Annotated in this window: 101 protein-coding genes, 2 tRNA genes and 2 pseudogenes (1 of these 105 cut by a window edge); 48 read left to right on the top strand and 57 right to left on the bottom strand. The window is 65.1% G+C overall.

Annotation, left to right across the window (positions count from 1 at the left end):
* The 4 genes from ACN0YL_RS07310 to ACN0YL_RS07295 form a co-directional block, all read right to left on the bottom strand.
* A protein-coding gene (locus ACN0YL_RS07310; RefSeq protein ID WP_417497536.1) for an acyl-CoA dehydrogenase family protein crosses the window boundary here: on the bottom strand, positions 1–679 show its 5' portion. The gene continues 461 nt to the left of window position 1, outside the view; 679 of the gene's 1,140 nt are visible here — the first part of the coding sequence; the start codon lies at positions 677–679; its stop codon lies off the left edge, out of view.
* Between the two features lie 14 nt (positions 680–693).
* Complete coding sequence (locus ACN0YL_RS07305) at positions 694–1,869, bottom strand: acyl-CoA dehydrogenase family protein (protein WP_417497535.1); 1,176 nt, start codon at positions 1,867–1,869, stop codon at positions 694–696.
* A gap of 95 nt (positions 1,870–1,964) precedes the next feature.
* A complete protein-coding gene (locus ACN0YL_RS07300) occupies positions 1,965–2,840 on the bottom strand; it encodes an acyl-CoA desaturase (protein ID WP_417470501.1) in 876 nt (291 codons plus the stop codon).
* 114 nt (positions 2,841–2,954) lie between these two features.
* Positions 2,955–4,949 carry a PAS domain-containing protein gene (locus tag ACN0YL_RS07295; protein ID WP_417497534.1) on the bottom strand — a complete coding sequence of 665 codons (1,995 nt, stop codon included), beginning with the start codon at positions 4,947–4,949 and terminating at the stop codon, positions 2,955–2,957.
* Positions 4,950–5,336: 387 nt separating this feature from the next.
* Between ACN0YL_RS07295 and ACN0YL_RS07290 the strand changes: the two genes are divergently transcribed.
* Complete coding sequence (locus ACN0YL_RS07290; RefSeq protein WP_417497533.1) at positions 5,337–5,552, top strand: hypothetical protein; 216 nt, start codon at positions 5,337–5,339, stop codon at positions 5,550–5,552.
* A 45-nt stretch (positions 5,553–5,597) separates the two neighbouring features.
* On the opposite strand, the gene ccmI is transcribed toward ACN0YL_RS07290, so the two are convergent.
* The 5 genes from ccmI to ACN0YL_RS07265 form a co-directional block, all read right to left on the bottom strand.
* Positions 5,598–6,431, bottom strand: a complete 834-nt coding sequence (gene ccmI, locus ACN0YL_RS07285; RefSeq protein ID WP_417497532.1) for a c-type cytochrome biogenesis protein CcmI — start codon at positions 6,429–6,431, stop codon at positions 5,598–5,600.
* Complete coding sequence (locus ACN0YL_RS07280; RefSeq protein ID WP_417497531.1) at positions 6,428–6,886, bottom strand: cytochrome c-type biogenesis protein; 459 nt, start codon at positions 6,884–6,886, stop codon at positions 6,428–6,430. Before ACN0YL_RS07280 ends, ccmI begins: the two co-directional genes overlap by 4 nt.
* Positions 6,886–7,419 (bottom strand): DsbE family thiol:disulfide interchange protein, encoded by a 534-nt coding sequence (locus ACN0YL_RS07275; protein ID WP_417497530.1) that lies wholly within the window; start codon positions 7,417–7,419, stop codon positions 6,886–6,888. Before ACN0YL_RS07275 ends, ACN0YL_RS07280 begins: the two co-directional genes overlap by 1 nt.
* Entirely contained in the window at positions 7,419–9,395 is a 1,977-nt protein-coding gene (locus ACN0YL_RS07270; protein ID WP_417497529.1) for a heme lyase CcmF/NrfE family subunit, read from the bottom strand. Before ACN0YL_RS07270 ends, ACN0YL_RS07275 begins: the two co-directional genes overlap by 1 nt.
* Before the next feature lie 66 nt (positions 9,396–9,461).
* The gene (locus ACN0YL_RS07265) at positions 9,462–9,950 is read right to left on the bottom strand and encodes an AAA family ATPase (protein WP_417497528.1); all 489 of its coding nucleotides are present in this window, start codon (positions 9,948–9,950) and stop codon (positions 9,462–9,464) included.
* Between the two features lie 291 nt (positions 9,951–10,241).
* Between ACN0YL_RS07265 and ACN0YL_RS07260 the strand changes: the two genes are divergently transcribed.
* Positions 10,242–11,816 (top strand): class I adenylate-forming enzyme family protein, encoded by a 1,575-nt coding sequence (locus ACN0YL_RS07260; protein ID WP_417497527.1) that lies wholly within the window; start codon positions 10,242–10,244, stop codon positions 11,814–11,816.
* Here ACN0YL_RS07260 and ACN0YL_RS07255 read toward each other — a convergent pair.
* The gene (locus ACN0YL_RS07255; protein ID WP_417497526.1) at positions 11,813–13,282 is read right to left on the bottom strand and encodes a sodium/proline symporter; all 1,470 of its coding nucleotides are present in this window, start codon (positions 13,280–13,282) and stop codon (positions 11,813–11,815) included. The two genes, ACN0YL_RS07260 and ACN0YL_RS07255, sit on opposite strands and share 4 nt — an antisense overlap.
* A gap of 140 nt (positions 13,283–13,422) precedes the next feature.
* Between ACN0YL_RS07255 and ACN0YL_RS07250 the strand changes: the two genes are divergently transcribed.
* The 6 genes from ACN0YL_RS07250 (at position 13,423) to ACN0YL_RS07225 (ending at position 17,786) form a co-directional block, all read left to right on the top strand.
* Positions 13,423–14,241 (top strand): enoyl-CoA hydratase/isomerase family protein, encoded by an 819-nt coding sequence (locus tag ACN0YL_RS07250; RefSeq protein WP_417497525.1) that lies wholly within the window; start codon positions 13,423–13,425, stop codon positions 14,239–14,241.
* Positions 14,238–15,449, top strand: coding sequence for an acyl-CoA dehydrogenase (locus ACN0YL_RS07245; RefSeq protein ID WP_417497524.1), 1,212 nt, complete (start codon positions 14,238–14,240; stop codon positions 15,447–15,449). The genes ACN0YL_RS07250 and ACN0YL_RS07245 overlap by 4 nt, the downstream gene beginning before the upstream one ends.
* 110 nt (positions 15,450–15,559) lie before the next feature.
* Positions 15,560–15,650, top strand: a tRNA-Ser gene (locus ACN0YL_RS07240).
* Between the two features lie 369 nt (positions 15,651–16,019).
* Positions 16,020–16,451: a hypothetical protein gene (locus tag ACN0YL_RS07235; RefSeq protein ID WP_417497523.1), complete on the top strand. Its 432-nt coding sequence runs from the start codon at positions 16,020–16,022 to the stop codon at positions 16,449–16,451.
* On the top strand, positions 16,342–17,418 hold the full coding sequence (locus ACN0YL_RS07230; RefSeq protein ID WP_417497522.1) for an RHS repeat-associated core domain-containing protein: 1,077 nt from the start codon (positions 16,342–16,344) through the stop codon (positions 17,416–17,418). The genes ACN0YL_RS07235 and ACN0YL_RS07230 overlap by 110 nt, the downstream gene beginning before the upstream one ends.
* Positions 17,415–17,786 (top strand): hypothetical protein, encoded by a 372-nt coding sequence (locus ACN0YL_RS07225; RefSeq protein ID WP_417497521.1) that lies wholly within the window; start codon positions 17,415–17,417, stop codon positions 17,784–17,786. Before ACN0YL_RS07230 ends, ACN0YL_RS07225 begins: the two co-directional genes overlap by 4 nt.
* 647 nt (positions 17,787–18,433) lie before the next feature.
* On the opposite strand, the gene ACN0YL_RS07220 is transcribed toward ACN0YL_RS07225, so the two are convergent.
* Positions 18,434–18,559, bottom strand: coding sequence for a hypothetical protein (locus ACN0YL_RS07220; RefSeq protein ID WP_417497520.1), 126 nt, complete (start codon positions 18,557–18,559; stop codon positions 18,434–18,436).
* 332 nt (positions 18,560–18,891) lie between these two features.
* Between ACN0YL_RS07220 and ACN0YL_RS07215 the strand changes: the two genes are divergently transcribed.
* Both ACN0YL_RS07215 and ACN0YL_RS07210 read left to right on the top strand, forming a co-directional pair.
* The gene (locus ACN0YL_RS07215; RefSeq protein WP_417497519.1) at positions 18,892–20,247 is read left to right on the top strand and encodes an RHS repeat-associated core domain-containing protein; all 1,356 of its coding nucleotides are present in this window, start codon (positions 18,892–18,894) and stop codon (positions 20,245–20,247) included.
* A gap of 487 nt (positions 20,248–20,734) precedes the next feature.
* Positions 20,735–21,450, top strand: a pseudogene (locus ACN0YL_RS07210) (IS6 family transposase).
* Positions 21,451–21,562: 112 nt separating this feature from the next.
* Here ACN0YL_RS07210 and ACN0YL_RS07205 read toward each other — a convergent pair.
* From ACN0YL_RS07205 to cydD, 3 genes are read right to left on the bottom strand one after another with little or no spacing between them, the layout of a single operon-like run.
* The gene (locus ACN0YL_RS07205) at positions 21,563–22,045 is read right to left on the bottom strand and encodes an Rrf2 family transcriptional regulator (protein ID WP_417497518.1); all 483 of its coding nucleotides are present in this window, start codon (positions 22,043–22,045) and stop codon (positions 21,563–21,565) included.
* Positions 22,042–23,745, bottom strand: coding sequence for an amino acid ABC transporter ATP-binding/permease protein (locus ACN0YL_RS07200; RefSeq protein ID WP_417497517.1), 1,704 nt, complete (start codon positions 23,743–23,745; stop codon positions 22,042–22,044). The genes ACN0YL_RS07205 and ACN0YL_RS07200 overlap by 4 nt, the downstream gene beginning before the upstream one ends.
* Positions 23,742–25,454: a thiol reductant ABC exporter subunit CydD gene (cydD, locus tag ACN0YL_RS07195; RefSeq protein WP_417497516.1), complete on the bottom strand. Its 1,713-nt coding sequence runs from the start codon at positions 25,452–25,454 to the stop codon at positions 23,742–23,744. The genes ACN0YL_RS07200 and cydD overlap by 4 nt, the downstream gene beginning before the upstream one ends.
* 64 nt (positions 25,455–25,518) lie before the next feature.
* Between cydD and ACN0YL_RS07190 the strand changes: the two genes are divergently transcribed.
* The 3 genes from ACN0YL_RS07190 to cydX are packed head-to-tail and all read left to right on the top strand — an operon-like array spanning position 25,519 to position 28,411.
* A complete protein-coding gene (locus tag ACN0YL_RS07190) occupies positions 25,519–27,114 on the top strand; it encodes a cytochrome ubiquinol oxidase subunit I (protein WP_417497515.1) in 1,596 nt (531 codons plus the stop codon).
* A 9-nt stretch (positions 27,115–27,123) separates the two neighbouring features.
* A complete protein-coding gene (gene cydB / locus ACN0YL_RS07185) occupies positions 27,124–28,269 on the top strand; it encodes a cytochrome d ubiquinol oxidase subunit II (protein ID WP_417497514.1) in 1,146 nt (381 codons plus the stop codon).
* Positions 28,270–28,288: 19 nt separating this feature from the next.
* Positions 28,289–28,411: a cytochrome bd-I oxidase subunit CydX gene (cydX, locus tag ACN0YL_RS07180; RefSeq protein WP_417497513.1), complete on the top strand. Its 123-nt coding sequence runs from the start codon at positions 28,289–28,291 to the stop codon at positions 28,409–28,411.
* A gap of 131 nt (positions 28,412–28,542) precedes the next feature.
* On the opposite strand, the gene ACN0YL_RS07175 is transcribed toward cydX, so the two are convergent.
* Entirely contained in the window at positions 28,543–29,607 is a 1,065-nt protein-coding gene (locus tag ACN0YL_RS07175) for a serine hydrolase domain-containing protein (protein WP_417497512.1), read from the bottom strand.
* A 279-nt stretch (positions 29,608–29,886) separates the two neighbouring features.
* Between ACN0YL_RS07175 and ACN0YL_RS07170 the strand changes: the two genes are divergently transcribed.
* Entirely contained in the window at positions 29,887–31,008 is a 1,122-nt protein-coding gene (locus ACN0YL_RS07170) for an efflux RND transporter periplasmic adaptor subunit (protein WP_417492712.1), read from the top strand.
* On the top strand, positions 31,005–34,124 hold the full coding sequence (locus ACN0YL_RS07165) for an efflux RND transporter permease subunit (protein ID WP_417497511.1): 3,120 nt from the start codon (positions 31,005–31,007) through the stop codon (positions 34,122–34,124). Before ACN0YL_RS07170 ends, ACN0YL_RS07165 begins: the two co-directional genes overlap by 4 nt.
* A 2-nt stretch (positions 34,125–34,126) precedes the next feature.
* On the opposite strand, the gene ACN0YL_RS07160 is transcribed toward ACN0YL_RS07165, so the two are convergent.
* The gene (locus ACN0YL_RS07160; RefSeq protein ID WP_417497510.1) at positions 34,127–34,831 is read right to left on the bottom strand and encodes a VIT1/CCC1 transporter family protein; all 705 of its coding nucleotides are present in this window, start codon (positions 34,829–34,831) and stop codon (positions 34,127–34,129) included.
* Between the two features lie 156 nt (positions 34,832–34,987).
* On the opposite strand from ACN0YL_RS07160, the gene ACN0YL_RS07155 reads away from it, so the two are divergent.
* The 10 genes from ACN0YL_RS07155 (at position 34,988) to ACN0YL_RS07110 (ending at position 45,691) form a co-directional block, all read left to right on the top strand.
* Complete coding sequence (locus ACN0YL_RS07155) at positions 34,988–36,097, top strand: aromatic ring-hydroxylating oxygenase subunit alpha (protein ID WP_417492715.1); 1,110 nt, start codon at positions 34,988–34,990, stop codon at positions 36,095–36,097.
* Positions 36,078–37,403, top strand: coding sequence for an amino acid permease (locus tag ACN0YL_RS07150; RefSeq protein WP_417492716.1), 1,326 nt, complete (start codon positions 36,078–36,080; stop codon positions 37,401–37,403). The genes ACN0YL_RS07155 and ACN0YL_RS07150 overlap by 20 nt, the downstream gene beginning before the upstream one ends.
* A 39-nt stretch (positions 37,404–37,442) precedes the next feature.
* Positions 37,443–38,180, top strand: a complete 738-nt coding sequence (locus ACN0YL_RS07145) for an ABC transporter ATP-binding protein (protein WP_417492717.1) — start codon at positions 37,443–37,445, stop codon at positions 38,178–38,180.
* Complete coding sequence (locus ACN0YL_RS07140) at positions 38,174–40,567, top strand: FtsX-like permease family protein (RefSeq protein WP_417497509.1); 2,394 nt, start codon at positions 38,174–38,176, stop codon at positions 40,565–40,567. Before ACN0YL_RS07145 ends, ACN0YL_RS07140 begins: the two co-directional genes overlap by 7 nt.
* A 6-nt stretch (positions 40,568–40,573) precedes the next feature.
* A complete protein-coding gene (locus tag ACN0YL_RS07135; RefSeq protein ID WP_417497508.1) occupies positions 40,574–41,791 on the top strand; it encodes an efflux RND transporter periplasmic adaptor subunit in 1,218 nt (405 codons plus the stop codon).
* A 10-nt stretch (positions 41,792–41,801) separates the two neighbouring features.
* A complete protein-coding gene (locus ACN0YL_RS07130; protein WP_417492720.1) occupies positions 41,802–42,473 on the top strand; it encodes a DNA-3-methyladenine glycosylase I in 672 nt (223 codons plus the stop codon).
* A gap of 196 nt (positions 42,474–42,669) precedes the next feature.
* The gene (locus ACN0YL_RS07125; RefSeq protein ID WP_417497507.1) at positions 42,670–43,644 is read left to right on the top strand and encodes a rhodanese-related sulfurtransferase; all 975 of its coding nucleotides are present in this window, start codon (positions 42,670–42,672) and stop codon (positions 43,642–43,644) included.
* The gene (locus ACN0YL_RS07120) at positions 43,641–44,264 is read left to right on the top strand and encodes a glutathione S-transferase (RefSeq protein ID WP_417492722.1); all 624 of its coding nucleotides are present in this window, start codon (positions 43,641–43,643) and stop codon (positions 44,262–44,264) included. Before ACN0YL_RS07125 ends, ACN0YL_RS07120 begins: the two co-directional genes overlap by 4 nt.
* Before the next feature lie 91 nt (positions 44,265–44,355).
* Positions 44,356–45,093 carry a carbonic anhydrase gene (locus ACN0YL_RS07115; protein WP_417492723.1) on the top strand — a complete coding sequence of 246 codons (738 nt, stop codon included), beginning with the start codon at positions 44,356–44,358 and terminating at the stop codon, positions 45,091–45,093.
* Positions 45,094–45,235: 142 nt separating this feature from the next.
* On the top strand, positions 45,236–45,691 hold the full coding sequence (locus ACN0YL_RS07110) for a GFA family protein (protein WP_417492724.1): 456 nt from the start codon (positions 45,236–45,238) through the stop codon (positions 45,689–45,691).
* A 13-nt stretch (positions 45,692–45,704) separates the two neighbouring features.
* Here the strand turns inward: ACN0YL_RS07110 and ACN0YL_RS07105 are convergent, their stop codons facing one another.
* The 3 genes from ACN0YL_RS07105 to ACN0YL_RS07095 all read right to left on the bottom strand — a co-directional run bounded on the left by ACN0YL_RS07105 (position 45,705) and on the right by ACN0YL_RS07095 (position 52,908).
* Positions 45,705–47,852 carry a penicillin acylase family protein gene (locus ACN0YL_RS07105; protein WP_417497506.1) on the bottom strand — a complete coding sequence of 716 codons (2,148 nt, stop codon included), beginning with the start codon at positions 47,850–47,852 and terminating at the stop codon, positions 45,705–45,707.
* Positions 47,853–47,974: 122 nt separating this feature from the next.
* Complete coding sequence (locus tag ACN0YL_RS07100; RefSeq protein WP_417497505.1) at positions 47,975–51,190, bottom strand: amidohydrolase family protein; 3,216 nt, start codon at positions 51,188–51,190, stop codon at positions 47,975–47,977.
* Positions 51,191–51,297: 107 nt separating this feature from the next.
* On the bottom strand, positions 51,298–52,908 hold the full coding sequence (locus tag ACN0YL_RS07095) for a SulP family inorganic anion transporter (RefSeq protein WP_417497504.1): 1,611 nt from the start codon (positions 52,906–52,908) through the stop codon (positions 51,298–51,300).
* Between the two features lie 239 nt (positions 52,909–53,147).
* Between ACN0YL_RS07095 and ACN0YL_RS07090 the strand changes: the two genes are divergently transcribed.
* A complete protein-coding gene (locus ACN0YL_RS07090) occupies positions 53,148–54,629 on the top strand; it encodes an exopolysaccharide biosynthesis polyprenyl glycosylphosphotransferase (RefSeq protein ID WP_417497503.1) in 1,482 nt (493 codons plus the stop codon).
* A gap of 33 nt (positions 54,630–54,662) precedes the next feature.
* On the opposite strand, the gene ACN0YL_RS07085 is transcribed toward ACN0YL_RS07090, so the two are convergent.
* Positions 54,663–55,865 carry a glycoside hydrolase family 5 protein gene (locus ACN0YL_RS07085; RefSeq protein WP_417497502.1) on the bottom strand — a complete coding sequence of 401 codons (1,203 nt, stop codon included), beginning with the start codon at positions 55,863–55,865 and terminating at the stop codon, positions 54,663–54,665.
* Positions 55,862–56,941 carry a GNAT family N-acetyltransferase gene (locus ACN0YL_RS07080; protein WP_417497501.1) on the bottom strand — a complete coding sequence of 360 codons (1,080 nt, stop codon included), beginning with the start codon at positions 56,939–56,941 and terminating at the stop codon, positions 55,862–55,864. The genes ACN0YL_RS07085 and ACN0YL_RS07080 overlap by 4 nt, the downstream gene beginning before the upstream one ends.
* Before the next feature lie 163 nt (positions 56,942–57,104).
* Between ACN0YL_RS07080 and ACN0YL_RS07075 the strand changes: the two genes are divergently transcribed.
* The 4 genes from ACN0YL_RS07075 to ACN0YL_RS07060 are packed head-to-tail and all read left to right on the top strand — an operon-like array spanning position 57,105 to position 61,214.
* The gene (locus ACN0YL_RS07075; RefSeq protein WP_417497500.1) at positions 57,105–58,556 is read left to right on the top strand and encodes a lipopolysaccharide biosynthesis protein; all 1,452 of its coding nucleotides are present in this window, start codon (positions 57,105–57,107) and stop codon (positions 58,554–58,556) included.
* Positions 58,557–58,558: 2 nt separating this feature from the next.
* Positions 58,559–59,503 (top strand): glycosyltransferase family 2 protein, encoded by a 945-nt coding sequence (locus ACN0YL_RS07070; protein WP_417497499.1) that lies wholly within the window; start codon positions 58,559–58,561, stop codon positions 59,501–59,503.
* A complete protein-coding gene (locus tag ACN0YL_RS07065) occupies positions 59,503–60,270 on the top strand; it encodes a polysaccharide deacetylase family protein (protein WP_417497498.1) in 768 nt (255 codons plus the stop codon). The genes ACN0YL_RS07070 and ACN0YL_RS07065 overlap by 1 nt, the downstream gene beginning before the upstream one ends.
* Positions 60,267–61,214, top strand: a complete 948-nt coding sequence (locus ACN0YL_RS07060) for a glycosyltransferase family 2 protein (protein WP_417497497.1) — start codon at positions 60,267–60,269, stop codon at positions 61,212–61,214. The genes ACN0YL_RS07065 and ACN0YL_RS07060 overlap by 4 nt, the downstream gene beginning before the upstream one ends.
* Here ACN0YL_RS07060 and ACN0YL_RS07055 read toward each other — a convergent pair.
* The 3 genes from ACN0YL_RS07055 to ACN0YL_RS07045 all read right to left on the bottom strand — a co-directional run bounded on the left by ACN0YL_RS07055 (position 61,211) and on the right by ACN0YL_RS07045 (position 64,716).
* Positions 61,211–62,485 carry an O-antigen ligase family protein gene (locus tag ACN0YL_RS07055; protein ID WP_417492735.1) on the bottom strand — a complete coding sequence of 425 codons (1,275 nt, stop codon included), beginning with the start codon at positions 62,483–62,485 and terminating at the stop codon, positions 61,211–61,213. The two genes, ACN0YL_RS07060 and ACN0YL_RS07055, sit on opposite strands and share 4 nt — an antisense overlap.
* Positions 62,482–63,093: a hypothetical protein gene (locus tag ACN0YL_RS07050; RefSeq protein ID WP_417497496.1), complete on the bottom strand. Its 612-nt coding sequence runs from the start codon at positions 63,091–63,093 to the stop codon at positions 62,482–62,484. The genes ACN0YL_RS07055 and ACN0YL_RS07050 overlap by 4 nt, the downstream gene beginning before the upstream one ends.
* A 90-nt stretch (positions 63,094–63,183) precedes the next feature.
* A complete protein-coding gene (locus ACN0YL_RS07045; protein WP_417497495.1) occupies positions 63,184–64,716 on the bottom strand; it encodes a GumC family protein in 1,533 nt (510 codons plus the stop codon).
* Positions 64,717–64,801: 85 nt separating this feature from the next.
* Between ACN0YL_RS07045 and ACN0YL_RS07040 the strand changes: the two genes are divergently transcribed.
* Positions 64,802–65,530 (top strand): polysaccharide biosynthesis/export family protein, encoded by a 729-nt coding sequence (locus ACN0YL_RS07040; RefSeq protein WP_417497494.1) that lies wholly within the window; start codon positions 64,802–64,804, stop codon positions 65,528–65,530.
* Between the two features lie 109 nt (positions 65,531–65,639).
* Here ACN0YL_RS07040 and ACN0YL_RS07035 read toward each other — a convergent pair whose 3' ends face one another.
* The 3 genes from ACN0YL_RS07035 to ACN0YL_RS07025 all read right to left on the bottom strand — a co-directional run bounded on the left by ACN0YL_RS07035 (position 65,640) and on the right by ACN0YL_RS07025 (position 68,465).
* Positions 65,640–65,912 (bottom strand): hypothetical protein, encoded by a 273-nt coding sequence (locus ACN0YL_RS07035; RefSeq protein WP_417470411.1) that lies wholly within the window; start codon positions 65,910–65,912, stop codon positions 65,640–65,642.
* A 161-nt stretch (positions 65,913–66,073) separates the two neighbouring features.
* Positions 66,074–67,642 carry a hypothetical protein gene (locus ACN0YL_RS07030; protein WP_417492739.1) on the bottom strand — a complete coding sequence of 523 codons (1,569 nt, stop codon included), beginning with the start codon at positions 67,640–67,642 and terminating at the stop codon, positions 66,074–66,076.
* A gap of 97 nt (positions 67,643–67,739) precedes the next feature.
* On the bottom strand, positions 67,740–68,465 hold the full coding sequence (locus ACN0YL_RS07025; RefSeq protein ID WP_417492740.1) for a glutathione S-transferase N-terminal domain-containing protein: 726 nt from the start codon (positions 68,463–68,465) through the stop codon (positions 67,740–67,742).
* Positions 68,466–68,638: 173 nt separating this feature from the next.
* On the opposite strand from ACN0YL_RS07025, the gene ACN0YL_RS07020 reads away from it, so the two are divergent.
* Both ACN0YL_RS07020 and ACN0YL_RS07015 read left to right on the top strand, forming a co-directional pair.
* Positions 68,639–69,592 (top strand): isopenicillin N synthase family dioxygenase, encoded by a 954-nt coding sequence (locus tag ACN0YL_RS07020; protein ID WP_417497493.1) that lies wholly within the window; start codon positions 68,639–68,641, stop codon positions 69,590–69,592.
* Between the two features lie 9 nt (positions 69,593–69,601).
* Complete coding sequence (locus tag ACN0YL_RS07015; RefSeq protein WP_417497492.1) at positions 69,602–70,612, top strand: lipase family protein; 1,011 nt, start codon at positions 69,602–69,604, stop codon at positions 70,610–70,612.
* A 16-nt stretch (positions 70,613–70,628) separates the two neighbouring features.
* Here the strand turns inward: ACN0YL_RS07015 and ACN0YL_RS07010 are convergent, their stop codons facing one another.
* The 7 genes from ACN0YL_RS07010 to gatC all read right to left on the bottom strand — a co-directional run bounded on the left by ACN0YL_RS07010 (position 70,629) and on the right by gatC (position 77,315).
* The gene (locus ACN0YL_RS07010; RefSeq protein ID WP_417497491.1) at positions 70,629–71,999 is read right to left on the bottom strand and encodes a mechanosensitive ion channel family protein; all 1,371 of its coding nucleotides are present in this window, start codon (positions 71,997–71,999) and stop codon (positions 70,629–70,631) included.
* A 346-nt stretch (positions 72,000–72,345) separates the two neighbouring features.
* Positions 72,346–72,732: an endonuclease domain-containing protein gene (locus tag ACN0YL_RS07005; protein WP_417497490.1), complete on the bottom strand. Its 387-nt coding sequence runs from the start codon at positions 72,730–72,732 to the stop codon at positions 72,346–72,348.
* A 698-nt stretch (positions 72,733–73,430) separates the two neighbouring features.
* Positions 73,431–74,924: an Asp-tRNA(Asn)/Glu-tRNA(Gln) amidotransferase subunit GatB gene (gene gatB / locus ACN0YL_RS07000; protein ID WP_417497489.1), complete on the bottom strand. Its 1,494-nt coding sequence runs from the start codon at positions 74,922–74,924 to the stop codon at positions 73,431–73,433.
* Positions 74,925–75,005: 81 nt separating this feature from the next.
* Complete coding sequence (locus ACN0YL_RS06995) at positions 75,006–75,284, bottom strand: hypothetical protein (protein WP_417497488.1); 279 nt, start codon at positions 75,282–75,284, stop codon at positions 75,006–75,008.
* Positions 75,281–75,544, bottom strand: a complete 264-nt coding sequence (locus tag ACN0YL_RS06990) for a hypothetical protein (protein WP_417497487.1) — start codon at positions 75,542–75,544, stop codon at positions 75,281–75,283. The genes ACN0YL_RS06995 and ACN0YL_RS06990 overlap by 4 nt, the downstream gene beginning before the upstream one ends.
* Before the next feature lie 4 nt (positions 75,545–75,548).
* On the bottom strand, positions 75,549–77,021 hold the full coding sequence (gatA, locus tag ACN0YL_RS06985; RefSeq protein ID WP_417497486.1) for an Asp-tRNA(Asn)/Glu-tRNA(Gln) amidotransferase subunit GatA: 1,473 nt from the start codon (positions 77,019–77,021) through the stop codon (positions 75,549–75,551).
* 6 nt (positions 77,022–77,027) lie between these two features.
* Positions 77,028–77,315, bottom strand: a complete 288-nt coding sequence (gene gatC, locus ACN0YL_RS06980) for an Asp-tRNA(Asn)/Glu-tRNA(Gln) amidotransferase subunit GatC (RefSeq protein ID WP_339741698.1) — start codon at positions 77,313–77,315, stop codon at positions 77,028–77,030.
* A 99-nt stretch (positions 77,316–77,414) separates the two neighbouring features.
* Between gatC and ruvX the strand changes: the two genes are divergently transcribed.
* The 7 genes from ruvX to dprA all read left to right on the top strand — a co-directional run bounded on the left by ruvX (position 77,415) and on the right by dprA (position 84,400).
* Positions 77,415–77,864 carry a Holliday junction resolvase RuvX gene (gene ruvX, locus ACN0YL_RS06975; protein WP_417497485.1) on the top strand — a complete coding sequence of 150 codons (450 nt, stop codon included), beginning with the start codon at positions 77,415–77,417 and terminating at the stop codon, positions 77,862–77,864.
* Positions 77,865–77,866: 2 nt separating this feature from the next.
* Positions 77,867–78,775, top strand: coding sequence for an AEC family transporter (locus ACN0YL_RS06970; protein WP_417497484.1), 909 nt, complete (start codon positions 77,867–77,869; stop codon positions 78,773–78,775).
* Positions 78,776–79,389: 614 nt separating this feature from the next.
* On the top strand, positions 79,390–79,794 hold the full coding sequence (locus tag ACN0YL_RS06965; RefSeq protein ID WP_417497483.1) for a type II toxin-antitoxin system HicB family antitoxin: 405 nt from the start codon (positions 79,390–79,392) through the stop codon (positions 79,792–79,794).
* A 466-nt stretch (positions 79,795–80,260) separates the two neighbouring features.
* Positions 80,261–81,223 (top strand): aspartate carbamoyltransferase catalytic subunit, encoded by a 963-nt coding sequence (locus tag ACN0YL_RS06960; RefSeq protein ID WP_417497482.1) that lies wholly within the window; start codon positions 80,261–80,263, stop codon positions 81,221–81,223.
* Positions 81,220–82,497, top strand: coding sequence for an amidohydrolase family protein (locus ACN0YL_RS06955; protein ID WP_417497481.1), 1,278 nt, complete (start codon positions 81,220–81,222; stop codon positions 82,495–82,497). Before ACN0YL_RS06960 ends, ACN0YL_RS06955 begins: the two co-directional genes overlap by 4 nt.
* Before the next feature lie 3 nt (positions 82,498–82,500).
* The gene (plsY, locus tag ACN0YL_RS06950) at positions 82,501–83,133 is read left to right on the top strand and encodes a glycerol-3-phosphate 1-O-acyltransferase PlsY (protein ID WP_417497480.1); all 633 of its coding nucleotides are present in this window, start codon (positions 82,501–82,503) and stop codon (positions 83,131–83,133) included.
* Positions 83,134–83,218: 85 nt separating this feature from the next.
* On the top strand, positions 83,219–84,400 hold the full coding sequence (dprA, locus tag ACN0YL_RS06945; protein ID WP_417497479.1) for a DNA-processing protein DprA: 1,182 nt from the start codon (positions 83,219–83,221) through the stop codon (positions 84,398–84,400).
* On the opposite strand, the gene ACN0YL_RS06940 is transcribed toward dprA, so the two are convergent.
* The 4 genes from ACN0YL_RS06940 to ACN0YL_RS06925 all read right to left on the bottom strand — a co-directional run bounded on the left by ACN0YL_RS06940 (position 84,379) and on the right by ACN0YL_RS06925 (position 86,744).
* Positions 84,379–84,633: a hypothetical protein gene (locus ACN0YL_RS06940; protein WP_417470376.1), complete on the bottom strand. Its 255-nt coding sequence runs from the start codon at positions 84,631–84,633 to the stop codon at positions 84,379–84,381. The genes dprA and ACN0YL_RS06940 overlap by 22 nt on opposite strands.
* A gap of 82 nt (positions 84,634–84,715) precedes the next feature.
* A complete protein-coding gene (locus tag ACN0YL_RS06935; protein WP_417497478.1) occupies positions 84,716–85,174 on the bottom strand; it encodes a DnaJ domain-containing protein in 459 nt (152 codons plus the stop codon).
* 1 nt (position 85,175) lies between these two features.
* Positions 85,176–86,063, bottom strand: a complete 888-nt coding sequence (locus tag ACN0YL_RS06930; RefSeq protein WP_417492814.1) for a division plane positioning ATPase MipZ — start codon at positions 86,061–86,063, stop codon at positions 85,176–85,178.
* 60 nt (positions 86,064–86,123) lie between these two features.
* Positions 86,124–86,744 carry a hypothetical protein gene (locus tag ACN0YL_RS06925; protein WP_417497477.1) on the bottom strand — a complete coding sequence of 207 codons (621 nt, stop codon included), beginning with the start codon at positions 86,742–86,744 and terminating at the stop codon, positions 86,124–86,126.
* Between the two features lie 84 nt (positions 86,745–86,828).
* Between ACN0YL_RS06925 and panC the strand changes: the two genes are divergently transcribed.
* Positions 86,829–87,692, top strand: a complete 864-nt coding sequence (panC, locus tag ACN0YL_RS06920) for a pantoate--beta-alanine ligase (protein WP_417497476.1) — start codon at positions 86,829–86,831, stop codon at positions 87,690–87,692.
* 52 nt (positions 87,693–87,744) lie between these two features.
* Positions 87,745–88,551, top strand: coding sequence for a glutaminyl-peptide cyclotransferase (locus tag ACN0YL_RS06915; RefSeq protein WP_417497475.1), 807 nt, complete (start codon positions 87,745–87,747; stop codon positions 88,549–88,551).
* A 3-nt stretch (positions 88,552–88,554) separates the two neighbouring features.
* On the opposite strand, the gene ACN0YL_RS06910 is transcribed toward ACN0YL_RS06915, so the two are convergent.
* From ACN0YL_RS06910 to ACN0YL_RS06900, 3 genes are all read right to left on the bottom strand, one after another.
* On the bottom strand, positions 88,555–88,992 hold the full coding sequence (locus ACN0YL_RS06910; RefSeq protein ID WP_417497474.1) for a DUF1489 family protein: 438 nt from the start codon (positions 88,990–88,992) through the stop codon (positions 88,555–88,557).
* A 55-nt stretch (positions 88,993–89,047) separates the two neighbouring features.
* Positions 89,048–90,001, bottom strand: coding sequence for a hypothetical protein (locus ACN0YL_RS06905; protein ID WP_417497473.1), 954 nt, complete (start codon positions 89,999–90,001; stop codon positions 89,048–89,050).
* Positions 90,002–90,069: 68 nt separating this feature from the next.
* Positions 90,070–92,073: an acetyl/propionyl/methylcrotonyl-CoA carboxylase subunit alpha gene (locus ACN0YL_RS06900; RefSeq protein WP_417497472.1), complete on the bottom strand. Its 2,004-nt coding sequence runs from the start codon at positions 92,071–92,073 to the stop codon at positions 90,070–90,072.
* 212 nt (positions 92,074–92,285) lie between these two features.
* Here ACN0YL_RS06900 and ACN0YL_RS06895 point away from each other — a divergent pair, with 212 nt between their 5' ends.
* Positions 92,286–93,749 (top strand): M20/M25/M40 family metallo-hydrolase, encoded by a 1,464-nt coding sequence (locus ACN0YL_RS06895; RefSeq protein ID WP_417497471.1) that lies wholly within the window; start codon positions 92,286–92,288, stop codon positions 93,747–93,749.
* Here ACN0YL_RS06895 and ACN0YL_RS06890 read toward each other — a convergent pair.
* From ACN0YL_RS06890 to ACN0YL_RS06870, 5 genes are all read right to left on the bottom strand, one after another.
* On the bottom strand, positions 93,746–94,609 hold the full coding sequence (locus ACN0YL_RS06890; protein WP_417497470.1) for a DUF817 domain-containing protein: 864 nt from the start codon (positions 94,607–94,609) through the stop codon (positions 93,746–93,748). The two genes, ACN0YL_RS06895 and ACN0YL_RS06890, sit on opposite strands and share 4 nt — an antisense overlap.
* 14 nt (positions 94,610–94,623) lie before the next feature.
* Positions 94,624–95,418 carry an enoyl-CoA hydratase-related protein gene (locus ACN0YL_RS06885; protein ID WP_417497469.1) on the bottom strand — a complete coding sequence of 265 codons (795 nt, stop codon included), beginning with the start codon at positions 95,416–95,418 and terminating at the stop codon, positions 94,624–94,626.
* Positions 95,419–95,600: 182 nt separating this feature from the next.
* Positions 95,601–95,996, bottom strand: a complete 396-nt coding sequence (locus ACN0YL_RS06880; protein WP_417492804.1) for a hypothetical protein — start codon at positions 95,994–95,996, stop codon at positions 95,601–95,603.
* A 204-nt stretch (positions 95,997–96,200) separates the two neighbouring features.
* Positions 96,201–96,788, bottom strand: coding sequence for an NAD(P)H-dependent oxidoreductase (locus ACN0YL_RS06875; protein ID WP_417492803.1), 588 nt, complete (start codon positions 96,786–96,788; stop codon positions 96,201–96,203).
* A gap of 78 nt (positions 96,789–96,866) precedes the next feature.
* Positions 96,867–98,474 carry a carboxyl transferase domain-containing protein gene (locus ACN0YL_RS06870; RefSeq protein ID WP_417492802.1) on the bottom strand — a complete coding sequence of 536 codons (1,608 nt, stop codon included), beginning with the start codon at positions 98,472–98,474 and terminating at the stop codon, positions 96,867–96,869.
* A 171-nt stretch (positions 98,475–98,645) separates the two neighbouring features.
* Between ACN0YL_RS06870 and ACN0YL_RS06865 the strand changes: the two genes are divergently transcribed.
* From ACN0YL_RS06865 to ACN0YL_RS06855, 3 genes are all read left to right on the top strand, one after another.
* Positions 98,646–99,413 carry a DUF5694 domain-containing protein gene (locus ACN0YL_RS06865; protein WP_417497468.1) on the top strand — a complete coding sequence of 256 codons (768 nt, stop codon included), beginning with the start codon at positions 98,646–98,648 and terminating at the stop codon, positions 99,411–99,413.
* 264 nt (positions 99,414–99,677) lie between these two features.
* Positions 99,678–100,313, top strand: a complete 636-nt coding sequence (locus ACN0YL_RS06860) for a hypothetical protein (RefSeq protein ID WP_417497467.1) — start codon at positions 99,678–99,680, stop codon at positions 100,311–100,313.
* Positions 100,314–100,431: 118 nt separating this feature from the next.
* Positions 100,432–102,171, top strand: a complete 1,740-nt coding sequence (locus ACN0YL_RS06855) for a patatin-like phospholipase family protein (RefSeq protein ID WP_417492799.1) — start codon at positions 100,432–100,434, stop codon at positions 102,169–102,171.
* 11 nt (positions 102,172–102,182) lie between these two features.
* Here the strand turns inward: ACN0YL_RS06855 and ACN0YL_RS06850 are convergent, their stop codons facing one another.
* The 7 genes from ACN0YL_RS06850 to ACN0YL_RS06820 all read right to left on the bottom strand — a co-directional run bounded on the left by ACN0YL_RS06850 (position 102,183) and on the right by ACN0YL_RS06820 (position 108,982).
* A complete protein-coding gene (locus ACN0YL_RS06850; RefSeq protein WP_417497466.1) occupies positions 102,183–102,686 on the bottom strand; it encodes a lysozyme inhibitor LprI family protein in 504 nt (167 codons plus the stop codon).
* Between the two features lie 73 nt (positions 102,687–102,759).
* Positions 102,760–103,932 (bottom strand): isovaleryl-CoA dehydrogenase, encoded by a 1,173-nt coding sequence (locus tag ACN0YL_RS06845; RefSeq protein WP_417497465.1) that lies wholly within the window; start codon positions 103,930–103,932, stop codon positions 102,760–102,762.
* Positions 103,933–104,006: 74 nt separating this feature from the next.
* Positions 104,007–105,983: a glycoside hydrolase family protein gene (locus ACN0YL_RS06840; protein WP_417497464.1), complete on the bottom strand. Its 1,977-nt coding sequence runs from the start codon at positions 105,981–105,983 to the stop codon at positions 104,007–104,009.
* A 78-nt stretch (positions 105,984–106,061) separates the two neighbouring features.
* Positions 106,062–107,021, bottom strand: coding sequence for a Kelch repeat-containing protein (locus ACN0YL_RS06835; protein WP_417497463.1), 960 nt, complete (start codon positions 107,019–107,021; stop codon positions 106,062–106,064).
* A 40-nt stretch (positions 107,022–107,061) separates the two neighbouring features.
* Positions 107,062–108,453: a magnesium transporter gene (gene mgtE / locus ACN0YL_RS06830; protein ID WP_417492794.1), complete on the bottom strand. Its 1,392-nt coding sequence runs from the start codon at positions 108,451–108,453 to the stop codon at positions 107,062–107,064.
* A gap of 112 nt (positions 108,454–108,565) precedes the next feature.
* Positions 108,566–108,652, bottom strand: a tRNA-Leu gene (locus tag ACN0YL_RS06825).
* A gap of 81 nt (positions 108,653–108,733) precedes the next feature.
* A complete protein-coding gene (locus ACN0YL_RS06820; RefSeq protein ID WP_417470333.1) occupies positions 108,734–108,982 on the bottom strand; it encodes a FliM/FliN family flagellar motor switch protein in 249 nt (82 codons plus the stop codon).
* Between the two features lie 77 nt (positions 108,983–109,059).
* Here ACN0YL_RS06820 and lipB point away from each other — a divergent pair, with 77 nt between their 5' ends.
* The gene (gene lipB, locus ACN0YL_RS06815) at positions 109,060–109,755 is read left to right on the top strand and encodes a lipoyl(octanoyl) transferase LipB (RefSeq protein ID WP_417497462.1); all 696 of its coding nucleotides are present in this window, start codon (positions 109,060–109,062) and stop codon (positions 109,753–109,755) included.
* 3 nt (positions 109,756–109,758) lie between these two features.
* On the opposite strand, the gene ACN0YL_RS06810 is transcribed toward lipB, so the two are convergent.
* The 4 genes from ACN0YL_RS06810 to ACN0YL_RS06795 form a co-directional block, all read right to left on the bottom strand.
* Complete coding sequence (locus ACN0YL_RS06810) at positions 109,759–110,292, bottom strand: hypothetical protein (RefSeq protein ID WP_417492792.1); 534 nt, start codon at positions 110,290–110,292, stop codon at positions 109,759–109,761.
* A 112-nt stretch (positions 110,293–110,404) separates the two neighbouring features.
* Positions 110,405–110,866 (bottom strand): hypothetical protein, encoded by a 462-nt coding sequence (locus tag ACN0YL_RS06805; protein WP_417497461.1) that lies wholly within the window; start codon positions 110,864–110,866, stop codon positions 110,405–110,407.
* 88 nt (positions 110,867–110,954) lie between these two features.
* The gene (locus tag ACN0YL_RS06800) at positions 110,955–112,964 is read right to left on the bottom strand and encodes an acetyl-CoA carboxylase biotin carboxylase subunit (protein WP_417497460.1); all 2,010 of its coding nucleotides are present in this window, start codon (positions 112,962–112,964) and stop codon (positions 110,955–110,957) included.
* 90 nt (positions 112,965–113,054) lie between these two features.
* On the bottom strand, positions 113,055–113,507 hold the full coding sequence (locus ACN0YL_RS06795) for an ion channel (RefSeq protein WP_417492789.1): 453 nt from the start codon (positions 113,505–113,507) through the stop codon (positions 113,055–113,057).
* Positions 113,508–113,634: 127 nt separating this feature from the next.
* Between ACN0YL_RS06795 and ACN0YL_RS06790 the strand changes: the two are divergent.
* Positions 113,635–114,508 (top strand): annotated as a pseudogene (locus ACN0YL_RS06790) (hypothetical protein); the annotation flags it as partial.

Below are 114,508 nucleotides of genomic sequence, written 5' to 3'. Positions count from 1 at the left end.
CCTCGCCGAGCACGGCGTCCGCCGTGACCTCGACGCCCTCGAGCGTGATCGCTGCCGAATTGCGGCTGTCGATCATCGAGGCACGTTCGACCGAGACGCCGGCCGCTTCGCGCGGCACCAGGAAGAGCGTGACCCCGTCGGGCTCGCCCTCGGCGCCGGCGGTGCGGGCCGAGACGATCAGCATGTCGGCGACATGGCCGTCGGCGACGAAGGCCTTGCGGCCATCGAGCTTGAAGCCATTGCCGGAGCGCTGCGCCGTCGTGGTCACATTGGAGGGATTGTGCTTGTGGGTCTCGTCGACAGCCAGGGCGGTGAGGAATTCACCGGCGGCCAGACGCGGCAGATACTCGCCCTTCTGGGCCTCGCTGCCGAAGCGCGACAGCGCCGTGGCGCCCAGGATCGCGGTCGACAGGAAAGGCGAAGCCGTCAGGGTGCGGCCCATTTCCTCGGCGATGACACCGGCGGCGACATGACCCATGGCGACACCGCCATGCTCTTCGGGCACCAGCACGCTGGCCCAGCCCATTTCGGCCATGTCTTTCCAGGTCTGGCGATCAAACCCGTCCGCGCTCTCGCTATCGCGCAGCTTGCGCAATTGCGCGATCGGAGCCGAGGTCTTGAGATAACCCTTGGCGGCATCCTTGAGCATGCCTTGTTCTTCGTTCAGCAGCATTGCCATGATGTGTCTTCCCCTCAGGCGCTCGGCAGGTCGAGAATGCGTTTCGAGATGATGTTGAGCTGGACCTCGGAGGTTCCGCCCTCGATCGAATTGGCCTTGGTGCGCAGCCAGTGCCGCGCCACATCGCCATCGCCATCCCAGGCCAGACCGTCATGCCCGGAGCCGTCCATCATCAGTTCGAGCCGGCGCTTGTTGAGCTCGGTGCCGTAATATTTCAGCATCGAGGAATTGGCGCCGACGCCCTGCCCCGACTTGGCCTCTTCGGTGACGCGCTCCATCGTCGCCAGGAAAGCCAGCCCGTCGATCTCGGCCCGCGCGACATCGGTGCGCAGGACCGGATCGGCCAGCTGGCCATGCTCGTTGAGACCGACCTGCTGGATGGCGACATCGCCCATCGGCCGCACAGTGCCGGTACCGGCGCCGGTACCGCCAATCATCTCGCGCTCATGGGTGAGCAGGTATTTGGCGATGCTCCAGCCCTTGTTGATCTCGCCGACGAGGTTTTTCTTTTCGGCGCGGGCATCGTCGAAAAAGGTCTCGCAGAAGGGCGATTTGCCCGAGATCAACTTGATCGGCTTGGTGGTGACGCCGGGCTGGTCCATGTCGACGAGGATGAAGCTGATGCCCTCATGCTTCTTGGCGGCGAAATCGGTGCGCACCAGCACGAAAATCCAGTCAGCCTGGTCGGCATAGGAGGTCCAGATCTTCTGGCCGTTGACGAGATAGTGATCGCCCTGGTCCTCACACTTGGTCATCAAGGCCGCGAGATCGGAGCCGGCATTGGGCTCGGAATAGCCCTGGGCCCAGCGAATCTCGCCGCGGGCAATCTTGGGCAGGTGTTCGAGCTTTTGCTCTTCATTGCCGTATTTGAGCAGCGCAGGCCCGAGCATCCAGATGCCGAAGGAGACCAGCGGCGAACGCGCCTTGATGCGCTTCATCTCCTCGCGCAGCACCTTGGCTTCCGCCTTGGACAGGCCACCGCCACCATAGGCGACCGGCCATTCCGGCACGGTCCAGCCCTTGGCCGCCATGCGATCGAGCCAGGTTTTCTGCGCCTCCGACTGGAACACCGCCTTGCGGCCGCCCCAGACGGCATCGCTTTCGGCTTTCATCGGACGACGCATCTCGTCCGGGCAATTGGCTTCAAGCCAGGCGCGCGTCTCGGCGCGGAATGCTTCAAGATCCGGCATGTCAGTCTCCCGTCTTCCATTTCCGACGTGACGTTTACGCTCACGTCAATCTTGTAGGCATATATCCCCGCATGCCTGTCCCGGCCTTGGCGGGGTCAGGCGAATTGAGGTGCGATCTCCAGATTCTTGGCCAGCCCGAGCCGGCGCAGGACCAGCAGCATGGTCCCGTTGTAATCGACAATCCGGTTCCAGATGCCACGCTTGGGCAAATGCAGCGCACTGCGTGGAAATTCGTGGTGGTGGTCGTGCAGGGCTTCACCGCCGGTCAGCAGCGCCAGCAGGTAATCAACCCATTTCGGCGTCTCCAGGTGCCCGAACACATTCACGCCGAGCGTGGTGGCGTGGAACTGGATGCCGCGGCCGATGATGACACAGGCGTGCAGCAGGGCGAGCAGGATCACCGACCCGCCGCTCAGGGCAACAGCGAGATAGATCAGCGCCGGCACGAGGAAATGCATCGCCAGTGACAGCGAGATATGGAAGCGGTCGGCGAAGAGCACGACCTTGTTTTCCTTGAGCCAGAGCGGCACTGGCCGGTTCAGGTCGGCCTCGTCGCGCCACAGGATCCAGCCCATCCAGGCCCAGACCTTGCTCTCAAACGGATTGTGCGGATCGCCGGGATTGTCAGCGAAGCGGTGATGCTGGGAATGGTAATTGACCCAGTCCTTGAGCGAACCCTGCATCGCGAGGATGCAATTGAACATGAAGATCACCTGGGCCGGCCATTTGATCTCGCCGGCGCGGTGCTGCCAGATCCGGTGCAAGGGGCCGATACCCATATTGCAAAGGAAAATCGTCGCGGCCATCACGGCCAGGCCAAGCGGTGCGTACCACCAATGCAGGGTCAGCCCCTCCAGTGCCAGGCCGAGCACGACCATGGTCACCAAGAGCGCAACCCCCAGAGCCGGATAGAGAATAACCGAGAAAACACTGGCCCAGTTGAGCGTACCCCAAGTTCGGATTATCGACATGGATCGCGTCATTACAGGGCTGTCAGGCTTCATGGGGTCAAACTCATTGCTGGATTTCGGATGGTGACAACATGGGGCGGACCGCAGGAAATGTCGACAATCTCACTGCATACGTCAATTCATACTTTGTGGCGGGAGCGTCTCGCCGGAACCGGCAGCCATGCCCACCAACTCGTCCGTTGGCTCGAGCGGCCATTCAATGTGGAAGCAGGTGCCGGCGCCCGGCTCGCTCTCGACCCGGATACGCCCGCCATGGCGCTCGACAACACGCTGGCACAGGGCCAGACCGATCCCGGTGCCGGGATAGGCGTCGCGCGGGTGCAGCCGCTTGAACATCTCGAAGACACGCTCGGCATAGCGGCTGGAGAAACCGATCCCGTTGTCGCGGACCTGGATCTGCCAGCAAGAACCGCCGTCAGGCCGCACCGCCTCGAAGCGCACATGCGGCGGCGTATCGCCGCAATACTTCAGCGAATTGCTCAAAAGATTGTGGAAGAGCTGGCGCAGCAGCAGGGAATCGCCGCGCAGCACCGCATCGCCCTCACAGTCGATGGTCGCGCCGGTCTCGGCGATGGTGAGTTCGAAATCATTGCACACATCCGCCACGAGGGCTGACATCGGTACGTCGGCAAACTGCATCGCATCGTTCGAGGATCGCGAATAGCTCAACAGGTCCTGGATCAGCTGACGCAGGCGCTGCGCGCCATCGACCATGCGGTCGACCAGCATGCGGCCGCGCTCGTCCAGCGTTTCCGAATAATCCCGCGCCAGCAGCGCACCGAAACTGGTGATCTTGCGCAAGGGCTCCTGCAGGTCATGCGAGGCAATCGAAGCGTATTGCTCAAGCTCGCGATTGGTGCGGCGCAACTCGTCGGCCTGCAACGCCATGCGTTCCTCGGCCTCCTTGCGCTCGGTGATGTCATGGCAGGAGCCGGCCATTCGCACCGGCTCGCCATTGTCATCCCAGACGGCCTGGCCGCGCGTGTGCACCCAGATCACCCGGCCATCGGGGAGACGATTGCGGTATTCGACCCGATACTCGGTTTCGCGCGCCAGGTGCCGCTGCAGCATGTCGAGCACGCGCTCGCGATCATCCTCGTGAATACGCTCGGCAAATTTCTCGATCGACAATTCCGGTTCCGCGATACCGGGAGCGAGCATGCGCTTGAGCTGTTCCGACCAGAACACCTCGCCGCTCGCGACATCCCAGTCCCAGATGCCCACCCCGGTGCTACGGACCGCGAGCTCATAACGCTCCTCGCTGCGCAGCAAGGCCTCGCTGTCGCGTTTGCGCTCGGTGATATCCTCGATCGATCCCGCCATGCGCTGCGGCACACCGGCCCGGTCCCAGACCGCCTGGCCGCGCGAATGCACCCAGATGTAGTGACCATCGGCATGGCGGATGCGGTGTTCGATCCGGTAGGGCTCGCGATCCTTGAGATGACGCGCAATGGCGTCGGCCATCATCTCGTGCTCATCGGGGTGCTGCAGGGCTGCAAAATCGTCGACATGTGGCGTATGTTCCGCCGGGTCCATGCCCAGCAATTCATAGCAGCGCGGCGACCAGTAGACCGAGCCGTCAATCATGTCCCAGTCCCACAGGCCGACGCTCGAGCCGCGGACGGCGAGGTCAAAACGCGCCTGGGAACGCTGCAGCGAGACATGATGGCCGACCAGGGCCGCTGCCGTTTCCAGTACATTGCGATCATCGGTATCGAACGGCGCCTGGCGGGGCGCGTCGGCGGTGACATTGATCGTGCCATGCAGCTGGCCGTCAACCAGGATACGGGCGCCGGCATAGGCCTGGGCGTTCTCGGGCCGAAAGCCCGGATAGCGCTCCTGCTCGCTGCCGGCGGCACAGGCCACCATGACCGTCTGCTCGAGATCGACGACCTGCTGGCACCAGCTTCCCGCCAGGTCCAGCGTGTCGCCGACGGCGTATTGCGCCGTATCGTCAAGGATATATTCGACCGAATAGCGGCCGGACTGGATCTGGCAGACCGCCGCCCGCGGCAGACCGAAATGAGCTTTGACCCGCTGCAGGATATCAATGATGGCGCGGCCATGATCGGATTGGCCGACCGAACTCAGCCGGACCAGATCGAGCACGGTCTGGTAGGCATTTGAATGGCCTGGCCCCCCGCCCCTGTTTTGCTCTGCCGCCATCAAACGCCTATCCGGGTTTTGTCGGCAGCTCACCTGAACAGCGCCGATCTCGCGGGGACGGTATAGCGCCACCCTTTCACTTTTCCAAAGCTACCAACGGCATATTCGGGATGTTTTATGACCGGCAGGACCGGCCCGCCTTGCATGCTCATACCTGCCCGACTGCGATGGGCGCAACGCAAAAGACAGACTCAAGCCGTCAAATTTCCGGATTTGGCCGCAGGGACCGCCACAATTCCGCCTTTTTATCGATAGTCGGGATGGACCTCCCGTCTTCATTAAGCTTCTGTAATGCATCCGACGGATTGATTCACGGCTGGGGAGAGCTTGATGAAAAACGCACTCGTTATGATCGCAGTCTTCGCGACAGCAGGTGCTGCAGCGGCAGCCTGCCCTTCCAGCCTGCGCGAACGGGTTGTGCAACACACCCAGATTCCCGAGTCGGTGCAGATCGAAGCGGAACGGCAAGTCGAGCTGTTCGTCAGCTGGGTTCGCGATGACGCGGCCCGTCCCGGGCCCGAATTCGGCCGCCGCAATCTGGACTAGGCTCCGGAGAGGGCCGTTTTCCGGTTCACCGCTCGACCCAGGGCTCTATTCAGACGCTTCCGGCTGCGTTGACAGACTGGCGAGCCTCGCCTCGATCATCGCCCTGTAGGCCGCATCAGCCGGAGATTCGGCCAGCAACGCCTGCCACGCCGCCTGCGCGGCCTCATGCTCTCCCGCCTGATATTGCGCTTCGGCCATGAAGAAACGCGCCCGCACATCTGTCGGCTCGATATCAAGCGCGCGGGCAAAGGCCTCACGCGCCGCCGGCGTCATGGTGCCATTCTCGCCAAACAGGATCGCCTGCCCGAGCGAGGCAAACAGAAAGGCCGAATCCGGCACGATATCGATGGCCTGTTCAAAAGCGTCCGCAGCGTCGCCATAGCGGCCAAGGCCGAGATAGGCCTGCCCCAGCACGGCCCAGCCCTGGGCATTGCCGGGATCGGCCTCCATTTGCGCCGCCAGCGTCTCGACCTGGTCGAGCACGGCGCGCATCTCCCCGGACACTTCGACAGGCTCCGGCTCGCTGGCACCGACCAGCAGCGGACTGCCGATAACCATATAAATCGCGACCGCGGCGATACCGCCAAGCCCGCAGGCGATGATCGCCAGCTGCCGCAGCAGCGGGTTGGCCGCGCCCTCGCCTTCGCGGTCGTCGCGCGCCGACGCAGCCAGGCGCCGCCGCTTGATATCGATCTCGGCTGCGCGGGCCTGGTCGGGATCGATCAGGCCAAGCTCGCGATCCCGCGCCAACTCGTCGAGCTGGCCGGAAAACGCGCCCAGCCCATCGCCTTGCGCCGCGCCCGTCCGCCGCATGAAGGGCAGCACCAGGGCCGCCACGGTGAGGCTGGCCATCACCGCGATCAGAATCCACACCATCATTGGCCTTCCTCTTCCATCAGCACGGCCAATTCAGCCTCTTCCTCGGGCGTCAGTTCGGCCGGCAGCGCCCGGGCCTGCCGCCGGATGAAGACGAAGACCAGCAGGCCGCCGGCCAGCAGAATGAAGATCGGCAAGCCCCACAGCACGAGCGTATTGGCCTGCAGCGGCGGCAGCATCAGCACATAATCGCCATAGCGCGCCTGCATGTAGGCGAGGATATCAGCGTCGCTATCGCCGGCATCGAGCCGTTCGCGCACCACGACGCGCATATCCTCCGCCAGCGAGGCATTGGACTCGTCAATGCTCTGGCTCTGACAGACGACGCAGCGCAATTGGGTGTAGAGCGAGCGGGCCCGGTGTTCCATCGCCGCGTCGGCATAGGCCTCATCCGGCGATGGCGCAGCGAAGGCGGCGGGGGTCAGCAGCAGGGCGAGGCAGGCGATCAGGGCACGCATCATTCGGCCTCCAGCTCGCGGATCAGGGGCAGCAGGGTTTGCGTCCAGTCAGTATCGGTGATGATGCCGACATGGCGATAGCGCACGCGCCCGTCGCGGTCGACCAGAAAGCTTTCCGGCGCGCCGGTAATACCCAGATCGATCGCCAGATGACTGTCGGGGTCGAGCCCGACCGCCGTATAGGGATTGCCATGCCGCTCCAGCCAGGCGGCGCCGGCTTCCGGCGTATCGCGCCAGTCGATGCCGTAGATCGGTACGATGCCCGAGCGCGCAATCTGCATCAGCATCGGGTGCTCGATGGCGCAGGGTGGGCACCAGGATCCGAACACATTGAGCAGGCTGACCTGTCCGGCCAGGTCGCTATTGGCCAGGCCGGCCTCGGCCCCGGCAATGGGGGCAAGCTCGAAGGCCGGCAGCGGCTCATCGATCAGCTGCGACGGAATTGCGCCGGGATCCTCACGCAGGCCCATGCCGAAATACACGGCCAGCACGGCGAACAGGACCAGCGGCAGGAAGGCGAGCCAGCGTCCCATCATCCTGTCTCCGCCTTTGGCGCCGCCGGAGCGCGGGCACTCAGGGCGCGGCGGCCACGATCACCAAGCGCCAGCAATCCGCCCAGCGCCAGCAAGGCCGCGCCGATCCACAACCAGACCGCCAATGGATAGACATAGGCATGCACGGCCCAGCCGCGTCCCTCGACGCCCTCACCGATCGTGACATAGAGATCGCCATCGAGCCGGGCCCGGATCGCCGATTCCGTCGTCGCCATCTCGCGCACCGGGTAAAAGCGCCGCTCGGCGACCATCTCGCCAAGCTCGCGCCCGCCACGCGAAATCGCCAGCGTCCCGGCCTGGGAGACGAAATTCTCCCGGTCGCTGCGCTCGACATCGACCAGCTCGATCACATAGCCATCGAGCTCCATCGACTGGCCAGGCATCAAAAAGGCGCTGGCCTCGTCCTTCCAGGCGCTCACACCCGTCACGGCGAAGATCAGGACGGCAATGCCGAGATGGGCGACGGTCATGCCCCAGATCGCCGCCGGCAGGCGCTTGGCGCGCGCCCAGCTGGCGGCGAAATCGATCTCGAACAGTTTCAGCCGCGATTTCAGGTCGAGCAGCACGCCCAGCCCGACCCAGACCGCCAGCGCCGTGCCGATTGCGCCGGCGACGGCTTCGCGTTCGGCAACCCACAGCGCGATCAGTCCGGCGGCGATGGCGGCGATGAAGGCCGGGGTCAGCTTGCGGGCGATCGGGCCCAGCTTGCCGCGCTTCCAGGCCAGCATGGCGCTGACCGGGATCAGCAGGAACAGAACCGCCATCATCGGGATGAAGGTGGCGTGATAAAACGGCGCGCCGATCGAGATCGTCTCGTCAGACACGGTGGTGATGAAGAGCGGATAGAAGGTGCCGAAGAAGACCAGGGCACAGGCCGCAGCCAGGAAGAGGTTATTGACCAGCAGCGTGCTTTCGCGGCTCACTTCGGCAAATACGCCGGTCGGCTTGAGATGGCCGGCACGCAGGCCGTAAAGCGCCAGCGAGCCACCAATCACGAGCAGCAATATCCCGAGAATGAACACGCCGCGCTGCGGATCGACGGCGAAGGCGTGCACCGATGTAATGACCCCGGAGCGCACCAAGAATGTCCCCACCAGCGAGAGCGAGAAGGTGACCAGGGCCAGCAGGATGGTCCAGGCCTTGAGGGTGTCGCGCTTTTCCATCACCCGCAGGGAATGGATAAAGGCCGTGCCCGCCAGCCACGGCATCAGCGAGGCATTCTCGACCGGGTCCCAGGCCCACCAGCCGCCCCAGCCCAGCTCGTAATAGGCCCAGCTGGCGCCCAGTGCGATGCCGATGGTGAGGAAGGTCCAGGCGGTCAGCGCCCAGGGGCGCACGATCCGGGCCCAGCGCGCATCGACCCGGCCCTCGATCAGGGCGGCAACGGCAAAGGAGAAGGTGATCGAGAAGCCGACATAGCCGGCATAGAGCATCGGCGGATGCGTCGCCAGACCCGGGTCCTGCAGTAGCGGGTTGAGATCGGCGCCATCGAGCGGCACCGGCCAGAGGCGTGCGAAGGGATTGGAGGTGAAGATCAAAAAGGCAAGGAAAGCCGCCGTCACCAGCGACTGCACCGAAAAGGTCAGCGTGATCAGACGCGGCGCCACATGCCGCGCAAACAGCGCGAGCGCCGCCGTGTAGGCCGTCAGGATCAGCGCCCATAACAGCATCGAGCCCTCATGATTGCCCCAGACGCCGGAGAGCTTGTAGATCAGCGGTTTGAGCGTGTGCGAGTTCTGCGCCACCACCAGAACCGAAAAGTCCGACACCGCAAACAGCGCCGTCAGGCAGGCAAAGGCCGCGGCCACCAGCACGAACTGGACCATCGCCCCCGAGCGCGCAAAGCGATGGAATACCGGGTCACGCACCGCCACGCCGGCAAAACCGAGCACGGCCTGCAACAGCGCAACAACAAAAGCGAGAATAAGGGCGGCCTGGCCGAGTTCAGCGATCATGGCGGCTTGGTGTTACGGGACGAGCCCGACGTCAAGGGGCCGGGTGTCGCAGGGGGGGGAGCGCGCTCACGCCTGATGTACCACAATCTCGAACCCCTCGGCCGCCGCCGGCGGCACGAAATAGCGTGTGAACAGCTCGAACTCGGCTTCGCTGGCGGCATAGGCGTGCTCGCCGGCCGCATAGCGCTGGCGCAGGCGCGCCTTGCAGATCTCGTCATCGAGGTCGAGCCAGTGCAGCGTATGGGCGGCGGCCGCGTCATCGATGATGCTCCGCATCCAGGCACGTGAGGACACGGTATTGGCCGGGAAATCGAGCACCACGCTGAGACCCGCGCGCAGCAGCGCCACAACATGCGGGCCGATCAGCGCGCGCAACCGGGCCGAACAACGGACATAGTCGGCCGGAGTGGATATTTCGCCGGGAAAGAGGCCCGAAAGCCAGTCATCCTCGGACAAGAGAACCGTGTCGGCCCCCGTCGCCAGCTGATGACAGAGCGTGGATTTACCCGCCGCGATCTTGCCGCAGACGAGATGAAGGGTGGATGAGGTTGGCATGAGGGCCCCATAATGCGGTGGACGCCGTCGCTGAGCTACAGGCCCGGCATCCCGTCAGATCGAATACGAATAACCCGGTCCGCCAAGCGGCACCGGGACCGTAATTCGCTGCGCCGCGCGAGCGGGCTGTGCATGGGATGCGGACGCCGTCATGCCTGGCGATTTACCGCAGGCCGGCGTGACAGGCAAGGCGGGCACCGGCACGCATCGTGGCCCGCCCCCCCACTCCCGCCTTGACACCCCCACCCCCGGTGACGGCAATCTGGCGGCAAGCCAACCCCGAGCTGCGTCATGCCGAAAATTGACCATCCCGCCAGCCTGCCCCTCACCGCGCCTGCACCGCTATTGCCTGACATCCTCGCGCTGCACGGGCGTTGGCGGGCCGCCAGTCCGGCGCTGGTGTTCGAGGGCGAGACGGTGTTGTGGTCGGCGCTGATCCAGGCGGTCAACCGGGTCGCCAACGGACTGATCGCGCTCGGCCTCGGGCGCGGCGATGTCGTCGTGGTGGCGATGGAGAATGAGCGCGAGACGGTGGAGGTGCTGCTCGGCATCGCCTGTTCGGGCTGTATCTCGGCACCGCTCAACCTGACCATTTCCGACGATGCGATGGCGGCGATGATCCAGGATGCCGGCGCCCGGGCGGTGATCGCCACGCCGGCCCAGGCGGAACGGATCGACAGGATGGACCTGCCGGCCGGCCTGCACTGTGTGCGCGTCGGCGATGAGGGCGAGATCGATGGCTGGCTCGATTACGGCAATTGGCTCGCCATCCAGGCTGCCCTGACCCCGGCCGTGGCGATCGCGCCGGATGACGGTTTCAACATCATCTACTCCTCCGGCACGACCGGGCGGCCCAAGGGTATTCTCCACACCCATGCCACCCGCCTCGCCTGGGCCCGCGATCTCGCCTTGGCGCTGCGTTATCATTCCGGTGCGCGCACCCTGTGCACCCTCGGCCTCTATTCCAATATCGCCTGCGTGATGCTGCTCTGCACTTTTCTGGTCGGCGGCACGCTGCATCTCACCCGGCGTTTCGATACCGGCCCCGCTCTGGCCCTGATCGCGCGGCAGGGCATTACCCATACAGCGATGGTGCCGGTGCAGTATCAGCGCCTGCTCGACCATCCCGCCATCGCCCGCACCGATACGGGCTCGATGCAGGCGATGATGTCCTGCGGCTCATCCCTGCCCGAGCGCCTGAAGGCAGGCTTGTTCGAGCAATTCGCGTGCGGTGTGATCGAGCTCTACGGCCTGACTGAGGGTGTCATCACGACGCTGGACCCGGAGGATGCGCCCGGTCGTCTCGCCTCGGTCGGCAAGCCCCTGCCCGGCACGGATCTGAAGATCATCGATGAGGACGGCGTCGAATGCCCGGCCGGCACGGCCGGCGAGATCGTCAGCCGCGGCGCCATCGTGATGCCCGGCTATTGGCGTAATCCCGACGCGACGGGCGAGGCCAGCTGGACCGATCCGTCCGGCCGGACCTGGCTGCGCACCGGCGATATCGGCAAGCTCGATGCCGAGCGCTTCCTCTATATCGTCGACCGCAAGAAGGACATGATCGTCTCCGGCGGCCAGAATATCTATCCGGCCGATATCGAACAGGTGCTGATCAGCCATGAGGCCGTCGCGGCAGCAGCCGTGATCGGCCTGCCCGATGCGGTCTGGGGCGAGACACCCGTCGGTGTCGTCGAGGCCAGGCCCGGCGCCGCCCTTGTGATCGGCGAGCTGCTCGACTGGGTCAATCAGCGTGTCGGCAAGCGCCAGCGTCTGTCGGCCCTGCACATCGTCGCCGAACTGCCACGCAATCCGAACGGCAAGGTGCTGAAGCGGGAATTGCGGGCGAAATTCGATCCGCCGGGCTAGACCGCCGCCTTCTGCCGCCCGAACCACAGGATCGCCAGCGCCGGCATCCAGGGCACAACGCGCTCGAACGGGTCGCCCGGCAGGCGGGCCAGGTCGGACAGGGTTCGCATCACCCCGTCGAGCCCGGCCGGATCGACAGCGCCCATGGCGTTGAAGAAAACCGTCAGCGCAAAGCCGCTCGCCATCGCGGCGATCACGGCCCATCCCTTCGGCTCGATGCGCATCACCCGCATGATGATGATCGGGCCAAAGGCCGCACCCAGCGCCGCCCAGGCGAACAGGACGCGGGCGAAAATCGTGCTCGGCAGCGCCAGTGTCATCCAGATCGCGACCAGGGCGATGGCGAGCATGACAATGCGCGACACCGTCAGTTCGCTGCCGGGAAAACGCCGCGACAGGCCCATGTCATGGGCGATGGCGGCGGCGGCGACGAGCAGGATGGAATCCACCGTCGACATGACCGCCGACAGCACGGCGGCGAGCACGATACCGGCCAGGATTGGCGGCAGGAGGTCGCCGGCGAGCAGGTAGAACAGGTTTTCGCCATTCTCCGCCCCGCCAACCAGGGCACGGCCGGCCAGCGCTAGCACGGTCATGCCGGTGAACATGATCACGGCCCAGACAATGGCGATGGCGAAGCCGCGATAGCGCGCCGCCTCGTCCTTGATCGCCATCAGGCGTGACATCAATTGCGGCTGTCCCAGCGCGCCGATGCCGACACCCCAGACGCCCAGCACGAAGCCGGCCAGCATGAAGCCGGCGCGGCCGCCCGTGATCTGCAGATATTCCGGCGGCGCCTCGGCCGCGAGGGTGGCGAAGACCTGGGCCGGCCCGCCGGCGGCCATCAGGGCGGCGACCGGCAGGGTCAGCGCGACCAGCACCATCATGAAGCCCTGAAGCATGTCGGTGACGCTCACCGCCCAGAACCCGCCGAGCAGGGAATAGATCAGGATCACCGCAGCACCGATCATCACCGCTTCGGTCTGGTTAAGGGGGAATTGGGTCTCGAAGGCCGCCGCGGCGGCGCCGAACTGGGCCGCGATATAGAAGACGAAGCAAAAGACGATGAAGAGCGAGGCCAGACCGGTGATCATCACCCGCGTCCGGCCGCTCGCTTTCGCGGCGAGGAAATCGGTCAGGGTGACATGGCCGCGCTCGGCGGTTTCCTCGCGCAGGCGCTGGCCGAACCACAGCCAGACCGCGACATAGCCGCCCCAGATCCCCGGCACCATCCACAGCGCCGACAGGCCGGTGGCATAGACAAAGCCGGTAAAGCCCAGCAGCACCCAGGCCGACGACGTCGAGGCGGCGTAGGAGAGGCCGGCGACCCAGGCGCCCAGCCCCTGGCTGGCGACGAAGAAGTCGGATTCATTCCTGTTGCGCTTGCTGGCCCAGATGCCGACACCGACCAGAACCAGATTATAGATCACCAGCGTGACCAGGACGATGACTGTTTGCTGGTTCATAAGGCTCTCCCCCGCCCGCCGTCGCGACAAACGCAGCACCGCGCTTCTCTCAACCGATGCCACAGGTTTATGCTGGTTTTTGCGGCGGCACCAATGCTTCGCTGCGTCTGATCGCTTCCGGAACGAGAAACCCAGCGCCGATGACCGAACCGCTCGACGACACGCTTCTGCTGCAACGCCGCGGCGCCATTGCCGAACTCGTGCTCAACCGGCCGCACAAGCGCAATGCCTTCACACAAGCGATGTGGGCCGCCCTGCCCGCACTGCTGGACGGCATCGCCAAGGATTGCCGTGTCCTGGTCGTGCGCGGCGCCGGCGATGCCTTCGCCTCGGGCGCCGACATCTCGGAATTCGCCGAGGTCTACGCCACGCCGGAACGCGGCGCGGCCTATTCGCGCCAGATCGCGGCCGCGCTCGATGCCCTGGCCGCCTTCCCCCACCCGACCATCGCGATGATCCGCGGCGCCTGCGTCGGCGGCGGCTGCGGCCTGGCGCTGGCCTGCGACCTGCGCTTTGCCGACGAAAGCGCCCGCTTCGCCATCACCCCGGCCAAGATGGGCCTGATCTATCCCTTCAACGATACCAAGCGCCTGGTCGATACGGTCGGCGCGCCGATGGCCAGGGACATGCTGTTCTCGGCCCGCACGCTCGACGCCGCCGAAGCGCTGGCCTGCGGCCTCGCCAACCGGGTCACGGCGCCGGCCGGGCTGGAGCGGATGGTGAGCGATTATGTGGATCATCTGCTGGACATGTCGCCCTATTCGGCCGAATTCACCAAACAGATGATCGCGCGCGTCCTGGCCGGCCAGGACCAGGACGATGACAGCACGAAAGCCCTGTTTGCCGGCGCTTTCACGCATGCAGATTTCAACGAAGGCTATCGCGCCTTTCTCGACAAGCGGAAACCGGATTTCAGCCACAGCAATCCGGAAACTGACACGGGGACGACCAATCAATGACCAAGCTCAAAGCCAAGGATGCACCGGATCTCGGGCCCTTCGACTGGGAGGACGCCTTCCGCCTCGACGACCAGCTGACCGAGGAAGAACGCCTGGTCCGCGATGCCGCCCGCGCCTATGCGCAGGACAAGCTGCAGCCGCGCGTGATCGAGGCCTTCCGCGAGGAAAGGACCGATCCGGACATCTTCCGCGAAATGGGTGAGCTTGGCCTTCTCGGCTCGACCATTCCGGAAGCCTATGGCGGCGCCGAGCTGGGCTATGTCGCCTACGGCCTGGTCGCCCGCGAGGTCGAGCGCGTCGATTCGGGCTATCGCTCGATGATGTCGGTGCAGTCGTCCTTGGTGATGTATCCGATCCATGCCTATGGCTCGGAAGACCAGCGGATGAAATATCTGCCCAAGCTGGCCAGCGGTGAATATATCGGCTGTTTCGGCCTGACCGAGCCGGATGCCGGCTCCGATCCCGGCGGCATGAAAACCCGCGCCACCAAGACCGCCGATGGCTATTGCCTCAACGGCTCGAAAATGTGGATCTCCAATTCACCGATCGCCGATGTCTTCGTCGTCTGGGCCAAATCCGACGCCCATGACGGCAAGATTCGCGGCTTCGTTCTGGAGAAGGGCATGAAGGGCCTCTCCGCCCCCAAGATCGGCGGCAAGCTCTCGCTGCGGGCCTCGATCACCGGCGAGATCGTGATGGATAATGTCGAGGTCTCCGAAGACGCGCTGCTGCCGAATGTCTCCGGCCTGAAAGGCCCGTTCGGCTGTCTCAATCGCGCCCGCTACGGTATCTCCTGGGGCGCGCTCGGTGCGGCGGAATTCTGCTGGCATGCGGCGCGGCAATACGGGCTCGACCGCAAACAGTTCGGCCGCCCCCTCGCCCAGACCCAGCTCTACCAGAAGAAGCTCGCCGACATGCAGACCGAGATCGCGCTCGGCCTGCAGGCCAGCCTGCGTGTCGGCCGGCTGATGGACGAGGCCAAGGCGGCGCCGGAAATGATCTCGATCGTCAAACGCAATAATTGCGGCAAGGCGCTCGATATCGCCCGCCAGGCGCGCGACATGCACGGCGGCAACGGCATTTCCGAGGAATTCCAGGTCATGCGCCACATGGTCAATCTGGAAACCGTCAACACCTATGAAGGCGCCCACGACGTCCACGCCCTGATCCTGGGCCGTGCCCAGACCGGTCTGCAGGCGTTTTTCTAGGCCCACAGCAAGGCTGCACCGCACGCGCCCGAACCACAGGTGTGTTCAGTGCAGCCTTTTGCCGCAACTGGCGCTTGAAGCCGCCGCCCGGGCATTCTAAACCCGCAGGTGGAGAGGTGGCCGAGTGGTCGAAGGCGCTCCCCTGCTAAGGGAGTGTACGCCAAAAGCGTACCGAGGGTTCGAATCCCTTCCTCTCCGCCACTAACCCCCGACACCAGACCCCGGCACCGGTCCCGGACCTGCGGCACGAGGCGTCTGCCCTGATGGCCCGCGCGCCAGCCGGGCGTGGTCGCGCTGTTTATGCCGGGTCTGTCTTTGAGTGGCCATTGATCACCGCTTCATATGACGTTGATGATGCCCCGGGGTGTCCTTGCGTCGCCCTGAATTTGCTCGAAAAGCGCAAAATGTGGCTTGAAAACAATCATATATGGATTTCCCGTCTGCTTCTGACGCTGTTTTCATGATCTCCGCACCTCCCGCATCGCCTCTGGCGTCAGCAGTATAACGCGCCCGGCAAGGGCGTGGACAGGCCGGGACGGGAGGCGCCGGGATTTCGACAGCGCCAACTCGGTGCGCCCGGACGAGCCGACCAATACCGTCAATCAATACGATACCGTCTCGCTGACCGGATCGGCGGGCACATCGAGCTGGTCGCTCAGCTATGACGGCAGCGACAATCTCTCCGGCGACGGCACCCGCTTCTTCAATCACGACACCCGCAACCGGCTGACCGGCATTGCCGAGCCGGGCCAGACCACGACCTATCAATATGACGTGATCGGCCGGCGCATCGGCAAGAGCCTCAATAGCGGTGCCAGCTGGACCGGCTATGTGCATGCCGGCGGGATGGAGATCAGCGAGGTCAATGCGACCGGGCAAGTCCTGGTGCGCTATGTGCCAGGCCCCGGCATCGATCAGCGCGAGACGATGCCTGCCCTCGGGCGGGCCGGGCAGGCCCGGCCCGGGGGATCGTCACCGACCCGGCCACGGGCGCGGCGCTGACCCGCCGGTACTATCACGCCAACCGGCTCGGCCCTCCTTTTTGATTTGTCCGTCCTCGCCCGCTGCGCGAGCTGCGGGCGTGACGGGGCATCGCCCTGACCAACCAGCAATCGGGCGCCCTCACCGACCAGTATGTCTACACCCCCGGAGCCTGCCCCGGACCCGTTCCGGGGGCGTCGAAGCCCCGCTCGACACCTCCGGCAATCCCTTCCGCTATACCGGCCGCCGCTATGACGCCGAGAGCGGGCTGTATTATTACCGGGCGCGGTATTACTGGCCCCAGATAGGGCGGTTTCTGGAGACCGATCCGATTGGGTATGCGGATCAGATGAATCTGTATGCCTATGTCGGCAATAATCCGCTGAACATGACAGACCCAAGCGGAATGTGCGGCCAATTCCGTAGAGTTTCTGGCTGCAGGGTGACTGGTAAAACGCGGGGAGCCGATAACCCGAATATTCGGAATATTGACCCGGCTGCCGCTGGCGTCATCAACGCCCACGCCATCATGGGCGATGGATCTCCGCGAGAAGCAGATTTCCGGCAAGTAAATTTGGCGGATTTGGGCGGTTCCCTCCAGACGCTCGCTGCTGATCCTAGCTCTGCACTAGGCGGCGCAATCGACGCGGCCCGGCAGACTGGTGCGCCTGTTGATGTCAACATGACAGAAGTAAATGCTGGGGGCGGATTTGATGGCAACACTGGCACTTACCAAAAAGGCGGCATCGGTCGATTCAGCGTGACCGTGACAGGTCAGGTTTCCATCGATAGCGATGGCAATTGGAACCTGGATGCGAGCGTGACCGGGGAGCTTGATCGTCAAGATTATCCTGCAGACCCCAATCGAACTGGTCTAGCTTCCGAACTCACGGCCTGGGCTGCTGATCAACAGCAGCAACATGGCGGTCAGGACTACGACATCACCTTCTTCGGGTCTCAAGAAATCAATGTGAAAGAAGAACAATGAGAAAAGCGGTTGCGACGATCGGGTTGCTCGTTCTGCTGATCGGCACGGCAGTCTTTGGTGTCGATTATTTTCTGAAATCTGATTGGTTCTTGGGGCCGGCTGAAGAGCAAACGCGATGCGTGAGCATGAGCGACGACGCGGCTGTGCTCCGTGCAAAAGAGGCGCTGATCGCTAAACCGCTCGGCGACGCGGTCAGGGGAGATACTGAGAGCATCGACCAGCTGAGTGTCGAGTCGTTGGAGCGCCCGGCTACAGGGGAAATCAGAATCCATCTTCGACGTGAAGATGGGATAGCGGTGTGGGCTATTATTTACCCCGATTGTGCTGTGGGGTGGTCTCGCCGCGAAGGGCCGTCGGAAGAAATGTAGATCGGGGTAATAACCAGGGACACACGACATTTTCGTCGTACCGTAAAACATTTGGGACGGACACAATTGATCGCCTGGAATGCACCCCGCCGTTGAGACAAGGATAATGGGGAAGGTCGCTGGAGGGACAACCCGGGTCCCACGGCAGCGGCGTGACCGGAACGCCCCCGATTTGGCGAAGCGCACGAGCGGTTCTGACTGTCACACAAGATGCACTAAAATGCGCGCCGCCGAAGTCGGCGGTAAGTATCTGAATATACGATAAATATCTCGAACTAGTGGCCCCTCCACTTGGCGCAATGCTTGCCGCACAATTGCCGCACGAAAAATGCGGGGCCGCTGTAACATCCAGAACTTATTGGATAAACACACGTGCCGCAGCGTGCGGCATGGGCGCCGCACTTGTGCCGCACCGGTGCCGCAGCGTGTGGCACTGCCGCACTCTTGCCGCACCTCTGCCGCAGCGGTGCGGCAGGGCGATTTACCGTCTGCAGGACCGCCCAATCCGCCCCGTCCGGACCGAAACCCCGCCCCGCAATCCAGCTGTGCCTCGATCTTCAAATAGAGCTGAGAACGGCTTCGCCAACACGCTGGCGATGACGCCGGCGCGGCAAGACGGGGTGACGGCCGCTGAGAGGAAGCGGCGGTTATGAGGCCCGGGAGAAACGCACGCTGTCGTGCTTGAGGATCAGGCTCTCGATGAGGGCCTTGGCGATCTTCTTTTCTTCGGGGGTAAAGCGGGTGACGGCCTCGAAATAAATGGTGACAGGCACCCATTTCCGCAAGCCAAGCATCCATAAGATCGCTTGAATCTCCAATCCTGCCCCGGCCCGCGCCGGGCACATCCCTCCCTGAAATCCTTGCCAAGCAGGGCGCCAGGCTGGACTTGTCTCGTCAAGGGCGCGTAGCGCCGCTGCGCGGTTGAAACCCTTGACGAGGCAAGTCCAGTCTGGCCGGATCCCGGCATGGTTTTCAGAGCGGGGCCTGGCCCTGCGATGGCCTGATCCGCGGCCTTGTCTATGTCCAATCGGCCGCCGATGCTCCTGGCTGGCTGTGGTCGGCGGCTGGTGCCAGCGAGAGCTGGGATTTCGACAGCGCGGCCTCGGTGCGCACTGACGAGCCGACCAATACCGTCAATCAATACGATACCGTCTCGCTGACCGGATCGGCGGGCGCATCGAGCTGGTCGCTCAGCTATGACGGCAGCGACAATTTCTCCGGCGACGGCACGCGCTTTTTCAATCACGACACCCGCAACCGGCTGACCGGCATTGCCGAGCCGGGCCAGACCACCACCTACCAATATGACGTCATTGGCCGGCGCATCGGCAAGAGCCTCAATAGCGGCGCCAGCTGGACCGGCTATGTGCATGCCGGCGGGATGGAGATCAGCGAGGTCAATGCGGCCGGTCAAGTCCTGGTGCGCTATGTGCCGGGCCCCGGCATCGATCAGCGCGAGACGATGATCGTCACCGACCCGGCCACCGGCGCGGCACTGATGCGCCGCTATTATCATGCCAACCGGCTCGGTTCAGTGATCGCGCTGTCCAACCAGCAATCGGGCGCCCTCACCGACCAGTATGTCTACACCCCCTATGGCGTCGAAGCCCAGCTCGACACCTCCGGCAATCCCTTCCGCTATACCGGCCGCCGCTATGACGCCGAGAGCGGGCTGTATTATTACCGGGCGCGCTATTACTGGCCCCAGATCGGGCGGTTTCTGGAGACCGATCCGATTGGCTATGCGGATCAGATGAATCTGTATGCCTATGTCGGGAATAATCCGCTGAATGCGACGGATCCAAGTGGGATGAGGGGGGATTGCGGAGAAAGATGCCAAGGAGATTTCGATGCCCCGACGCACGCGGGAACCCCTGACCGTGGGTTCGGCAGGGGGGACCAGCCGCAAACTAATCAGGGTATGCAGCGGCACTTTAATCTTGGTACCGGCGATCCCTATTGGGCGGCCCCCGAAGTTTACGGCATGGATGATGCGATTGATATTGGCGACCAGATCGCGACAAGCATGCAAAACGGTAGATATGCAGCAGCCTTGGCTGCTAGCCAGCAAAGTGGTCGACCGGTTGGCGTTAGACACAACACCGACTTCAATGCAGAAACCGGAGTTGATGGAATTCTGGCGCTAGGGCGCACGTCACGTTCGACCGTTGGTCGTTTTGATGGATACGTTGATGCTCAGCTCCAGGCTGCGGCAGACGGGAGTTGGATTGTGACGGGTAGGATAACGTTCTCGGATCGGGAGTTTAGCTGGGCACCTGATGGGGCGTCTGCGTTCGAAGATGCACTGATCATAAGCGCAGGCTCCTTTAACATCCCGAATCCTCGCCTAGGCGAGCCCGGTTCGCAGGGTGAGCCGGGTCTCATACCTAGAAGGGACGGGACACCGATGCCACTTGAGTTCACCAGAACATATTCCTTCACAGTAACCAGTAGAAGGTAGGAGCATGCCATGCGAACGCTAATAACTGTGATGATGTCGATGGGACTGGTAGGCTGCGGTGCTCAACCTGAATGTGGTTCGGTGAGGTCTATTGTGGCGGCGCAACACCTACTTGAGCTTTGCGGGCAAGGTGGATGCGGGTCTGCCCCAAGGTATGCTTCTTCCAATATCAGAATTGACGTGACAAATTCCACGGTAATCCAATGTGCCGCTGCCGCGCAGTACCAAGAGACAATAGAAAGGGATGAATTCACATCATTTTTATTTCGATGTCATCTAGACAATGTAATTGGAGAATTTGCCGTTAAATACTACAATGATTTTGAGTTTTACAGTCAATGTACTCAAATTCAATACGCCTTTTCGGATGAGATGAGCGCTGGCCGAGTGGGTGAATTAACTGGAGTTTTGACACACTAAGTACGCGGCAGGTGTTGTCAGATTAAAACGCCTTGAGTGCGGGAACGTGGTTCCCTAGTCTCACCCGATGCGTAATCCGTTCAAATATTTCAAGACTTCGCCGGAGATCATCCGCCTGGCGGTGATGATGTACATCCGCTATCCGCTCTCGCTGCGAAACGTCGAGGACCTGCTCCACGAGCGCGGGATAGATATCACCCACGAAACGGTGCGCTTCTGGTGGAACCGGTTCGGACCGAGGTTCGCAGCGCAGGTCAGAAAGCGGCGGGTTGCCAGTCGAAAATTCTCGAACTGGACTTGGCACCTCGACGAGGTTTTCGTGAGCCGAAGGCCGGCATAGCCAACATAAACGGTGAGCTTCACTATCTCTGGCGCGCCGTCGATCACGAGGGCGAGGTGCTTGAGGTCTATGTCACCAGACGCCGGGATCGCAAGGCAGCGTTGAGGTTCTTGCGCCGAACGATGAAGCGATACGGCAATCCGCAAGTCGTGGTGACGGATCGGCTACGCTCCTACCGAGCCGCGATGAACGTGATCGGCAATGCCGGCCACCAGGAGACGGGCCGCTGGCTCAACAACCGGGCCGAAAACTCCCACCTCCCCTTCCGGCGAAAGGAACGCGCGATGGGCAAGTTTCGCAGCTTCGAGACCCTACAGAAATTCGTTTCCGCTCAATCATCCGTCCACAACCACTTCAGCCACGAACGTCACCTGAACCGCAGAGAAACATTCAAGCAAAACCGATCCGCCGCTCTGGCCGAATGGCGCCAACTTGCCGCCTGAGTTAAGGTCGGTGGTCGATTTCGCAGACCGGTTCGCGTTGGTCTGGCAACACCCCGGTTCGCGTTGGTCTGGCAACGCCCTGGGACGAGCTCGGAAGCCGGTCAGTCTAGCGTTACACCGGATCCGGTATGGCATCAGGCCCGTCATCCGGATCGAGGTCCGGAGGCAGCATCAGGCGGTCCATCAGCTCGCCGCGATTGGCGGCGAGGTCGGCGACCGTCACTCCATCCAACACTTCCAGAAAGGCAGCGAGTGCGCGGTGCCAGGTGCGCGACAAATTGCAGATGCCGATCAGGGGGCAGGTATTGCTCTCGGCGTTGAAGCATTCGGCCAGCTCCAGAGGCGCTTCCGTGATCCGGACAATCTCTCCCACCGTGATCTCGTGCGCCGGCTTGGCCAGCCGGATGCCGCCACTGCGCCCGCGCAGGGTTTTCAGATATCCGGCCCGGCCCAGCATGTTGGCCACCTTGATCATGTGATGGACCGAGGCCCGGTGGATCTGGGCAATATCCGCGACCCGGCTGACCTCGCCGTCGCGCAGCGCGGCGTATTGCAGCATTCGAAGCGCGTAATTGGTGAAATGGGTCAATCTCATGGGCGACCTCCTGTTTCCGGCATGCCGGCCGGGGCCGTGCGTTCCCGGCCCACCAGCGGCTGCAACTCGATCTGCTGATAGGACAGGCCGGGCCATCGGGACCGGTCCGGTGAATGGGTGACCACCACCAGCGCCGATCCAGTCTTGCCAGCCCATTCGGCCAGTCGGCCCGCCAGTCCGCCGGCCATTGCTGCATCGAGACCGGCGAAGGGTTCGTCGAGCAGAACAAGGCGCGGTTGCCGCAACAGGGCGCGGGCCAGGCTGAGGCGGCGCAATTCACCGCCGGAAAAATTGGCCCCACCTTCCTCGACAGCTTGGTCGAGCCCGGCCCCGTCGGCCTCCAGCCGCACATCAAAGCCGGCGATCTGACAGGCCGACATCAATTCCGCATCGCTGGCGTCTGGCTTGGCGAGGCGCAGGGTCTCGCGCAGATCACCTGGCAGGACATCGGGGATTTGCGGCGCGATCCCGATCGACTGGCGGATCGCGGCGGCCCGGCAGGCCTGTGCTTTGATGCCACCGAAAAGCAGTATCCCGCTGATCGGCTCGCGCAAGCGGGCGAGGGTTTCCAGGAGCGTCGTCTTGCCGGTACCGGACGGGCCGGTGACTTCAAGGACCGCGCCAGACTGCAATTCCAGGGAGACGGGCTCGGTGATGGGGTGGCCTGGTTCGAAACCGACCGTCAGTCCGTCAAGCCGAAGCGGCAGGATGTCGGTGACCGGCTGCGCTGCGGCCGGATCAACGTCCTTGATGACGGCAGAGGCTTCCAGTCGCGTCTGAACGCGTGACAGGGCAATCCGGGTCGCCGGCAGGTTGGCCAGGCCGGCGAGGAACAGCGCCAGGCCTTGATGCGCTGCCAGCACGGCAAGCGCCATGCCGGCGAGGATGGCGATACCCGCTCCGTCCGCCAGGCCGGCCAGAACGGCAATCAGGGCGGTGAGCCCGCCCAGAGCACTGGTGGTCGCGGCAATGACATGCCCGCGGCGGCGCGCGGCCAGCCCGGCGGTTTCGGCCTCAACGGCCAGTTCGCCCCATCGCGCGCCATGATCGGTGAACCGGCCCAGCGCTTCCAGCTCGATCCGGTTCTCGACCAGCTCCGCAGCATCCCGGCGCAGTCGATCCGCGATCGCGGCCTGCTGCGCATCGGCGCGGCGTTGCTGGCGCAGTCCCGGCCCCGTGCCGAGCGCCAGCGCAGCGCCCAGCCCCAGTGCGACCGTGAGCAGGGCGAGGATGCCGGCAAAGGCGGCGAAGCCGAGCGCGGCCAGCGATCCGGCCAGGGCTGCGATACCGGGCAGCGCGATGCGCAGCAGGCCGGCTTCGACGTGGCGGACATCGTCCAGCACCACCGATAATTCGTCAGAGCTGCCACGACGCAGGCCGGCGGTGGCCCGGGCGGTGGCGAGGAAGAGGGCGCGCCGCAGGTCTGACGAGATTCGCAAGGTCGCATCATGGCCGACCAGCTGTTCGCCATAGCGGGCGACGATGCGGCCCATCGCGGTGCCGCGCACCGTCGCGCTGGGATAGAGATGATTGAAGAGCAGCCCGGCTCCGGCACTGCCGGCAATCGCGCTGGCGGTCAGAAACCAGCCAGAGACACCGAGCAGCACAACGGCGAGGATACCGCCCGCCGCGCTCAGGGCAATGGCAACAAGAATGCGCCCGGCCTGGGGGCGACCGAGATGGGTCCAAAGGCGGATCATGAGGCGGCCTCCGCATTGGCGGTATCGGTCTCGAGCGCGATGATCCGGTCGGCCATTTGCCGCACGGCCGCGCTGTGGCTGGCGACAAGGATGGTCCGATCGGGCGCGATGCGGCGCAGGGTGGCGAGCAAGGCCTGCTCGCGGGCTTCATCGAGATGCGCGCTCGGTTCATCCAGCAGGAGAAGACGGGCCTCGCCGGCCAGGGCGCGGGCAATCGCCAGTCTTTGCAGCTCGCCGCCGGACAGCCCCGCACCACCGGCGCCGATTTCGACATCGAGCATGCTGTCCTTCGGACCGAGAAAGCTGTCGCACCCGGCCGCGATGAGCGCATTGCACATGGCCTCGTCATCGGCGGCTGTCCCGGCCAGACGCAGATTGTCCCGAACGCTCCCTTCCACCGCCCAGGGACGTTGGCCGATATAGGCGGCTGAGGCCGCCAGCGAGTGGCCTGTCTCCAGCGGTGCGCCATCGACACGGATCTGCCCGGTCAAGGTCTCGGCGAGGCCCAGCAGGGAGAGGAGGAGCGTGGTCTTGCCGCTGCCCGAGGGACCCCAGAGGACGGTTATCTCACCCGCTCGAGCGGTCGCCGTCACCGGGTCGAGGACGCGGTGGCCTCCCCGGCCGAGGGCGACGGCCTGCCAGTCGATCGTCGGGGCATGGTCAAGCGGGGGAAGGCGGACGGGCGGGGTTGATGGCCCGGCATTGGTCAGACCCGCCAGCGATTCAGCGGCGGCGGCGGCGTCGCTGCGGGCATGGTGGAGGCTGGAAAGCTGGCGGATGGGTGCGAAGAATTCCGGCGCGAGGATGAGCGCCATCAGGCCTTCTCGCAGGGTGAGTATCTCGCCGGTCGGGAAGGGGAAGACGCCGAGCAGTTTGAAGCCGACATAAACCGCCACCAGGGCAATCGAGACCGAGCTGAAGAACTCCAGCACGGCGGTCGACAGGAAGGCGACGCGCAGGATCGCCATGGTCTTGCGGGCCAGCTCCCCGGTCGCCGCGTGGATCGTATCGGCCTCGCGCGTGACCGCATTGAAGGCCCGGATCGTCCCCGTGATGCGGGTCCGGGTTTCAAACACGCCGGCGAGCGCGTCGAGGGAGGCTTGCTGGGCACGGGCCAGGGCCGCGGTCTCCGAAGCCGTCAGCCAGATGAAGACCGGCAGCATGAGGGTTGAGACGAGGATCAACACGCCGGCCAGCCAGCTCTGGGTGAAAACCGCGATCAGCACGAGCACGGGCGTGATGATGGCAGCCATGCGTCCGGGCAGCCATTGCGCGGTGTGTCCCGCCAGCAGGGCGGTCCGGTCGACCAGTTGGGCAATCCGTTCCCCGGTCGGGGCGCCGTCGAGCACGGTCGGGCCGCCCTCGCCAATGACGCGCATGATGTCCTGCCGTGCGGAGCGCACCAGTCGTTCCCCGGCGCGCTCAGCCGTGACCTGGCCCAGATAGCCGAAGCCGGCACGCAAACCGACAAACAGCGCCGCCAGAGCCAGGGAAAGGGTCGGGTCACGCCCATCGGCCAGGGCAGCGACGGCGCCGGCAAAGGCCGCGGCGAAGCCAATGGCGCAAAGGGTCTGCAAACCGTTGGCAAGCATGGATAGCCGGGTATAGGGTGCGGCTCTCCGGGACCAGCGGGCCAGCTCCGCGCGCCCGTCCAGCCGGGTATCCCCGGTGGCGGCAGACCGGACTTTGGCATGCGACGTTTCGCCCATTGCGGCTCTTTCCATAAGTCGTATGTAGAGTGCAAGTTAAAGCGCTGAGCCCGGAGTGCAAGCCATGGAACAGCTTCTTGTTGCCGACCTGTCGCGATGGCAATTCGCGCTCACGGCGATGTATCATTTCCTGTTCGTCCCCCTGACCCTGGGTCTTTCGATGATCCTCGTGATCATGGAGGGGGCCTATGTCCTGACCGGCAAACAGGTGTGGAAGGACATCACCAAATTCTGGATGACCCTGTTCGGGATCAACTTTGTGCTCGGTGTCGCCACCGGGATCACGATGGAGTTCCAGTTCGGCACCAACTGGTCCTATTACTCGCATTATGTCGGCGATATTTTCGGCGCACCGCTGGCGATCGAGGGCCTGATGGCCTTCTTCCTCGAAGCGACCTTTGTCGGCCTGATGTTCTTTGGCTGGGACAAGCTGTCGCGTCCAATCCATTGGATGGTGACCGGCCTGGTGGCGCTCGGCTCCAACCTCTCCGCGCTGTGGATCCTGATCGCCAATGGCTGGATGCAGAACCCGGTCGGTTCGGAATTCAACCCCGACACGATGCGGATGGAAGTCGTCAACTTCATGGAAGTCCTGTTCAATCCGGTCGCCCAGGCGAAATTCGTCCACACGGTCTCGGCCGGCTATGTGACGGCCTCGGTCTTCGTGCTGGGCGTTTCCGCCTTCTATCTCCTGAAGGGACGTCACCGTGGGCTCGCCAAGCGCTCGGTCGCTGTCGCCTCGGCCTTCGGTCTCGCCTCGGCGCTGTCGGTCGTCGTGCTTGGCGATGAGAGTGGCTATACGCTGACCGACAACCAGCGCATGAAACTCGCGGCCCTCGAGGCCATGTGGCACACCGAAGAGGCGCCGGCGCCGCTGACCTTGGTCGGCATTCCCGATCAGGAGGGACGTGAAACCCGTTACGAGATCCAGGTGCCGTGGGTGCTCGGCCTGATCGCGACGCGCAGTCTGGACGGTGAGGTCGAGGGTATTTTGCCGCTGGTGGCGATCGCCGAGGACCGGATCGAGAATGGCATTCTCGCCTATGACGCCGTGCAACGCCTTGCGATCGATCATGAGGACGTGGCAGCGCGCGAACAGTTCGAGCTCCACAAGCGTGATCTGGGCTATGGCATGCTCTTGCTGCGCCATCTCGATGATCCGCGCCAGGCGACGCCGGAGCAGATCGAACAGGCCGCCTGGGACACTGTGCCCAATGTGGCGATGTCCTTCTGGTCCTTCCGGCTGATGGCCGGTCTCGGCTTCTTCTTCATCGCCGTATTTGGTGCCTCCTTCTACTTCTCCAGCATGAAGCGGCAATTGCCGCGCTGGTTCCTGCGACTGGCGGTGGCGATCATTCCGCTGCCCTGGCTCGCTGCCGAGCTGGGCTGGGTGCTGGCAGAAACCGGGCGTCAGCCCTGGGTGATTGACGGCGTGCTGCCGACCTTCATGGGCGTGTCCAGCCTTTCGGCCAGCCAGGTCATCCTGACCATGATCGGCTTCACCGCCCTTTATGGCGTCCTGGCGGTCATCGAGGTGATGCTGATGGTGCGGGCCATCCGGCAGGGGCCGGTCGCTTCCGCTCCGACAGCGCAGACGGTGCCCGGCTCTGCAGCCCACGCGCCAAACGCCGCCATCCCGGCGCCGCTCTACGATCAATAGGAGTTGATGATGGAATTGCCACTCGATTACACCACACTCCGCCTCATCTGGTGGGTATTGCTGGGCGTCCTCCTGATCGGCTTTGCCGTGACGGACGGATATGATCTCGGGGTTGCGACCCTGCTGCCCTTCGTCGCCAAGACCGATGCCGAACGTCGTCTCGTTATCAATACGATCGGCCCGATGTGGGAGGGTCACCAGGTCTGGCTGGTCCTTGGCGGTGGCGCGATCTTTGCCGCCTGGCCATTCGTCTATGCCATCAGTTTTTCCGGCTTCTATCTCGCCATGTTCGTGGTGTTGGCCTCGCTGATCCTGCGACCGGTCGGTTTCAAATACCGGTCCAAGCGTCCCGGAGCTGCCTGGCGGCGCAATTGGGACTGGGCCCTGTTTGTCGGCGGTTTCGTCCCGGCCCTGATCTTCGGTGTCGCGGTCGGCAATGTCCTGCGCGGCGTGCCCTTTGACCTCGATCCCATGCTGCGAGCGACCTATGAGGGCGGCCTGATCGGCCTGCTCAATCCCTTCGGCCTGCTGGCCGGCCTGATCTCGGTAGCCATGCTGGTCATGCACGGCGCGTCCTGGCTGGTGGTCAAGGCCGAGAAGGGTGTGGTGCGCGACCGCGCGGCGCGCTTCGGCTCGATCGCCGCCATCGTGACCGTGATCCTGTTTGTCGTGGCGGGCATCTGGGTTGCCACACTACTGCCGGGCTATGCCATTACATCCGACGTGGTCACCGACGGACCGTCCAATCCTCTGCGCAAGACCGTGGAGGTCGGGGCCGGTGCCTGGCTCGGCAATTACGGCCGCCATCCGTGGATGGTGATCGCGCCGTTGATGGCGGCGGCCGGTGCCGCCGTGGCGGCCTTCGGTCTGGCCAAAAAGCGCAATGCGATGAGCCTGGTCAGTTCGGGTGTCTCGGTAGCTGGCGTGGTCGCAACGGCGGGAGTCTCGATGTTCCCCTTCATCCTGCCCAGCTCGCTCAATCCCGATGCCAGCCTGACAGTCTGGGACAGCTCGTCGAGCGCCGGCACCTTGTTCTTCATGTTGATCATGACGGCGATCTTCGTGCCGCTCATCCTGTTTTACACCGCCTGGGTGTTCAAGGTCCTGTGGGGCCGCGTGACCACCGATGAAGCCCAGTCACCGGGCTCCTATTGAGCCGGAAAGGAAATAAGTGATGTGGTATTTCACCTGGATACTCGGCCTCTCGGCGGCGCTCGGTTTCGGCATCCTGAACGCGCTGTGGCTGGAATTCACGTCCGACGCGGTTAATTGCGACGAGATCGAATGCGCCGAATAGGGGTTGTCGGTGCAGTATCACGCCGGGCGGTGATCGTCCGGACTCGACAGAAATGACGAGGAAACAATTGTTTCGCGTTCGAACCCCGCCGCATTTTTTCGCCGGCGCCGGAGCATGCCCGCATCTACGCCCTATTCGCTGGCAGGCACTCGCGTGAGCAGGCGGGTGAGGAATTCGGTATCGGACCAGCGCGCCTCGCGCGTTGCCGGGTCGGCGGTGACGCCGCGGGTCATTCGCACGACCAGCATGTCCAGTTCCGGCATCAGATAGAGGCGCTGGCGGCCCGCGCCGGCGGCGACACGCAGCGCCGGCAAGCCTTCTCCGTACTCGATCGTATCGAGCAGGAAATGCCTCGGCGCGCGTCGCAACAGGTAGGCCCGCTCATGATCGGGCAACCACCAGGACAGGCCATAGACCGGATTGGCCTGCCCCGGCTCAAAACTCGCGGCCAGGGCGTCGCGGTCGACCAGGCTGATACCGCCGGCGACACCCCCGCGCAGGACCAGCTCACCGAAGCGGGCCCAGTTACGCGGCGTTATCTCGACCGCCTCCGACATCACCGGCATGCCGTCAATCGCGCCCCAGCTGCCCAGCTCGATCCCGGCCGGGGCGAGAACGCGTCGCGTCAGATAATGCGCCGGCGTCGCATCGAGCCCGGCCGCTTCCAGCTTGCGGCGCATGAACTCGCCAAAGGCCTGGAAATGACGCGCACTGTAGATAAAGGCCGCGCCCGGCTCGTGGCGGGCGCGTGTGCGAATGGCGGCGCGATAACCGGGGATACGCACATCATCATTGCGCGACGCCAGGCCGCTGGTCTGGGCCAGCAATTGCCGCACCGTGATCTGCGAGCGTCGCGGGTCGTCCTGCCATTCGGTGATGGTGTCGGCGACCGTCTCGTCCAGGGTGATGAGCCCGTCCTGCACGGCTGCCGCGGCGATGACGGCAGTGAAGCTCTTGACCGCACTGGCCAATTCCCAGCTTTGATCGGGATCAATGCCGTCGGCATAGTCCTCGCACACGATCGAGCCGTGCAGCACCACCAGCACCGCAATCCCGCGCGTGCCGCGGCTGTATTGCGCCGCAGCCTCGCAATCGAGCGCCCATTGCCCACGACCGGGATCGCCTCCCCCGTCGGCCCGCGCGGCGGGTAGCTGAAGCACCAGGCCGAGCAGGCCGATCAGCAGGACATGATTCATATTCCGGCATCCCCGATGCATCTGAATCCGGCCAGACAATCATCGCCGCCGCCGCCCGCAAAGCCCCGGCTGCCGCCGATCACACACTTGTGACGCCGCCGCACCCGCGCGCCTGGCAGGGCCGCGATGCGCCACAACCGGTGCAGGCACTGATCCGGTCGGCGCGGGCGGACGTAGGCTGTGCAAAGCGCCCGGCCCGGTGCGCCGTCAAGACGCGTTGCCAGCGCCGGGGCAAGGTTTTAGGTGTTGGGCACAATATTTCGCGTCATGGAGTCCTGGATGCGCCGCTATGCCTTCTTGATCGTCGCCCTGCTCGTTTTTGCGGGCATGGCCGGCATCGTCACGGTGCGAATCCTGTCCGGTTCAGACCAGGACCAGGGCCGGATGCAGCGCCCTGCCGTGCCGGTGGCGGCCTATGAGACCGCGCGCTTTGAATTCGCCGACATCGTCGAGGCCCTGGGCACGGCACGTTCGCGCGAGAGTGTCATTGTCTCCGCGCGGGTTTCCGACACGATTTCGCAGATCAATTTCGACTCGGGCCAAGAGGTCGAGGCGGGCGATATCCTGATCGAGCTCACCGATACCGAGGAAGCCGCCGGGCTCAGCGAGGCACGCACCACCCTGCGCGAGGCCAGCCGCGATCTGACACGGGTCAATGACCTGATCGCGCGCGGTGTCGTACCGCAGCAGCGCCAGGACGAGGCCCGCGCCGCGGTTGAACGCGCCCAGGCGCGTGTCGCCTCGATCGAGGCCCAGCTCGCCGACCGCATCGTGCGCGCGCCCTTCTCCGGCGTTGTCGGCCTGCGCGAAGTCAGCCCCGGCGAGTTGATCCGCCCGGGTGACCCGATCACCACGCTGGACGATATCAGCGCCATCCGGCTCGATTTCACCGTGCCCGAACGCTTTCTCGCCACCATCCGGCCCGGCATGGTGATCGAGGCGACCACCAATGCCTATCCCGACCAGGTTTTCCTCGGCACCATTGCCCAGGTCGACAGCCGGGTCGATCCGATCTCCCGCGCCGTGATCGTGCGCGCGGAAATCGACAATCCCGAGGGCCGCCTCCTGCCCGGCCAGCTGATGGTGGTCGAGGTGCGCCGCGATGTCCGCAGCCGCCCGGCCGTGCCCGGCTCGGCCGTGACGCGCTATCTCGAGGAGAGCTTCGTCTATGTGCTTGAGACGCAGGATGGCACCACGACGGCGCACCGGCGCGACGTCGAGCTGGGCCTGCGCACCGGCAATCTGGTCGAGATCACCGCCGGGCTCGAAGCGGGCGAGCTGATCATCGCCGAGGGCGTGCACCGGGTACGTGACGGCATGGCGGTGGAGATCACCGAACGCCGCACCTACGGGCCCGGCAGCGGCCTGCCCGACGATACGACAATGGTGACCCAGCCATGACGCTCTCCGATATTGCGGTTCGCCGCCCCGTCCTCGCCTTCGTCGCCAGCGCCCTGATCGTGGTGTTCGGCATTCTCGGCCTGCGCGGCCTGCCCTTGCGCGAATTGCCCGATGTCGACCAGCCGGTCGTTTCGGTCTCCGCCAGCTATCCCGGCGCCAATGCCGAAGTGGTGGAGAACCGCGTCACCCAGGTGATCGAGGACCAGCTGTCCGGCATTGACGGCGTCGAGACCATCACCTCCTCCTCGCGCGACAGCAATGCGCGCATCTCCATCACCTTTGCCCTCGACCGCAATATCGAGGCGGCCGCCAATGATGTCCGCGATGCCGTGTCGCGCATCACCGACCAGCTGCCGCCGGATGTCGAGGAGATCGAGGTGCGCAAGCAGGACAGCGATGCCCGCCCCTTCATGTGGTACAGCCTGATGTCGGACCGGATGACGTCGGAGGAATTGTCCGACTATGCCGACCGGGTCATGGTCGACCGCTTCTCCGTCATTGATGGCGTCGCCCAGGTGCGCATCGGTGGCCAGCGGCGCTATGCCATGCGCGTCTGGCTCAACCCGCAGGCGATGGCCGCACGCGGCATCACCGTCACCGATATCGACAGCGCCCTGCGGGCGCAGAATGTCGAAGTCCCCGGCGGCTCGGTCGAGACCAATGACACCGAGATCGTGGTCCGGGTCGAACGCTTGTTTGGCGATCCGGAGAGTTTTGCCCGCCTGCCGATCCGGGCCGAGGCCAGCGGCCATGTCGTCCGGCTCGGCGAAATCGCCGATGTCGTGCTCGAGGCCGAGGAACCGCGCACCCTGTTCCGCGGCAATGGCCAGAACATGATCGGGCTCGGCTTCGTGCGCCAGAGCCAGGCCAATTCGGTCGAGGTCGCCCGCAATGTCACCGAACAGGCCGAGCGGGTCGCGCCGGACCTTCCCGAAGGCATGCAGCTGATCAAGGCGTCCGACGACACCGTCTTCATCGAGGAGTCGATCCGCGAAGTCTGGCGCACCCTCGCCGTCGCCGCGACCCTGGTGGTGCTGGTGATCTATCTCTTCCTGGGCAGTTTTCGCGCCGCCATCATCCCGGCCGCCGTGGTGCCGGTCTGCCTGATCGGCGTTTTCTCGGTGCTGGCCTTCGCCGGCTTCTCGCTCAACATCCTCACCCTGCTGGCACTGGTGCTGTCGATCGGCCTGGTGGTCGATGATTCCATCGTCGTGCTCGAGAACATCCAGCGCCGCATCGATCTCGGTGAGGGCCCGGCCCTGGCCGCCCTGCGCGGCGGGCGCCAGGTCTTCTTCGCGGTCATCGCCACCACCGCCGTGCTGGTCGCGGTCTTCGTGCCACTGGTCTTCCTGCCCGGCTTCATCGGCCGCATCTTCACCGAACTGGCCCTGACCATCGCGACCGCCGTTGTGCTCTCATCCTTCGTCGCCCTGACCCTGTCGCCGATGATGGCCTCGAAACTGCTGCGCCCGGCGCGCGAGGCCCGCGGCCTCGCCAAATGGGTCAATGACATCGTGGGCGCCCTGCGCTCCAGCTATCGCAACAGCCTCGAGCTGGCGATCCGGGCGCCGCTCTTCGTGCTGCCCGTGCTGGCCGTCGCGCTGGCTGGCTCCGGTGTCCTGCTCAATCGCCTGCCCTCCGAACTGACACCGCCGGAAGATCGCGGCTCCTTCTTCGGACGCTTCACCGGCCCGGAAGGCGCAAGCTTCGACTATATGGCCGAACAGGCCGACGCCGTCGAAGACGTGGTGCTGGACTATCTCGACAGCGGCGAATTGCGCCGTGCCCTCGTCATCTCACCGGGCTGGGGCGGCTCGGGCTATAATTCCGGCATTGTCATCGGCACGATGGTCGATTGGGACCAGCGCCGTCCCGGTGGCGAGATCCTCGATGAGATCAATGGCCGTCTCGGCCAGCTGACCGGCGTGCAGGCCTTTGCCTCGATGCGCTCCTCGCTCGGTGGCGGCGGAAGCGGCGATGACATCCAGTTCGTGCTGCAGGGCTCGGAATACGAGGTCCTCGACGCGGAAGCGGAACGCCTGCTGGCGGCGATCGCCGCCGAGAACCCCAATCTGGTCCGGGCCCGCAAGGATTATCAGCCCAACAGTCCGCGCCTGGTCGTCGATATCGACCGCGAACGCGCCGCCGCGCTCGATGTCTCCATCGCGGCCATCGGCCAGACGCTGCAGACCCATCTCGGCTCGCGCCGGGTCGGCCAGTTCATCGACCGCGGCGAAGCCTATAACGTGATCATGGAAAACCGGCGCGCGGACCGGTCCAGCGCCGCCGACCTTGAATCGCTCTACGTCTCCGGCCGCGGCGGCCAGTTGATCCCGCTCTCCAACCTCGTCTCTGTACGCGAGCTGGGCGAGGCCTCCTCTCGCAACCGCGTCGACCGCCAGCGCTCGATCACCATTTCCGCCACCCTCGCCGACGGCTATACGCTGGGCGATGCCGTCACTTGGCTGGATACCTGGTCGGCGCGCGAACTCGCGCCCGGCCTTTCGACCAGCTATCTCGGCGGCGCGCGGGATTTCCTCAATGCCAACACCGCCATGCTGTTTGCCTTCGGCATGGCGCTGCTGATCGTATTCCTGGTGCTGGCGGCGCAGTTCGAGAGCCTGATCCAGCCGATGGTGATCATGCTGACCGTGCCGCTCGCTGTCGCCGGTGGGCTGTTCGGGCTGGAACTGGTCGGCTCGAGCCTGAATATCTACTCGCAGATCGGTCTGGTGATCCTGATCGGGCTGGCGGCCAAGAACGGCATCCTGATCGTCGAATTCGCCAATCAGCTGCGCGAGGAGGGCCGCGACCTGCTCGAAGCCACCCTGGAATCCTCGACGACGCGCTTCCGCCCGATCCTGATGACCGGCATCTCGACCGCGATCGGGGCCTTCCCGCTGGTGATCGCCGCAGGACCCGGCGCGGAAAGCCGCATCACCATCGGTGTGGTGATCTTCACCGGCGTCTCGGTTGCCACCCTCTTCACCCTGTTCGTCGTCCCGATCGCCTACGCCACGCTGGGCCGTTTCACCAAGACACCGAACTGGATGTCGAAACAGCTCGAGGCCCAGGCCAGGGAAGCCGGCGTGGATGTCGCGACGGTGGCGGAATAGGTCTAGGCCGTCACCCCAAACACCGCCCCGATCGCCGCCGTCACCGCCATCGCCACCGCGCCCCAGAAGGTGACGCGCACGGTCGCCTTGACGATGTCGGCACCGCCAATGCGGGCGCTCAGTCCGCCAAGCGTGGCCAGGCAAATCAGCGAGGCGATGGCCGTCGCCGGGATGGTCAGGCTGTGCGGTGTCAGCACGGCAACGAGCAGCGGCAATGCGGCGCCGGTGGAGAAGGTGATCGCCGACGTCACCGCCGCCTGGATCGGTTTGGCGGCCGTGGTCGCGCAGATCGCCAGCTCGTCGCGGGCATGGGCGCCAAGCGGATCCTTCTCCATCAATTGTGTTGCGACCTCGTCGGCGAGTTCCCGGCTCAGACCACGCGCGACATAGATGGCCGCCAATTCGGCCTGTTCGCCGGCCGGGTCCGCCACCAGCTCCTCGCGTTCGCGCGCAAGATTGGCCGCTTCGGCATCCGCCTGCGAGCTGACGGAGACATATTCGCCGGCCGCCATCGACATCGCTCCAGCCACCAAGCCGGCCGTGCCGGCGACCAGGATCTCTGCCGGCCCGGCATTGGCCGCAGCAACCCCGACAATCAGGCTGGCGGTGGAGACGATGCCGTCATTGGCCCCGAGCACGCCGGCGCGCAGCCAGCCGATCCGGTCGATGCCATGATGTTCGGGATGGGTGAATTTCGAGCGTTTCATGCAGCATCTATCCCTGTTGCGTCGAGCGTCAAACCTAGAATGACCGGCACGGGCGGGCAATCGCGGCGGATTGCCACCGGCCATCGGCAGGCCGGGACATCCGGCCGGATCGTCAAAGCGCTTGCCGCCCAAGCCTGCCGGCCCTAACGTCCTGCAATGAGCGATGAATTCCCCGCAAAATCGGCCGATCCACGGCTGCAGTCTGTCCGGCTGGACGAGGCCTCGGCCCTGTCGCCGGATTTCTATGCCGGCGATCACTGGCTCGGCGTCGACCAGGCCGCAGTGCTCGAGCCGGGCTGGCAGATCCTGTGCCCGGCCTCGGATGTGGCGCAGCCGGGCGATCATGTCGTGCGCGATATTGGCCGCGTGCCGGTGCTGATCGTGCACGCTGCCGACGGCGCGCTCAACGGCTTCGTCAATGTCTGCCGCCACCGCGCCGGCCCGCTGGCGCTATGCGATGGCAAGGGCGCGAAACGGCTGCGCTGCGCCTATCATGGCTGGACCTATGATCTCGACGGGCAATTGCGCACCGCGCCGGAAATGCAGGACGCGCAGAGTTTCGACCGCGACGGCATCGCCCTCGCCCGCATCGAACTGCAGACATGGAACGGCATGACCTTCGCGCGCGCCCGCGCCGGCGGACCGGATTTCGCCACTGTCATGGCCGGCATCGATGCCCTCGCCGCGCCCTATGATCTGGCCGGCATGCACCATCATCACCGGCGCATCTACAAGGTCGCCGCCAACTGGAAGACCTATGTCGACAATTTCCTTGAAGGCTATCACCTGCCCTTCGTGCATCCCGGGCTCAGCGGTGTCGTCAGCTATCCGCAATACCGGACCGAGCTGGCGCCCTTCTGGTCGCTCCAGCGCGCACCGGTGAGTGACCCCAATGGCCTCTATGCCGATGGCGAGGCGCTGTATTTCTTCATCTATCCCAACACCATGCTCAACATCCTGCCCGGCCGGGTGCAGACCAATCGCGTTGTCGCCGACGGGCCGTCGCATTGCCGGGTCGAGTTCGATTTCTACTACGCACCGGGCTTTGAGAGCATGGCCGAGGCCGATGATGCCTTTTCTGACGAGATCCAGGGCGAAGACCGTCTGATCTGCGAGCGTGTGCAGCAGGGACTGAATAGCGGCGCCTACCGGCCCGGGCGGCTATCGCCCAGCCAGGAGGCCGGCGTCTGGCATTGGCAGAATTTGCTGCGCGAGGCCTATGCCCGCGCCGAGGGGGGAACGACACATGGAGACGCAAACAACTGAAGTGGCGAAACCGAAAGCCATCGGCTTCTGGGGCTGCTGGTCGCTGACCGTTGGCGTGATGATCGGCTCGGGCATCTTCATGCTGCCGGCCGTGATGGCGCCCTATGGCCTGATGGGTTTCGCCGGATGGGCCCTGACGGCAGGCGGCTCGATCCTGCTGGCGCTGACGCTGGGCCGGCTGGCGGTGCGCACCACGCGGACGGGCGGACCCTATGCCTATGCCCATGACGCCTTTGGCGATCTGCCCGGCTTTCTCGTCGTCTGGGGCTATTGGGCCTCCTACTGGATCTCCATCCCGGCGGTCGCGATCGCCTTTGTCGGCTATGTGACGGTTTTCGTGCCCGCGCTCGGGCAGGCGCCGGTGGCTCAGGCCGCTGTCGCGCTGGCGCTGATCTGGGGCCTCGGTCTGGTCTCCCTGCGCGGCGCCTCGGATGCGAGCCTGGTGCAGCTGATCATGACCGTGCTCAAAATCCTCCCCATCCTGCTGATCATCGGCCTCGGCGCCGTCGCCGGAGAGATGGCCAACCTGCCGGCGGTCAATCCGTCGGGCGGCACTTTCCTGGGCGTACTGGCGACGACAGCGCTGCTGACGATGTGGGCCTTTGCCGGGCTGGAATCCGGGACAATCCCAGCCGGTGAGGTCCGCGATCCCGCAAGGACCGTCCCGCGCGCCACCGTGATCGGCACCATCACAGTCGCCATCATCTATATCGGCTCGACGGCGGCGGTGATGGCGCTGGTCCCGGCCGACCAGCTCGCGGCCTCCACCTCGCCCTTCGCCGACGCGGCCCGGCATCTGGGCCCGTGGGGCGGGCCGCTGGTCGCCATCGGGGCGCTGGTATCAACCGCCGGAGCCCTGAACGGCATCATCTTCCTGTCCGGCCAATTGCCGATGGCGGTGGCGATCGACCGGCTGGCGCCGAAATTCTTCGCCGCGAAAAATGGCCGCGGCGCTCCGAAATACTCGCTGCTAATCTCGCTCATCCTCGGCTCCATCCTGCTGATCGCCAATTACTCGCGCGGCCTGGTCGGGGCCTTCACCTTCCTGCTGATGATGAGCACCATGACCTTGCTGGCACCGCTGCTGGTCAGCGCCGTCGCCGAACTGCGCCATTCCTGGAAATCGGCGCGGAGCTGGGCGATCATCGCCCTGCTGGCGTCGCTGTATTCCTGTTTCGCGATTTTCGGCTCCGGTCTGGAAGTTTTGTTCTGGGGCATGGTGCTGATGGTCATCGGCCTGCCGGTTTATTACCTCGGCCGTCAGCGCGAGCCGGGCAAAGTGTCGCCTTCCGCACCGGCGCAATGACGTCTATCCAGAGAGCCTGACACTCCCGAGGGAGCACGCATGCCGACGCCGAAAGCCCAGACCGAGTCCATGGACGGCCTGTGCTTTCGCACGCGTGGCCTGACCAAGACCTATGGCAAGGGCGCCGCCGAGGTGCAGGCGCTGCGCGGCGTCGATCTGGAATTGCCCGATGGCGAGCTGGTCGTAGTGCTCGGCGCCTCGGGCAGCGGCAAGTCGACCTTCCTCAACATCATCGGCGGTCTCGACAAGGCGACCAGCGGCGAGGTGTTCTTCCGCGGCCGCGATATCGGCCATGCCAGCCGCCAAGAGTTGACGCAATACCGGCGCCGCAATGTCGGCTTCGTGTTCCAGTTCTACAATCTCATGCCCTCCCTGACGGCGTGGGAGAATGTCGCCCTCGTCACCGAGATCGCCGACAATCCCCTCACCCCGGATGCGGCGCTGGAGATGGTCGGGCTCAAGGACCGGCAGAGCCATTTCCCGGCCCAGATGTCGGGCGGCGAGCAGCAGCGCGTCGCCATTGCCCGCGCCATCGCCAAACAGCCCTCCGTCCTGCTGTGTGACGAACCGACCGGAGCGCTGGATTCGTCGACCGGATCGCGGGTGCTCGAGGCGCTGAAAACCGTCAACGACACGCTGAACGCCACGACGCTGATCATCACCCACAATGCCGGCGTCGCGGCGATGGCCCACCGGGTGGTGGTGTTCGCCGATGGCGCCGTGCGCGAGGTGCGCCTCAATCCCGCCCCCAAACACCCGCGCGACATCACATGGTAGGCGGAGGCGGCATTCTCGGCTGGCTTTCGGTGCTCGACCGCAAGCTGTGGCGCGATCTGTGGGGGATGAAAACCCAGGCGCTGGCGATTGCCTTTGTCATTGCCGGCGGTGTGTCGGTGCAGCTTCTGTCGACCGGCATGCTCAACTCGCTGCAGGAAACCCGGCGCGCCTATTATGAGCGCTATTTGCTGGCCGATATCTGGGCCCCGGTCGTGCGGGCGCCGCAAGCCCTGCTCAGCGACATACGCGGCCTCGACGGAGTGCAGGCGGCAGAAACGCGCATCCGGGCCAGCGTCCTGTTGGACATGCCCGGCATGAGCGAGCCGGCCTCTGGCGAGATCCTGTCGCTGCCCGATATCGGCCTGCCCTCGGTCAACCAGCTCTATCTCACCCGCGGCCGCACGCCGGAAGCTGATCGCGGCGATGAGGTCGTGGTGCTGGAAAGCTTTGCCACGGCGCATGAGCTCCAGATCGGCGACACCGTCTCGGCGACAATTCATGGCCGCCGTGCCCGTCTGGTGATCGTCGGCATCGGTCTGTCGCCCGAGCATGTATACACCATCGCGCCGGGCGAGATCGTGCCCGATGACCGCCTGTTCGGGGTGATGTGGATGGGACGCCAGGCGCTGGCGCGTGCCGTCGACCAGGACGGGGCCTTCAATGAGGCCGTGGTGCGTCTGTCACACGGTGCCAGCGAGGCCGCCGTCATCGCCGAGCTCGACCTTCTGTTTGAACCCTATGGCGCGCCGGGCGCCTATGGCCGCGACGAGCAGATCTCCGACGTCTTCGTCTCCAGCGAGATCGACCAGTTGCGCACCATGGGCAACGTCCTGCCGCCGATCTTCCTGCTGGTGGCGGCCTTCCTGGTCAATATCGTCATCTCGCGCCTGATCGCCGTGCAGCGCGCCGGGATCGGCCTGCTCAAGGCCTTTGGCTATCGCGATGACGAGGTCGGCTGGCATTATATGAAACTGGTCGCCGTGATCGGGCTGGCCGGGCTGATGATCGGCGGCGGGCTCGGAATCTGGCTCGGGCGCGAGATGGCGATCCTGTACACCCAGTATTACCGCTTCCCCTTCCTGGTCTTCAACGCCGACCCGCGCACCTATGCCATCGTGATTGCCATTACCGGCATCGCCATTCTCGGCGGCGCCGCGGTGGCCGTGCGCCGCGCCGCCAGCCTCAATCCGGCTGATGCCATGACCCAACCACCGCCACCGGACTATTCCAAGGCCGCCGGCATGGGCATTACCCGCTGGCACGCCATCGACCAGCAGACCCGCATGATCTTGCGCCAGATCATCCGCTGGCCGATCCGCGCCGGCCTCACCGTCGCCGGCGTTGCCGCCTCGGGCGCGCTGTTGATCGGGACGATGTTCTTCATCGATTCCATGAGCGTGATGATGGATGGTTTCTTCAATGTTTCCAATCGCTACGACGTATCCGTAACCTTCGTGCAGCCGCGCTCTCGTGCCGCCTATCACAGTATCGAGCGCCTGCCCGGCGTGCTGGCGGCCGAACCGTTCCGCGCGGTCTCGGCGCGGCTGCGCCACGGAAATCTCGAGGAGCGCGCGGCGCTGATGGGCAGTCCGGCCGATCCGGAATTGTCGCGCATGGTCGATGCCGATTACCGCACGGTCTCACCGCCACCGGGCGGGCTGGTGCTGTCGCAGGACCTGGCGACCAAGCTGGATATCGAGGCCGGCGAGATGCTGGAGATCCACATCGCCGAGGGCCGCCGTCCGGTGCTCAACGTGCCGGTCTCGGCGGTCACGACAACGCTGATCGGGTCGGGCGCCCAGATGCGGATCGGCGATCTCAACGCCCTGCTCGGCGAAGGCGATGTCGTGTCCGGCGCCTATCTGATCGTCGATCCCGGCCAGCTCGACACGCTCTACACCACGCTCAAATCCGTGCCTCTGGTCGCGGGCACCGGGCTGCAGGCGCTGGCGGCGCAAAATCTCGATGAGCTGATGCAGCAAAATCTCGGCACCGCGATCTGGATCTATACCGGTTTTGCCGGACTGATTGCGCTGGGCGTGATCTATAACAGCGTCCGCATCTCCTTCGCCGAGCGGCAGCGCGAACTGGCCTCCCTGCGCGTGCTCGGCTTCACCGTCGCCGATGTCGCCTATATCCTGCTCGGCGAAGTGGCGTTTTTGACCCTGCTGGCCCTGCCGGTCGGCGCGGCGGCGGGCACGGCGATGGCCTGGTTTCTGGCGCAGGCGATGAGTTCGGAACTGTTTCGCTTGCCGTTTGTCATCAATGCCTCGACCTTCGGGCTTGCGGGCGCGCTGCTGGTCGGCATCACCATCGCCTCGAGCCTGATGGTGCGCCACCAGATCGAACGGCTCGACATGGTCGCCGTGCTGAAAACAGGGGAGTAACGGGTTTTGAAAATCGCCGGACTGACACTCAATTTCCGCACGGTCTTCTGGGCGATCGCCGGGATCGCCCTCATCGTACTGCTCGCCCTCGCCTTCCGGCCGCAACCGGTTCTGGTCGATCTGGCCGAGGTGAGCCGTGACACGCTGGCTGTCAGCGTCCGCGACGAGGCCCGCACGCGGGTGCGCGAGGTCTATGTCGTCTCGGCGCCGCTCGGCGGGCGCCTTCTGCGGATCAATCATGATGCCGGCGACAGCGTCGCGGCGGGTGATGTGCTGGCGACGATCCTGCCGAGCGACCCGGCCCTGCTCGATGCCCGCTCCCAGGTCGAGGCCCGCGCTGCCGTGCGCTCCGCCGAGGCGGCGCTGGCCTTCGCCAATGCGGAACAACAGCGCGCGGCGCTGGAATACGATTATGCCCGCACCGAGGCGGAACGCATCGAGACCCTGTTCACCACCGGCGTCGCCTCCCAGGGTGCCGTCGACCGCGTCCGGCTGGCGCGGCGCACCGCCTATGCCGGCCTCAATACGGCGCGCGCCAATGTCGCCCGCGTCGAGGCCGAGCTTGAGGCGGCACAGGCGCGCCTGCTGCAACCGGGCGAGGATGGTGCCAATGGCGGGCTGGTCGAGATCCACGCACCGGTCAGCGGCCGGCTGTTGCAGGTGCTGCAGGAGAGCGAGAGCGTTGTCGTGCCGGGCACACCGATCCTGGAAATGGGCGACCCGGCCGATCTGGAAATCGTTGTCGAATTCCTCTCCACCGATGCAGTTCAGATCCAGGAGGGTGATGCCGCCGAGATCACCGCCTGGGGCGGCAGCGGCACCTTGCGCGGCCGGGTGCGCCGCATCGAGCCCTATGGCTTCATCAAGGTTTCCGCCCTGGGCGTCGAGGAACAGCGCGTCAATGTCATCATCGACCTCGTCGACGAGCCGGGCAGGTGGGTAGCGCTGGGCCATGGCTATCGCGTCGAGGCGGCGGTGACGATCTGGAACCAGGACGATGTCGTGCAATTGCCCGTCGCCGCCCTGTTCCGCTCCGGCGGACAATGGGCCGTCTACCGCGTCGAGGAGGGCCGCGCCGCCCTGACACCGGTCGAGATCGGCCAGGAGAATGGCCGCATGGCGCAAATTGTCTCCGGGCTCGAGCCCGGCGATGTCGTGGTGATGTATCCCGGCCCGCAAATCCATGACGGCATCGCGGTCAAGCGGCGCGAAGCGGAGCTCTAGGAACAGGTCCATGCGCACATTCGACGAAATCTTCGCCCTCGCCGCCGAGCGCAAGGGCGGGCCCGAAGCGCTGGAGGCCCAGCTCTCCAAGCCGCTGCCGGCTGGCGAGCTCGCCGCCATCCCCGATGATCGCTGGCTGTCGATGATGGCGAAATGCCTGTTCCAGGCCGGTTTCCACTGGAAGGTGATCGAGGCGAAATGGCCCGGTTTCGAGGCGGCTTTCGAGGGCTTCGATCCCGCTCGCGTGTCCTTCTACGGCGATGACGAGATCGACCGCCTGCTCTCGGACAAGGGCATTGTCCGCAATGGCGCCAAGATCATGGCGGTGGTGGAGAATGCCCGTTTCCTCACCGAGCTCGCCGCCGAGCATGGCAGCGCCGCGAAGTTCTTCGCCGACTGGCCCGAGGATGATTTCAACGGCCTGATGGATGTCCTCGCCAAGCGCGGCTCGCGGCTGGGAGGCGCGACCGGACAGCGCGCCATGCGCTGGATGGGCAAGTCGAGCTATATCCTGTCCAAGGACGTCATCGCCCGCCTGATCGCCGAGGGCGTCGTCGCCAAAGCGCCGACCTCGAAGCGCGACCTGGCGGCGGTGCAGGCGACCTTCAATACGTGGCGGGTGCAGTCCGGGCGGTCGCTGAGCGAGATCAGCCGGGTGCTGGCGATGAGTGTCGGGAGTTGAAAAACTGAACCTGAAACCGGTGCGGTCGATTTAGTCCGGCTGGGCCAGCTTTCCCGGGCCCGCTCGCCGGCTTCGGGTTCATTTGGGTGATGCTTCTCAGCAACCACATCCACCATACACTCCCGTCCGCAGCTCCAGACTCCGCCCCGCCACACGAACTTGCTATACCGCTCCGCATCGCCACCGGATGACCCCCATGCCCCGTTTCACCGTCGCCGCCCTGTACAAGTTCACCCCGCTCGACGGGCTCGATACCCTGCAGGCGCGGCTGAAACAGGTCGGTGAAGCGAACGAGATCACCGGCACACTCCTGCTCGCCGCCGAAGGCATTAATGGCACCATCGCCGGCACCGCCGACGGGATCGCCGCCATGCTGGGTGCCATCCGGACCCTGCCCGGCTGCGGCGATCTCGAGCACAAGGAGAGCTGGGCCGAGGCGCAGCCGTTTTTGCGGCTGAAAGTGCGGCTCAAGCGCGAGATCGTGACGATGGGCATTCCCGGCGTCGATCCCAATCAGCTGGTCGGCTCCTATATCGACCCGAGCGAATGGAACGAGCTGATCACAGCCCCCGATGTCGTCACCATCGATACCCGCAATGATTACGAGGTCCGGATCGGCCAGTTCGAGGGCGCGGTAAATCCGCAGACCGTCAGCTTTCGCGAATTTCCCGAATGGTTCCGCAATTTCCGCCAGGGGCGCCCCAATGCCCGCGTCGCGATGTATTGCACCGGCGGCATTCGCTGCGAGAAGGCAACCTCATTCGTGAAGGCCGAGGGGATTGACGAGGTCTTCCATCTCAAGGGCGGCATCCTGAAATATCTCGAGACCGTGCCGGCCGAGGAAAGCCTGTGGCGCGGCGAATGTTTCGTGTTCGACCGGCGCGTTGCCGTCGGGCACGGGCTCGAGCCTGGCACCCACACGCTCTGCCATGCCTGCCGCGAACCGCTCGGCCCGGAAGATCTGCGCTCGGACCACTTCGTGCCTGGCGTCTCCTGCCCGCATTGCCATGACCGTTTTTCCGCCGAAGACCGCGCCCGCTTTGCCGAGCGTCACAAGCAGGCCCTGCTGGCCGCCAGACGCGGCGAGAAACATCTCGGGCGTGTCTATGAGGACGAGGCTCCCGAAACCGGAAGCGAGACCGGAAGCGAGACCGGAAGCGAGGCCGGGTGAGCGCGCGCCTGCCCATCCTCTACTCCTTCCGCCGCTGCCCCTATGCGATGCGGGCGCGACTGGCGCTCGCGGCGAGCGAGACTGAGGTCCAACACCGTGAAGTCCTTCTGCGCGACAAGCCGGCCGAAATGCTCGCCGCCTCGCCCAAGGGCACGGTGCCTGTGCTGGTCCTTCCTGACGGCGAGGTCATCGAGGAAAGCCTCGACATCATGCGCTGGGCGCTGGGCCAAAATGATCCGCGCGGCTGGCTGGCGCCGGGGGATGCCATGTTCGAACTGATGGCGGTCAATGACGGCCCGTTCAAACGCGCGCTGGATCGCTATAAATACCCCAATCGCTATGAGGGCGAGGACGCGCTGGAAAACCGCGCCCGCGGGCTGGAAATTCTGACCGGGCTCGAGACGCGCCTGACTGCCTCGCCCTTCCTGTGCGGCGCGGCGATGAGCCTGGCCGATGCCTCGATCTTCCCCTTCGTGCGCCAGTTCGCCCACACGGATCGTGACTGGTTCGCACAACAGCCCCTCCCCGCCCTGCAAGCCTGGCTCGCCGCGCATCTGGCCTCGCCGATCTTCGCGGCGGTGATGAAAAAACGCCCGGTCTGGGCCGCCGCGCCGGCCTGACTGGCGCTGCGTTAACCCTCGCGCCATACTCGTGCGTGCAATTTGACGCCGGATCGCAACCGCTTCGCCCCATAGCCGCAGGAGATTTCCCGTGAACCGCATCTGGATACCCCTCGCCCTCGCCGCCGGACTGGCCATGCCCGCCCAGGCCCAGCATTGGGGCTATGAGGGTCATGAAGGCCCCGAGCACTGGCAGGAGATGAACCCGGACTGGGCGGTCTGCGCCGTCGGCCAACAACAATCGCCGGTCGATCTCACCCAGGCCCTGCAGGCCGGTCTGGGCACGCCGGAGATCGACTGGGCCGAAGAGACCGCCGGTGTGGTTGTCGATAACGGTCACACGGTTCAGGTCAGCGTCGAGAATGCCGGCGGCATCACGCTGGACGGAACTGATTACCGTCTGCTGCAATTCCACTTCCACGCCGCCAGCGAGCACACGATTGACGGCCGGCACGCGCCGATGGAAGTACATTTCGTGCACCAGTCCGAAGCGGGCGACCTCGCGGTGATCGGTGTGATGGTGCAGCCCGGCTCCAGCCTGCCGACGCTCGACCGGATCTGGGCCGCGATGCCGGCCGACAGCCATGCCTCACCGGGCATCGCCGCCCGCGTCCATCTCAATGACTTCCTGCCGGCCAATCGCGGGGCTTTCCGTTATCAGGGCTCGCTGACGACACCGCCCTGCAGCGAAATTGTGTCCTGGACGGTGTTCACCACACCGGTTGCCGCAACCGCGCGACAAATCCACACATTCGAGGAACGTCATCCGGACAGCTTCCGCCCGGTACAGCCGCTCAACCGGCGCTTCGTGCTTGTCTCGCACGACTGACGCATACGCCGTCTGACGGCACAGCCCCGGATCCGCGCGGGTCCGGGGCTTTTTGCTGCGCTGATGCGCGACCTCCACTCTGGCGCCAGCCCGGCCTGGTGTGTAGATTTCGCGCCCAGATGAACCGGATCGGAAGCGCAAGATGAGCCTGCCCCAACTCCCCCTCAAAGGCACCTGCCGCTGCGGCGATGTCGAGGTCGAGCTGACGGCGCCGCCGCTGATGACGGCCGCCTGCCATTGCACGGGCTGTCAGAAGATGAGTGCCAGCGCCTTCTCCGTCACCGCCATGGTGCCGCCGGACGGGTTTGCCGTCACCCGGGGCGCGACAGTGCGCGGCGGGATCGGTGAGGATCCGCTCGACCACCGCTTCTGCCCACGCTGCATGAGCTGGATGTTCACCCGCATCGAGGGCGTCGACGCCTTCATCAATGTGCGTCCGACCCTGTTCGAGGGTACGTCCTGGTTCACCCCCTTCATCGAGACGATGACGCAGGAGAAGCTCGCTTGGGCGACGACGCCGGCGCGGCACAGCTTTACCGGCTTTCCGCCAATGGACGCCCTGCCCGCCCTGATCGCCGAATTCGCCGAGACCGCCTGACCATCCGCCGTGATCAGTGCGGTTCGCCCGGCCGGTAGCCGCCCTGGCGCCGCGAGAGATCAAGTGTGCGCCATTGCTCGGCGGCAAAGATCGGCGCCTGGTCGTCATAGTGCGGCGAGGCCTCGTCCAGCGTGGCCGAGCCATATTGGTGGATCGCTTCGGCGCGCTGGCTGCCATCGGCGAGCCATTCCACCAGCATGATCGAGGTATCACCGGCCGCAGCGACCAGCTGGCCGTCGGCATTGAGGTCGTGCGAGCCGGCATAGATGGCGCGCAGCACATCGGGTCCGCCGCCGATGGGGATATTGACCTCACCACGCACCAGCCGGTTGACCTCGCCCCATTCCGGGTCGAGCCGGTTGTGATGCATCATCAGCTCGGCCGCGGCTTCGCGTAACGCCTCGACCGGGTCCATCAGCCAGGGATCATTGGTGTGAAGATTGCCGATACAGCGCACCGCCACCAGCACGCCCAGCGCCGCCTCGCGATTGGCGGTGTCGGTCGAAAGATCCCAGCGGCGCAGCACGGATTGCGCCTCGGCCAGTCCCGGGTCACCGCTGAAATCCTCGCCAAGCAATTCCGTTACCAGGCGCGCGACCGGCGACTGATCGGAATAGGTCTTGTCGAACTTGATCTCAAGCAGGGCCTCGCGGCTGATCCGGCCCTGGGCACGCAACAGTTCCAGCCCGCGCCAGGCCCGATTGGAATAGCGCGGCTGGATGCCGAAGGTCGGCGAGTAACCGGCCGCGTTGATATTGTCGGCGCGCGCCGTCGCATCAAACGGCATCTGGTTGGCCGAAAGCAGCCAGCCGCTGGCCGGATCGGTATAGATCGGCATAGCGGTCAGCGGCAGATAATCATCCCAGATCAGTTCGGAACGGTCGCCGGGCAGGTATTGCAGCCAGTCATAGCCCTCTTCGCGCACCGGCATGCGGGCATTATAGACATAGGCGATATGGCCCGCGCGGTCGGCATAGACGGCGTTGAGCGAGGAGATGGCATTGATCTCCATCGCCGCCATCCAGCCGTTGAAATCCGTGGCGCGGTTCATCGCATACCATTGTTCGACCTGGCCGATCTGGTCCATGCCGGAATAGCGGATGGCGTAATCACCATGATCGGTGCGCACGACCGGTCCGTGGCGCGACCACCACATATCGCGCGTCACCGTCCAGCGGATCGGTCCGAATATCCCCACGGTGATGCGCGCCGTACCATGCTCAAGCTCGAGCCATTCGCCATCAAGGCGGTAGCGATCGCCCTCGGTTTCGAGCACATAAATGTCTGACAGGTCCGGCTTGTTGACGGTATGCGCCCAGCCGAGATCGGGGTTGAAGCCGTGCAGGATCAGCGGCGCGCCCGGGAAGGTCGCGCCGGTCATGTCCCAGCCATCATCGGAAGACAGCCGCGCCTCATACCAGGCGACCGGGCCTTCAAACGGCTGGTGCGAATTGATCAGCAGCCGCGTCGCACCATCGGCCGAGCGCGAGGGCGCGATGGCGAAGGCGTTGGAGCCAAACGGCAGACGCTCGCCTTCAATCAGCTGGAAGGCGGTCTTGCTGGAGCCCATCGAGACGGTGCGCTGGCGTTCATCCTCGAACAATTCGGCGAGGTCGGCATCGAGCCCGTACATGAAGGGCGTGCGCAGCACGAAACCGGCGACAATGTCCTGGCCGGTCACGGGCAGCTCGTCGGACCAGGTATGCCGGGGGTGTTCGGCGGCATAGAGATTGAGACCATCAGCATAGGCCTCCACCAGCGCCCGCGTCGCCGGAGACAGATCGCGCTCATAGCGCGCCGCGACCAGTTCGCGAATCCGCAGCAGCTGGACGATATAGTCGGTCGGTGCCGCATCGGCCCCGGCATGGCGCGCCAGACGCCCGCGCGCAGCGACCAGCGTGGTCTGCAGGGTTTCCCAGTCGTCCTCGGCCTGGGCATAGCCGAGGCCAAAGGCGGTGTCGGGGTCGGTGACGCCATGGATTTGCGGCACGCCGAACTCGTCGCGGACAATGCGCACCGAATAGACCCCGGCCGCAGCAACCGCTTCGCGTTGGAAGGCCTGCAGGCGAAGATATTGCGCGCCCATATCCACCAGCAGCGCCGCCATCACCAGTACGGTGACGGTCATGACGATGCCGCCCCAGAATTTCGACAGTTTCATGAAAGCGTCCCCCGTTTGCGGCAAGTCTAACCGAGCCGGCCGCAGCGGCAATGGCTGAAATCGCGGCACGAAAAAGGGCGCCCCGGCAGAGCGCCCCCTCTCATCCAGACTTGCGCCCGGATCTACTCCCAGAAATAGGGCTGGCGGTCATTGTCGCCGGTGACGGTCTCATTCATGGTCTGGGCGTCATAGAGACGGCCATTGAGCATCACGAAATCGATCTCGTCGGTATTGCCGATATCGTCGAGCGGATTGGCCCGCATCACCACCAGATCGGCGAGCTTGCCGACTTCGAGCGAGCCGATATCGGCGTCGAAGCCGAGATGCCGGGCCGGCATGACGGTCGCCGCGCTGAGCACTTCCAGCGGCGTCCAGCCACCGCGCGCCAGCGACCACATTTCCCAATGCGCCGCCAGGCCCTCTTGCTGGCCATGGGCCCCGATGACGACATCGACACCGGCCTGCATCAGCTGACGCGAGACGCGGGCATTGTCATCATCGACGAAATCGCTTTCCGGCGCCGTGGTGCGACGCACAGATCCGGCCTGCAGGATGCGCGGCGGCACGTGCTGCGACAGGATCGGGTGCAGCCAGACATCCATCGCCTGGCGCCAGTAGGGATCGCCGGCCAGACCGCCATAGCTGACCACCAGGGTCGGAGAATAGGCGACATGGGTCTGGGCGTAGAGGCTGACAACATCGTCATAGATCGCCGAGACCGGCAGATTGTGCTCAAGCGAGGAATTGCCGTCGGCGATCAGCGACATGTCCATATGGTAGTTGGATCCGCCTTCGGGCACGACCAGCAGACCGGCCTCGATCGAGGCGGCGACGACCTGTTGACGCTGGTCGCGTCGCGGCTGGTTGTAGTTCTTGATCGAATGCGCACCCTGGGCCGCGAGGCGGAAGACGTGCTGCTCGGCATCACCAAGATTGTTGATCTCGGCATAGACCGAGGGCGCGCGGGCACCATAGACGATCTCGCCGCTGGAATAGATGCGCGGCGCCAGCAGGCGGCCGGCCCGCTGGTATTCGCTCGAGGAGAAGATCTGGCTGGCCCGGCTGGACGGGTCGTGGATCGTCGTCACGCCGAAGGCGAGATGGGCGATATCCGACCAGTTCTGTTCAGGGATGAGATCATCCGTGCCCTGGGGCCCGTGCGCATGGGAATCGATGAAGCCCGGCGTGATGGTGTGGCCGGCCACGTCGACCACACGCGCGCCTTCAGGCACCTCGATATCGGCCCCGATCGCGGCAATGCGATTGCCGTCGATGATGATGGTCCCGTTCTCGATCACACCGCCGTCTTCATCGGCCATGGTGATGATGCGGGCTCCGACCAGGGCGGTGATGCCGCTTGGCTGGTCGGCCGTGACCGTCATCGACAGGTTCACACCCTCGGTCGGCGGCTCATAGCCCTCGCCGTCTCCAGCGGTCGGATCGGGGCGGAAATCATCCATCCGCGCCGAATAGAAGACCGGACCCATGGTCCAGTTGACCTGCTGGCCGCCATCGCTCCAGTGGAAATAGGTGCCGCCATTGCCTGACAGCTCGACCGTTGGCAGGGCGCCGGTCGTGCGGCTCTCGCCGACCGATTGCGGGCCCGGCAGAAGCGGGCTGACGAAGACGTCGTAATTCTGCCGGTAGGCGACATGATCGCCCGCCGGCGAGACCACAAACTCGGTGACCAGCTCGCCGGTGGCATGGGTGCGCTCATGCGCGCCGTTGAGATCCATCGAGACGAGCGAGGCGCCATCACCGCTACGGGTGACGAAGACGCGGTCATTGCGATTGGCGAATTGCGGGCTCTCGCCGTTCTCGGTCACCAGCGACATGGCGCCGCCGCGGGCCGGAATGGTGTAGATTCCCGGCGCTTCCGACCATTCCGGTGCGGTGAGATAGCCGCCCTCGCCCTTTTCAAACACGATGGTGGCGCCATCGGGCGAGAAACGCGGCCGGCGGTAATGGCCCGGCTCCTGCGTCACCACCGTCTCGCGGCCGCCGCGCGCGGAAATGGTGCGGATCGAACCGAGCGCCTGGTCGTCCCAGGTCGCGAACACGATGGTGCGGCCATCGGCCGACCAGCTCGGAAAGAGTTCGCGGCGATCGCCATTATTATTCGTAAGGCGGCGCGGTGCCGCATCGCCCGAGGCGCTGCGGACCCAGAGCTGGCCCAGACTTTCGAACACGATCTGGCTGCCGTCCGGCGAAGCGGTGGCAAAGCGCGGCATGCGGGTTTCGAACGTTGCCGGAGCGACCTCGACCTGCGGCCGTGGCGGATCGACAATGTCGCGCGTGTCGTTGATGGAGAACGGAATGTCGCTGACCGTGCCCGTGGCGAGGTCGACACGGTGGATCTGGCCACCGGCCCAATAGACCAGAGACTGGCTGTCGGGCATCCAGTCCATGTTCGGATACATGCCGGTGACGCCCCAGGTCTCCTGCATGTCCTGATCGAGATTGTCGACCAGGCGGCGTTCCTCGCCGCTGTTCAGGTCCTTGACATACAGCGTCGACTGGATGCGCTCGCGGCGCACGAAGGCCATATAGCGCCCGTCGGGCGACGGCGTCGGACGCACCGCACCACCGGCACCGGAAACGGCGGTCGACGTCTCACCGGTCTCCAGGTCATAGCGCAGGATGTCGAACAGGTCGGTGTTGGAATCCTGGGCGTAGATGAAGCTGTTACCCGGGGTCACATTCATCGTGTAATAGACATAGCGCCCGTCGGGCGAAAACATCGGTTCGCCCAGCTCTTTCTGGAAATTCTCGTTGGGCCGCTCGACCAGCTGCACGCCGCCACCGCCGAGGACGTGATACATCCAGATTTCGCCGACACCGGCCGAACGCCCGGTGGTGTAGTGCTTGCGCGCCGCGACATAGCGGCCATTGGGGTGCCAGGTCGGATTGTTGAGCAGGCGGAAGCTCTCATCGGTCAGCGCCCGGGCATCAGAGCCGTCGGCATTCATGATCCAGATATTGTCGCCGCCCCCGCGATCGGAGGTAAAGGCGATCTGGCTGCCATCCGGTGAGAAGCGCGGCTGGATTTCCCACGGCATGCCGGACGCGATACTGGTCGCCTCGCCGCCGCTGACCGGAATGGTGTAGATATCGCCGAGCAGGTCAAAGGCGATCGTCTGACCGTCAGGGCTGACATCGAGGCTCATCCAGGTGCCTTCGGTGACATTGAGCGGCACCTGGCGCATTTCGAGACCGGGATTGGCGACATCCCAAGCCTCGGGCGCGGCGGCGTCTTCCGCCCCGGCCTCCTGCCAGGCAAGGCCGGGCGATGTGCACAGGATGGTCGATGCGGCAAGCGTGAGCATGAAACGGGTCATTTTACCCCCCAAAGAATCCAAAGATTGCGTGGAGAGTAGAGCCGCCGCGTCAAAGCGGCAAACTAACCGTTCTGTAACAAGGGGACTGTGCCGGTTGATGCCCGCGCCTAGTGCGCCCCACCCATGCGGCCGAGCCGCACCTGGTAATCCACAGCCAGCGCGTATTCCGGATCATCATCGGCATCGACCATCAACTGGCCGGCCTTGGTCAGCAGCTGGTGGCAATCATGGCTGAGATGGCGCAATTCCAGCTGTTTGCCGGCGGCGTCATATTTGGCGGCCAGATCCTCGATCGCCTGCAGGGCCGATTGATCGACAATACGCGACTCGTTGAAATCGATGATCACACGCGCCGGATCGCCGACGATGTCGAACAGTTCGATGAAGCCGGTGGCGGAACCGAAGAAGAGCGGTCCCTCGACCTTGTAGACCTTGGCGCCTGCCTCATTGATCTCGGTGCGGGCATGAATGCGCGAGGCGGCATTCCAGGCGTAGAACAGGGCCGAGACGATCACGCCGACGATCACCGCGACAGCCAGGTCGCTATACACCGTCACGCCGGTCACCAGCACGATGATGAAGGCGTCATTGCGCGGGATTCGGCGCAGCACGAGCAAGCTCTGCCAGGCGAAGGTGCCGATCACGACCATGAACATCACCCCGACCAGGGCGGCGAGCGGGATCTGTTCGATCAGGCCGGAGCCGAACAGGATGAAGACGAGCAGGAACAGCGCCGCGACAATGCCCGACATCCGCAGCCGGCCGCCGGATTTCACATTGATCATCGACTGGCCGATCATCGCACAGCCACCCATGCCGCCGAAAAAACCGGTGACGATATTGGCGGCGCCCTGGGCGACACATTCCTGGGACGCCCCGCCGCGCTTGCCGGTGATCTCACCGACCAGGTTGAGCGTCAACAGGCTTTCGATCAGACCGATTGCCGCGAGAATGGCGGCATAGGGCAGGATGATTTCCAGCGTCTCGAAATTGAGCGGCACCAGCGGCAGGTGAAAGCTCGGCAGGCCGCCGGCGATCGAGGCGAGATCGCCAACCCGCGGTACGGGGATGTTGAAGCCGACGACCAGGGCCGCCACGACACCGATCGCCACCAGCGGCGCCGGCACGGATTTCGACACTTTCGGCCAGAAATGGATGATCGCCATCGTCAGCGCGACCAGGCCCAGCGTTATCGCCAGCGGCAGGCCGGTCATCCACACATGCTCGCCGCTCTCATTGACGACCTTGAACTGGTCGAGCTGGGCGAGAAAGATCACGATGGCGAGGCCGTTGACGAAGCCGAGCATCACCGGGTGCGGCACCATGCGGATGAACTTGCCCAGCCGCAGCACGCCGGCGGTGACCTGGATGATCCCCATCAGGACCACAGTCGCGAACAAGTATTCAATCCCGTGCGTCGCCACCAGATGCACCATCACCACGGCCAGCGCGCCGGTGGCGCCGGAAATCATGCCGGGACGGCCACCGAAGACAGCCGTGATCAGACCAACGATGAAGGCGGCATAGAGGCCGGCGAGCGGCGGTACGCCGGCGACGAAGGCGAAAGCCACCGCCTCGGGCACCAGCGCCAGCGCGACGGTCAGACCGGCCAGGACCTCGATCCAGATGCGCGTCGGGCTCAGTTCGGGACCGTCACCGCGATTGAGAACCGTTGCGGAAACGCGTTGCGCGAACACGGCGAGAGGGGATTTGTTCATCGGGAATGTCCATTCGGTTTCGGCGCGCCAGCGGGCGCAGGCCAGAGGCGGCTTCTATGCTGCAACGCAGCAGAAGACCAGCAGGAATTCTGCCATGCGCCGCGCGTCAAGGCTTTGCTAACCACGCTTCTCAACGGAATATTGTGTTCATTGCCCTAGTCTGACCACTTCGAATAAGGGGTCCGGCCTTGGAATATTCAAGCTCACCACGCCAACCGCAAAGCGGTCCGGCCAACGACATGACCAATTTCATGCGCCCGGCGATGATTGATGCGGCAGCTCTCACGCGAGCCCAGATGCGCGCCCGGGCCCGGGCGCCGCAGCACCGCGTCAATCGCAAGGCGCTCGGTCATCTGATGCAGACGATCGACATCCTCGCCATCGCGATTCTCAGCGCCGCAGGCGCGCTTGCCGTGTCCGGCGGTGCCGTGACCCAGGTGCCGACGGGCGAACTGCTGCCGCTCGCCGCCTATGCCACGCTGACGCCAGCCCTGTTGCTGCTGTTCAAACTCTACAAGATCGATCCGCGCGGCATCGTCGTCTATCGCGTGCTGACCGCCTTCATCGCCGTCGGTCTCAGCGGCGTCGCCGTGCTGACCCTGGCCCATTTGACTGCGCCGCACACCACCGACCTGCTCGCCGGTTTCACGATCACTGCGACATCGGCCATGACCCTGCTGCACATCATCTATGCCGGCTTCATCGAGCATTGGGCCAAGGCGGGACGGCTGGCACGCAATGTCGTGCTCGTCGGCGCGACCGCCAATGCGCGCAAGCTGATCGCGGCCAACAAGGGCTCGGGCTCCGTCAATGTCGTCGGCATTTTCGATGACCGCAAGGCGCGCAGCCCGTCACAACTGGCCGGCACGCCCTATCTGGGCGACACCGATGATCTGTTTGACTGGAGCACCCTGCCCGAAGTCGACCGCATCATCCTGACCGTGACCCAGAAGGCCGAGGACCGGGTTCGCGTATTGTTGACCAAACTTCGGGCCCTGCCACAGCCAGTCTGTCTGCTGCTCGATCTCGACCATTTCGACCCCGACACCACCAGTCTGGAAGACGTGGTGGGCGTCCAGGCGGCGCGGATGAGCGGCGTCGAGGAACGCGTCGGTCATCTCATCGCCAAGCGGCTGCAGGACCTGGTGTTCGGCTCGATCATGTTCGTCGCCCTGCTGCCGATCATGCTGGTCATCGGTCTCGCCGTGCGGCTGGAAAGCCCCGGCCCGGCCCTGTTCCGCCAGAAGCGTGAAGGCTTCAATGGCCGCATGATCACCGTCTACAAATTCCGCTCGATGCGTCACGCGCCCGAGCGCGACAGCCGCGCGGTCCGCCAGGTCGAGTTCGATGACCCGCGCGTCACGCGTCTCGGCGCCTTCCTGCGCCGCACCAGCCTGGATGAATTGCCGCAATTGTGGAATGTGCTCGGCGGCGAGATGTCGCTGGTCGGACCGCGTCCTCACGCGCCGGGCATGCGCACCGGTGGCACGGAAACTTCCAAACTGGTGGCCGAATACGCCCACCGCCACCGCGTCAAACCCGGTATCACCGGCTGGGCCCAGATCAATGGCTCGCGTGGTCCATTGCATTCGCCCGAAGCCGCACGCGAGCGCATCCGCTGGGATATCGACTATATCGCTCGCGCCAACTTCTGGTTTGATTTCATGATCATGCTGCGCACCCTGCCCGCCCTGCTCGGCGACAAGATCAATATCCGCTGACGCAGGCGCAATGGCGTTGAAGTCGCGGCGCCGCTAGCGCCGCAGCAGGGATTGCGGCCGGATGCGATTGCGCCGCCACAGATCCTGCAGGGTCGCCACGAGCGGTGCCTCGTCCACCGGCGTGACCGCGTCGGGATTGGCGCCATAGACCGGATTGAAAGTGTTTTCCCGGTCTTCATAGCCGCGCCAGCCACTATTCCAGCGGAACATTGCCCAGCCGGCACCGGCGCGTTCGAGCGACTCGACCCTGCGGCGCAGATAGCGCGGGGCATTGGGTGCCCAGCGGGCCACGCCAAACTCGCCCATCATCCAGCGCTCGGCATCGGGCGGCAGGAATTCCGCGTCGCCGCGCGCAAAACTGATATTGGCGCCGCGGCCCTGATGCGTATAGGCGCGCGGACTATAGTCGTGCAGCGCCAGCACCAGGCCGGGTGCGCTGTTCAGATCGAGCAGGCCGGCAAAACTGCTGTGCCCATAGCCGTCCGGATTCACCAGGATCGGCGTTTCGGTATCATGCTCGCGGATCACCGCCGCCAGCCGGCGCGCCAGAGCGGGCCAGTCGGCAGGTGTGCCGGCCACATGCTCGGCCAGCAGCGCCGGGTCCCACTGGTCAAGATCACCGCCATCCGGACCGGGCGCGGCCTGGTTGGCATTCGGTTCGACCATCAGCAGATAGCCGGCGACATTGGCGCGATCCCGAAAGCGCATCGCGGTGCGCCGCCACATCATGTCCCAGCCGTCCTGGGCCTCGGTCGAGCGCCAGACAACATCATTGATCATCGAGGCGGGAAACCAGGAACCGGCGCCGCCGCGATGGAAGGTGAACTCACTGCGTCCGGGCCCGGTGCGAAAACCGATCACGACATACAGGCCGGCCAGTTCGCAGCGCCGCACCATATCGTTGAGATGATCCTCGACGCGTGGATCCGGCACATAGGGCGCCCATTCGGCGACCGTCCCGGGATGGGACAGAACCACCAGATTGGCACCGCCCGCAGCCAGCGCCCGCAGCGCCTCATCGGTCACCGGCACCCCGACCGGGCCGGGCCCGAGAAACTCCGGACCGTCGAGTTCGAGAAAGACACGCCGCTGCGCCAGCACGGCGCCGCGCAAATGCGGCCCGGTGGCATTGTTCCACAGCTCCAGCCGGCTGGTTTCGGCGCGCGCACAACCGGGCAGGCCCAGCGAGGCCAGACCGGCGGCAGCGAGAACGGAGCGGCGGTCAAGCTGGGTCATAACGCGTAGAACCCGCTGAGCCGGTCGATCTTGCGCATCAGCTTGCCCGGCCAATGCCGCGCCGGACCGATCGGCGCCGTCTCGGCGGCGCGCGTCAGTGCCTCGCCGGCATTGCGTGTGGTGCTCAGCAGCGAGGGATTGGCGATACAGCCACGCGCGAGGCCGACCTGATAGCTCGACAGGTCGCGCTTGAACTGGAAATCGCCCGGTCCGAGCTCGAGCGCCAGATGTCCCTTGCCGGCGGCCATGCGCGCCGCTTCGGTCAGCAGCAGCACACCGGCGCTCAGGCGGGCATAGTCGGCGTGATAGGCGGGAAACCAGTAGTGCGACAGCCGGTCGCTTTCCATGCCGATATGGACCGAGACCAGCCGGTCACCGACATAGAGCGAGGAGGAACTGCCGGAGAAGAACTCGCCCTTGCGGCTCAGGACCGCCTTGAGCAGCCTGCGGGTCCAGGCGACGGAAAACACGTTGAAGACATTGGTGGCGGCGTATTGCTGGCTCTTCCACTCGATCATCCGCTCGAACACTTCCGGGCTGGGGTCCTCCATCACATAGCGATGGCCCTCCTCCAGCTCGCCGAGCTTGCGGCGGCGACCGCGCAAGGTCCGCATTGCCTTGGAGTCGACCTGGCCGCGCCGCGTCTCCCAGGCCTCATATCCCTCGGACAGGTCCAGCATCCAGGAGGCGACGATCTCGGTCGCGTTCTCGCGGAAGGGCTGCTGGCTCGACAGGCCGGCATGGAAGGCAAACAGGGGCAGGCCCCCCTGGCGCAGCACCGCCTGCAGGTCGAAGGACGAGCCCGGCTCGGCGATCACGCCCTGGACATCACCCATCGGGCCGCCCAGTGGCCGCGCATAGCCGAGCCTGCCGGTGTGCAGCGGCAGAAATCCGGTGATCTGGCCGCGCTGGCGCACAATGAGCACACGCGTATCATCGCGGGCCTCCTCGCAGCATTCGGCGAATTCGGGCGCGAAATACGGGCTGGCCAGCGCCGTATCGGCGGCGACGAAGGCGCGCCAGGCCTGTTTCTCGGCCGCATCCAGTTCACTGGGTCGTTTTGATCCAACATCCATAGGCTTGATTCCAGTCACATTTCCGGCCCGGATGGGCCGCCCCCGCTCTCTGCATAGCGCAGCAGCCCTTATCGCAGGGTGAACGCCTGGGCGTCTCGCGACAATCCCCTTTCACGCGGCACCCATCTTGCAGGCTTCGCGTTACAGGCGAGTGGAGCGTTTCATGCTTGGACGGCATCTTCTGGGATATCTTCCCGTACAACTGACACAGGCCATTGTCGGCTTCGGCGGCGTCGCGATTTTCACGCGTCTGCTCTCGGCCGATGACTATGGCCAATACGCGCTGGCCCTGGCCGCACTCTCGCTCTTCCACATGGCGACCTTCACCTGGCTTGAGGCGGCGATTGCCCGATTCCATGCCCGGGCCGAAGCGCGGCGCCGGCTCGGCGATCACCTCGCGACCGCCTATGGCCTCTATCTGCTGATGGCGCTGGCCGGTGCGGTGCTGATCGTCGCGGCGCTGACCGTCCTGCCCTTTGATGCGCGGCTGAAAACCGCCCTCGTCTTCGCGGCGATCTCGCTGCTGCTGCGCGCCCTGTTGCAGATCGGTCTCGTCACCCATCGCGCGGCCGGCGAGATCGGCCGCTATTCCGCCCTCGAGGCCGGATCGCTGATGCTCGGCTTCATCATCGGTGTCGGCATCATCTTCACCACCGATCTCGGCGCCGCCGGCATCTTCATGGGCATGGCGATCGCCGCCGCCGTGGCACTGGTCGTGGATTTGCCGCTGATGCTGCGCCGCGCCGCCGGGGGCCGCCGCCAGCTGGTGCGTGCCCAGGCCTATGCCAAGTTCGGCGCCCCGGTCTCCGCCTCGCTGGTGTTCGAACAATTGCTCTCGGTCGGCGACCGTTTCCTGATCGCCGCCTTTCTCGGCCAGGGCGCGGTGGGCATGTATGCCGCCGGCTACGGCCTTGCCGACCGGCTGCTCGACATCATCTTCATCTGGTTCGGTGCCGCCGTCTGGCCGCTGACCATCAAGGCCCTCGAAAGCGAAGGCGCCGAGGCCGCCCGCGATGTCGCCGGCCGCGCCGCCGGCCTGATGGCGCTGATCGCCTTTCCGGCCGCCGCCGGCCTCGCGCTGGTCGCGGTGCCGCTGACGACGATCATCATCGGTGAAAACCTGCGTGAACAGGCTGCCGTCATCCTGCCCTGGATTGCCCTGTCAGGCCTGATGAAGGGGATGATGACCTATTATTTCCACGAGGCCTTCACCCTCAAGCGCCGGACCGCCAGCATGGCGGCGATCATGGCCGCGGCCGCCCTGCTCAATCTCGGCCTCAACCTGGTTTTCATCCCGATCTTCGGCATTGCCGGCGCCGCAGCCGCGACGGTGATCGCCTATTTCCTCTCGCTGCTGGTCTGCGCCTGGCTCGGCCGCAAATACTTCCCGCTGCCGCTGCCCTGGGCCGACTGGCTCAAGGCCGCCGCCGCAACGGCGGTGATGGCCATGGCCGTGATGACCCTGCCCGCCATCGAGTCGGCATGGTTGATGCTTCTCGCCCAGGGTGTGACCGGCGCGCTCGTCTATATCGCCTGCGCCCTCGCTTTGAATGTGGCCGATTGCCGGAGCTGGCTGGCCGATGCACGCGCAATGATGAAACCGGTGGAGGCCTGAACATGCGAAACCCCGCGACGCCGCAATTTTCCGAACTGACCAATACCGCCTCGCAGCATGCCAACCGCATCACGCTGTCCATCCTCGTGCCGTTTTATCGCGATGACCCGACCGCCCTCGCCGCCGCGCTCAATCCGCTGATCGGCGTTCGCCGCGATATCGAGATCGTGCTGCTCGATGATGGCTGTCCCGATTTGGGTCTCAACGAGGCCGTTGGCCGTGCCGTGCGCGCCCTGAGCGCACCGGCGCGCCTCATCAGCGCTGCGGAAAACATTGGCCGCTCGGCCGGACGCAACCTGCTCGCCCGCCAGGCGCGCGGCCGCTGGCTGCTCTATCTCGACGCCGATATGGACCCGGGCAATGACGCCTTCCTTGCCGCCTATCTCGAGCGTCTGGAACTGGATGATTTCGACGCGGCCTTCGGCGGCTACGAAACCGACGAGCCCGATGACCGCCGCTATCAGCTGCACGCCGTGCTCGCCCGCACCAGCGACCAGAAGGACGCCGCAGCGCGCAGCCTGATCGGGGCGACAGCCTTTTGCTCGAGCAATCTTCTCGTCCGCGCCAGCGTCATGCGCGGCGTGCCCTTCGATACCGGTTTCACCGGCTGGGGCTTCGAGGATGTCGACTGGGCCGTGCGCGCCGCGCGCACGCATCAACTGATCCATTTCGACAATCCCGCGCGCCATGCCGGGCTGCAGACCACCGAATCCCTGCTGCAGAAATTCCGTGATGGCGCCGTCAATTATGCCCGTCTGCTCAAGAAACACCCGCATCTGGCCGGCCTGCCCGGCGCCCGGGTGGCGCGCACACTCGGCGCCATTCCCGGCCAGGGCCTGCTGCGCGGCCTGTGGGCGGCGCTGGCCAACAGCCAGGCGGCGCCGGTGCGGCTGCGGGCGGCGGCGCTGAAACTCTGGCGCGCCAGCTGGGCTGCGGAGGCGATCTGATGAATGCACCCTATAATCCCGGCGGAGGCCTGATCTCCAAGCTTGGCCGGCGCTGGGCGCGTATCGCCGCGCGGGCGCCGCTCAATGTCGATCTCGACCATGCGATCGTCAGCTTCACCTTCGATGATTTCCCGCAATCGGCAGCGACAACCGGCGCGGACATCCTCGAGGCCCGCGGCTGGCGCGGCACCTATTACGCTTCCGCCGGCTTTGCCGGCACCCGCAATCACCACGGCGCCATGTTCGAAGCAGACGACCTGCAACGGCTCGGCGCCGCCGGCCACGAGATCGGCTGCCATACCCATACGCATCAGGACGGCTCGCAGATCAGCGCCGGCGAGATGCTGGCCGATATCGACCGCAATCTGCAGGCGCTGCGCGAGCTCGGCTATCACGGCGAGCTCGAGAGCTTTGCCTATCCCTATGGTGAAGTGACCCCGGCAGCGAAACGCCTGCTGGCGACGCGCTTCGGCTCGATGCGCGGTGTGCACGCCGCGATCAATCGCGGCAGCTGTGACCGTTCCCTGCTCAAATCCGTGCCGATCGATGGCGGCGAGACCGGTATTGCCCGCGCCGTCGATGCGGCCCGCTCGCTGATCCAGCATCCCGGCTGGCTGATCTTCTACATGCATGACGTCCAGGACGAACCGACTGAATGGGGCTGCACGCCGGCCCAGCTTGAGCGGGTCTGCGCCGCCGTCGAGCAAAGCGGTGCGCGCGTGATGACGGTCGCGGCCGCCATGACGAAAATCGGAGAACGCCAATGAATCTCTCGGTCATGATCCCGACTTTCCGCCGGCCCGAAGGGCTGCGTGTGGCGCTGCAAAGCGTGTTGGCCCAGTCGCTGCGCCCCGATGAAATCATCATTGTCGACAATTCGCCCGAAGCGTCGGCGCGCTGTATCGCCGCCAATGCCAGCGCCGTGGCGCGCTGTCCGGTGGTTTATGTACATGAGCCGCGGCCCGGTGTCGCCAATGCCCGCAATGCCGGCTTTGCCGCCGCCAAGGGCCGCTATATCGCCTTTCTCGACGATGACGAGGTCGCCAGCGTCGACTGGCTCAGCGCCCTGATGCAGACGGCGCAGACGCTCGATGCGCAACTGGTGTTCGGGCCCTTGCGCGCTGAAGTCGATCAGCCCGACAGCCTGCGCGGCCAGCTGGCAACCCGCCTGTATTCGCGACCGGGCCCGTCCAGCGACAGCGTGCTCGACGCGCCCTATGGCAGCGGTAATTCCCTGCTCGACCGCGACAGCTTTGAACTGCCGGACCAGCCTTTCGATACCGCGCTCAACCAGACCGGTGGCGAGGATGATGCCTTCTTCGCCCTGCTGGCGCAGCAGGGTGTGCGCTATGGCTGGTCGGCCCGGGCCCACGCCGTCGAAGTCGTCGGCACCGCGCGCAATGACTGGGGTCACCTGCTCTCGCGCAGCTTCGCCTTCGGCCAGGGCGCGACACAGAATTGCGCACGCGGCGCGACCACGGATCATGCCGGCATTGCCTTCTGGATGGCGGTCGGACTGGCCCAGATGCTGGTGTTCGCGCCGCTGGCGCTGCTGGCCATGCCCTTGCGGCGCGAGCTGGCGGTCAAGGCGCTCGACAAGGCCGTCCAGGGCGCCGGCAAGCTGTTCTGGTTTGAGGGCATGGAGCCGAAACTCTATGGCGAGACCGGCGAGGCCGCCCTTGCAGACCCCGACAGCGTCGCGGCCGGCTAGTCCTGGCTGCGCTTGCCGCGGCGCTCGGCCAGCTTGGCCGAGGTGGCGACGAACAGGACCCAGCCGAGCGAATTCTGGTGCACGAGATTGCTCTCGCTGATGCTGACCAGCAGCACCATGGCGATAAAGGCCAGCGCCCAATAGGTCTCCGGTCCGCGGAAGATCCGGCCGACTGCACGCAGGAAAGCGTGCAGATAGACCATCGCCGTCAGCACGACGCCCGGGACCCCGATCGCGAGCGCGATCTCGATCCAGCCATTATGCGCCGTCGGCACGTCCCAGTGGGTCGCCTGGCGCACCCAGAAGACCGGGCCATTCTCGGCAGTCCAGAAAGCCATATAGCCATAGCCGGTCCAGGGCACGGTGCGGATTTCCTCGATCAGCACGCCCCAGATATCGGTCCGCCCGGTCAGGGTCGCATCACGGCCGAGCGCCTGTAGCGCCTCGACCGGCGCGATCAGCATGATGGTCGCAATGGTGATTCCAACGGTCAGGCCGAGAAAGATCATCAGGGAGGCAAAACCGAAACCGCGGCGGCACAGCGCGATCCCGATCACGATCCCGGTTCCCAGCAGGCAGGAAAGCAGGGCGGTCTTCGAGGTCGAGAGCAGGACCAGCGCCACGCACATCGCGGCACAGCCCATCCAGAACAGCCAGTGTTTCGGGTCGACGCGGCTGGCGGCATAGCCGCTGACCGCACCCCAGGCCATCATGGCCCCGAGCGTGTTCTTTTCCCAGAACACACCTTTCCACGCCCCGGCATGGACAGCGTGGTCAATGCCCATCGACGGCACGGCAATCGCCATCGCGGCGCTGGACAGGCCCAGCAGGACAAAGGTGGTGGCGATCAGCAGGATCATCTCGCGCCAGCTCCAGCGCGAGGCCATCCACAGCCCGAAGCTGGCACTCATCGCCAGCGCAAAGGCCCGCCGGATCGTGGTGTCCGGCGCCACTGACCACATCACCGAAACCGCCATCAGGCCGATCAGCGCCAGCAGCGGCAGGTTGGTGCCGAGCGTGCGCAGCGCAGCGCCGGGCCGCGCCAGCATCAGCACGAGGGCGATGGCATAGATCGGCAGCCACATCAGGCGCAGAACAACCGAGGTCTCGTCACTGCCCGAAGGCGCGAAAATCGGCCCGATCAGGGCCTGGGAAAACAGGTAGAGGGCGAGCACCGTGAAACCGGCCTCGACAAAGCGCACCGAGCGCAGTCCGGGCGCCTGTCGCAGCACGCTCAGAAAGAGCGGCTCGCGGGCGGCGATCGGACTCATGCGGCGCTCTGGATGCGGTCCGTCCGGTTGAGGATCAGACCGGCGACGACGCCGCCGCGGGCCTCGATTGCGGCCCGGCGTGCCTGCAGTCCGGCGCCGTTGGGATCGCGGGCATCGGCGACCAGGATCACGCCATCAAGATCGGCGGCAAGGCTGAGCGGCGCAACGCTATTGCTCGGCGCATCGATGATCGCCAGGTCGATGGCTTCGCGCACCGCCGACCAGTAATCCGGCGCCGCGCGCAGGCCGACGCTCTCGACGGCGCCGGGCTCGCTCTGCAATTCGCTGACGAAGAGATTGGGCACCACCGACTGGCGCGCCACGATCCGCGCCCGGCCGCGCCCGGTCTTGAGGGCCCAGAACGGTTCCCGTCCGAGGGCGGCATCAAAGGCCGGTCCCTGCACGCGCGCGGCGCGCGACTGGGCATTGCCGGTAAAGTCGAGATCATAGAGCCAGACCCCGCGCTGGGAACGCAGCGCCGCCAGACGGGCCAGTTCACGGGCGACAGTCGAGGCGCCGGCGCCGGGCCGTGACCCCATCACCATCAGGGCCCGCCCCTGCCCGCCGGGCCGGGCGATCGGTTCAAGCTGATCGATCAGCTGGGACAATTCGGCTGTCAAATTCATCATCGGGTTCGCGCGCGGCGTGAGTCGACTCACTGTGCGCCAAGAGTGCGGCCAACACGGTTAACGCCGCGCTTACGCGGTGCGGTCGGCCACACGCGCGAGGATCGGAATATCGGGCGGCAGATCATTGGCCGGCTGCCAGGCTGCCGCTGCGACAGGGGCTGGTGCCGGCGCGGGCACCGCGACCGGCGCGGCCGTGGCCGGCACGCCGCCGGCGGCGATATAGACGCGCCAATAGCCGCGCATCAGCCCGCTGAACAGCGCGATCCCGCCCGCCATCACGAAGGATGCGATCAGGCCCAGTTTCTTCATCGACTTGGCCTGGAGCGGCGGCATGGCCCGGTCGATCAGGCGCACCGCGTCGGCACCGCCAAGCGTCGAGGACCGGCGCGCCGAAGCGGTCGCCTCCTGGCCGGCGACCACGGCCGCTGCCGCCTCGGCCGCGATCACATTTTGCTGCAGCCGGGTGAATTCCGGCTCGAGCTGACGCAGGCGTGCCGCCTCGTCGCGATTGACGCGCAATTGGTCTTCCAGCGCCGCCAGCATCGAGGCTTCGGCACGGGCATTGGCTTCGCGGGTCGCCAGATCGGTCTCCAGCGCCTGGCGCACCGGATTGGGACCGGTGCGGGTCTGGCCGCGTCCATCGGAGGTGCCGCTGGCCAGGAAAGTCTCGATCGCGGCGATCTCACGGTCGAGCGCGACGACAGCCGGTGCGCCGGGCTGATAGCGCGACAACAGCCGTGCCCGTTCGGACTGGCGGTCGAGCAGCACGGCATCGACGCCATTCTCGACATAAAGCTCGATGCTTTCCGGCACGCTGCGCAGACGCTCGCGGATCGCCGCGGCGCCGGCGAGCGCGGAATCGCGATTGGCGCTCGATGTGTTGACGCGATCGGTCAGATTGCCAACGAGCGCGTCGGTGGTCTGTTGTTCGATCTCGAAATTCGACAGGTCATGGCGCAGCAGGAATTCATCCCGCGCCGCCTGGGCCGCCTCGACAGCCGAGTTGGCCTGCTCACGCCGGACCGACAGGCCCTGCACCCCGGTCTCGATCAGGATCTCCTCGCGATAGGCCAGATAGGAATCGATGATCGCATTCAGCACCAGCGCAGCGCGTTCGGCCGAACCCGTGGTGTAGCTGGCGTTGATCGCCGTCGAATTCGGTTCGCGCGACAGCGAGAAGGCATTGCCCATCGTCCTGAGCGCCGCCGTTTCGGCATCGCCGGTCACCGCCTCGCCGAGCACGGCCTCCGGACCGATCGCCGCCAGTGCCCGCCGCAACACCGTGGCGGAGCTGAGCAACTGGCTTTCCGACTGCATCACCTGGGCGAGCGTGAAGGCATCGCCCGATCCGGCCGTTGCCGGGGTCGGATTGTCGTCCTGCAGAATCATCAGGCTGGAATGCGCCTCATAGCTCGGCTTGAGCATGGTCAGCGACAGGGCAACACCAATGGCGAAAATGACGGCAAAGACCAGGGCGATGAAACCCTTCTCCGACCATGCCAGGGCTATGACATCGAACAAGTCGAGATCGCCCCTTGCACCGGAGCCGAGCCCGGTTACCCGGCCCTCCGGCGAGCCGGCGTTATCATGATCGCGAGTCATGACTCCATAAGGGGCTCGCTGCGCTTAATTTTTTCTTATCCAAACGGGTCTGAAATCAGCGGATCAACGAATCCGAGGGATTATCATGCGTGCAACCAGTCTGGGCCTGTGCCTTGCGGCTTCGATCGGGCTCGCTGCCTGCGCCAGTTCCGGCCCGGCGCCCGGCGCCGAGGCCGGCCAATGGGGCGGCCAGCATTTTCTCGCCTGGCAGGATACGGATCCGGAATACCGCTTCTTTCCCGGCGACAGCGTCGATGTGACGGTGCATTCGGCGCCGGAATTGTCGACCACGGCGGAAATCGGCCCGGACGGCCGCATCAATCTGCCGCTGCTCGCCAATGTGATGGTCGCCAGCAAGACCGATTACGAGATCGCCAACACCATAGCCGATGCCTATGCGCGCAATGTGCTGGTCTCGCCGATCGTCGAGGTGCGCCGTGCGACGCTCGGACCACAGAATATCATTGTCGGGGGTGAGGTGAATTCGCCGGGCCTGATCGCCCTGCCCAGCCCGATCGGAGCGCTGGAGGCGGTGATGCTCGCCGGCGGTTTCCGCGATACGGCCTCGCGCCAGGTCGCCATCCTGCGCCGGGCACCCGGTGGCGGACTGATGATCCGCACCGTCAATCTGCGTGACGCGCTGCGCGGCCGCGACGGGGCGGATGCGCTGCAGCTGCGCCGCAATGACATCGTCTTCGTGCCGCGGACAACCGTGGCCGAGATCAATGTCTTCATCGAGCAGTATGTGAATTCGATCCTGCCGCTCGACCAGGCCATGTCCTACGCCATCGCCAACGCGATCAACGACAACTGATCCCGCCGGACACGGGCCTGGCAACCAGTCGTTCAGGCATGCCGTCAATCTGTCAGGACGGTCAGCGGATGGCCTCACCCGCTGACCCCCGGACAGAATGGTGGTCTGCCTAGTGGCGCGTCGACAGCCATTCGCGAGCGGCACGTTGTGCGCTGGCGACTTCCATCGTCGACATCTGGTCGGAGATTTCCTGGCGATAGTATTTCGCCGGCTCGGAGCCCATCAGGGCCGCGAGATTGAACCATTTGTGGGCTTCGACGTAGTCGATTTCGCCACCCTGGCCGGTCGAGTACAGAATGCCCAGCTTGCACAGGTCTTCGCCTGTCGGGTCGCTGGTAACGGCTTCATGCACTTGCGCAGTTTCAACGTCGGTAAACGCCATGATCATTCCCCTGTAACACCGGCGGATGCGGTCCTTATGAACCTGTCATCCGCGCCACCATCCTGTCCGAATGCCTTTCGAACGAGACCGATCCTGCGCAAAGAGAATTGCTTTAAGGTTAAGGGATTTCAGGAAAAATAGGCCATAAGCCTTTAAATCGGTTAGGTTTTCCTACCAAGGAATAAACGCGACAGCCAAGCGTCCAGTGCTGCCATGCGACTCGCCCGCCTCACATCAGGCGCACTGGCCACCCGCAGCAGGGTCAAAAACACGACAATCGCCGCCGAAAGCAGCCCGGCCCAGGCCAGATTGACCGATCGGGCCGTCGGTTGCGGCGCTAAATCCGCGGCATCCAGCAGGTGATACACCCCCTCGCCGAGCGCCAGATGCAGGGCGAGCAGGCGGTCGCCGGCGGTGTTGGAGATGCGCACGAGATAGTCGGCTTGGTTAAGCTGGCCGATCGAGGAGACAACCCGGATCGCGGTCATCACCGAGGATGCGCGCCGGATGCGGGCGAGATCATCGAGCAGGCGCGAAAGGGCCGCCGCCTCGGCGCCAGTCCGGCGTTCCAGTTGTCCGGCCAACCCATCCGCCGCCTGGGTCGGGGCCGAGAAGGCAAAGTCCGGACGCAGACCGGCGGTATCGAGGGCCGCGGATATCTCCGCCGGCGTCAGGATCGCCGCGACCCAGTCCTGTAATTGCGCCTCGAGCGCCGGCTGCAGGCGCCCGGCCTCGCGCGCGGCCTGCAGCACCTGAGCGCCGTCATGGACCGCGCTGTCGGGCAGGTTGAGATCAACCATGCCGGCTTCCAGCGCCGCGAGGGCGTAGCGCACCGGATCGAAGGCCTGCGGCGGGATGATCCCGGTCTCGCAACCCTCGATCAGCGCATCGAGGGCGCAGGCCTGCATGTAGAGCTGCCGCACACCGCCATAGAGACGGGTATCACCGCCAGGCGCCGCCACCAGGCCGGGCACCATGGTCAACTCGAACTGGCCGCTCTGGCGGCCGCTGAAGAAAGCATCGGCGCTGTGCGCGGCAATCGACCAGTGAAACTGCGCTGCCGCCTGCCGCGCCATCAATCCATCGGGCGCCAATACCAGCTGCGGCGGGTCGAGACGCCGGGCCTGCTCACTCTCGATCAGTTCGCGATAGCCGCGCGCCAGCCGGTCACGGCGCACCCAGGGCGGACCGGCGGTCAGGCGGGCATCGAGCGCCGCGGCGCCGTCCGGACCGGCGAGATAGTCCAGCGCCAGGCGCTCACGGCCGATCAGGTCGGGACCGATCGTCGCCCAGGCGCGGAAACGGTCGAGATCGGCGCGCCGGCGCGCATCGCCGTCGAGCGCCTCATTCATGCGCGCGATCCAGTAGCTGCGCGCGTCCTCGCCTGCGGGGACCGAGGCGGCGAGGCTCGACTGGATCCGCGCCTCCAGCCCCGGCTCGGTGCGGGTCATGGCGCGGATGCCGCCGCTCTCGATCACGACATGGGCGCCAAACCAGACCGAGACCGCCAGCGAGGCGATAAGCCAGACCGGCCGGAAGCCCTTGAACAGGGCACGCCAGATCAGCCAGGGCACGAGGCCGAGCGGCGAGGCTTCCCAGGGCGAACAGGTTTCGGCGCGGCAGGCCTCGGTCGCAGCCAGACGCGCCGCCTCGGCCCGGGTCAGGCCCGAGCGTCGCGGTGTGTCGATATCCGGTGCGCCCGAATGCGCTGCGCCGCTGGCGTCAGCCATGGACTTGCCCCCTTGCTGTCCCGCCCCAGAATTGGTTTTCCGGCGCCCGGACGCAAGCCCTTACGCGTAGAAGGCGAGCCGGGACTGCGGGCAAGCCTCAGACGCGGGCTTTCTGGCCGAACAGCAGGGCGCGGGCCTTCTTGCCTTCCTCGCTGTCCTCATCGAGGCCGCGGCGCATATCGGTCGCCAGTGCGCGGCCCGTCTTCACCGCCGGGCGGGCACCGACGCGCTCGACCCAGGCCGCCAGTTTCGGGAAGTCTGCCAGGTCCTGCCCCTGACCCGCCGGCAGGATCCAGGGCCAGATCGCCATATCGGCGATGGAATACGCGCCCGCGATATAATCGCGCCCGTCCGACAGCGCCCGCTCGAGCACGCCATAGAGACGGTTGACCTCATTGGTATAGCGGTTCTTGCCGTATTCCAGCTTGCTCTCATCGGGCTCGATCGCCTTGGCATAGGTGCGGAAATGATGCGCCTGCCCGGCCATCGGACCGAGCCCGCCCATCTGCCAGAACAGCCATTGTTCGACCTCGACGCGAGCGCGCTCGTCAGTGGGGTAGAATTGCCCCGTCTTGCGACCGAGATATTGCAGGATGGCGCCGCTCTCGAACACCGAGATCGGCTCGCCGCCGGGCCCGTCGGGATCGATGATGGCGGGCATGCGATTATTGGGGCTGATCTTGAGGAAGGCGGGCTCGAACTGCTCGCCGGCACCGATATTCACCGGCTTGAGGTCGTAGGGCAGACCCATTTCCTCCAGTGCGATGGAGATCTTCCAGCCATTCGGGGTGGGCCAGTAATAGAGTTCGATCGGGGCGGGCATGGAGCGTCTCCGTAGCGGGTTGGCGGGTGCGATTGTCGTGCAGGCAAGATGGGGCGCAGGCTGGAACATGCAAGCGCGGCTGCGATCACACAGCTGTCATCTACCGGGAGTGACTTGGCAGGCCCGCAGCAAAGCCTTATCCCGGTCCCACATTCACAACAGGTCCAAGCCCCATGTCAGCCAGCGAAACCCTTTCCCGCTTCACGCCCGTCTCCATGGCCCGCCAAGCCAGCGACCCGCAAGGCTTCGCCGCCGAGCTGGGCCAGAGCTTCCGCGAATTCGGCTTTGCCGCGATTTCCGATCACGGGCTCGACCAGGCCCGGATCGACCGCGCCTATGCCAAGGCGGCTGAATTCTTCGCCCTGCCCGAGGCCGTGAAGCAGCAATATTTCGTGCCCGGTGGCGGCGGTGCGCGCGGCTATACGCCCTTCGGCAAGGAGATTGCCAAGGACGCCCAGCATGTCGATCTCAAGGAATTCTGGCATGTCGGCCGCGATCTGCCGCCGGGCCACAAATATGAAGCCGACATGGCGCCCAATCTCGTGCCCGCCGAAATCGAGGGCTGGAAAGAGACCGTCCACGGCCTCTACCAGGATTTCGATGCGCTTGGCCGGCGCGTGCTGAGCGCCATTGCGCTCGATCTGGGCCTGGCTGCCGACTTCTTCGATGACACCGTCAAGGACGGCAATTCGGTGATGCGCCTCTTGCACTACCCGCCGGTGGCCGGCGATCCGGGCGGTTCGATCCGCGCCGAGGCCCATGGCGATATCAATACCATCACCCTGCTGCTCGGCGCCGAGGAGCCCGGCCTGCAGGTGAAGACGCGCTCGGGGACATGGATCGACATGAACCCGCCGGCCGGCTGTCTCGTGGTCAATATGGGCGACATGCTGGCGCGCTCGACCAATGATGTCCTGCCCTCGACCCAGCACCGCGTCATCAACCCGGTCGGCGCCCGCATCGGGCACTCGCGCTATTCGATGCCCTTCTTCCTGCACTACCGGCCCGACTACATGATCGAGACCCTGCCCGGCTGCGCCACGGCCGATCATCCCGACCAGTATCCCGAGCCGATGCGGGCGAATGATTTCCTCAATCAGCGCCTGCGCGAGATTGGCCTGCTCTAGGCCCGCGTGATGGCGTCCGGCGACAGCGAGATACTCGACGACATCAGACACGCCGCCGGCGAGCTGATCCATCCGGTCGTCGATGCGCTCACCGACAATCCCTGGCCGCGGCGGCTGATCAATGCCTGCAATGCCGCCTATCTGATCTCCGACCGGCGCCTCGCCTCCGGCCTGCCGGAACTGCATGCTGCCGGCCTGCAGCCCGGCACGCGTCCGCTGGTCTTCGTCAGCGGCATTCATGATGTGCATGCCGGCTTTGTCTGCCGCACCGATGATGGCGGCCTGCTGGTGACGTTTCGCGGCACGCTGCCGCCGGAAGACATGATTTTCTGGCGCTGGGCCGCTGACTGGCTTCACGATGCCCAGACGGTGCCGATGCCGTGGACGGTCGGCGAGCGCGATTATGGCCAGGTCGCATCCGCCTTTGGCATTGCCGTCTCCAGCCTGGCCGATGACTTGCTCGAAACCCTGGAAACGCTCAATGCCGGCGCCGCCAGCGCGATCCGCATCACCGGTCACTCCAAGGGCGGCGCCATGGCCGCGCTCGGTGCGACGCTGATCCGGGCGCAATACCCGCATGCCCGGATCGAGGTCTGCAGTTTCGCCGCGCCGATGACCGCCGACCAGGACTTCATCGATCATTACGAGCAGGACGGGCTGCTCGCCCACACCGCGCGTTTCCAGAACGCGCTTGATCCGGTGCCCTATCTACCGGGCGGACCACAGATCCGCGACTGGCTGGATGGCGAGAAGCGGCTCGACGAGGTCAAGAAGCTGATGCTGGTCGAGGATGCGATCAAGGCCCTGCCCGCCTGGCCCTATCGCCAGTTCGGGCGGCTGCATTTCCTGCACGAGGAAGACGGCGTCATCCAGGACGACGACAAGGCTGAACGTACCGCCTGGGACACGATCATCGATGCCGTCGTCAAGATGCGATTCCGCGAAATGATCGACGCCCATAGCGGCGCCCAGCGCTATCTCACCGCGCTGAGCCCGGATGAGGATGAGGCGGCCGGCTAGCCTGGGCCTGTGGCCGCTATTCCGGCGGCGCTATTCCGGCGCTGGCCGGGCTGCGCCGCAATTCCTTCACATGGACATCCAGCTGCGGGAAGGGGAATTCGATGCCATGGGCGTGGAAGGCCTTCCACAGGGCAATATTCACGGCGCTGCGGACATTGGAGAGCCCGTTCTCCGGGTCGGTGATCCAGAAGCGCAGGTCGAAATCGACCGAGCTGGCGCCATAGGCCATCAGATTGCACACCGGCGTCTTGTCAGCGATCACCCGCTCGACGCTCTGGGCCGCCTCGATAGCGACGCGCTGGACCTGTTCGATGTCGTCAGTGCCATAGCTGACGCCGAACGGGGCGTGCACGCGCACGGCGCGGTCGGATTTCGACCAGTTGATGACGCCCTCGACGATGAAGCGCTCGTTCGGGATCAGCATTTCCGTGCCGTCACGGGTGCGGATCGAGACATAGCGCGACTGCATCTCGGTGACCCAGCCGAAGGTGCCGTCGATCTCGAGCGCATCGCCCGGCTTGATCGACTTGTCGGCCAGCAGGGTGAAACCGGCGGCGAAGTTGGCGACGGTCTTTTGCAGGCCGAGACCGACACCGATACCGACCGCACCGGAGAAGATTGCCAGCGTGGCGATATTGAAGCCGGTCAGCTGCAGCGCGATCAGCAGGGCTGCGACCGGCAGGACGAAGCCGAGGACCTTGGCGATCAGGGCCCGGAAGGCCGGCGAGATCTCTTCGGCCTTTTCCAGCTGCGCATTGATGGCGCGGCCGGCCAGCGAGGCGAGCCAGAAAAGGGCCGCGAAATAGATCACCGTGCGCAGGATATCGAACAGGCTGAGATCGACCGGCATGCCGTCCGCGGTCTCCCCCAGCGGGATGGCCAGGGCCTGCAATTGCACGACGACATCGTCGAGCAGGCCGAACACGTCGAGCGCCGCCACCGGCCAGATCACGTAGAACGCGACATTGGACCAGAATTTCGAACGAATGATCAGCGTCACGGCGCGGATCACCAGCCAGGCCGACATCAGGCTCATCGCCGCATCGATCAGGCCGTAGGGCCGCTCCAGACTGCCCAGGACGATGCGGATCACGGCCAGCACCATCAGCAGGGCCAGCGGCGTTGCCAGCGCCAGCGCCGCCGACAGCAGGCGCCGCGCCAGACCGGTACGGATACGCGAGGCGGTATGGTGTTCAACCAGCCGCCGCAAACGCGGCCCGAACATCAAGGCCGGAATGATCGCCGCCGCGATCAGTCCGATCTGCAGGGCGACATCCAGATTGAGCATGGCCTGGACAATCCAGTGCCAGACGGCGAGCAGATGCTCCTGCAGAACCTCGACCGGCACCAGATCGTCCAAGGCCGAACCGTCCTGTGTCTGAATCATCTTCGCTATTCCCGGCTTCGTTGACGCAGCGATAGCATTATTGCGGGGGGCGGTGCCAGCGCGTTGATGTCCACATCGCCCGCCTCACCCGCCCTGCCGTGCACCCTCTCCTCGCGGAGAGGGAAGGCTCACCGCGATTCATGGAGAGCGCAACGCCCTTCCTTCTCCGTGAGGAGAAGGTGGCACGGAGTGCCGGATGAGGCGGGCAAAACCACCGTGGGCGATTGGCGGGGGCGGTGCCAGTCCTGAACCGTGTCCATCACCCGCCTCACCCACCCGGAGCCTGCCCCGGACCGGCTGAAGGCTGGATCCGGAGGGCACCCTCTCCTCACGGAGAGGGACGTCGCTATCGGCGGGTATCGGGGTTTTTCTCGTGGACGCCCCAATGTGCCGCTTCGCCAATCGCCTCCATGACCGCATCGATATCGGTCAGAATGTAATGATTCCAGAACCGCAAGACCCGATAGCCGCGAAATTCGAGAAACCGGGTCCGTGTCGCATCATAAGCCTCCTGCTCGCCATGCTGGCCACCATCCGCCTCGACCACCAGCCGCGCCTGCCGTGACAGGAAATCAGCGATGTAAGGCCCGACCGGCACCTGGCGTCGGAATTTGATGCCCATCAGATTGCCATTGCGCAAACGCGACCAGAGCCGCGCTTCAGCGGGCGTTTGTTCGCGGCGCAGGGCACGCGCGAGATGCTGGTTTTTGAGCGGGTAGTGCTGTTTCGGCATGATGGAGTCTCCCGCAGTTCGCGGCGCTCCCCTCTCATGGCGAGCGGATACATAATATACTCGCAGTGCGTGTAATGATCAAGACCGCAACGCCCTTCCTTCTCCGTGAGGAGAAGGTGGCGCGAAGCGCCGGATGAGGCGGGCAAAATCATCGTGGGCGATTGGCGGCGTGGTGCCGGTTCTGAGGCGTGCCCATTGCCCGCCTCACCCGCCCTGCCGGGCACCCTCTCCTCGCGGAGAGGGAAGGCTCACAGCCGTTTCATGGAAAGCGCAACGCCCTTCCTTCTCCGTGAGGAGAAGGTGGCGCGAAGCGCCGGATGAGGCGGGCAAAATCATCGTGGGCGATTGGCGGCGTGGTGCCGATCAGACTCAGCCAAGGTCAATCCTGCCGATGAAGACTCACGATAAAATCTTCGCTCGTCGAACTGGCGGCTTCATATACATCGAGAACAACTCCCAACCGGGACTGATCCGAAGCCTCGATCAGCGCGCCACACGCCCCGCGCTCAGTCAACTCTACCGCGAGCTCCGAGGAGCCTATCGGAAGCCAGCCTCCATCGTCCGACCAAATTACAACATTGCTCTCCGCGTCGACCCGAACGAATTCAGGGTGACAGTTGTTCAACATCTGGTTCGTCTGTGGCGGGTCTTGAACGTCCAGCTGCCAGAGGAGAAGGAGAGTTGCGAGAACACGGCCTCTACCCCAGCAACTTCTTCGCCAGGATCTCGTTCACCGCTTGCGGGTTGGCCTTGCCCTGCATCGCCTTCATCACCTGGCCGACGAACCAGCCCATCGTTTTGGGCTTTTCCTTGACCTGGGCGGCCTGGTCGGGATTGTCGGCGATGAGCTGGTCGATGACGGCTTCGATGGCGCCGGTATCGGTGACCTGTTTCATGCCACGCGCCTCGACGATCTCGGCCGGATCACCGCCTTCGTCCCAGACGATCTCGAACACATCCTTGGCGATCTTGCCGGAGATGGTGCCGTCGGAGATCAGGCTGATCAGCTTGCCCAATTGCTCGGCGGAGACCGGGCTCTCGGTGATGGCGAGGCCTTCCTTGTTGAGGCGGCCGAACAGCTCGTTATTGACCCAGCTTGATGCCAGCTTGGCATCGCGGCCGGCGGCGACGGCCTCGAAATAATCGGCGCGGTCCTTGTCGGAGACGAGGACGGAGGCGTCGTAATCGGACAGGCCGAGATCTTTCACCAGGCGGTGACGCTTCTCATCGGGCAATTCGGGCAGATTGGCGCGGATCTCGTCGACCCAGTCCTGCTTCAGCTCCAGCGGCAGCAGGTCGGGATCAGGGAAATAGCGGTAATCATGCGCTTCTTCCTTCGAGCGCATCGAGCGGGTCTCGCCGGTGACGCTGTCGAACAGGCGCGTTTGCTGCTGCACCGTGCCGCCATCCTCGATCAGATCGACCTGGCGCTGGGCCTCGAATTCGATCGCCTGGCGGATGAAGCGCAGGGAATTGACGTTCTTGATCTCGCAGCGCGTGCCGAGATGGCTGAAATCATCGGTCTCGCGGAATTTCTCATAGCCGCCGGGACGGCAGACCGAGACATTGACGTCGGCGCGCAGCTGGCCCTTTTCCATATCGCCGCCACATGTGCCGAGATAGCGCAGGATGGAGCGCAGTTTGGAGACATAGGCCGAGGCCTCTTCGGGCGAGCGGATATGCGGCTTGGAGACGATCTCCATCAGCGCCACGCCGGAGCGGTTGAGATCGACATAGGTGGAATTGGGGTCGAGATCATGGATCGACTTGCCGGCATCCTGTTCCAGGTGCAGGCGCTCGATCCCGACCGCAAAGCGCGAACCATCATCGCGTTCGCAATCGAGCACGCCCTCACCGACGATGGGGAACTGGAATTGCGAGATCTGATAGCCCTGCGGCAGATCGGGGTAGAAGTAATTCTTGCGGTCAAAGCGCGAGAAGAGATGGATCTCGGCATTGAGCCCAAGCCCGGTCTTCACCGCCTGTTCGACAATGGCGTGATTGATCACCGGCAACATGCCCGGCATCGCCGCATCGACCAGTGAGACCTGGGTATTCGGCTCGGCCCCGAAAGCGGTCGAGGCGCCGGAGAACAGTTTCGAGTTGGAAACGACCTGGGCATGCACTTCAAGCCCCATCACGACTTCCCACTCGCCGGTGGAACCGGTGATGCGATAGGTGTGTTCACTCATGTCGGTCTCACTCTTCCAAGCCTTCGCGGATGCGCCTCGGCGCCATCCGGATTATCGCCCACAGTCCCAAGTCCAGACGAACTAGTCGTCCTCATCGTCTTCATCATCATGGGGCAGCGGAGCCACCCCGGCCGCCTCATTCGCCATCGCCGCCTGCACGCTGCGCCAGGACAGCGAGGCCAGCAGGCCGAACACCAGGATCGCGACACCGGTCGCCAGCCCGATGATCTCGGCGACCAGCGGCAGGCCGAGATCCAGCTTGCCGGACACCAGCGCGGCGCCAATCAGGCAGATCAGCACGCCGGCATAGATCGCCGGGCGGATCAGCTTGACCGCAGCAGGCGCCGGCGCGGTGCTCATGACGCGCGCTTGGCCGGCATGACGGCGGCAATCGCCAGGCGGACACCGGCATAGAGCAGCGCCAGCGCGATCGGCATCAATGCCAGCGCCCACAGGCTCGGCATTGCCCCGGCAAACATCGCCCCGATCACCGTGCCGGAGGAATAGATCATCGGCAGGCCGAACAGCAGACACATCAGAGCGATCACGCCGAGCATGACCCGGTCCATGATGCTCTTGGACTTCGGAGCCGGTGTTTCGCCAGGCGTCTCCTCGCTCATCGCCCTACCACCATTTCGCCGGCTTGGCAGTGAAACCCGCCGCATCCTCGAGCGCCGCACCGACGGTGAACATCGTCTCCTCGTCGAGCGCCTTGGTGATGATCTGCAGCCCCAGCGGCAGGCCATCCTTGTCGAGCCCGGCGGGCACCGACATGGCGGGCACACCGGCGAGATTGGCGGTCACGGTGAAGACGTCATTGAGATACATCGCGATCGGATCATTCGACTTCGACCCCAGCGCGAAAGCCGCCGACGGCGCCGATGGCGTCAGGATGGCATCGACGAGCTGGAAGGCTTCGTCGAAATCCTGCAGGATGCGCGTACGCACTTTCAGGGCGCGCAGATAATAGGCGTCATAATAACCGGCCGAGAGCACATAGGTGCCGATCATGATGCGGCGCTGGACCTCGGCGCCGAAACCGGCCGCGCGGGTCTTCTCATAGGTCTCGGTCAGGTCCTTGCCCTCGACGCGATGGCCATAGCGCATGCCGTCATAGCGCGCGAGATTGGACGAGGCTTCCGCCGGCGCGACGATGTAATAGGCCGGCAGGGCGTATTTGGTGTGCGGCAGGGAGATGTCGACGATCTCGCAGCCGGCGGCCTTCAGCCATTCAATGCCCTGCTGCCAGGCCTTCTCGATCTCGTCCGGCATGCCGTCGACGCGGTATTCCTTCGGCACGCCAATGCGCAGCCCCTTCACGGAACGGCCGCAGGCGGCGACGAAATCGGGCACGTCATTGGGCAGGGAGGTCGAATCCTTGGGATCATGGCCCGACATCGCCTGCAGCAGCATGGCGCCATCCTTGACCGTCTTGGCGAACGGGCCGGGATGATCGAGCGAGGAGGCAAAGGCAATCGCGCCCCAGCGCGAGGTGCGACCATACGTGCCCTTCACGCCGACAGTTCCCGTAAACGCGGCCGGCTGACGGATCGAGCCGCCGGTATCGGTGCCGGTCGCGCCAAAACAGAGGTCTGCCGCCACAGCCGTGGCCGAACCGCCCGAGGAGCCGCCCGGGGTCAGGGTCTCGCCCTTCGCGCCCTTCCAGGGATTATTGACCGGACCGGTATTGGAGGTCTCGTTCGATGAGCCCATCGCGAACTCGTCCATCGAGGTCTTGCACAGGAAGACGCCGCCATTATCCCACCAGGACTGGGTCACGGTGGATTCGTAAGGCGGTTTGAAACCCTTGAGGATATTCGAGGAGGCCGTGGTCGAGACGCCCTCGACCGCGAACAGATCCTTGATCGCCAGCGGCGCGCCTTCCAGCAGACCGCCCTCACCGCGCGCCAGGCGCTCGTCGGAGGCTTTCGCCATCGCCATCGTCTTGGCTTCATCGAAGGCCGTGAACGCATTCAGCGCGCCCTGGGCCGACTGACAGGCGGCGAGTGCTTCGGTGGCCAGCTCGGTCGCGGAAACCTCGCGGGCCCGCAGCTTGGCGGTGACATCGGCAAGTGAGAGTTTGAGGAGATCGCTCATATCGCTCTATTCCACGCTCTTGGGCACAACGAAAAAGCCGTCTTCGCTGCTGGGCGCATTGGCCAGCACCTTGTCGCGAATCCCGCCATCATTGACGACATCCTCGCGCTGCGGCAGCGGGAATTTGACCGGTGTGGTCATCGGCTCGACGCCTTCGATATCGACCTCGTCGAGCTGTTTGATCCAGTCGAGAATCCCGTTCAACTCGCCCACCAGCGTGTCGATACGGTCTTTCGGTTCGGCAAGGCGTGCGAGCCGGGCAATGCGGCGCACATCATCAGCGGTGACGGACATGAAATCAGCTCCGGACAATCGAAGCAGCCTGAGTAGCAATACGCCTTCGCAGGTGCAAGAAAGCTTGACGGCAAACCGCACCGGGAGCATCTCGACGCCATGGCCCTGATTGATCTCTCCGACCTGCCGCAAGGCCCGATCCTTGCGCTCGATCCGGGCTCCAAGACGATTGGCGTCGCCGCATGCGGTGCCACGCGCGGTCTCGCCACCCCCGTGGAAACCATCGCGCGCACCAAATTCACTCACGACGCGGCGCGAATCTTCCAGCTCTATGACGAGCGCAAGGCCGTCGGCCTGGTGATTGGCCTGCCTTACAATATGGACGGCACAGAAGGCGCCCGCGCCCAGTCCTCACGCGCGCTGGCGCGCAATCTGCTGGGCCTGCGCGACATACCGATCCTCTTCCAGGACGAACGCCTCTCCACCTTCGAGGCGACCGAGGCGCTGATCTCGGCCGGCATGCGCCGTGACCGCCGCAAGCAAGTGATCGATGCCCATGCTGCCGCCAACATCTTGCGCAGCGTGCTCGACCGGCTGGAGCATCTATAGCCATGATCCTCAACGCCCTCTTTCCGATCTTCGGTGTCATCGCGATCGGCTGGCTGCTGCGCCGCTCCGGCCTGTTGCCGGACAATAGCTGGGGCCCGGTCTCGCGCCTGGCCTATCTCGGCCTGTCGCCGGCGCTCCTGTTCACCGCCATTGCCCGCGCCGACCTGTCCTCGATCACGCTCGGGCCTTTCCTGATCGCCGCCGTTCTCGGCTTCCTGGCGATGGCTGCCATCATGCTGGCGCTGAAACCGGCGCTGAAAATCCCGGACCCGACCTATACCAGCGTCTTCCAGGCGGTGTGCCGCTGGAACGGGATGCTGATCCTGGCGCTCGGCATCGCGCTGTTCGGCGACCAGGGCGAAATCCTCGTTGCGCTGGTGATGGTGGTCTCGATCCCGCTGGTGAATATGGAATGCGTCGCAGCCCTGGCGGTCTGGGGTGAAGGCGCGGCGCCCAACTGGCGCTCCATCCTCTATCGCATCGTCACCAACCCGCTGATTCTCGGCTCGGTCGCCGGCGGCGTCGTCAATCTGGCGCATGTGCCGGTGCCCGCCGCACTCATCGACACCCTCACCCTGATGGGCCAGGCCGCGCTGCCGCTGATCCTGCTCTCGGTCGGCGCCGGGCTCAACTTCACCACCCTGCGCGCCCGCCCGCGCCTGCTCGCCCTCTCCGTCTTCCTCAAACTGATGATCGGCCCGCTGGTCTTCTACGGTGTCGGCAAGGCGATGGGCCTGGACGGCATACCGCTGACCATCCTGCTGCTGACCGGGTCCTCGCCCGGGGCCGGCTCGGCCTATGTCCTCGCCCAGCAAATGGGCGGCGACGCCCCCTATTCCGCCGGCGACATCACAGCCTCGACGCTGTTCTGCTTCATCACCATTCCGTTCTGGCTGTGGCTGCTGGGCTGAAGGCCAGGCACAACGCCCTTCCTTCTCCGTGAGGAGAAGGTGGCACGGAGTGCCGGATGAGGCGGGCAAAATCACCGTGGGCGATTGGCGGGAGCGGGCTAGTCCTGAGGCGTATCCATCGCCCGCCTCACCCGCCCTTCGGGCACCCTCTCCTCGCGGAGAGGGAAAGCTCACCGCGATTCATGGAAAGCGCAGCGCCCTTCCTTCTCCGCGAGGAGAAGGTGCCCCGGACCTGATCCGGGGCGGATGAGGCGGGCAAGATCACCGTGGGCGATTGGCGGCGTGGTGCCAGTCTTGCGATGTAGCGCCAACCCGCCTCACCCGCCCTTCGGGCACCCTCTCCTCACGGAGAGGGAAGTTGGGGACTATCTTGTCGTCGACACGCCCCATTCCTCTTGCCCGGCGCCCGGACCCTGCCCTGAAAGTCTTGCCGGGATCGGGCCTGAGTGGATTTACGCGGTCAAGGGCCGCTTTGCGGCCGCGCGCGGCTCCGCCCTTGACCGCGCAAATCCACTCAGGCAGGCGGCTTGCAAGAGTTTCAGGGATAGCTCCGCCGCTGGTGCGAGCGATCATTTTTGTGTATATAGTGTGTAACCGCATACACGGAACCCGCCATGAACGAAACCTTCTACGCCCTCATCCACGCCGATGAAGCCGGCCATTACGGTCTCTCTTTCCCCGATGCGCCGGGCGTCATTGCAGCGGGCACCAGCGTCGAAGACGCCATTGCCGCGGGTCGTAAGGCGCTGCGCTCCAATTTCAACGCCCTGGAAGACGAGGGCCTGCCGCTGCCCCGCCCCCGCTCGCTCGACACCCTGCTCGCCGATCCCGATTTTCGCACCGACCGTAGCGATGCGCTGGCAGTCATCGCCCTCGCCCCGGCCCCCAGGACCGGACGCTCGATCCGCATCAATATCAGCATCGACGAATTCGCCCTGGAACGCATAGACGAGCTCGCACGGCGGAAGGGGCTGACGCGGTCGAGATTGCTGGTGGAGGGGGCTTTGGGGTCGGGGTGACTGGCGCCAACCCTCACAAGCGCAGCGCCCTTCCTTCTCCGTGAGGAGAAGGTGCCCCGGACTTGATCCGGGGCGGATGAGGCGGGCAAAGTCACCGTGGGCGATTAACGGGGACGGTGCCAGCCCTGAGGCGTATCCATTACCCGCCTCACCCGCCCTTCGGGCACCCTCTCCTCACGGAGAGGGAAAACTCACCGCGACTCATGGAAAGCCCAACGCCCTTCCTTCTCCGTGAGGAGAAGGTGCCCCGGACTTGATCCGGGGCGGATGAGGCGGGCAAAATCACCGTGGGCGATTAACGGGGACGGTGCCAGCCCTGAGGCGTATCCATTACCCGCCTCACCCGCCCGGATCCGGGGGGCACCCTCTCCTCACGGAGAGGGACGTGCCCCCCCTTGCCACCACGCCGCTCGCCGCCTATACCGCGCCGACCCCTGCACCGGGTCGCTTTCAAGCGGGAGGCGGGATGAGCCGCGCGGAATTTTCCTACGATTTCCCCCACCGTCACCTCTTATCGGTGGCTGACCTCAATCCTGTTGATATCGCGATCATTTTTGAGCGCGCTGAAGCTTTTCTCAAGCGCAACCGGACGCCGGACAAAGCCTCGGACGAGCTGCGCGGGCTGACCGTGCTCAACCTGTTTTTCGAGGCCTCGACTCGCACCCAGGGCAGTTTCGAGATGGCGGGCAAGCGGCTCGGGGCCGATGTGGTGAATTTCGCCATGGCCTCATCCTCGGCATCGAAGGGCGAGAGCCTCAGCGATACAGCGCGCACCCTGGCGGCGATGCGGCCGGACATTCTCGTCGTGCGCCATCCGGCGACCGGGGCGCCAAAATTCCTCGCCGATGCGACCGGTCTGGCCGTGATCAATGCCGGCGACGGCATGCATGAACACCCGACCCAGGCCCTGCTCGACAGTTTCACCCTGGCCCAGCGTTGGGGCTCGGTCGGCGGACGGCGGATATTGCTCGTCGGCGATATCCTGCATTCGCGCGTCGCGCGCTCCAATATCGGCCTGCTGAACATTCTCGGCGCCGAGATTCGCCTGTGTGCACCGCCCACCCTTTTGCCGACCGATGTCGATCAATGGGGCGTCGATGTGTTCCATGATCTCGACGCGGCGCTGACCGGCTGTGATGCGGTGATGGCGCTGCGGCAGCAAAAGGAGCGCATGACCGGTGGTTTCGTGCCGTCGGAGCGTGAATTCTTCCATCTGTTCGGGCTGACCCATGAACGCCTTGAGGTCGCCTCGCCGGATGTACTGGTGATGCATCCCGGGCCGATGAATCGCGGGGTGGAAATCCATACCCGCCTCGCCGACGACCCGGAGGTCAGCGTCATTCTCGACCAGGTCGAGAGCGGCGTTGCCGTGCGCATGGCGATGCTGGAACTGATCGGCGCCAATATCCGAAAAGGATATGGATCATGATGTTTGCCATCATCAATGCCCGCCTGGTCGATCCGGCCAGTGATTATGACGGCCCCGGCGGCGTCGTGGTCGAGGATGGCGCCATCCTCGAGGCCGGCCCGGATATCGATATCGATGCCTGCGACGAGGTCATCGACGCGCGTGGCCGCATCCTGGCGCCGGCGCTGGTCGATCTGCGCGCCGCCAAGGAACCGGGCCTCACCCCCGATGGCGAGACGCTGACCTCGCTCGCCGCCGCCGCCGCGCGCGGCGGTGTCGGCACGGTGATGCTGGCGCCCAATGCCCGCACGCCCAATGACAGCCCGGACAGTCTGGCCTCGCTGGTGCGCTCTTTCGGCGATCACGGCGTGCGCTTCCTGGCGACCGGCGCGGCGACGGCCGGGCTGGCCGGTGAGCAGATGGCCGAGATCGGCCTGCTGGCGCGTTGCGGTGCGGTGATGATCGGCAATGGCGACCGGCCGATTGCCGACAGCCGTGTCATGCGGCGTGTGCTCGCCTATTCCAGCCAGTTTGATTTCTGGCTCGCCTCGCGCCCGGCCGATGCCGAGCTCTCCGCCGGCACGGTGGCGCTGGAGAGCGACTGGTCGGCGCGGATGGGCCTGCCGTCCGAGCCGGCGATCTCCGAACGCATCGCCATCGAGCGCGATGCCAGCCTGGCCGAGCTTTCCGGCGGCAAGCTGCTGGTTGACCGGCTCTCGACCGAGGCCGGGCTCGATGCCCTGCGCCATGTCCGGGTCCGCGATACCGAAATCGCCGCAACGGTCGCCGTCGCGCACCTCACCCTCAACGAGACCGATGCCGGCGATCTCGACTCGGCCTTCCGCATGGATCCGCCGCTGCGCTCGGAAACGGATCGCCGCGCCCTGGTCGAGGCCGTCGCCAATGGCGAGATCAATGCCGTCGTCTCCGATCACCGCCCGACACCCTTCGACGACAAGGGCGAGCCCTTCGCGCTGGCGATTGCCGGCACATTGAGCCTCGAGACAATGCTCGGCGCCATGCTCGGCCTGGTGCATGACGGCCAGCTTGAACTGATCGACGCCCTGCGGGTTTTGACCTGCGGCCCCGCCGACCTGCTAGGCCTGCCCCAGGGCCGCATCAAGCCAGGCGCACCGGCCGATCTCATCCTGATCGACGGCGATATCCCCTGGGTCGTCGATGCGGACGCCCTCGCCTCGCCGCGCGCCAATTGTGCCTGGTCGGGACGCCGTTTCCAGGGGCGGGTCTTGCAAAGCTTCGTTGGCGGGACCAATATACACAACCATGACGGGTAGACGATGATGGATGCGCTTTACTATCTGATCGCGGCGCTGGGCGGCTATCTGCTCGGCTCCATCCCGTTTGGCCTCGTGATCACCAGGCTGGCCGGGCTCGGTGATATCCGCGCCATCGGTTCGGGCAATATCGGCGCCACCAATGTGCTGCGCACCGGCCGCAAGGACCTGGCGCTCGCGACCCTGCTGCTCGATGCCGGCAAGGCCGGGATTGCCGCCGCGATCTTCGGTTATTTTCTCGGCACCACAGCCGGCCTGATCGCCGGCGCCGCCGCCTTTGCCGGGCATTGCTTCCCGGTCTGGCTCAATTTCAAGGGCGGCAAGGGTGTCGCGACCTTCGTCGGCACGGTGCTGGTCGTGTCCTGGCCGGTCGGGCTGACGGTGATCGCGGCCTGGCTGATCACGGCGGCGATTTTCCGCATCTCCTCGCTCGGCGCCCTGGTCGCAGCCCTGGCGGCACCGGTCGCAGCACTGGTGATCGGCCGTCCCGATGTCGCGATCATGACCGGGCTGCTCGCCGTTCTGATCTACTGGCTGCACCGGGCGAATATCGGCCGCATCCTCAAGGGCGAGGAGCCGCGCATCGGCGGCAAGAAGACAGCGCCCGCCGAAGATGACCCGGCGTCACACCCGTAGCAAACAGCGACACACCAAAAGACCATTAAAGGCACACCAGGGATAGATCGGGGCAAGACGAAAGCGGGGCAGAAACGGAGGGGCCGTGAGACCGGCAGAGCTGAGCTTTACCGAGCGTTGTGACTGGTTGCGCCTGGCAAGAACGCCGCGCATCGGCCCGGTCGGCTTTGCCAGATTGCTCGCCCGTTTCGGCGATGCCGAAACCGCTCTCGACGCCCTGCCAGGCCTCGCCCGCACCCGTGGTGCGCCGCGCCCCGACATCCCGCCCCGCACCGCCGCCGAAGCCGAACTCGACGCCATAGACCGCGCCGGCGCGCGCCTGCTGGCCAGTTGCGAAGCGGATTATCCCCACGCCCTCGCCTGCATCCCCGCCGCACCGCCGGTCATCCTCGTCAAGGGAGAGCTGGCACTGGCGGCAAAGCCCTGCTGTGCCATGGTCGGCGCGCGCAATGCCTCGGCCGCCGGCCTGCGCTTCGCGCGCGAGCTCGCCCATGGGCTTGGCAGCGCCGGGGTCACCATCGTCTCCGGACTGGCGCGCGGCATTGATGGCGCCGCCCATGGCGGAGCGCTCGAGACCGGCACCATCGCCGTCCTCGCCGGCGGGCTGGATTACATCTATCCCCCCGAGCATTACGAACTGCACCATGCCATCGCGCAGCAGGGCCTGCTGGTCTCGGAAGTGCCGCTGGGCACCTTGCCGACTGCGCGCGATTTCCCGCGCCGCAACCGGCTGATCTCCGGCCTGTCGCTGGGCGTGCTGGTGGTCGAGGCGGCGGTGAAGTCGGGCTCACTGATCACGGCACGCTTTGCCGGGGAACAGGGGCGCGAGGTGATGGCGGTGCCAGGCTCGCCGCTCGACCCACGCGCCCGCGGCGGCAATCAATTGCTGCGCGACGGGGCGCATCTGATCGAGAGCGTCGAGGATGTCGTCGCGATCCTGGAGAACACACCGGCTATCGAGGCCGAAAACCCGCCTGCCGCCAACGGGCTGGAGGACGACCCGCTCGATTATATCGACTGGCCCGGTCTCGACAGCGAACCAACAGCTGCGGATGAGGCCCGGCCACCGGCCAGCACGCCCAGGCCGGAAGATCCGGCCGAGCGCATCCGGGCGCTGCTCTCGCCGACCCCGATCTCGGCCGACGAGTTATCGCGCCAGGCAAGGCTGCCGGTCGGTGAAATCCGGGCGATTGTGCTGGAACTGGAAATGGCCGGCGAGATCGACCTTCTGCCGGGCGGGCTGGTTCAGATGTCGGGATCGTCCTGAAGCATCATCGAGCCCTCGAGTTCGACCATCAGGGCAGCGACCTCGATCAGACTGCTGCAGCGCCCCAGACCGGCGCGCAGGGCCCGCTCGCTGACTTCACGCAGATCCAGTGCGATCCGGTGAAGCGCGGGATCGGGAGCCCCGGCAAGGCGCGGGCGCCGGCCAAACAGGTCACGCTGGGTAGCCCGGCTCCGGCGGCGGTGCGCAATGGCTGTCGTCTTCTCAGGCTTCATCGCCCCCGGCTCCAAGGTTCGGACACCTGCATACAACCTTTTCGTGCCGTGAGCAAATTCGCCCGCTATAATTCCGGACAAGCTAGTCCCCGAGGGCGGCGAGCAGGAGATCGCGGGCCTCCTGGACCTGGCGCGCCAGGGCCGCCGAACCGCCGCCGGTGTCGGGATGCAGCTTCTTCATCAGATTGCGGTGCGCCTGGCGGATTTCCTCGCGCGTCGCATCGGGGCCGACCGAGAGGATTTCGCGCGCTTCCGAGAGTGTCATGCCGCCACCGGACGACGGCGGGCCGCCCTGCTGCCGCGAACCGGCCTGGCCGGGTGCATTGACGGCGATCCCCAGCATGCCAAGGCCGAACAGGCCGATCGGGATGCCCAGCGGCATGGCGCCGCGCAGGGTCAGCAGTACGCCAGCGACAACGGCGCCGCCACCGAGCAGGATGCGCACCATGCGTGATGCGCGGGCGGTCTTCTGCCGGGAGAACCACCAGGCAGCGCCCAGAAAGCCTGCAAGGGCGAGAAATCCGAGGAAAAATGCCGCCATATCAGAAGGGGATGGATTGTCCCTCGAGCCCGGATAATTTGAGAACGATGAGAAGGTCGCGCAATTCCTGGCGGGCCGCAACATGGCTCATCGTGAAAGGAAGGGTCGAACCGCTCTCGGTGAGATCGAGCAGGGTCAGCCCCAGCGGGAAGAGTTCGCGATAGATCACCCGTTCGGCAAAGCCCGGCGCCAGCCGGAAGCCGATCCGCTGGGACAACATTTTGAGGCCTTCGCCGACGCGCCGCTTGTTGCGCGCATCGAGCATGGAGACGCGGTTGCGCATCACGACCCAGTCGATCGAGCGCCGCTCCAGCGCCGCCTTGCGCTTGCGGCATTCCCAAACCATCTCGCTGTACACGCTCGGCCGGCCGACCTGGAACGTGTCCGGGTCGATCTCGGCGAGCAGATCGAAATCGACAAAACTGTCATTGACCGGCGTCACGATGGTGTCGGCGGACGAATGCGCCAGGCGCGAATACAGCGTGTCGGCGCCAGGCGCATCGATGATGATGAAATCGGTGCGGGCCTTGAGATCCCCCAGCGCATTGGAGAAGCGCTCGGTCTCTTCCATCTCGACAATGTCCAGATCACGCTGGGCACTCGGCGCCAGGGCGATTTCCGCCGCGCGGGGCAGTTGGACGCCATGCTTCTCGCACCAGGCGTTTCGATTGCCGAGATAGCGCGAAAAACTGCGCTGGCGCAGATCGAGATCGAGCGCGCCGACCCGCTTGCCCATCCGCATCAGCGCCACGGCCAGATGCATGGCAACAGTGGATTTGCCCGCCCCGCCCTTCTCATTGCCGACGACAATGACATGCGCCTCGGCGGCACCATCGCGCGGGCGGCCGATCGGACGGGAAGGGAGTTTGAAGGCTGGGTGTGTGCTCATGGTTCCGGCAATCTAGCCCGCGCGCCAGCGACGCGACACAAATTCAAGCAGGCCGGGCTGTCAGCGCGCTGCAGGCGGCACGAAATCAGTCATGGGCTGTCCGGCAAACTCGACAGGCATGCAATAGGCACCGGCCCGCTCGATCACCATACAGGCCTCCCGGGCCTCGGCCAGACTATCATAGGGCCCCGCCTCAAGCCGCAGGAAATCGCCGCGCCCCGGCAGGGTCACGGCCGCGAGCCGCGCCTCGCGGTCAGCCAGCACGGCCGGGAAACGCGCCTGCAGCTCGGCCCAGCCCGATACCGCATTGGCATGAATGCGGTAGGAGGCGAGATGGATGCCATGCCACAGGCTCGGCGCATCGAGCATCTCGGCCGGCGCTGGAGGCAGCATGCCGCCGCGGGCGCCGTCTCCAGCCACCGCCGGCCCCGGTGCCGGCCCGGCCAGGGCCTGCGCGAGGGCGCGCAGTTCCGGTGACACATCGGCCAGGCTTGCGGCGTCATGGCGGGCACGGCGATCAAGCTCGCGGGCCACCAGATCGGCAATCCGCGCGTCCTGGGTTTCAGCGACGGGCGGCAGCGCGGCGGCGGTCTGAGGTGCGGTGGCAGCCCCGGTCGTCGCGCAGCCGCCCAGCACGGAAGCGCCGGCCAGCAGGCTGATGAGAAGATGCGAAGTTTTCATGCCATGACATCTAGACCGAGTCGGGCCGCTTGCCTCCCTCATCGCTTATGATTATGCCGTGGCGATCAGATTTCCGGTGCCACCATGCTCAACCTGCAAATCCCGTCCGCCACAACCGTTTCCTCGCTGCGCGCCCGCGTTCGCAGCTGGCGCGATGAGGGGCTGAGCGTCGGCTTCGTGCCCACCATGGGCGCCCTGCATGCCGGGCATCTCGCCCTGGTCCAGCTGGCCAAGGCCCAATGCGACCGGGTGGTGGCGAGCATTTATGTCAATCCGGCCCAATTCGCGCCCGGTGAGGATTTCGAGGCCTATCCGCGTACGGTGATCGAGGATTCGCAGCACCTGGCCGAGGCGCATTGCGATCTGATCTATCTGCCAACCAATGACGTGATCTACCCGCAAGGCTTTGCCACCAGCATTGCCGTCGCCGGTCCTGCCGAGGGACTGGAAAGCGCCGCGCGGCCGCATTTCTTCAACGGGGTCGCCACCGTCGTCGCCAAACTGCTCAACCAGGTCCGCCCCGATGTCGCGGTGTTCGGCGAGAAGGATTACCAGCAATTGCTGGTCATCCGGCGACTTGTCCGCGATCTCGACCTCGGCGTCGACATCATCGCCGGTGAAACCGTGCGCGAGCGCGACGGGCTCGCCCTGTCCTCGCGCAATGCCTATCTGTCGGCATCCGATCGCCAGCGAGCCGGCCAGCTCAACCGGATTCTCCGGCAATTCGCCGCCGATATGGCGGCCGGGCAGAGCGTGGCACAGGCCCGCCAGACGGCGCTGGCGGCCTGCGAGGCCGGCTTCGATGCGGTCGATTATGTCGAGGCGCGCTGCGCCGACACACTGGCACCGCTCGGCGATGACGCGCTGGCGGTTCCGGCCCGGGTGCTGGCGGCGGTGCGGCTGGGCTCGACCCGGCTGATCGACAATTGTGCAGCCCTGCCTTCCTGACGCCGGAATTGGCGCTAAGCTGACCTCTGGTTTGAAGTCTGGACACTGCGATATGAAACCGACCCTCTCCCTGGCCGCACTGGCCTGGCTGACCCTGCCACTGATTGCCTGCGGCCAGCCGGCGGCCCCGGAGACCGAACGGGCGGAAATCGTGCGGCCACAAACCGTGCAGCCCGAAATCGTCGCCACCTATCCCCACGACAGTGCCGCTTTCACCCAGGGCCTGTTCATCCATGACGGCGCGATGTTCGAGAGCACCGGCCAGGTCGGTGAATCCAGCCTGCGCCGTGTCGAGCTACAGAGCGGGCATGTGCTGCAACAGGTCAATATCAACCCGCCGATCTTTGGCGAGGGCAGCACAAGGATCGGCGATGAGATTTTCATGGTCAGCTGGGTTTCCGGCGCCGGAATGGTGTTCGATGCCGCCACCTTCGAACTGATCGACCAGTTCGCCTATCCCGGCGAAGGCTGGGGCCTGACCACGGATGGCAACCAGCTGATCCTCTCGGACGGGTCGCCGCAATTGCGTCTGCTTGATCCAGAAACGCTGGAACTGACCGGCACGATCGACGTCACCCTCAATGGCCGTCCCGTGCGGCGCATCAATGAGCTGGAATGGGTCAATGGCGAGATCTGGGCCAATATCTGGCAGACCAGCATGATCGTCCGCATTGACCCGGAAACCGGCCGGGTCACCGGCCTTATCGACCTGGGCGCGCTGCTGCCGGCCGGGGTGGCCGACCCGCGTGATGCGGTCGCCAATGGCATTGCCGTCAATCACGAGACCGGCCAGATCTATGTCACCGGCAAGCTGTGGCCGGTGCTGTACGAGATCCGCCTGCCCGGCGACGGCGATTAGGCGCTACCAGGCGCCGATTTCCATCAGCCGGGCCCGCAGCTCGTCAGAAAGCCCTTCCCCGCCCTCACCGGGCGCCGAGAGATCGCGGGGTGCATCTTCGGGCTTGAGATAGCGCCAACCCTGGAAGGGGCGCTTTGGTGATGGCGCTGTGCGGATCAGTTCCGGCGCCATGATGATGGCGCAACGCTTGATGCCGTCCTCGCTCTGGATCTGTTCCAGTGCGATGATTTCCGAGCGGCATTGCACGGCGCCATTGATGACCCAGTAGAGCGAGCCGCCGGCCTCGATCTCGTCCTTGCGCGTCGGCATCATCCGCGTCACATGCGCAATAACCTCCGGCTCGCCGGCGGCGCGGCGGGCAAGGATTTCCTGCGTCCGCCAGGATTCGAGTTGCTCGATTTCCTTCACGCCGACACAGAGCTTGATGAGATGCATGACCATGGTCAGGAGTTAGGGCGAATCCCGGTCGCGGTCAAAGCTGCCGAACGGGCCAGCCTCACACGGGCTGGCGATCGACAAAGCCCTGCGGTGCCGCCAGATCAATATCGAACGTCTTGGCGCTCTTGGGCAAATCGACCTGCGGCGCCCCGAAGACCTTGATCTTCAGCTTCACCATTGCGGCCAGGGCCAGCTTGGCGAGCGCCCCCACTCCGCCCGTCGCCGTCGAGCGCGGCGTCCAGCCGAACTGGCGCCGCAGGATCCCGTTGGCATACAGAACGGCGTTCTGGCGCCGCGATTGCTGGGTGGAGATCTCGAATGGCACCGAAACATTGATGCCCGACTGGTTCTCGATCCGGTGCGGCCCGTGCAGCGGCCAGTTGATCGCCATGCCCGGATGCAGGTCGATGGTGAAGGCAGCCTTGTCCCAGGCCGGATCGAAAGCGATATCCTCGGTCTTGTCCTGATGCAGCACGCCTTCGACATCATCGCGATTGAGGTAGGGCAGCCGCGGCGGATAGGTGCGGAAGCGCTTCACGCCGCGCATGTGCCAGAGCATGGTCTCCGACACGTCCGAGTGCAGGAAGACCTGGGCTGCGGGCGAGGAAATCAGGATGCCGGCCTCGGCGACCAGCGGTCGGAAGCCCGGATTGGCGCGCTTCATGTCGGCCAGCATGGCGTCGAAGATCGGCCGGTATTGCGCATCCAGATCCATCGCATGGCGCAAATTGAGCCAGAGCCTGCCCTTGCGCACCGCCTCGATCAGCTCCATCCCGCTCAGCGCGCCCGGATCGCCGGCGCGCCAGCTGTCATGATCGGTGGCGTCATCGCCCATGGTGCAGAAATCGATCAGCTCGCGCGGATGCCGCTCGATCAGGGCCGCCAGTGCCATGTCGGAAAACAGGTGGTGTTCGTGATAATTATGACGAACGACGGCCGGCTCGCGGCGGAATTTCTGCCGCGCCTCGACTGACCAATTGCTGCTGAAACGCTCCATGAAAGTGTCACGCATTGAACCGGCTCCCTGTGCTCTCCCCTGGGATGAGCAGGAATGGTGCCAGCTTCGCGTCAGGCGGGAATTCAGTCCGTTTTGGCGTCCAACTCCTGCAACAGGACGAGAATATCACCCTCGGCGACCTGGGCGCCGGCCTCGACCCGCATCTCTGCGATCGTGCCTTCACGCGGCGCCGCGAGCGCATGTTCCATCTTCATCGCCTCAAGCACGACCAGCGCCTGGCCGCGCTCCACACTGTCGCCAGCGGCGACATTGACCGCCAGCACCTTGCCCGGCATCGGAGCCTTGATCGTATCGCCCGCTTCCAGGGCATCGACCGCTGCGTCAGGATGAGACAGGGCGAACAGGCTGGTGCAGCCGCGTGACGAAACGAGACAGCCCTGATCGAGCCGTTCAAACCGGGCGATCACGGTCTCGCCATCGGCTTCGGCCTGGAACAGGTAGCCTTCATCAAGCGCCTCGACCTCGAGCCCGTCCAACTCCTGGCGCTCACCATCGGCGACAACCGTCAGACAGTCGCCCTCGATCTCCAGCGCGACATCGATTTGCGCCCCGTCGACTTCGAAGCGGTGGCGGATCTGCGGCGCCGCATTCATGCGCCAGCCATCGGCAACGTCGAAGGGATCGGACAGATCGGCCAGCAGCGGCGTCAGGTCGAGCGCACCGAGCACGGCAAAGCCGGCATCAACCAGGCTGATCGCCGGCGGCACCAGCGTGTCGATATGGGTCTCGATGAAGCCGGTATTGAGGCGCTCGGCGAGAAAATCCGGATGCAGGACGGCGCGGCGCAGGAAGCCGGCATTGGTCTTGACCGGCCACACGACGAGCTCGTCGAGCATCACCGCAAGCCGCGACGCCGCGTCCTGGCGGGTCTCGCCATGGGCGATGAGCTTGGCGATCATCGGGTCATAATGCAGCGAGACTTCCCCGCCCTGCTCGACGCCGGTCTCGACACGCGCCTCGGCATCGTCTTCGGGCAGATCGAGCCGGTGCAGCGCACCGATCGACGGCAGGAAGCCATTGACCGGGTCCTCGGCATAGAGCCGCGCCTCGATCGCATGACCGTGCAGGCCAATCATGTCCTGTTCCGGCACCGAACCACCGGCGGCCACATTCAGCTGCAGCTCGACCAGATCGAGGCCCGTGACCATTTCCGTGACCGGGTGCTCGACCTGCAGCCGTGTATTCATCTCCATGAAGAAGAAACCGTCCTCGCGCAGCGCGCCGGAACCATCGACGATGAACTCCACCGTGCCGGCGCCGACATAATCGACGGCCCTGGCGGCATTGATCGCGGCGGAGCACATCGCGGTGCGCACGGCCGGCGTCATCCCCGGTGCCGGCGCTTCCTCGATCACTTTCTGGTGGCGGCGCTGCAGGGAACAGTCGCGCTCATACATGTGCACGACACGGCCGCGGCTGTCGCCGAAGACCTGGACCTCGATATGGCGCGGATTGGTGATGAATTTCTCGATCAGCACGCGATCATCACCAAAGCTCTTGGACGCTTCACGCTTGCAGCTTTCCAGACCGGCAAGGAAATCGCGCTCATGCTCGACCTTGCGCATGCCCTTGCCGCCGCCGCCGGCGACAGCCTTGATCAGCACCGGATAGCCGATGGCGCCGGCGGCATCCTTGAGCAATTCGGGATCCTGGTTCTCGCCGTGATAGCCCGGTGTCACCGGCACGCCGGCCTCTTCCATCAGCGCCTTGGCACGGTCCTTCAGCCCCATCGCCCGAATCGACTCCGCCGACGGGCCGACAAAGATGATGCCGTTCTCGCTACAGGTTTCGGCAAAGGCGGCATTCTCCGACAGGAAACCATAGCCGGGATGGATCGCATCGGCGCGGCACTGGACCGCCGCCGCGATAATCCTGTCGGCACGCAGATAGCTCTCCGCCGCCGGTGCCGGTCCGATCAGCACCGCGTCATCGGCCATGCGTACATGCAGGGCCTCGGCATCGGCCTCGGAATAGACCGCGACGCAGCGAATGCCCATCCGCTGGGCGGTGCGCATGATACGGCAGGCGATCTCGCCGCGATTGGCTATCAGGAGGGTCTTGATCATGGCGTGTCCGGCTCGGGTTTCGCTTCCTCTCGCCGGTATCGCACAGCCCGATCCCGGAGGAAATGACCGATGCTGATTTGCGCCTCGCGGCCCGCGCCCGCAGCACTCGACGCTTGGCCTCCGGCGGCTCCTGCCGCTAGGCTCGCCCGTGAGGCGATGGAGCCGGCCTCGCAGCATGATCGCTGCCGGGTACCACTGGGGGAGCATGGACGATGAAACGAGGCCTGATCGCCTGCATGGCCAGCCTGGCGCTGGTTGGCTGCAGCGGCAATACCGCCAGCGAGACGCCACAAGCGCTCGACATCACGCCGGCCGTCTTCGATGCCGGTGAATTGTCACAGACGCTGGCCGAGGCGATCCGCTTCCGCACCATTTCGGCGCCCGGCTTCGAGGCTGAAAGCGCAGATGATTTCGATGCCTTCCGCGCCTTTCTCGCCGAGCGATTCCCGCTGGTCCATTCCCGGCTGGAGATCACCGAGCTGGGCGGGCATTCCGTCATCTTCACCTGGCGCGGCAGCGATGCCGAACTGGCACCGGTCATCTTCCTGGCCCATCAGGATGTCGTGCCGGTCGAACCGGGCACGGAAGAACGCTGGACCTATCCCGCCTTTGATGGCGTCATCGCTGACGGTCTGGTCTGGGGCCGCGGCACGATGGACATGAAGGGCCATCTCATCACCCTGCTCAGCGCTGTCGAGCGCCACCTCGCCGAGGGGACACAGCCAGCGCGCACGGTCTATCTCGCGCTCGGTGCCGATGAGGAAGTCGGCGGCGCCGGTGCCCGCGCGGCAGCGGACTACATCGCCCGGACCGGTCAACACGCCTGGTTCACCCTCGATGAGGGCGGTTTCACCATCATGGAAAACCCGGTCTCCGGCACGCCGGCGGCGATGATTGCGGTGGCGGAAAAGGGCTATATGACCGTCGAGATCACGGCGCGTGCGCGCGGCGGCCATTCCTCGACACCGCCGCAACATACCTCGGTCGGACTGCTGGCCCGGGCCCTGGTGCAGATCGAGGAAGCGCCCTTCGAGCACGGGCTCGATGGCGGCCCGACCCGCGCCATGATCGCCGCCCTCGCCCCGCAGGCAAGCGGCATGGCCGGCTTCGCGATGCGCCATTCCGGCCTGTTCGGGCCGGTCCTGACCGAACGCTTCATGGCCGATGATGCCAGCCGCGCCCTGCTCGGCACGACGATCGCGCCGACCATCGTGCAAGGCGGCATCAAGGATAATGTCCTGCCGCAGGAATCACGCGCCCTGGTCAATCTGCGCCTGCATCCGCGCGATACGACCGACAGTGCCCTTGCGCATCTGCGCGCCAGTATCGCCGATCTCGACGGCGTCACCATCGAGCCCTGGGGCTCGATCAATGATGCACCGCCCGTCGCCGCGACCGAGGGTCCGGCCTGGGACCTGATCGCCGGAGCCGCCCTTGCCTTCGCGCCTGAGGGGACACCCGCCGTGCCGATGATGTTGACGGCGACCACCGATGCCCGCGCCTTCGCCGATGTGTCGGAAAACCTTTATCGCTATGCGCCGGTCCGCGCCGGCATGGACGATGTTGCCCGCATCCATGGCGATGACGAACACATCGCGGTCGAGGATCTCCCCCGCATGGCGGCCTATTTCCACGCCGTGATCGGAGCCGCTGTTCGCGCTGACGCAGATCGCTAGACGCTGTCTGGCGCCCGCTTGGCCGGCCGCGATTGCACCGAGGCGACCAGAACGAAGCTGATGATCATCAGCAGATACCAGGAGCCGAGCTTGGCCAGGGAGACCATGTGCCAGCCGGCCTCCTGGCCGGGATAGGCCCAGGCGCGGGCGAAGGTGCCGAGGTTTTCGGCAAACCAGATGAACAGTGCCACCAGCAGGAAACCGACCACCAGCGGCATCGGCCGGTGCGCCGCGTCGGGCCGGAACCAGACGACGCAGCGGCCATAGACAATCCCGGTCGCCAGGAACAGGAAAAGCCGGAAATCCGGCATGTAGTGATGGGCGAAGAAATTGATGTAAACCGCCACAGCCAAAGCGATTTGCCAGTGTATCTTCGGAAAGCGGTCGAAGCGGAAATCGAAGATCCGCCAGACCCGCGCGATATAGGATCCGACCGCCGCATACATGAAGCCGGAGAAGAGCGGCACATCGGCAATGCGCAGCAGGCTGGCCTCGGGATATTCCCAGCTGCCGGCCTGGGTCTTGAAGATTTCCATCACCGTGCCGACGACGTGGAAGGCGGCGATCACCTTCGCCTCCTCCCAGGTCTCCAGCCGGGTTGCCAGCAGCATGATCTGGATCGACAGCGCCGCCAGGGTCAGGAAATCGAACCGCGCCAGCGCCCAGCCGGCCGGATACCAGAGATAGGTCCCCAGCAGCAGGGCCAGCATCAGACCGCCAAACAGGCAGGCCCAGGCCTGCTTGATGCCGAAGGCGACAAATTCGAACACGCCCTGGGTCCACGGCCCGTGCACGAACCAGGCCCGCAAGGCCTCACGGCGCGCATGCAGGAAAGCGCGCGGGTCCGGGAGCCGGATCATGCCGGCTCTCGCGTCTATTCCGCCCAGTTCGGCTTGCGACGCTCGAGGAAGGCCGCCAGGCCTTCACGCCCCTCTTCGGAGACACGGCGCCGGGCGATGGCCTTGGCGGTATGAACGGCGAGCCCGTGATCGATCTCGCGGCCCGTGACGTCATCGACCAATTGCTTGGCGTCGGCGACGGCGCCCGGCGCGGTGGCAAAGGCCAGCTTGCCCAGATGTTCCTCGATCTGGGTCATCTCTTCCATATTGGCGACGACATATTGGGCCAGGCCCATATGATAGGCAAAATTGCCGTCAAAACTCTCGCCCGACGTAAACAGGGCCCGCGCCCATTTCGGACCGATGGCGCGCACGACATAGGGCGCGATCGTCGCCGGCGTGAGGCCGAGGCGCACTTCGGAGAAGCGGATCTTGGCATCGCTCATGACCACGCCGACATCGCAGGCGGCCAGCAGGCCGGCGCCGCCGCCCATGGCTGCGCCCTGCACCATCGCGACGGTCATCTGCGGCAGGTCGTAGAGGCGTTTGAGCATGGTGGCGAGCGCCAGCGCGTCCTGCTCATTATCGGCTTCGTCGAAATGGGCGGCTGACTGCATCCATTCCAGATCGGCCCCGGCGGAGAAGCTTGGCCCGGCCCCGCGCAGGAGCACCATGCGGACATTGCCCGGATTGGCGCGCAGGGTCTCGAAGGCCTCGGACAGCGCCGCAATGACCTCGGCGTTGAAGGCATTGTGCTTTTCAGGCCGGTTGATCGTGACCACGGCCACACCGGCAGGGCTGACATCAAGCAGAACGGGCGCGTCGCTCATCGGATTTCCTCATTGTGAAACTTCAGGTCCAGACTTAGCCCCGCCGCGCCGCCGGGCCAAGGGGCGGATTGCCGCTGGCCGGCGATTGCAAACAAGACCGCCGACAGAACAGCCAACAAGACAGGGGCCGCCGGCACGAATGCCGGCGGCCCCGAAATCAGTCGGTCATGACCGGTCCCGCGTCAGTCGCCGCGGAAGATCAGGCCCTTGAGGATGGACAGCACGATGATGCCGACAAAATAGCCGACAGCCAGCGCGCCCAGATACAGCAGATAATCCATCTGCGTGAACTGGGCGATGAAGCCGTTCATGTCGAAGCCGGCGCCACCGCCGCCCCGCACCATCGGCATCACCACGTCAACGATGACATGGATGATCACACCGACCACGGTGAAAATGATGATTCCGCCGATTTCGCGCATCAGCAACGCCAGAACCAGGGCGATCACGCCGAGCTGAATGCCCAGTGGCATCCAGTTGATGGTCGACACACCATCGCCCGCATGGGCGACAAGCCCCGGCCTGAAGAAATCAAGCCCCTGATTGAAAATACCGATAACCGGCTCCAAAAATTCCATACTAAAATCCCCTCCCGCCATTAATGACGACGCTCACCTTACCCCAAGACGCGCCCATTAGGCTAACGATGTTTCGAATTGCCAAGTTTGGAAAGCCTGTTCTCCTCACAGGCGAATTTTATTAAGGAATTGTTACAAGCGGTTTTGCCACGGAGACAAATTGAACCGCGGGGCCGGGGCGCCAGCCCGTCCCGGGGGCACGTCCTAGATCGCCTTGCGACCGAGCGCCGTCACCCGTTCGAGCATTCGTGTCCGCCCCTTGTCGCCAACGGCCTCCACCAGGCCGAGAATCAGATGCCGGACCGGATTGAAGCCGACCATGCGGAAAATGTTACGTTCGACGGCCTTCACGCTGTGGGCACCAAAGACCACCTTGTAGAGCAGGCCGGGCATTCCCATCGTCACGATCAGCCGCACCGACTTGCCCTTCATGCGCCGCACCAGCGCCTTGCCATCGCCGCCCGATGTATCGATCAGAAAATCACCGCGGCCGACCTGTTCCAGGAAGGCCTTGTCGATGGCGGGCATCGAGCCCATCCACAATGGGTAGATCATCACGACGTGATCCGCTGCGGCGATCTTGGCGCGCTCCGCGATGATCGCCTCGCCGGGCGGCTGCTCGAACTGCGCCTGGTTGCGCAGGAACTCGACCGGCAGTCTGGCGACATCGATCCGGCTGACGGTGTGATCGCCCTCGCCGGCCCCATGGGCATAGGCATCGGCCAGGGCCTCGACGAAATGTCCCTGGGCCGGATCGGGATGACCATTGATGACACAGACATTCTTCGACATGGACGCCTCTCCTCGCCACTAGTCTAGCAAGGATGGCCCATATCTCCGGCGCGGCACGGAGCCGCAGCCCGGCCCGTCCTACATCCGGAACAGACCGAACGTCGTCTTCTCGATCGGCGCATTGAGCGCTGCCGACAGCGCCAGGCCAAGCACGCGGCGTGTGTCGGACGGCGCGATAATGCCGTCATCCCAAATGCGCGCGGTGGAGTAATAGGGATTGCCCTCGGCTTCATAGCTCTCGCGGATCGGCGCCTTGAAGGCGGCCTCCTCCTCGAGCGGCCACACCTCGCCGCGATGCTCCATCGCATCGCGCTTGACGGTTGCCAGCACAGCGGCAGCCTGCTCGCCGCCCATCACCGAAATGCGCGCATTGGGCCACATGAACAGGAAGCGCGGCCCGAAGGCGCGGCCACACATGCCGTAATTGCCGGCGCCGTAGGAGCCGCCAATGATGATGGTGAATTTCGGCCCCTTGAAGGTCGAGACCGCCGTGACCAGCTTGGCGCCGTCCTTGGCGATACCGCCATGCTCGGCCTTCGAGCCGACCATGAAACCGGTGATATTCTGCAGGAAGACCAGCGGAATCCCGCGCTGGGCGCAGAGCTCGATGAAATGCGCGCCCTTTTGCGCGCTCTCCGAAAACAGGATGCCGTTATTGGCGATAATGCCGACGGGCATGCCGTAGAGCCGGGCAAAGCCGGTCACCAGGGTCTCGCCATAGAGTTTCTTGAACTCGTCGAACACCGAGCCATCGACCAGCCGCGCGATGACCTCGCGCACATCATAGGGCGCACGGATATCGGCCGGCACGACACCGTCGAGTTCGGCCGGGTCGAGCGCCGGTTCGCACGGTTCGGCCAGATCGAGATCAATGGTCTTGACCGAATTGAGATTGGCGATGATGCGGCGGCAGATATGCAGCGCATGCTCGTCATTGGCGGCATAGTGATCGGCCACACCGGAGGTGCGGCAATGCACATCGGCCCCGCCGAGATCTTCGGCCGAGATCACCTCACCCGTTGCGGCCTTCACCAGCGGCGGACCGGCGAGGAAGATCGTGCCCTGCTCGCGCACAATGATGCTCTCGTCCGACATCGCCGGCACATAGGCGCCGCCCGCCGTGCACGAGCCCATCACGACGGCGATCTGGGGGATGCCCATCGCCGACATATTGGCCTGATTGTAGAAAATCCGTCCGAAATGCTCGCGATCCGGGAAGACATCGGCCTGGTGCGGCAGATTGGCGCCGCCGCTATCAACCAGATAGATGCAGGGCAGCCGGTTCTGCATCGCGATTTCCTGGGCGCGCAGATGCTTCTTCACCGTCATCGGATAATAGGCGCCGCCCTTGATGGTCGGATCGTTGCAGACGATCATCACTTCACGGCCCGAAACGCGGCCAATGCCGGCAATCATGCCGGCGCCATGCACATTGCCCTCATACATGCCATTCGCCGCCAGGGCGCCAATCTCAAGCAAGGGCGAGCCGGGATCGAGCAGGCGTTCAACCCTCATCCGCGGCAGCAATTTGCCACGCGCGACATGCTTGTCACGCGAACGCTGCGAGCCGCCGACCGCAGCTTCCGCCGTCTTCGTCCGCAGCTGTTCCAGCAGGCCCTGCATGGCGTCGGCATTGTCGCGATAGGCCTGGGAGCCGGTATCGATGGCGGTCGTCAACTGGGTCATGGATAGCCTCGGAATGGGGCGAACGGGTGGGGCTGCTTACCTCGCCTGACGCCCTCAAGGCAATCACCCCTGCATCCAAACCACCCCGCCCGGGCATCAAGGTTGCGGACAATAGCGAAAGGGACGTTTCCGATGCTCCGCAGAACCGCATTCATTTTCCTGGCATTCGCCATGAGTTCCGCTGCCCTGGCGCAAAGCGAGCCGGAACAGACGCCGCAGGTCATGATCCTTGGCAGTTTTCACTTCACCGGCGGCGGCAGCGATTACGTCAATGCCGCCGTGGACGATTATCTCAGCCCGGAGCGTCAGGCCGAGATCGCCGATGTCCTCGACCGGCTCGAAGCCTACGCGCCGACCCGCATCCTGGTCGAGCTGGAGCCGGAAGGGGAAATGGCCTTCAACCAGGCCTATGCCGAATATCGCGCCGGCGAGCGCGCCCTCACCGTCAATGAGCGCCAGCAGATCGGCATGGCGCTGGCGGCGCGACTGGGTCACGACCGCCTCTACGCCGTCGACTATTCGAACGGCATGGATTTCGACGCCATGCTGGGCGCAGCGCAAGCAGCCGGCCAGACGGATCTGGTAGCTCGGTTCGAAGCCTTCCTCGCCCCGATTCAGGCGCAGATGACCTCACCGGAGGAGGCCGCCCTGCCCGTGCTCGACCGGTTGATCGAGACCAATAGTGCCGAACAGGTCGGCTATCACGACCTGTATCTCCTGCTGGCGCAGATGGGACCGGCCGACAATCCGGCCGGCGCGGAGCAGATGGAACTCTGGTGGGGCCGCAACCTGCACATCTTCGCCAATATCGCCCGCATCGCCGGGCCCGGTGACCGATTGCTGGTGGTCTATGGCGGCGGCCACAAATACTTGCTCGACCAGTTTGTCGATTCGGCCCCCAACCTCGAACGGGTTGATCCGCTCGCCTATCTGCAGTGAGCCAAAGCGCTTGCCGCCGGTCCCTCCCCAGCGGCCGGCGACACCGTCCGGCCCTTGCACGCCTTGGCAAGGGCCGGACATGAATATGATAATCGTATGGCGCGCCATGATCGGTCTTGGAGTCGAGGCGAATTCAGCATAGTCTGGCAACCATAAGGCGGATTGAACTCGCCAGCACCCGCGTCTTAACTTCTGATTCAGAGGTCCGGCGCAGGCTTTGAGACTAGGGGCTACGGTCCACCGGATAGACACAGGGAGGTGTCCGTGCGTTCGCGTTTTGCTCTGGCCGCCATCATGTCCGTTCTGGTCTCACCCGCCGTTTGCGCGCAAGCGCTGCAGGATGCGCAATCCTGGACGACGCGCGTTGGCGAACCCGGTGATTCCGCCTTGCTGCGCTGGCATTTTTCCAGTGAGGAGGCCGCTCCGGCACTCGGGCTGATCCCGGGCGAATCGAACCTGGAAACCGACGTCACCGCCCTGACCGGCCAGGTCGACTTCTTCCCGTTTGGCGATGAATTCTATCTCTCCGCCGGCGCTGTACGCCCGCTTTTCGGCCGCACCAGCCCTGTCTGGGCCCAACAGCCCAACAATCCTGCCTGGGCCGGTTTTCCGCACGCGGAGCTGTCCGAAGACCTGCGCGAGAGCGGACTGGAAAAGCTCACCAGCTATGTCGGTGCCGGCATTACCGTGCGGAATATGGATCAATGGAGCCTGACCGTTGAAGGCGGGGCCTATTTCCAGGATCGCGGCCGCGACCGGCTGCAGATCCTCGACCAGGACACTGGCGAGACCATGACCCTGCTCGATGATCTCGACTCCATCGGCAGCGAGGCCGTCGGCGAGACCCAGGCGCGCTCATTCCGCCCGGTGGCGCATCTGGTGATCCGGCGCCGTTTCTGATCCCTCGCCCGCATTGCTGATCCAGATCGCGCTTTGCGCTTCGCCCCGGTCCGTGGTTTCCTCCGAATCATCCCTTGTGTCAGCTTTACGGCTGGCCTGAAGATTCGCCCGACGCACCATGGCACTCAATCTCTCCTTTCTGCCCTTTCTGAAACGAGTCGAGAAATCCGCCCTCAACGCGGTCGAGGCTGAGGTTGAATGGTTTTGCCTGCCCGCCGGGCAGATGCTGTTCCGCGAGGGCGATCCGGCCGACGCCTTCTATCTCGTGCGTTCCGGCGCCCTGGCCGCCTTCCGGCAAGGCGCCCTGGGTCGGCCCGACCTGATCGGCTATATCCGCGCCGGCGAACCGGTCGGCGAAATGTCGCTGCTGGACGAGAGCCCCCACAGCGCCAGCGTCTATGCCCTGCGCGATACCGAACTGGTGCGTCTGCCCAAGGCCAGTTTCGACAAGCTGACCCGCAAGCATGCCAGCCTGATGCGCGAGCTTGCCCGCATGATGCTGGCACGGCTGCGCGGCACTGAACGCAATGCCAGCGCCGAACCGAAAGTTTTTGCGCTGATCGGCACCTCGCCGACCATCGATCTCGACTTCCGCGCCGACGCGCTCAAGGAGGCCCTCGCCCGCTTGGGTAAGACCTGTGCGATCTGCGACGAGAGCTATGCCGAATGGAGCGGACGCCAGCTCGATGCCTTCGAGGAAAAACACGATATCGTCCTGCTCATCGCCCGGCTCGGCGATCCGGTCTGGGCCCGGCGCGCCATGGGCCGGGCCGATCGCATGTGGCTGCTGGCGCGATCCGATGCCCGCCCCTCGACACCGCTCTTGCCCGACGATCCCTCACCGGCCGCCAAGCTGAAGCTGATTGATGTCGTGATGCTGCATTTCGGTGGAATCACGCCGGCATCGCGGCCCCAGGAATGGGCCAGCGCGGCGGAGGCATCGCGCGTCTTCCACTGGCGCCAGGAACATAGCCGGGTCGATGCCGACCGCCTGGCGCGCACGCTGACCGGCCGGTCCGTCGGTCTGATTATCTCCGGCGGCGGCGCACGTGCCTATGCCCATATCGGCGCAATCCGGGCGCTGCGCGAGGCGGGGATGAAGTTTGATTTCGTCGGCGGTGCCTCGATGGGCGGCATCATTGCCGCCGGCATCGGGCTCGACTGGAGCGATGACGAGCTGGAGGACCGGATCCGCCGGGCCTTTGTCGATTCCAACCCGCTCGATGACTGGACCCTGCCGGTGATCTCGCTGGCCAAGGGCCGCAAGGTCAATGCGCGCCTGAAAGAACATTTCGGCGATGCCGAGATCGCCGACATGGTGCGCCCCTTCTTCTGCCTGTCCTCGAATCTCGCCACCGGCCGCCCCTTCGTGCACCGCAGCGGCCTGGTGCGCGAAGCCCTGCGGGCAACGGTGGCGATTCCCGGCCTGTTGCCGCCGGTGGTCAGCGACGGGCAGATCCTGGTTGACGGTGCCGTCTTCACCAATTTCCCGGCACGCGAAATGCGCGCCTTCCATCGCGGCTCCGTCGTCGGCGTCGATGTCAGCCGCGCCCAGGGGCTCGACCCGGATGATTTCATCGATCCGCCAAGCTTTTTCGGCTGGGTGCGCCAGCATGGCTTCAAATCCCTGCCCCCGATCGCCTCACTGCTGATGCGCGCCGCCACCGTCGGCGTCGCCGATGACCGCGATACCGGGCGCGAGGCGGCCGATCTGCTGATCCTGCCGGAAACCACGGTCGATCTGCGCGACTGGGAACGTTATGACGAATCGCTGGAGGCGGGTTTCGACGCGGCCCAAGGCATGCTGGCCGGGTTGAGCGAAGACATGCGGGCGCGGCTCGGCCTGCCACCACGCTAGCGCCGGCGCGGTCAGCCGGGCTGATCAATCCAGTCAAGCAGGCGCAGTGTGCGATTGGCCGCGTAGTCCATCATGCAGCCGGCCTGTACCAGCGGCTGCATCGTACCGCCCTGATAGGCCGAGGCGGCGAAGGCGCAATCGGCATCGCGCAGCGCCATCCACGCCCGCTGCGCGTCACGCAGACCGTCTGTGCGTGACGCATCCAGCCGCTGCATCAAATCGCCATAGGCCGTGTTGAGCCGGGCATCCCAGGCGTCATATTCCTCGACCGTGCAGCGGATCATGCCGGAATTGGTGTCGCCCTCATCCGTCAGGTCCATACAGGCGGCACTGTATTGACCAACACATTCGGCTTCACGTGCCGCGAGATCAGGATAGCGGCCAAGGCAGGCCTCGATCGTATTGGCAGCCGAGAGCATCGGCATGCGCCTGTCAGAAACCTCGCCTGATTTCTGCGCCGCGCCACAGGCGGAAATTCCCAGCGCCAACGCTGCGGCGATCATCACAATGCGCATTGAAAACTCCCGGGGCAACAAGGCCAATACCCTATCCCCCTCGCCCCGGCGTCGTCCAGCGAAGCTGTGGGCCTCAGGCGCTCTCGTTGAACAATTCGCGGCCGATCAGCCAGCGGCGGATTTCCGAAGTGCCGGCGCCGATCTCGTACAGCTTGGCATCGCGCAGCAGGCGTCCGGTCGAATACTCGTTGATATAGCCATTGCCGCCCAGCAGCTGGATCGCGTCCAGCGCCATCCCGGTGGCCGCCTCGGCCGCATAGAGGATCGCCCCGGCAGCGTCCTTGCGCGTTGTCTGGCCGCGGTCACAAGCCTTGGCGACCGCATAGACATAGGAGCGCGCGGCATTCATGCCGACATACATGTCGGCCAGCTTGCCCTGGACGAGCTGGAAGGAGCCGATCGAGTCGCCGAACTGCTTGCGCTCACGCACATAGGGCATCACCACATCCATGCAGGCCTGCATGATGCCGATCGGCCCGGCCGACAGCACGGCACGTTCGTAATCGAGCCCGGACATCAGGATCTTGGCGCCGCCATTGAGCGGGCCCATCATGTTCTCGGCCGGAATTTCGCAATCCTCGAACACCAGCTCGCCGGTTTCCGATCCGCGCATGCCCAGCTTGTCGAGCTTCTGGGCGACGGAGAAGCCCTTGAAACCGCGCTCGACCAGGAAGGCGGAAATCCCGCGCGAGCCGGCCGTGGCATCGGTCTTGGCGTAGACGACCAGCGTGTCCGCAGCGGGCGCATTGGTGATCCACATCTTGGAACCATTGAGGACGTAGTGATCGCCGCGCTTTTCGGCTTTCAGCCGCATCGAGACGACATCGGAACCGGCGCCCGGCTCCGACATGGCGAGCGCGCCGACATGCTGTCCGGAGATCAATTTGGGCAGGTAGCGCGCCTTCTGTTCGGGATTGCCCCAGCGGCGCAGCTGATTGACGCAGAGATTGGAGTGGGCGCCATAGCTCAACCCGACCGAGGCCGAGGCGCGGCTGATCTCTTCCATCGCGACGACATGTTCGAGATAGCCCAGACCGGTGCCGCCATCGGCTTCCGGCACGGTAATCCCGAGCAGGCCCAGCTCGCCCATTTTCTCCCACAGGTCAGCAGGAAACACGTCGGAGCGATCGATGTCCGCGGCGCGCGGCGCGATCTCGTCAGACGCGAAGGAACGGACGGCGTCGCGGATCATGTCCGCAGTTTCGCCGAGGTCGAAGTCGAGGGAAGGATATTGATTTGAGCTCATGCCCAGCGACATATCACTCAGGCCGGAGCGGTCAAGATCGATCCATGCCGGTGACGGACCGGAATGAGCCAGGCCTAGCCTGCCCGGCGGCGCCTTTTGGCCGCGAGAACCGATGACAGCATCCAGCCGGCCGTAATGACGAGGAATCCGCCCGCGACAGCCGCCAATACCCCCCAGGTCGGATCGCGTTCGACCCAGACGCGTGGCCAGTCGCCATAGACATCCAGCACCCCGGCAGCCGTCACGACCAGGCCGGCAATCAGGGTCGCCAGGAAACCCCAGCCATCCTCTTCACCGGCAGCGCTTGCCGGCTTGGGCTCGACGAACATGTCGGCGCTGCCCACCAGATCGTGCGGCGAGAAGGTCTCGTCATCATCGGTCTCAGCGGGATTCGGCGTATCCGTCCCGGCCAGCTCGTCATGGTGCGCGATTTCATCGCTTCCGGACTCGTCGCTGCCGCCATCGCCGGCAATGTCACCGACAGCGCCTTCGCTTGGCGCCGGCGTCTCGGCAGGATGCGGCGGCGGTGTGCGCTCACCCGAAACGGCCAGCGACCGCTCCACGATTGCGGCGGCCGCATGAATATCGGTCCCGGCGGCGTCATCCGCGTCAGTCTCGGTTTCGGTTTCGGTTTCGACCTCAACAGGCTCGCTGTCCGCCGCCGGATCGGGATCCGGCACCACGGCCTGTACGTCCTCGATCTGGGCATCGAACTCATCAACCGGCTCGACGGCATCGGCCATACCAGGCGCCGGCACTGCCGCTTCCTCGGCAGCGCCCGGTTCAACCAGATCTTCCGGATTGAAGCGCGCCGACATCGCGCCGGTGAAGGCGTATCCCAGGCTGACATCACCGGGCAGCGCATCCGCCCCGACAGGGCTCAGACGCACGCTTTCCTGGCGTCCGACAACCGCGGTCTGGACCTTTGCGATCTCCCGCGACATGCGCGCAATCACTTGGGCGGAAGCGGGCACGGCCGCAGCGGCCAAATCCGGGCCCGCGGCGGGCTCGGCGTCATCGGACAGATCCTCAGCCTCAGCCTCAGACCCGGACTCAAGTTCAGCCTCGAATTCGGGTTCGGCCGCGGTCTCTGCCCCAGCTTCGGGCTCGGGCTCGACTTCGCCTGCAGACGCATCAGCAGGACCGGTGTCGGCATCCGGGCTGACGGCGGCGATCTCTGCCGCCACCTCAGGCCCGGTCTCGTCGTCTTCGGGAGCCGGCATATCGGCCCGGGGTTCCGCATCCGGTTCGGCAATGGCGTCCGGCGCAGTCTCCTCGACCGCAGCCACAGCGTCGTCGGCAACCGGTTCATCCGCGGTTTCGTCCGCAGGGTCGACGACCGGCCCGGCCTCTACCGCCGCCTCGATCACCGGGTCAGCCTCTGGCATGTCTGGCAGCGGCGTTCCCGCGTCCTGTGGCATCGCGCCGACGGTTGCGAGGATGCGGGCAATTTCCCGCTCCGCTTCACGACGCGCGGCGTGTTGTGCCGTCATGACCGGTGGCGGGGGTGGCATGATGGAATCAGGCAAGGCCGGCCGAACCGGCGCTGCGGCAGCGGGCTCAACCGCGTCGGCGGCATGCTCGACCTTGATCACCACATCGACCATGGCCGATTTGCGGGCGGCCGCGGAGCTGGCCGGAGCCAGACCGGCAAGGATCATCGCGGCCTCGGCTTCGCGGCGGGCAGGATCGCCCTCGCCAGAAGCCGCCAGGGCCTCGGCAGCGGCCTCGATGCGCCCCTCGAACATGTAGCGGGCGACATCAGAACTCCGGAAAGCGGCGGCACCGATATCATGCACATAGGAGGTCAGGGCATCGCGCTGCGAATCCGGCAGGCGGTCCGTGAACATCTCATCGACCACCGCCTCGGCCTGCATCACATCATAGAGCAGCAGCAGCGAGGCATCGTCGCGCGAGACCCGCACGCCTTCACGCGCCGCAGCGCGATGACCGAAGCCGACACGCCAGCGCCCGTCGCTGCCCAGGGCAGCGAGTTCGCGATAAGGCTCGAACCGCTGAATGAGCTCGCGAGCCGCCGGAGAAGATTTCAATTGCGGTTTCATCGTGTTCTGTTTCGAGACCCGTCACTGCATCAGGTCACAGCCACTGCAAGCCCGATGCCGGACGCCTCAGCTCGCCTCGTTGACGAAGACGTCGGTGGCATCCATCGCGGTGAAGGGCGCAAAGAATCCGCCGCCACTGCCGCCGCCGATCAGATAAATACCGCCCTCGAGCACGGCCGCGTCCGCCGCTGTGCGCGGGGTCGGCAGATCGGGCTCCTGGCGCCAGGCCGGCTCGCCCGGTTCCCAGGAGGCATGCCGGCGCAAGGTCTGGCGCTGCCCGCCATCGCTGCCGGTGCCGCCGAGAACATGGATGCGGCGGTTATGCACGACTGCGGCGATGCCGGTGCTGGCCCCCGGCAGGTCCGGACCGGACGTCCAGCTATCGGCTTCCAGATCGTAGATATCCACGCGGGCCGAGAGTTCACCGCCCATGGATCCGCCAATGACATAGAGCCGCCCCCCGGAGGCAACGATTGCGGCGCCGCGCCGCGTGACATCATCGGGGATCCCGACCGTATCCCAGTTGCGAGCCTCGGGATCGAAGACATAGATGCTGTTATCGTCGCGCGTGCCGCCAATCGCGTACAGACGCCCGTCATAGGCGAGCATGGAGAAATCAGCCTTGGGGCCGGGCATGGCCGCTTCACTCTGCCAGACCCCGCCCTCGGGCGACCAGGACCACATCGAGGCGGTCGGTTCGACACCGAGATCGCCGGGCGCATAGCCGCCAGCGGCATAGATGCGGCCATTAACTGCCGCCATGCCAAAACGCTCCAGCCCGCGCGGCAGTGCCGTTTCAGGCATCCAGCGATTGAGTTCGGGGTCAAACACCTCGAATTCGGCCCGCGGCGAGGTCAAGCCGGCACCACCGGCGGCATAGAGCCGGCCGTCGAGGACGGCCACGGCCAGGCCGGCACGGGCAACATCAAGACGGGCCGCGGACTCCCAGCGTCCCTGGGCCTGGGCCGGAACAACCGGGGTCGCCAGCAGGACTGCAGCGACAAGCCATTTGATCAAACGCACCATTACACCACCAATACTCCGCCCGGCACCCGCTGCAATATCATCACAACAAGACGATTGTCGCCAGCCCCAGAAACGCCAGGAAGCCGACAACGTCGGTGACGGTGGTGACGAAAACCGAGGATGCGACCGCCGGGTCAGCGCCGGCGCGGACCAGACCGAGCGGGATCAGAATGCCCGACAGGCCTGCCAGGGAAAGGTTGACGATCATGGCTATGCCGATCACCGCGGCGATCTCCCAGTCGCGGAACCAGAACAGGGTCACCGTCGAGATCAGGACCGCGAAAATAACGCCATTGATCGTACCGGTGGCCAGTTCGCGCCAGATCACCCGCATCGAGTTGGCCGAAGTCAGGTCGCGCTCGGCGATGGCCCGCACCGCAACGGCGAGCGACTGGGTACCGGCATTGCCGCCCATCGAGGCGACAATCGGCATCAGCACGGCGAGCGCCACAATCCGCTCCAGCGCGCCCTCGAACAGTGCAATCACGCCGGAGGCCAGGATCGCTGTGCCCAGATTCACCAGCAGCCAGGGCGCGCGCGAGCGCACCGAGCGCAACACGGTATCGGCCAGCCCGGCCTCGTTCACACCGGCCAGGGCGAGCATGTCTTCCTTGTTCTCGTCCTGGATGACATCGACCATGTCTTCCAGGGTCAGCATCCCGGTCAGGCGGCCGGCACTGTCGACGACAGGCGCCGAGACCAGATGGTATTTCTGGAACAGGTAGGCGACCTCTTCCTGGTCGGTCTCCGGCTTCACCAGGATGCGCGGCGGCTCCATGATGTCGGTGAGATGGACATCGCGCTGGGCACTGAGCAGGCGACAGACCGGAATTTCACCGATCGGGCGGAAGCCGGTGTCGACGACAAACAGGTCGTGGAACTTGTCCGGCAGGTCATCCGCCGATGCGCGCATGTGATCGATCGCATGGCCGAGGGTCCAGAAGTCCGGCGCCGCGACGAATTCGCGCTGCATCAAACGGCCGGCCGTCTCGTCATCGAAGGCGAGGCTTGATTCGACGGCCTCGCGGTTGATGTCGGAAACTTCCGCCAGCACCGCGGCCCGGCGCTCCGAATCGAGCTCCTCGACCACTTCGGTGGCGTCATCACTGTCGAGTTCGGCGATCGCGGCGGCCAGATGCGAGGGATGGAGATAATCCATCACGACTTCGCGCGTGCCCGGATCCATTTCGGCGAGCACCTCGCCGGAGAAAATGTCCGGCGTCAGTTCGGCGAGAATGCCCTGCTGGCCGGCCGAGAGCTGTTCCAGCACATCGGCGATATCGGCAGCGTGCAACGGGGCGAGCAGGCGCCGGATCAGGTCCGAATCGAGATCGGAAATGGCCTCGCGCAGTTCGGCGACAAATTCGGGATCGGTTTCGGCGCTGGCCGAACTCTCACGATGGAGGTCGTCTTCAAAAGCGGTGTCGCTCATGGGGGCCTCCCGGTGTTGGCTGATTCAGCTGCACACTAGGACGCAAGCGCCGCAAAGGCGAGAGAGCCCGGGTTTGCGACGCCAAATATTTGCAGGCCATTTCGAGAAAGTATGGTGCGGTCGAGAAGACTCGAACTTCCACGGGTTTTACCCCACAGCGACCTCAACGCTGCGCGTCTACCAATTCCGCCACGACCGCACGTGGAAGAGGCGCGGAGATAGCAACATCCCCTCCCCTTGTGAAGTGCCAAATACTGCGCGAAGTGCTTAATACCGCAGTTTAAGCAGCTGCGAAGAATTCATTGGCATCGGCGACCCCGGTAATCGTGATCGAGATGCGATCGCCCTGCAAAACAACGTCGCCACGGGCGATGGGATGATTATTCGCCAGGATCCACACCTGGTCGTCCTCGCCGCTGTCGAGCGGGATGACAGCACCGCGACCCATCCGCAGAAATTGCTGGATAGGCATTTTCGAGCGCCCCAGCAGGACGGATATCTCGATCTGGACGGCGCCGAGCTGGCTCAACTGCATACTCCCGGACTTGCGATCTCTCGCTGGAATGGTGATGTTTGACCGAACCGGTTTCTGCAGGGTTAAGACGCATGGAGAATACAGCATCGCCCGTCGAGTGGGCCGTCTCCGCGCAGCCGGTCGGCTATGAAGACGCAGTTGCCTTCATGGAAGCGCGCGTCGCCGCCATCGCCAATGGCGAGGCCGGCGAGCTGGTCTGGTTGCTCGAGCACCCGCCGCTCTACACCGCGGGAACCTCGGCCAAGCCGGGCGATCTGCTGTCGCCGGACCGTTTTCCGGTCCACACCACCGGGCGCGGCGGCGAATACACCTATCACGGGCCGGGCCAGCGCGTGGCCTATGTCATGCTTGACCTGACGAAACGCGGCCGCGATGCGCGCAAATTCGTCTGCAATCTGGAGCGCTGGCTGATCGAGAGCGCCGCCGCCTTCGGCGTCACCGCCGGCACGCGTGACGGCCGGGTCGGCGTCTGGGTGGAGCGCGGTGATGGCCGCGAGGACAAGATCGCCGCTATCGGCGTGCGCCTGCGCCGCTGGGTGTCGTTTCACGGCATCGCCTTCAATGTCGCGCCCGATCTGACCCATTTCGGCGGCATCACGCCGTGCGGCATCTCCAATCCGCTCTATGGCGTCACCAGCCTGGCGGATCTGGGCCGGGATGTGCCGATGGCGGAATTCGATTCGGCCCTGCATCTCGCCTTCAATGAAGTCTTCGGCCCGGCGCGCCAGGTGCCGGCCCCCGACTTCGCCGCCAGCCCTGCAGCCTGATCGTCAGGCCGCAGCCGGCGGTGCCGGGCGCTGCATGCGGGCAAACCAGATCGCGAACAGGCCGATCACCAGCCAGAAGCCAAACCAGGACGGCCAGGCCATGCCGGCCATCAGCGCGTCCAGCGTTTCGGGCCGGGCCTGGAGATCCTCCTGGAAGGCCTGCTGGAAGCCGGGCTGGTTGATGGCGTTGGCAAAGGCCTGCTGATCGGAGGTATCGACGCCATTGCGTTCGGCAAAATCCGTCATCGCGGCGACCAGGCCGGGGAAAATGCCACCCACCGCTGCGGCGCCCTTGGCCAGCACGGCAACAAGCACCGGCAGGATGGCCAGCGCCGGTTCACGCCCGGCATGGCGCCGCCGGTTGGCGTGCAGGCTGTAGACGAAGAACCAGATCGCCAGCAAGGCGGCCCAGGACGGGATCACGATCAGGCCAAACTGCATCCGCATCGCGTCCAGCAGGGCCAGTGCGACAAGGCCGAGCAGATAGGCCGTCACCGAAGCGCGGTAGACGGGCAGAAAAAGAACGAGCGGATTCATCGGGCAACCCCACCTCTCAGCCAAACACACGCCACCCTTCCGGCGGATCGCGCGCGGCGTCAACCGGAATGGGGCATGGCGGGCTGCGATCAGAGGGGCAGCCGGTCTGGCGTCAGACCGCGGCGGGCTTGAGCTTGAACATGTAAAAGCCGACCACGCCATTGGCGATCACGCTGGTGATCATGTTCTTGATCATCAGACCGGTGCTCATGGCCTGCAGGCTGGCCATATTGGTGACGTCGACGCCGCCGAAGACCGGGGTCAGAATCACGCTGACCACCATTGACACCACGATAACCGCCACGATCGCCGCAATCGTCATCCAGCCGGACTGGCCGGCATCATGGAAACGCTTGGAGAAGATGCAGACCCAGGCATAGGCCAGCACAAGGCCGACAACGAGGCCGATCAGGCCGCCAATCACCGGAACCACCGAGATAATATTGAGAACCAGCGACACCGCGATGATCGCCACCAGCCCCTTGGCAAAATCCATCGGACCGAGCTTGCCGCTGGCGCCGAACAGGACGCGCTGGGCGTCCTTGGGATCGAGAATAAAGTCCTGAAAATTCATGTGAAGCTCCCCGTGTGAAGCCCGAAGACTATCCCAAAACGCGAATTTGTGAAGACAAATTCAGGAACAGGTTGAATCCGTCCCGCCCCTATTCGAACTCGATCATCAGCTCGTCGGCCGCCACCGAGGCGCCCGGCGTGACATTGACCGCCTTGATCACCCCGTCCTTTTCGGCGCGGATGACGTTCTCCATCTTCATCGCCTCGACCACGAGCAGGACTTCGCCGCCCTTGACCGCCTGACCGGCCTCAACGGCGATCGAGACCACCAGGCCCGGCATCGGGCTGAGGACGAGGCGCGAGGTGTCGGCCTTTTCCTTTTCCGGCAACAGGGTGTGCAATTCGGCCGAGCGCGCCGAGCAGACCAGCGCCACGGCGGTATAGCCGCGGTGGCGCATGTGATAGCCCTCGGTCCGGTCCGAGAATTCCAGCGCGAAAGCCTTGCCGTCGAGCGCGCCCTCGAACAGGTGCACGCCGGGGCGCCAGCTGGTGGTCAGCGCGATCTGTTTTTCCGCCAGTGACGGCGCCCAGACGCGCGCTTCACCCACCTCGCCCAGCTCGATCTCGACCGGGAAACGGCGGCCATCCATCAGGACAACCCATTCGCGGGCCCCCGCAGCCGGCGGCGGTGTGATGCGGCCCTCGATCTGCGCCGCCCGGCGCACGAAGGTCTCGTGCACATAGGCGGCGGCGCAGACCATCCAGGTCAGCTGGTCCTCACGCGGCGCCGTGCCGTGGAAACCGTCGGGGAAATGCTGGTCGATATAGCCGGTATGGATACGCCCGGCGCGGAAATCGGCCTCGTCGAGCACCGCCGACAGGAAGGGGGCATTCGACTGCAGCCCCTCGACATGCAGCCGGTCGAGGGCGGCGGCCAGCGTGTCGATGGCGATCTCGCGGGTTTTGCCATAGCCGATCACCTTGGCGATCATCGGATCATAGAAAAGCGAGATCTCGTCGCCTTCGCGAACCCCGGCATCGATGCGCAATTCACCCTCGCCAAGCGCCCCCTGGGCCGGTTCGGAGAAGCGTTTGAGCCGCCCGATCGAAGGCAGAAAGCCGCGATAGGGATCTTCGGCGTAGAGCCGCGCCTCGACGGCCCAGCCCTTGATCTTGACCTCGCGCTGGGTCAGCTCGAGCGGCAGGCCGGCGGCGGAGCGGATCATCTGCTCGACCAGGTCGAGCTGCACCGTCATCTCGGTGACGGGATGTTCGACCTGCAGCCGCGTATTCATTTCGAGGAAATAGAAATTGCGGTCCTTGTCGACGATGAACTCGACGGTGCCGGCGCTGTCATAATCAACCGCGGCGGAGAGCGCGACAGCCTGTTCGCCCATGGCGGTGCGCGTCTTGGCGTCGAGGAAGGGCGATGGCGCCTCTTCAAGGACTTTCTGGTTGCGGCGCTGGACGGAACATTCGCGCTCATTGAGATGGATCACATGGCCATGCTTGTCGCCGAGCACCTGGATCTCGATATGGCGCGGTTCCTCGATGAATTTCTCGATCAGGATGCGCTCATCGCCAAAGGCGGTCCGGGCCTCATTGCGCGCAGCGGCGAAGCCCTCGCGGGTCTCCTGCTCGGTGCGGGCAATACGCATGCCCTTGCCGCCACCGCCGGCCGAGGCCTTGAGCATCACCGGATAGCCGATCGCATTGGCGGCCGCGACGGCGGTATCGGCATCGGCGATCTCGCCATCGGCACCGGGAATCGTCGAGACGCCGGCCTTGGCGGCCAGCTGCTTGGAGCGAATCTTGTCACCCATCGCCTCGATCGCATGCACATTCGGCCCGATCCAGGCGACGCCGATCTTTTCGAGCGCGATCGGGAAAGCGGCATTCTCCGACAGGAAGCCGAAACCGGGATGCACCGCATCGGCACCGGTCTGCTGGATCACCTCGAGAATTTTGTCCAGGCACAGATAGCTCTCGCCCGGCGCTGGCGGGCCAATGAAGACAGCCTCATCGGCCATTTCCACGGCGAGGCTGTCGGCATCGGCTTCGGAATAGACAGCGACGGTGGCAATGCCCAGACGCTTGCACGTCTTGATGACTCGCACGGCGATTTCACCGCGATTGGCAATCAGGATTTTCTTGAACATTGCAGCCCCAGGCAAAGCGGGCTGACGCCCGGACGGTCACCCGGTTTAACGTGGCTCGCGCCTCTGCGGCAAGCCGGGTTGTGTATGCGCTCAATCGCCGTCGAGATGATGGTCGAGCCAATCGAACTCGATCGCCCGCAATCGGCCGATCACCGAGACCAGGAAAGCCGTCGACCAGCCGATCAGCAAAAACCCGTTGAACCCCTCGATCGCCCCGACCAGCCGCCATTGCTCGCCAAGCAGGACATCGCCATAGCCCAGCGTGGTGAAGGTCGATGTGGCGAAATAGAGCGAGGCCTCGAAGGTCGCGAACTCGCCCAGCGCCATGTACAGCACCGCATAGGCCCAGATCTCGGCGGCGTGAATGGCGAACAGGCCGAACACCACCAGCATGATGAAGCCGGTCTGGCGCAGCACATTGTCTTGCGGGCGGATACGCCCCGACCGCGCCCGCATGAAGGCCATCAGAAGGACCAGTCCGGCCATGTGCATGAAAACGGTGACCGAGCAGATCAGCAGGGAAACGAGCAGGGCGGCGAACATGATTCCTCATCCATCGGCGATGGTGGCGCAGCACCACTAGAGGCGGATACGGCATAAATCTCAAGACGCTTCTACTCCCGCCGCCCGATCTGGGCCATCATCCCCCCAGGATTCGCCGGAGCCCGCCATGACCAAGCCGATTTACAAACTGTCCTCGATTGCCCGCCCGCTCGAGCCGCAATATCCGACCAATCGCGCCGTACTGATCCTGCTGCCACTGATCGCGCTGGGCATGAGTGCCGTCGCCTTCTTCATCCGCGATGCCGGTCTGGCCGGCGCGGCCTCGGCCGGGCTGGGCGGCATGCTGACCGCATTCCTCGCCTGGGCGCTGGGCCGCGAGGTCGATCCCGACCGCAATGCCGCCGCCTTCATCGCCATGGCACTGGCCGTCGCGGCGGTCGCGCTCGGCCATGCCCCGGCCCTGTGGCTGCTGGCGCTGGCGCTGATGGCGACGCGGATCGTCGTGCGCACGGTCGGACCGGCCGCGCGGCTGACCGATCTCGCCATCGTCACCGGCCTGGCCGGGCTGGCTGTCTTCCTTGACGGCTACTGGGCCATGGGCCTGATCGCCGGCTTCGCCATGGCCGTCGACCTGCTCTACGACCGCAGCCGCACGCTCAATCTCGTCTTCGCCGCCTTCGCGATTGGATTTTCGATGTTCGCGCTTGTGCAAGGCGGCGGCGATATCGCGGCGGTGACGCTGCAGCCGCTCGGCCTGGTCGAGCCGGGCTGGAGCCTGGCCGCACTCATCCTCACCGCCCTGACCGGGATTTTCATCCTCACCTGCCCTGCGGTCGCCAGCCTGTGCGATTCCAGCGATAATCCGCTGGAGCGGCGGCGGGTGCGCGGCGGCGGCGTCATCGTATTGTTATTCGCCACCGCGGCGATGTTTGAGGGCCAGGCCGGATTGCTCGCCGCCCTGCCGGTCTGGGCCGGGCTGGGCGGAGTGATCGGCGGTCGGCGTGTGCCGCGGCGGCGGCGGGCCCAGCGGTCGCGCGCGG

It is taken from the genome of Maricaulis sp. (assembly GCF_048269565.1).
Classification (GTDB): Bacteria; Pseudomonadota; Alphaproteobacteria; order Caulobacterales; family Maricaulaceae; genus Maricaulis.
Note: the sequence above shows the minus strand (reverse complement) of the source record. Positions and strands in the feature narration are given on the sequence as shown.

Coding starts and splice junctions, on each gene's coding strand:
- ACN0YL_RS07305 (WP_417497535.1), bottom strand. CDS start 1,869: ATGCCGGATCTTGAAGCATTCCGCGCCGAGACGCGCGCCTGGCTTGAA.
- ACN0YL_RS07300 (WP_417470501.1), bottom strand. CDS start 2,840: ATGTCGATAATCCGAACTTGGGGTACGCTCAACTGGGCCAGTGTTTTC.
- ACN0YL_RS07290 (WP_417497533.1), top strand. CDS start 5,337: ATGAAAAACGCACTCGTTATGATCGCAGTCTTCGCGACAGCAGGTGCT.
- ccmI (WP_417497532.1), bottom strand. CDS start 6,431: ATGATGGTGTGGATTCTGATCGCGGTGATGGCCAGCCTCACCGTGGCG.
- ACN0YL_RS07280 (WP_417497531.1), bottom strand. CDS start 6,886: ATGCGTGCCCTGATCGCCTGCCTCGCCCTGCTGCTGACCCCCGCCGCC.
- ACN0YL_RS07275 (WP_417497530.1), bottom strand. CDS start 7,419: ATGGGACGCTGGCTCGCCTTCCTGCCGCTGGTCCTGTTCGCCGTGCTG.
- ACN0YL_RS07270 (WP_417497529.1), bottom strand. CDS start 9,395: ATGATCGCTGAACTCGGCCAGGCCGCCCTTATTCTCGCTTTTGTTGTT.
- ACN0YL_RS07265 (WP_417497528.1), bottom strand. CDS start 9,950: ATGCCAACCTCATCCACCCTTCATCTCGTCTGCGGCAAGATCGCGGCG.
- ACN0YL_RS07260 (WP_417497527.1), top strand. CDS start 10,242: ATGCCGAAAATTGACCATCCCGCCAGCCTGCCCCTCACCGCGCCTGCA.
- ACN0YL_RS07255 (WP_417497526.1), bottom strand. CDS start 13,282: ATGAACCAGCAAACAGTCATCGTCCTGGTCACGCTGGTGATCTATAAT.
- ACN0YL_RS07250 (WP_417497525.1), top strand. CDS start 13,423: ATGACCGAACCGCTCGACGACACGCTTCTGCTGCAACGCCGCGGCGCC.
- ACN0YL_RS07245 (WP_417497524.1), top strand. CDS start 14,238: ATGACCAAGCTCAAAGCCAAGGATGCACCGGATCTCGGGCCCTTCGAC.
- ACN0YL_RS07230 (WP_417497522.1), top strand. CDS start 16,342: ATGTGCCAGGCCCCGGCATCGATCAGCGCGAGACGATGCCTGCCCTCG.
- ACN0YL_RS07225 (WP_417497521.1), top strand. CDS start 17,415: ATGAGAAAAGCGGTTGCGACGATCGGGTTGCTCGTTCTGCTGATCGGC.
- ACN0YL_RS07205 (WP_417497518.1), bottom strand. CDS start 22,045: ATGAGATTGACCCATTTCACCAATTACGCGCTTCGAATGCTGCAATAC.
- ACN0YL_RS07200 (WP_417497517.1), bottom strand. CDS start 23,745: ATGATCCGCCTTTGGACCCATCTCGGTCGCCCCCAGGCCGGGCGCATT.
- cydD (WP_417497516.1), bottom strand. CDS start 25,454: ATGGGCGAAACGTCGCATGCCAAAGTCCGGTCTGCCGCCACCGGGGAT.
- ACN0YL_RS07190 (WP_417497515.1), top strand. CDS start 25,519: ATGGAACAGCTTCTTGTTGCCGACCTGTCGCGATGGCAATTCGCGCTC.
- cydB (WP_417497514.1), top strand. CDS start 27,124: ATGGAATTGCCACTCGATTACACCACACTCCGCCTCATCTGGTGGGTA.
- cydX (WP_417497513.1), top strand. CDS start 28,289: ATGTGGTATTTCACCTGGATACTCGGCCTCTCGGCGGCGCTCGGTTTC.
- ACN0YL_RS07175 (WP_417497512.1), bottom strand. CDS start 29,607: ATGAATCATGTCCTGCTGATCGGCCTGCTCGGCCTGGTGCTTCAGCTA.
- ACN0YL_RS07170 (WP_417492712.1), top strand. CDS start 29,887: ATGCGCCGCTATGCCTTCTTGATCGTCGCCCTGCTCGTTTTTGCGGGC.
- ACN0YL_RS07165 (WP_417497511.1), top strand. CDS start 31,005: ATGACGCTCTCCGATATTGCGGTTCGCCGCCCCGTCCTCGCCTTCGTC.
- ACN0YL_RS07160 (WP_417497510.1), bottom strand. CDS start 34,831: ATGAAACGCTCGAAATTCACCCATCCCGAACATCATGGCATCGACCGG.
- ACN0YL_RS07155 (WP_417492715.1), top strand. CDS start 34,988: ATGAGCGATGAATTCCCCGCAAAATCGGCCGATCCACGGCTGCAGTCT.
- ACN0YL_RS07150 (WP_417492716.1), top strand. CDS start 36,078: ATGGAGACGCAAACAACTGAAGTGGCGAAACCGAAAGCCATCGGCTTC.
- ACN0YL_RS07145 (WP_417492717.1), top strand. CDS start 37,443: ATGCCGACGCCGAAAGCCCAGACCGAGTCCATGGACGGCCTGTGCTTT.
- ACN0YL_RS07140 (WP_417497509.1), top strand. CDS start 38,174: ATGGTAGGCGGAGGCGGCATTCTCGGCTGGCTTTCGGTGCTCGACCGC.
- ACN0YL_RS07130 (WP_417492720.1), top strand. CDS start 41,802: ATGCGCACATTCGACGAAATCTTCGCCCTCGCCGCCGAGCGCAAGGGC.
- ACN0YL_RS07125 (WP_417497507.1), top strand. CDS start 42,670: ATGCCCCGTTTCACCGTCGCCGCCCTGTACAAGTTCACCCCGCTCGAC.
- ACN0YL_RS07110 (WP_417492724.1), top strand. CDS start 45,236: ATGAGCCTGCCCCAACTCCCCCTCAAAGGCACCTGCCGCTGCGGCGAT.
- ACN0YL_RS07105 (WP_417497506.1), bottom strand. CDS start 47,852: ATGAAACTGTCGAAATTCTGGGGCGGCATCGTCATGACCGTCACCGTA.
- ACN0YL_RS07100 (WP_417497505.1), bottom strand. CDS start 51,190: ATGACCCGTTTCATGCTCACGCTTGCCGCATCGACCATCCTGTGCACA.
- ACN0YL_RS07095 (WP_417497504.1), bottom strand. CDS start 52,908: ATGAACAAATCCCCTCTCGCCGTGTTCGCGCAACGCGTTTCCGCAACG.
- ACN0YL_RS07090 (WP_417497503.1), top strand. CDS start 53,148: ATGACCAATTTCATGCGCCCGGCGATGATTGATGCGGCAGCTCTCACG.
- ACN0YL_RS07085 (WP_417497502.1), bottom strand. CDS start 55,865: ATGACCCAGCTTGACCGCCGCTCCGTTCTCGCTGCCGCCGGTCTGGCC.
- ACN0YL_RS07080 (WP_417497501.1), bottom strand. CDS start 56,941: ATGGATGTTGGATCAAAACGACCCAGTGAACTGGATGCGGCCGAGAAA.
- ACN0YL_RS07075 (WP_417497500.1), top strand. CDS start 57,105: ATGCTTGGACGGCATCTTCTGGGATATCTTCCCGTACAACTGACACAG.
- ACN0YL_RS07070 (WP_417497499.1), top strand. CDS start 58,559: ATGCGAAACCCCGCGACGCCGCAATTTTCCGAACTGACCAATACCGCC.
- ACN0YL_RS07065 (WP_417497498.1), top strand. CDS start 59,503: ATGAATGCACCCTATAATCCCGGCGGAGGCCTGATCTCCAAGCTTGGC.
- ACN0YL_RS07060 (WP_417497497.1), top strand. CDS start 60,267: ATGAATCTCTCGGTCATGATCCCGACTTTCCGCCGGCCCGAAGGGCTG.
- ACN0YL_RS07055 (WP_417492735.1), bottom strand. CDS start 62,485: ATGAGTCCGATCGCCGCCCGCGAGCCGCTCTTTCTGAGCGTGCTGCGA.
- ACN0YL_RS07045 (WP_417497495.1), bottom strand. CDS start 64,716: ATGACTCGCGATCATGATAACGCCGGCTCGCCGGAGGGCCGGGTAACC.
- ACN0YL_RS07040 (WP_417497494.1), top strand. CDS start 64,802: ATGCGTGCAACCAGTCTGGGCCTGTGCCTTGCGGCTTCGATCGGGCTC.
- ACN0YL_RS07035 (WP_417470411.1), bottom strand. CDS start 65,912: ATGGCGTTTACCGACGTTGAAACTGCGCAAGTGCATGAAGCCGTTACC.
- ACN0YL_RS07030 (WP_417492739.1), bottom strand. CDS start 67,642: ATGGCTGACGCCAGCGGCGCAGCGCATTCGGGCGCACCGGATATCGAC.
- ACN0YL_RS07025 (WP_417492740.1), bottom strand. CDS start 68,465: ATGCCCGCCCCGATCGAACTCTATTACTGGCCCACCCCGAATGGCTGG.
- ACN0YL_RS07020 (WP_417497493.1), top strand. CDS start 68,639: ATGTCAGCCAGCGAAACCCTTTCCCGCTTCACGCCCGTCTCCATGGCC.
- ACN0YL_RS07015 (WP_417497492.1), top strand. CDS start 69,602: ATGGCGTCCGGCGACAGCGAGATACTCGACGACATCAGACACGCCGCC.
- ACN0YL_RS07010 (WP_417497491.1), bottom strand. CDS start 71,999: ATGATTCAGACACAGGACGGTTCGGCCTTGGACGATCTGGTGCCGGTC.
- ACN0YL_RS07005 (WP_417497490.1), bottom strand. CDS start 72,732: ATGCCGAAACAGCACTACCCGCTCAAAAACCAGCATCTCGCGCGTGCC.
- gatB (WP_417497489.1), bottom strand. CDS start 74,924: ATGAGTGAACACACCTATCGCATCACCGGTTCCACCGGCGAGTGGGAA.
- ACN0YL_RS06995 (WP_417497488.1), bottom strand. CDS start 75,284: ATGAGCACCGCGCCGGCGCCTGCTGCGGTCAAGCTGATCCGCCCGGCG.
- ACN0YL_RS06990 (WP_417497487.1), bottom strand. CDS start 75,544: ATGAGCGAGGAGACGCCTGGCGAAACACCGGCTCCGAAGTCCAAGAGC.
- gatA (WP_417497486.1), bottom strand. CDS start 77,021: ATGAGCGATCTCCTCAAACTCTCACTTGCCGATGTCACCGCCAAGCTG.
- gatC (WP_339741698.1), bottom strand. CDS start 77,315: ATGTCCGTCACCGCTGATGATGTGCGCCGCATTGCCCGGCTCGCACGC.
- ruvX (WP_417497485.1), top strand. CDS start 77,415: ATGGCCCTGATTGATCTCTCCGACCTGCCGCAAGGCCCGATCCTTGCG.
- ACN0YL_RS06970 (WP_417497484.1), top strand. CDS start 77,867: ATGATCCTCAACGCCCTCTTTCCGATCTTCGGTGTCATCGCGATCGGC.
- ACN0YL_RS06965 (WP_417497483.1), top strand. CDS start 79,390: ATGAACGAAACCTTCTACGCCCTCATCCACGCCGATGAAGCCGGCCAT.
- ACN0YL_RS06960 (WP_417497482.1), top strand. CDS start 80,261: ATGAGCCGCGCGGAATTTTCCTACGATTTCCCCCACCGTCACCTCTTA.
- ACN0YL_RS06955 (WP_417497481.1), top strand. CDS start 81,220: ATGATGTTTGCCATCATCAATGCCCGCCTGGTCGATCCGGCCAGTGAT.
- plsY (WP_417497480.1), top strand. CDS start 82,501: ATGATGGATGCGCTTTACTATCTGATCGCGGCGCTGGGCGGCTATCTG.
- ACN0YL_RS06940 (WP_417470376.1), bottom strand. CDS start 84,633: ATGAAGCCTGAGAAGACGACAGCCATTGCGCACCGCCGCCGGAGCCGG.
- ACN0YL_RS06935 (WP_417497478.1), bottom strand. CDS start 85,174: ATGGCGGCATTTTTCCTCGGATTTCTCGCCCTTGCAGGCTTTCTGGGC.
- ACN0YL_RS06930 (WP_417492814.1), bottom strand. CDS start 86,063: ATGAGCACACACCCAGCCTTCAAACTCCCTTCCCGTCCGATCGGCCGC.
- ACN0YL_RS06925 (WP_417497477.1), bottom strand. CDS start 86,744: ATGAAAACTTCGCATCTTCTCATCAGCCTGCTGGCCGGCGCTTCCGTG.
- panC (WP_417497476.1), top strand. CDS start 86,829: ATGCTCAACCTGCAAATCCCGTCCGCCACAACCGTTTCCTCGCTGCGC.
- ACN0YL_RS06915 (WP_417497475.1), top strand. CDS start 87,745: ATGAAACCGACCCTCTCCCTGGCCGCACTGGCCTGGCTGACCCTGCCA.
- ACN0YL_RS06910 (WP_417497474.1), bottom strand. CDS start 88,992: ATGGTCATGCATCTCATCAAGCTCTGTGTCGGCGTGAAGGAAATCGAG.
- ACN0YL_RS06905 (WP_417497473.1), bottom strand. CDS start 90,001: ATGCGTGACACTTTCATGGAGCGTTTCAGCAGCAATTGGTCAGTCGAG.
- ACN0YL_RS06900 (WP_417497472.1), bottom strand. CDS start 92,073: ATGATCAAGACCCTCCTGATAGCCAATCGCGGCGAGATCGCCTGCCGT.
- ACN0YL_RS06895 (WP_417497471.1), top strand. CDS start 92,286: ATGAAACGAGGCCTGATCGCCTGCATGGCCAGCCTGGCGCTGGTTGGC.
- ACN0YL_RS06890 (WP_417497470.1), bottom strand. CDS start 94,609: ATGATCCGGCTCCCGGACCCGCGCGCTTTCCTGCATGCGCGCCGTGAG.
- ACN0YL_RS06885 (WP_417497469.1), bottom strand. CDS start 95,418: ATGAGCGACGCGCCCGTTCTGCTTGATGTCAGCCCTGCCGGTGTGGCC.
- ACN0YL_RS06880 (WP_417492804.1), bottom strand. CDS start 95,996: ATGGAATTTTTGGAGCCGGTTATCGGTATTTTCAATCAGGGGCTTGAT.
- ACN0YL_RS06875 (WP_417492803.1), bottom strand. CDS start 96,788: ATGTCGAAGAATGTCTGTGTCATCAATGGTCATCCCGATCCGGCCCAG.
- ACN0YL_RS06870 (WP_417492802.1), bottom strand. CDS start 98,474: ATGACCCAGTTGACGACCGCCATCGATACCGGCTCCCAGGCCTATCGC.
- ACN0YL_RS06865 (WP_417497468.1), top strand. CDS start 98,646: ATGAGTTCCGCTGCCCTGGCGCAAAGCGAGCCGGAACAGACGCCGCAG.
- ACN0YL_RS06855 (WP_417492799.1), top strand. CDS start 100,432: ATGGCACTCAATCTCTCCTTTCTGCCCTTTCTGAAACGAGTCGAGAAA.
- ACN0YL_RS06850 (WP_417497466.1), bottom strand. CDS start 102,686: ATGCGCATTGTGATGATCGCCGCAGCGTTGGCGCTGGGAATTTCCGCC.
- ACN0YL_RS06845 (WP_417497465.1), bottom strand. CDS start 103,932: ATGAGCTCAAATCAATATCCTTCCCTCGACTTCGACCTCGGCGAAACT.
- ACN0YL_RS06835 (WP_417497463.1), bottom strand. CDS start 107,021: ATGGTGCGTTTGATCAAATGGCTTGTCGCTGCAGTCCTGCTGGCGACC.
- mgtE (WP_417492794.1), bottom strand. CDS start 108,453: ATGAGCGACACCGCTTTTGAAGACGACCTCCATCGTGAGAGTTCGGCC.
- lipB (WP_417497462.1), top strand. CDS start 109,060: ATGGAGAATACAGCATCGCCCGTCGAGTGGGCCGTCTCCGCGCAGCCG.
- ACN0YL_RS06810 (WP_417492792.1), bottom strand. CDS start 110,292: ATGAATCCGCTCGTTCTTTTTCTGCCCGTCTACCGCGCTTCGGTGACG.
- ACN0YL_RS06805 (WP_417497461.1), bottom strand. CDS start 110,866: ATGAATTTTCAGGACTTTATTCTCGATCCCAAGGACGCCCAGCGCGTC.
- ACN0YL_RS06800 (WP_417497460.1), bottom strand. CDS start 112,964: ATGTTCAAGAAAATCCTGATTGCCAATCGCGGTGAAATCGCCGTGCGA.
- ACN0YL_RS06795 (WP_417492789.1), bottom strand. CDS start 113,507: ATGTTCGCCGCCCTGCTCGTTTCCCTGCTGATCTGCTCGGTCACCGTT.